We start from the raw sequence: 111946 nt of genomic DNA, 5'->3' as shown, positions 1-111946 counted from the left end.
TACGTCGCGCGGCGCACTGGTCGATACCCATGCCGTGATCCGCGCGCTGAAGTCGCGCCGGCTGGGTCATCTGGCCATCGACGTGTACGAGCAGGAAAGCGCGCTGTTCTTCCAGGACCTGTCTGGCGAGATCATCGACGACGAGGCCTTCCAGCGCCTGATGACCTTCCCGAATGTGCTGGTGACCGGCCACCAGGGCTTCTTCACCGTGGAGGCGCTGCAGGAGATCTCGGCGATCACGCTGGGGAATCTGCAGGATTTCGTGGCCGGGCGGGTGTGCGCCAACCGGGTAGAGGCGGGCTGAGCCGGATGGATTGACCGCCGGGGCGCCCAGCCCGTAAAATCGCGGGCTCCGCCGGAATAGCTCAGTTGGTAGAGCGGCGCATTCGTAATGCGTAGGTCGCAGGTTCGACTCCTGTTTCCGGCACCAGGTTCAAGCTTCAAATTAGCTTAAAATTAAGGGGTTGGCCGGATTTCCGACCAGCCCCTTTTTCTTGCCTCCCCCGGTCCATCCCGGGAAAAACAGGGATTTCCAGGGATCGTTTTTCCCCACTTTTTCCCCAGCCCATGACCGGAATGCTGCCCATCCTGCGCGCCATGTTCCCCGACAAGCCGCTCTTGTCGGTCGAGGACGTGGCGCGGGTGCTCAACCGAACGGGGGCCGGCGGCTACGAGCAGACCCGCGAGCAACTGGCGGCCGGCGTCATCGTTCCGGGCCTGCGCAAGCTGGGCGGCAGTTGGCTGGTCCCGGTGACCGCGCTCGCCGAGGCGCTCGACGGGCTCACAGACACCGACGCGGCCGGGCAGGCCACCCCCAAGTCACTGCCAACCCGGCACACGGTCACCCGTGCCAACCCCATCGTGCCGCGTAAGGGGGGGCGGGTTCCTGACCGGGCCAAGCACATGGCACTGGCCGACATGACGTCCTTGGCCTTTGCATTGACCACCTTTGATGCAGCGGAGTTTTGGGGCGAGGTGCTGGCCGTGCTGGGGCAGCCTCAGCAGCGCCCTGCGCTGACCGCAACGCCCGCCGACTGCTTCGCCGAGCTTCAGCCCTGGGTGCGGCAGGACGGGCGTTTGGTGGGCCATGTGCAACTGCTGCCCATCGAAGAGCGCGACAGGGCCTTGGAAATGGGCGAAATCTGGGAGGCCCCCTTGGTCGACGCCCTGCTGGAGCCCTGGGTCAGCATGGAGGCGCGCGAGCGATTCGATGACGCAATGGAGGCGGCACAGTCCGCGTTCCAGGCGGCGTGGAGCGAGGTCCGCAACCAAGCCCGTGCTCAAGGCTTGGACGAAGGCCTGCCGCCCGCGGCGGGTCCAATCACTCGCACGCCGTTCCGCTTCTAAGCATCTGCAGTCCCCTCAGATACTGATGGTTGCCAAGCATGTCGTTTGATTCAAAAGCAAAGACCGAAGCGGCGCTGATCCGTCGCTATGCCGACCGCTACGGGCACGCGGACGACACGTTCGCGGGCGGGTGGGGCGTGCCATGGGGGAAGCTGATGCGCGTGCTCGACAACGAACTGGCCGTTGAGAGAAAGCAGCGCCAGGAGCTGGCGGCCGGCAAGCGGAAGGCGGTGCGGACGGACACATGGACCGCCGCCGAGGCCGCGGGCCTGCTGAACATGACCTACGAAGCCTTCAACGCGTGGGCTCGAAAGACGGGCGTGGTCGTGGACAAACCGGGGCAGGCACGCACCCATGCCGCCATATCGCTGGTGGATCTTATTGACGCCGCTGAGGACGAGAAAAACCGTCCGAGCGGCCGCCCATGGCGGGACGCGAGGGAGCCAGGCCATCTCTTGGGGGCCACGCGAACGTTGCCAGAAGGCTTGGCGACGTTTCGAGAGCAGCTCAATGGCGACCTCCTGCTCACGATTGGGGTCGATGAGCGAGGCGAGCGGGTGGTGGCGTCGGTGAGACCTGGTCAAACCTTGGGCGCGAAGGATCACCTTCGGATGTTCTTCCGAGGCAAGAGCATCGCTGAGGTTGATCAACACAACTACTTCAAACTCGAGGTCGAGAAGTGCGGACTGGCCGACGCGTTCGGCATGCCTTGGGCACAGCCCGCACTGAAAGACGCGTTGCTCCAATGCCACAAGGACTGGCTGGGTGCCGTTTCCGACTACATGGCGTGGGAGGAATCCCTGGCCATCAAAGACGCATCGGAAGCCCGGGCTGCATTCGATGCCGAAGAGGACCCGCAGGCCGCGCCAGCCATGGTGCTGAAAGCGCGCGAAGCAGAGCGACTGAAGGACGCCAAGATGGCACTCACGGCCCGCAACGAAGCGAGGGCGGAGCTGCTGGACGTCTCGCTTCCCGCCCCTGCCCCGAGCAGAAAGGGAACGCCCTTTTAGACGGTCCTTCAGGGGCGCAACGCCCCTGTCTCGCCGGCTGCCCGCCGGCTCGGTCGTGGAGAGATAAAAGCGGGGAGGCAGCGGCTTCCGCCGCCGCCCCAGCGTGGCTGGATGAATGAGGATTCAGGTCCAAGAGGGGAGGCCCTCTTAGGGCATCGAAGCGCGCGGATCGTGACTGGAAAATGGAGCCACACCAGCACGGAGACAGTCATGCAACCGCTCATCCTCTCGCTCGACCCCTCGCTCTCTAACCAGTTCTCTAACGTAACCCCGCAGGTCCTCGCCGACGCCTTGGCCGACGTTCTGCCCCACGCATTGGGCCTGCTTGCCGCCGACACCAGCACGTCGGTCATCGTGCCCAACCGCGACCTGCGGGGCGTACCCCCCGACCAAGTGCTCACCTTGCAGCTGGCAACGCTGAACAGCTTCCTGGACATCGAAGACGCCGCCAACGGCTAAGCCAGCAGCGCAGCAGTAAACCTGGTCAGTCTGGCCGAACCCCAAAAAAAAACGTTCGCGAAACGCGGCTGACCAGCCGTGCTGGCGGAGCTTTGTCCAAACCAAGGAATCGACATGACGCAGCAGATCTTTACCTTTCACATCACCGCTTCTCTTGACGTCACCGCATTGCTGCCCAGCCACGCTCGGAGCATTGAAAGTGCTGAAGCGCTGATGGATCGCATCGATCCCCAAGAAGCCGCGGACGCATTGATGACTTTCTTTGATCTGAATCGGATCGAGACGCGCATCAGTTGCTCGGAGGGCGATGCCATCGCGGAAGAGGTGCCGCGGGTCGTACTTTCCCGCAGGCGTGCAGCTCTCTTGGAGTTTCCTGCGATCCAGCATCCCGATCAAAAAGAGGGATGTGTGGAGTTGACGGGGGACGGGTTGGCGACCAAAAGCTATGCGATTGCTGCGGCGACCAAATCTGAAGCGCTGGAGAAGTTTCGCAAGCTTGACGCGGTGCAGCTCAATGCCACGCGGTGGCAGGTGTGGGGAGTGACCTTTTACGACGACGTCGAGTTTACGTTGGGAGGAAACCTGTATGCCTTTCGCGTCGATGAAGAGACGCTTGAAGCCATTGCCGAGCACATCGAACTAGAGCTGTAACTGTCGAGGCCTGGCAGTCATCTGAGGCCCAACCCCAAACCCTTTCGCGACGCGGCTGACCAGCCGTGCTGGCGGAGCTTTGCCTAAAAGCCCTTCAAACCTGGAGATTTCCCATGAACGCTGTTGCTCGCCCCCTCCCTGTTTCGACCAAGCCGAAGAAGCCCGCGAAGAAGCCCAAGCAGACCAGGCTTTCGCTCGCCGTCGCCAACAACGTTGGTTACGACCGGGCGCCGGAAGGCATCACGACCGAAACCTGGCTCACCCCGCCGGAGATCGTCCACGGCCTGGGTCCGTTTGACCTGGATCCCTGCATCCCGCAGCAGGGCATGCCCTGGCGCACGGCCACCCGGATGCTGAAGCCCAGCGACGACGGGCTCAAGACGCCCTGGCCAAAGTCGGCGTTTGTGTGGATGAATCCGCCCTACGGCGGGCACAAGAACAGCCCGACCAGCCAGCACCGCTGGATGGAGAAGGCCGCCGAGCATGGCAACGGGATTGCCCTTGTGCTGGCGCGGATGGAAACGAGCTGGATGCAGGAGTCGGTGCTCAACCACCCCAGCGTTTCAGCGGTGGTGTTCACGAAGGGGCGTCTGTCGTTCTGCCGCCCGGATGGGACCCTGGGCACGAGTTGCCCGGCGGGATCGGTGTTCATCGGCTACGGTGCTGCAGCCGCGCGCAGGCTCAAGCGGGGGGTGGAGTCTGGCCTGATTCGCGGAACCTACCTCGACATGGCCCACGTGAGCCGGGTGGCGGGCGCTGACGTGGGGGCGGCTAACGATGAATAAGCGCACTCCGAAGAAAGCCAAGCCGACCTCCCGCCGCAACAATGCTTACCAGCGGTTGTTGAAGGCTATCCAAGCCATCCCCGGGGAATCGCCCAGGGAAAAGATGCGCAAGTTCACCGCGCTTGCGCTGAAGGTTCTCGTGCTCAAGCAGGCGGAGTTGGCCGTCGGGCGAGGTGGGCCTTTGGCTCCCTGGTGCGACTTGACGCTGCTTGGGACCGATGTGGATGGGACCGAGGATTGGTGCCTCGAGGCGGGCCAGGCCTATGGGGGCGCAGTGGAAACCTTCGAGCCGTTCGAATGCATCCTGGGGCAGCTCTTTGGAGAGTTCGTGGGGAATGGGAATAAAAACGACGCTCAATATTTCACCCCTTGGGACTTTGCGAGGGCGCTGACTGCCTTTGCTCCAACTCCTCAAAAAGACAAGTGGTCCATGGGTGACCCCACCTGCGGAGCCGGCACGCTGTTGCTTGCGAAGCTTCACGAACTGGTCAGGAACGATCCGAAGGCCCTTCTGGGGCTTACCGTGAAAGCGAATGACCGCGATCCGTTGTGCTCGGCGATTACAGCCCTGCAACTGCTGTCAAACCAGGTGATTTGGAGGATGCCCATCGGGAGCGTGGTGGTCGAGTGCAAAGACATCATCACTCAATACCTGGAAACGCGGGTGGTGTTTTGGTCTCTCACGCGAGATCGGTTCATCGCCATGGATGAGGAGATCCGGCTCGAGAAGGCCAACCGGGTGACGGGCGCTGACATGGGGGCGGCCAACAATGAATGAGGTCACTGCGCTTGTGAAGGCCATCCGCGCCATTCCTTCCACTCCTGGCAAGCCGTGGAATCCGCGGGTTGCATTCGAAACGTTCGTTCAGCACGCACTGATGTCAATGGCACATATCCACGCAGACACCAAGGGTCACCTCGACACCAAAGTCCTTGCTTTTGGACCCTTGAAAAAAAATGTCGAAGAAGCGCCTGAAGTGGTAGCAGCCATCAACGCTTACATCAAAGCGGTCTTCGCAAGCAGGCCGTTTGACGATGTCCTGGGACGGGTCCATGCCGAGCTGCTGGCCAGGAAGGGTGGAGAAGGGCTGGGTCAGTCTTTCACTCCCGGCGATCTTCTCGATCTGGTTCAAGCCCTTGCCACCAGGCATCGGCCTGGTGGGAGCGGAGCCAAGGTCTACGACAGCTGTTGCGGCGCTGGTTCGCTTGCCCTTGCCGCGATCAGGAGTCAACTGAAACACCTTCCAAGCGAAAAAATCCTGGTGCTGGCGGGGGACATCGATCCGTTGTGCGCAGCGATGACGGCTTTGCAGATCCACGCGAATCAAACGTTTCATTTCTTGCCGCTTGGGGCGGTCAAAGTCACGGTGGGGAACGAACTGATCGGTCCCAGGCGCCCCGGGTTTTGGTCCCACTTCCACCTCTACGAGTAGAGGCCGGAGGCCCGCCTTTCCCTCTTCAAGACTCGGCGGCGAGCAGCCGCCGGCTCTTGCTTCAAGCCGCTTTTGCTCTTGTTTTTCCTAACAGGTAACAAGCACCTGTTACCCCCTTGTTACCCGTGAAAGCCTTGTCCCATAAGGAGGTAACAAGGGGTAACAGGGTAACGGGTGGATCGCGAGCTCCCGATGGATGTATGCATGGATGTTGTGAGCGGTGAGTGGATTTTTCTTGCGTGGATCTCTTAAACCACTTGTTACCTTGTTACCACCTGTTACCCCCAGTAAACATAAGGGTTTGAAGGGTAACAAGTGGGTAACAAGCACTTGTTACCTCCAAGGCTGATGCTTGAGGTATTTCACACTTTCAAGTGTTTCTGGAGCATCAAAAGCAGAAACGAACATCCGTTGGCGCGAGCCCTTGCCAGTTCCGTAAAGCCTGCTTAGATGGATTTGTGGCCACAACAGGACCACAAATCAAGAAACGGAGCAGGCAGTGAAGACGAAACGCGAAAAGACCGCACGGGATGAGTTGTTGAAGGCCCGGGTCAGCAAAAGTTTTAAGGCGTTGGTGGAGGAGACGGCGGTGGCCCGTGGGCAAACCTCTTCCGAGGCCATGCGTCAGGCGCTTCAAGAGTGGGTGCATCGCCCCAGTCAAGCGGCATAAAAAACCCCGGGTGCGAACCGGGGCGTTCACAACTAGGGATTACAACATGAAGAGTAAGTCGAAGACTGGCCCTGTCAAGGGCGGGGAGGCCAATGGCGACGCCGTTGATCAGGCTCCGAAGAAAAAGGGCAAGGCCTTTGGGGCCGAAGCCAATCCCAACGACGCCACGGATGGCCTGGGTGTGATCGGGGAAGACCTCTCGTTTGAGCTGGCCTATGCCGACGATATGCGCCGCGGCAACCAGTTTCGCATCGGCGGCAAGATGGACAACGGCGAGATCGACGTTTCCCTGTATCAGTGGGATGAGTCCGAAGGCATCTGGGCCCTGCAAGCCACCCGGGAAGTAGAAGCCCACGCGTTGGACTGGATGCGCAAGCACGCCCCGGAGGACGCCAAGCAGAGCAGCGCAACCAGCTGCGTCAAGACGGCCATGCTCGAAATGATCCGCTTGCCTGGCATGAAGTTGCCTGAAAGCCAGCATCGGGCCATCGTGCCGCTGAAGGGCGGTTACCTGGAGATCCTCAAGGACGCTAACAAGAAGGCCTACATCGAATACCTGCCGGCCGACCCCAAACACGGGATCACATCTCTTGTTCCAGCGAAGCTCAACCTGGACCAGGTGAAGTCGGGTCGTTACACCCCCAAGCCGTTGGACCCCAAGTCGCGGTGGGCCAAATATCTGGATCGCTTCATGCCTGACATGGCCGTGCGAGGGTTGCTTCAAGAAGCCATGGCGTCGTCGGTCATGCCGATGTGCCTGGAAAAAGCCTTCCTGTTGCTGGGAAGCGGCAGCAACGGCAAGAGCACCTTGCTTCACGTCCTGCGAGCCATCCACCCCAAGAACACTGCGGTCCGCATCGACAAGCTGGATGGGCAGTTCGCCATGGCACCTCTCGCTTCCAAGACTCTTTATCTGGCGACAGAGGCGCCCAAGGTCCTCTCCGATCCTATCCAGCAGGTCTTGAAGGCGCTTATCTCGCGCGATCCCATGTCAGCGGAGAACAAGGGCAAAGATGCCTACACCACGGTGCCGCGCGGCACGCTCTTCCTGGCACTGAACGCCATGTTCTCGGTGACGAGTCACGAACACGGCTTCTGGCGAAAGATTTGCATGATCCCGTTCAATGTGCGCCTGGCCGAGAACGACAAGGACCGCGATCCGGACTTCCACAAGAAGCTGACCGAGGACCCGGCGGAAATGGCCGTGATCATCGACTGGCTGCTGGAGGGGGCCATGCGCCTCATTGAGCGTGGCGGCCTGCCCGAGGAAATGCCCGAGGCCGTCAAAGCGCTGGCCGAGCAGACCCGGCACGAGACGGACACCACGGCATCTTATTTCGCCGAGCGCATGGTCATCGAAGAAGAAGGCACGTGGACCGACAAGAACGACATCTATGCAGACTACCGAAACTACGTTCTGGATGAGCTGGGCCGCAAGCCGGTGGGTGCTGAAGAGCTTTGGAAGCGGATGCGCGAACGGATGCCGGGGCTCCAGCAGAAGCAGAAGAAGGCGACGAAGGGATCGAAGGCCGAGCGCTGGGTCAACCTGCGCGTGGGGGGATTGAAGCCGCGCCTGGAGGGCGGGGCTCCCCAGTCCATCCCGGACGAGGAGGTTCGGTTGGGTGACCCTCTGAGCAAAGAGGCCATGGAAGCCATCGACCTCCTGTCGGGCGCACCGATGGCTGAAGCCGCGTAGGCCTTTACAACCGGCGACGTTGCGCTATTGCAAAGGGGTATCCAAACCAAAACGGAGCCCCCATGCCATCGCCCAACCACATCCCCGACGACGCGTTCCCCGAATCGGCCATCAGCCTGGCCGATCTAGAGAGCCCAGAGACACCGGAAGCGGACCCGCAATACTTGCTCGTGCAGAGCGGGTTTGGTCTCCATGTCCGTCTGGGAAAAGACGGCGACCAGGGATTGCGCAGCGAGGACGAAATCGCCGAGCTGGTGCGGCGAGCGTTGTATCACCGCAAGAGTCTGACCCTTCATATCGAGTTCTGACCCGACCCCACCCACAACCACCCGCTTGGAGGCGCAGGAGGTTGAAAAAGATTTGAGGCAACCACCCCATGTCCAAGTATTCCGATCTCATCCAAGCCACCGCCGAGCGGATGCTTGACCTCATGAAGCAGGGCACCATCCCCTGGCGCCGGCCCTGGAACGACCCCGACGCCCCGCAGAACGGCTCGATCAACGGGCCGTGGAATCCAACCTCGGGCAAGTCCTATAGGGGCTCGAACACACTGATCCTTCTCGGGGCGCAGATGGCCCATGGCTACAACGACAATCGCTGGCTGACCTACCGGCAGGCAGAAAGCATTGGGGCCCAAGTCAAGCGCGGCGAGAAGGGGCAGCAGATCGCCTACTGGGATTTCAGCAAGACGGGCAAGGCCAAAGACGATGCCGAGCCGTTGACCGAAGGCGAAGAGAACAGCCGATACCAGGGACCATCGGTGTTCGTCGCCACGGTGTTCAACGCCAGCCAAATGGACGGTATGCCCGAGCCCCCGCCGCCCTTCATCATGCCCGAGTCGATCCGCAACCTGCGTGTGCGGGAGTTGTTGGACAAGCACCAACCAAAACTTCATCACGATGGCGGGAACAGGGCCTTCTACTCCGTTGCTACCGACAGCATCCACGTTCCGAAAGCCGGCAGCTTTCAAGATCCGATTAGTTATGCGTCAACCGTGCTCCACGAACTGGCCCATTGGACCGGGGCCAAGCACCGGCTCGACCGCGATCTAACCGGGCGATTCGGGACGGAGGGGTATGCCAAGGAGGAACTGGTGGCAGAGCTGTCCAGCCTTTTCATTTCCGAGCGCCTGGGGATTGCCCCGGGCAAGGAGCACGAAGAGCAGCACGCCGCCTACCTGCAGTCTTGGATGAAGGCCCTCGCCGACGACCCCAGGACCCTGTTCCGCGCAGCCAGCCAAGCGGAGAAGGTCATGACCTTCCTCGACATCCCGACGTTCGAGCGTGAGCCGCTGCCCCAGGTCAAGAAGGAGCAGGGCATGGAGCAGGGGCGAAAGGCGGAAGCCGGCCGAAGGTATCCATCGCGACGCAAGGAACGCCAGGTTGCTTAACGCAGGTGGGGGATTGACCTTTAGAGGTTTCGAGTTAGAAATGAATGTGTCGGGGCAAGTCCCGGCTGTGGTCCGATTCCTTCTCCTTCTAACTGATAACTTTCTGAGGGTGAGCGGTTAGAGGGTGGTTGGGTGGTTATCCTTGCTGTTGTTAGAATCCTTGGTTTCCGACGATTGCCGTCGTCGGGGTGGAAAGAATGCTTAGTTAACCGACCTGAGAAATCACTAACTAAGCGCCATGTTGTTTCTTGAGCTTCTTGCGCTGGATTGAGAGGGGTGGCGAAAGCCACCCCTTTTCTCTTTGCGGCCCCTTGCGCATCCCCCTTTCTTTGTTAAGACATGAGTATCACTCACCAAGCGGAGGAACCATGGCTGGCAACGTCTTTTCAAATCTACTTCGACCCTTCATCCGTCAAAAGGACACGGAACTACCAAGCGTGGCTTCTTCTGAGCCGCCTGAACCCCCCGTCCGGGAACGCTTGGATGGTTCAAACCAGCGGCCAGTGGCTTCAGTGGAGCCGGTAAACGTTTCACCCGGTGAACGTCCTCAGATGATCCCCTCTTCCAATCGGACTCGGTCGGGTCAACAGAGCGCTCTGCAGGCCCAGGGGGCGATCCCATCTTTTAGTCGGACCCGGTTGGGATCGCAGAGTGCGCCCCCATCGTTCAACGATGAGGCAACGGATCGGTTAGGGAATGCTTTGACCTTCGTTGACCTGAAGGGGCGCTTCGAGGATGAGGTGAGGCAGGCCATCGAAGACGGCGCCGATGTGAAAGGGTATCGCGACTCGCGCGGCGATTCCGCCTTGCATAAATGTCAGGAACCGTGGCAGATGGAGCTGCTCATCTCGGCTGGGGCGGATGTTCACGCGTTGGACAAACAAGGGCGTTCGCCTTTTGATCGCCTGTTGAGCACCTACCAAAGGGAACCCGCTTGGTCCGAAAAACGTACTGCGGAAGGTTTGGCGTTGTTGGCGAAGGCCGGAGCGGATGTCAATGCCCTGAGCCAAGGGCAATCCGCTCTGCATGTCGCTGCGAAGCGAGGGCTTGAAGGCGATATCCACATGCTTGTCGATGCCGGCGCCGACGTGAATCTGCGGGCGGACGGGGGAGACACCCCGCTCCACCTGGCCAGCGACCCAAGCGTTGTGCTGCGCTTGCTGGATGCCAAGGCCGATCCCTCCCCGCTGAACTCCAATGGCGAGCCAGCGCTAAAACATGATCCTATGCTTTATCGAGAAAGTATTCGGAACCACCGAGACGATTTTTCGCCGCGTGAGCGCGTCGATGCGGCGACCGACCCGATTTTCCTGGCCGAAACGCCCAGCGAGCTTGTCGCTGCGTTGGGGCAGGGCGGCAGTGTGAGGGACACCGATGCGCTGGGCCGAACCCCGCTTCATTACGTCAAAACGGGGGAGATGGTGCAGGCGTTGGTGTTGGCCGGCGCCCAGGTTGACGCAAAAGACATGGAGGGAAACATTCCTGCCCATACCGCGGACGAGCGCGCGATGGAAGAGTTGGTCGATGGGGTGGGGCGAGGCGTTCCCCAGCACCACGTAGAGAACGACAGGGGGGAAACCCCTTATGCGACCCGGGATTACTACCACGAGGATCGGTATTGGGATGCCGAAGCGGAAGAGCAGGCCGCGGAAAAGGCGGAGCAGACGAAGGAGGCGCAAGACCGCGTGTTCAACATTGTGGCACTCATTGAGGCCGGCGACGCCAAACGTCTGCTGGAGCAGGTGGATCCCAACGAAGAACTGGTCAGTCGAAACCGAACGTTCAACATCGACGGAGACGAGGGCTGGGCTTACAACGACTATGCCGGCTACAGCGTCCTCCATGAAGCGGCGAAGCAGGGAAACACGGAGCTCTGCCGAGAACTGGTGTTCGCAGGGGCGGATTGGAACAAAGAATGTAAGCTCGTCGGCGAGCAAGGCTTTGACAACCATGTCAACGGCTTTCGAAACGAGCCTGGCATGAAGCCCATCGATTTTGCGAGCAACCGAGAGACCAAGTCGTTCTTGAACAACGCTGAGAACGAGCTGCGAGCCCACAACCGATCCAAGCTCTTGGACGAGCTTCTTCCCGCTGCCAATGCTTGGAAGCCACCGGAAGGCGGGTTTGCGGCCGACGCCCAACGCCAGGTCGGTGCGGCCATGAAGGCCCACGGGCAGGACGGCCAAGCCCAGGAAGCCCCTCGCTTGCGAGCGCGCTTCTAAGGCCAAGGGAAAGGGTGGCGAAAGCCGCCTTTTTCTTTTCCATATCCCCTTGCGCATCTTCTTTTCTTTGTTATGGGTATTTCTACCTACACAAAAAAGGAAGATGTATGCGTAATCTTTGTTTGTCGGCCATCGCCGGTGCGTTGTTGCTCTCTGCGGGGTGTTCCAGTCAACCCAGCGTCGCTGCACTTGAAAGAGAAGCTGCGCCCACTGCGGTGATTCTGTTGGGCGAGGTAGACCTGCCCAAGGACGCGACCCTGGATGATTTCCCCAGCCTTCTCAATGCCGGGGGCATCCCTTGGGAGAAGGTTCAAGAAAGAAAGGTTCAGCTCGAAGGCTCCGTCGACCGTCCTTGGAGCGACGGCCGTTCGTTGGCCGTGACCGCTGACGTTCTCGGCCGAACCACCCGGTTGATCGTGCGGGCTGGCGACCAGCCACGGCTTTCATCGCCGGCCATTTGTGTTCGCGGTGTTGGGTGGGATGCCGTCGCGTCGGATATTTCGGAAGCGCATCCCTGTAAGTAACGACAAAGGCGGCGAAAGCCGCCTTTTTCTTTTCCCGATCCCCTTGCGCAAACCAAACCTTTTGTTATGGGTAGTGCAACCCATTCGGAAAAGGAGGCCTCATGCGCGTTTTGGTTCTTTCTCTGGCCCTTGCCGGCCTGCTCCCCTTGACGGCCTCCGCTGCGGACAACAGTTCCGCCCGTCGTTACGGCACCAGTGAAACCTTGAGTGTTCAGAACGCCCGTCTGGGCGAGGTGCTCATGGTCCGCGAGGTCGTCCTCCAATCGGACAAGAAGGTTAACGCCGGCAGCGCCATCGGCGCGGCCGTGGGTTATGGGGCCGCTCGCGAGGTTAAAGGCGATTACCGCAGCGCCGCCAAGGTGGCGGGTGGGGTGATTGGGGGCGTCGCCGGCACGGCCGTTCAAAACGGTTTTCGCAAGCGCCGGGGCGTGGAGGTGTATGTCCGCGATCTGGAGAGCGGAAAAGTCATTGCCATTGTTCAGGCCGATGACCTGCCGATCCGCGCCGGTGACAAGGTGTTCTTGACGGGTAGGGGCAGCAAGACCCGCGTTGTGCCGATTGAGGGGCAGCGCTGATGGATGGCTCGACTCAAGCAGTGCTAGACCCGTGTTGCGGTAGCCGCATGTTTTGGTTCGACCGAGCCGACGAGCGCGCCATTTACGGCGACATCCGTTCCGAGGAACACACACTGTGCGACGGCCGGCACCTGGAAGTTCGCCCGGACCAGGGCATGGACTTTCGAGCCCTGCCATTCCCGGACGGGCGCTTCAAGCTGGTCGTGTTCGATCCGCCTCACTTGCGCAAAGCGGGGGAGCAAAGCTGGATGCGCGCCAAGTATGGCTGCCTCAACCCCAGCACTTGGCGCGAAGACCTGCGAGCCGGGTTCGCCGAATGCTTTCGCGTGCTGGAGCCTTCGGGGGTGCTGATCTTCAAGTGGAACGAAACCCAGATCAAGGTCAGCGAAATCTTGGCACTGACGGATGAGAAGCCCCTGTTCGGTCACCCCAGCGGCAAGCGTGCAGCGACGCACTGGATCTGCTTTATGAAGGGGCAGCGCTGATGGCTATATCTATTTCGGCTGGGGCCTTTGTCTGGGACGGTATGGACTCTTTGGCCGAGGAACTCCGTGCGCTTCCCTTTGCGCTCCAAATCCTGGATGGCATGGACTGCTCCCCTGCGCAACCTCACGAGCTGCACCACCTGCCAATGGCGTGGAATCTCAAGCCCAGCCAGTGGGGCCAACCTCTCACCTTCCAAGCGCGCCCTCTCAGAAGTCACCCGGGAGGCCGCCGATGGTGAGCGTGATCTTTCTGCTGACCCTGCTTGGCCTCATGGTCCTGATTCCGTTCTGGACGTTCAAGCGCTTTGGCGACGCCAAGGCAGCTTGGCAACGGGTGAGGGGCGGTGACCGAGACGCTCGCACGCACGGCCGCTTCATGATTCATGGCGCGTTGTTTGGGGTTGGGATGGTGGTTATCAGCGCGTTCTTGGCCCAAGCCACCTTCAGCATCTGGCACCAGGTCGCCACCGGGGGAGGCCTGTTTGCACTCGGCACGGTCGCGGTGCTCTGCCTGCTGGCCTTTTTCTGGAGCAAGGGGAGGTCGCGCGGATGAGTGCGTTGACGATGCTTTTCCTTTCCATTCTGGTCTTTGCAGTGTTTCTTTGCTCGGCGGCGGTTACCTCTTTTGTGGCCGCGCTGACTTACCCGACGGTGAAGCAATCGCTGACCTTCATCCGGAGCGGCGAGCGGAGCGCGTCGCTTTACATTGGTTTCGCCATTTATGGGGGGATCTTCACGGGCTGCGTCCTCACGCTTGCATTCGTGGCGGTGATAATGGCCCTCAACATTTCCAGCGCTGAGGACGCCGCTCTATACGCGGCCACCTTGCTTAGCGCGGGACTGGGCTACTGGGTGGGCCGATGACACGCGAGCCGTCCACCTTGTTTGCCCCAGACGTTCTTCCCGGGCCGGATGGCATCGAGCTGTTGCCGATGCCCGCAGACATCCGGGCCATCTACGACGCAGCCCAACGCAACACGCCTTTCAGCAAGGACGTGGACGACGCCCTGACCGCGCACCGCAACGCACACGGCGAAGCGGAGCAAATCGAGCACGCTCAGCGTGTGGATCCTGCGGATGCCATGCCCTCGGAGCGCTACCGGGCTTATGTGAGCCAACGCCGCTATGCGGTCCGCGCCTGCATTCAGGCCGGCATGGCACGAAAGGACATCGCAAGGTTCCTCGGGGTGGCTGTTTACACCTTGCAGAAAGATGCTCAAGCCCTTGGACTGCGGTTGCCGGTCTGCCAACGACAACCGAGGAGCATTGCAGGGCACTCGGTTGAGGAAGTGCTGAGCCTGCTCCACGAACTGGGCACCCGCACCCGTGTGGCGGCTCGGATCGGCGTCACGCAGCAAGCGGTTAGCCTGTTTTGCAAGAAATACGAACTGGACATGCCGCAAAACGGAAAGAAGGCGGTTGTTCTGGCTCGGCGCAAAGAGGTGCGCCGGTTGAGCGAGGCCGGCCTATCGGTGTCTGAAATGGCGCAACAGTTGGCCGTGCCATACGCGTGCATAACGGCCGACCGCAAAGCGCTGAAGCTGCCGCCTGTGCGTCTGCCGGCAGAGAAAATGACCCTCTTGGGCTTGAGTCGAGCAGAGATCGAGGCCCTTCTTGCTCGATTCCAGACCATCAAGGCAGTGGCGTTGCATCTCGGAACTAGTGGGGCGCATGTGTCCTCTTACATGAAGAGAGCCGGCCTCAAAGCGCCACGGGACGGGCGATGCCGCCAGGCCACTACACCATCGACCGACCGCAAACCGCTGAAGCTTCCGGGCATGCGTAAACCGGCGGAGAAAATGACCCTCTCGGGCTTGAGTCGAGCAGAGGTCGAGATCCTGCTCGCCCGATTCCAGACGGCCAACGCTGTGGCTCTGCATCTGGGGGTCAGCGCGTCGTCTATATCTGTTTACATGAAAAGAGCGGGTCTCAAAGCGCCGCGCGATGGGCGACGTCGTCAGGCCACTCCATCATGATTCCACGCAAAGGCTTCCTCGGCGGCCGCTCCCCGGCCCAGGTTCAATCCTTGCTGGACGAAGGGGTGACTCAGCGCGCCTTGGCCCAACGCCTGGGCGTCACCCACCAAGCCGTGAACCGCTTTGTCCGGCGGCACCGCCTGGCGGGCTCCGGACGGCAGGCGTTCCGGGACCGCCAAGCCCGCGAGCTCGCTGAGCGTCGCCAGCAGGTGCAGCGGCTGGTCCGAGCCGGGCTGACCTCGGTCGAGGTGGCCCAGCGCTTGGGCGTGTCGCCGGCCACCATCGGCTTGGACCGCCGAGCCCTTCGCTTGGGGCGTGTCCTGAAAGGGCCGGAGCACCGCACCTTGCGGGGGCTGGGCCTGGACCAGGTTCGGACTCGGTTGAAGGTGGTCAGCCGGGCTCAGTTGGCGCGGGAGCTTGGGATAAGCAGTTCAGCTGTCTACCGCTACTGCAACTTGGCCGGGATCGCTTCGCCTAGATGTGAACAGTGAACATGACAAGGCTGGAGCCAGTATTTTCGAGTCGGCCAGTGACCTTTACTGCGTCCAGTAGGCTCAGGTGGTCGCCGTCAGTTCCGAGTAGGCAATAAGCGTCATGCCGGTGGTGACGAGCAAAAGGATCGACATGACGATGGGAACTCCCCATTGATGGAAACGAAGCCGCGTTTGCAGTTGCTCGATCATTGGGCGCAGCTGGTTGTAGGTGGGCAGTGCGCGTTGCCGCAGCATCTCCGATTCGGCTTTCAGTTCAAAGCCCACCTGGCGAAGTGTCAGAACGTGAGCGGCAACCAGCATTGCAGCAACTAGAAGAAATACAAAGGACGCAGTGAGAAGGGCGTGGTTAACTACGGTGTAAGCCGCATCCGTCTTCATCTGGCTCGCAAGCAAGCCTTGCCCCACCGGAATGGCTATGAGCTTGGTCATGGCGTCGGAGCTTGCAGCATTCATCTTGACGACGAAATCGAGCTTCCGGCGCTCAAACTCCTCTCTTGCCTTGTCGAAGTTGAACCCAGAGGCATAGATGTCGAAGTCTGACAGGAACGCCTGCATGATCTCGCCCCACGATCGCAGTAGAACTTCGAAGCGCTGCTCGGTGGGGACATTGAATAAAAACCTGACGAGAACACGCTTGATCGCGTCGAGCCGACCAATCTTGAGGTGGTCATCAAAAATCGCGTGACGTGATTGCGATAAGTCCTCTGCCGAAGGAACATCATCGAGGAGCCACTGGCTGTAGGTGAGCGGGATGCTCAACTTGCGGCCAGTGAGAATGATGGCTGTGCCTGGGCCGCCGATGCCCGCGCGGAAGTCATCGGCCACCCGCTTGAGGATTTCCGCGAACTCAATACAACGCAAGTAGGCGGCAACAAGGCTGGGGACTTGGGCCTCGCCGAGCGCATAGTCCTCTTGGAGCAAATAGAAGGTTTCCGGTGCTTCGACCTGGAACCGCCCCATGTTGTATGAAAGCAGAGCACCAGTATTCTGCGCGACGACCTCGCCAGCCTTCGAAACACCGTGCACTACAAGTTCAATCTCAGATCCATGTTCAATGCCCGCAACCCCTGACGGGCGCTCCTTCCCTTCAAAGACCGTGGCGACGCGCCGCCCGCCTGCCTCGATGGCGTCGATAAGGGCCGACACTTCAGCAGATGACTCGGTTCGCACGATCAAGTTGGCACCTGCGATCTGGCAGGTGCGGCTCAAACGGCATAGGCCGACGATTGAATCGAATGCTGGCATGTCAGGACTCGTTGAGTTCCTGGATCAGTTTTTCAGGGGCGTGCTTGATAACAACAGTCGTTCCGTCAAGATGGACGTGCTCCTGCTTGAAGGAGTAGGTCATCTTGAGTGAAAGCTCCTTGCTCTTGTAGTTGATATCGGACAGTGCCTTGATGGACGTGGCATCGGGAAGAAATCCTGCCGATGGGGCGCTTTCATGGCCGTTGAGGAAGTGAACGAACGCAGCAGGCTCATCGGGCCAGATTGCATTGGCCAACCCCTCGAAGTCATCTAGCCGAGGCGATTCGCTTTTCCTCAGGCCCTCAACGTAATCAAATGCTCGACGCTGGAGGTCGGGCACGTCGCCGGCTGGCATTGCCCCGGCATCCACCAAGCTGCTTGCGAAATCTTTCACAACCAGCACAAGCTTCTTTGATTCTACTTTTGAGTCTTGATCGACTTTGCAGCCCACGAAATCTTGGAAGTAGTCGGACGGGCCCTCGTCTTTGTTCTTCTTTAACACAAAGCTGAGGTAGCGTTCTCCGCCAGCAAGCCAAGCTGCCAAATCGATTCGGGCGGCGACTTGGAGGCGATCCAAGTTCAGATATGGCGCCCGCACGACCTTGTCGAGGTCGTCAGAAAAGATGGCTCCGGACTGAGGGTTCAACTTCGCAACCATCAGCATGTCTCTCTGCTGATGTGTATATCGAAGCATCAGCATGTAGCCGCCGCCAGCAAAGATGACGTCGTTCATCGAGACAACCAATCGACGGCCTGCATGAATCGAGAACTCGATGAAGGTTGTCTTTCCATCCAAGTGGTCTCTGAGATGGACGCTGAAACGGTAGTTGTCCTCATCCTCCTCAAATGATCCGGCAAATCTGGAGCTGCGATTGTTGTAGCTGTCGAGGAGGGTGAGCATCAACGAGTTAAGCTCGTCCGTCCTTGCGAGCTCCCCCTTGGCCTCACCAAGGCTCGCTCCCTTAACGCCTCTGTCCTTGTTCACCTTGTGTGCTACCGCATTCAGGATTTCCATCGATTCCCCCTGTTCATTCCTTGAGATAGAAGTGCGGCCGACTAGAAGGGCCTATGCAATATGCTACACAGATCGTGGCTTGGATGGATTCTTCGGAACTGTGCCAATGTTTTGGCGCATGGTGAGGCCCACCTGTCTCACTAGGCGAGATATCGGCTACCAGATCGGTTGGCTGGTCAATGTGGACCGTCCGCCTGTCCGGGTAGGGTGCCGATCGAGCGGGGTGGGGCGGTGCGTATTGTCCCACTTCGGGAAAAGGGCCCAATGCTACCCTCGGAAGCGCCGATCATTCGCGTCGAGGCAGTTTGGTCCTCGGTCCGCCGATCGGCTATAACCCTTGCTTGCCCTCAACGGAGTATTTGCCTTGGCCTTGACCACCCTTCAGTCGATCAACGCGGAAATCAAACAACTCGAAGCCCAAAAACGGTTGGTGGAGAAACGCGACGGTGAGGTTCCTAAGGCCATCGCGGTGCTTCAGAAGTATGCGAAGCTTCTCAGTGCTGCCCAGCGTCGCCGGATTGCTAAGCTCATTGGCGAGGCCATCGACGTCAAGCCGGCGCGAGCCCCCAAAGCCTCTACTGGGCCCCTGAAAGGCCGAAAGCTCGGCAAAGTCGCCCCCAAGTATCGACTCCCGACGGGAGAGACTTGGGCAGGCCGAGGGCTGGCACCCAAGGCTTTCACGGCATGGGCCAAGTCGGCCGACGGCAAGGCGTGGGCGCAAGCCAACCCTGGGGCCAAGTTCCCGCCCGCCGCTGGGAAGGTGAAGAAGGCCGCGTCTAAGGGAGCTGCGAGGGTGGGGAAAGTCGCCAAGAAGGCAGGGAAGGCAAAGCCGATTCGGAAACCTGCCAAGAAGGCCAAGCCGAAGCCGGCTGCTTAATCCCGTGGACAAAGGCTCTGCAAATGCCCGTGCCAAGGCGTTGGCCGCTGCACACGTGTTGCTCGACATGGCCGACGGAACGCTCTTGCAAGAGGAGGCGGGAACGCGATTGCGCACTGAGTTTGGGCTTCACTGGTCCGCCTTGACGTGCGTCCAATACTTGTCAGGGAAGGACGCGGTCGCTGCATTGGCCGCCCTTCCGGGCGAGTGGAGCGAGCAGGGGCGGACGAAATCGGATCTCCTCCAAGCCGTGGTCATGGCCCTGGCGATTGTCCGCGAGGCGCGCGGCAGTCGCGGAGGGAAGGTCTCTGCCAGCAAGCTGTCCCTGCGCCTTCAAGAGGTGCGAGCCGCGGCCGTGGGGCAGCCCCCGGGCGTGGAGCCTTGAGTGCCAATGCGACGGCTGCACAATCCGGATGGATGGATTGGATCGCCGAGCGCCTGCCTGTCTGAAAGAGCGTCCTGTGCCCAGAACGGCGTGCCTCGGGCATGCCGCTTACGATCACAACATGACGGTTCGCTGCGGCTCAGCTGAACATTGCTAGTTGCGGTTGTAGCCGTTGCGGGACATCAAGATCCGCTTCCAGTGCGACTCCCTCTTGTCGATTTGGCTCTCTTGGGAGCGCCGGTCCATGACTTCGAGGATCGAGAAGCGGAGATCGCGCTGGCGATCTGTGGCCTTGATGCCGAACTCTTGGACCAAGGCCTTGTTCCAGCCGTGCCCGGTGCTCGAATACTGGCACCAGCGTCCCCAGATGCCGGCGTCGCCGTCTGCTTTTCCGACGTAGAGCAGGCCGGTCTTGCTGTCCGTTAAGAGATAGATGCCTTTGACACTGGAAAGAGCCGCACGCCAAGAGTTGTTGCCGCTGGCAACGACGCGGTCCAGGGTATCTTTGTCGATGTCCACTTGACCGAACCCAGGGAACTCTCCGTCTCCCAGCTTTTCTGCCAGAAGTTCGTGCACCACCATGTCTCCTGAGAGGGTCTCGCCTCTCAGATAGGAGGTGCGGCTGACGTATTTCCCCGTCACGAAGAGGCGTCCTTCTAACGCCAGTGTGCTGTCGATGCGTTCCAAGGTGTAGTCAACGTGGGGCGTTCCGTTGGCATCCACATCGGGCCTGCTTCCCACGGATCGGAAGAGGCCGGCGAACATCCAGCGGTAGGTGTTGGGGATTTGGACGAGGGACAAGACCAGGTCCCGGTCAAAGTTTCGCTGCCGCTGCCAGCATTGCCAATCGTCAAACCGGCCGTCCAGCCAGACATCGATCGGATCGTCGATCTTGTTGTTCCGGGCCAAGTGAACCTTGGTGCGAGCCGGATCAAACGAAGGTTCGTATAGCTTGATGAGGTCATACAGCAGCACGTGCAATCCCTGGCGGCAGTCTGGACCACCATCTTCCCACTGCCAGCCGCTTCTGAACCAAGGCCCGGAACGCTTCAGGGGAAGGAGCTGGTCCCGTGCGCTTGTGCCTGCACTGGTTGCATCGGGCATGCGCGGCCACCACATTCCCGGATACGTCTCGGCCCCCATCCTGCTGGGCGACCAGGTGCTCCGCGGTGCATTGAAAGGCTCGAGCCTTGCTGGGCTTCAGCCCGAGCTCTGAAGGAGCTGCGAGCCACATCGGCAGGCCGCAGTAGTAGCAGCGGCCGAACTGGGCATGGAAGGCAGACGTGCGGAGGGATTTGCGGCGTTTGGTCGTCATGGATGGCTCCGGAATCGAAAAAAGATTCCCGCGCCCCCATTGGGTGGACCTCGGGCACCCGGAGCCTATTGGCTATGCGGGCACAACACCGACGCTTCTGCGACCGGCGATTGCTTTTTAGCTCACTCGTGCCCTCGGTGCAAGCGCTTTGCGTTGGCCCCTGCAAATCTTGTTGCCCGATCCCCTTGCGGAAATGGATTTATCGAGTATTGGTGAAGTAAGCCCAAGCCGGGCCATATCCCTTTTCCCCAATATCCGAGGAGGATTTTTCATGCGCAAGACCCTTTCTTTTTCTCTGGCCTTGATGGCCGCGTTTTCTGCCACTTCGGCGTCCGCCGCTGACGTCACCGAAGACCTGATGATTTCTGCGACCGTGAACAACGAGTGCAGCCTGCTCGTGACCCAGCTGGGCGGCGGTGAATACAACGGCTTGGCGTCCGGCACGCAGGGCTATTCCAACGGCGCGTTGCTGGTGCGTTGCAACCAGGGCACCGCCTTCAGCATCGTGCCCGGCGATGGGTTGAACTACGGTGCCGCGATTGCTCGTCCCAATCACCGTGCCGTGTCGGATGGTGCCGGAAACTTCGTCGCCTACGGCCTCTTCAAAGATCCTGGTGCCAGCCAAGTGTGGGGCAGTGGGGCCGATGCTTGGGAGGGCGTGGGAACCGGTGAGCAGCAGATGATCGGCATCGGTTATGCCTTCTATGATTTGAACAAGGTGCCCGGCGGGACCTTCTCCGACACCATCGCCGTGACCCTGACTTACTGACCCTCAAAGGGTTTCTACCAAACCCCCGAAGTTTCGGGGGTTTTCTTTTGAAGTTGGGTTGACAACTTTAAATGTTTTGGTTGGATCAAAGGATGTGATCGGTTTGGAGGAATGATGTTGAAGCGTTCGTTGGTGGTTCCATTGTTTTTGCTGTGGACCGCTCCTGCTTGGGCGGGCAACGTGTCGTTGTTTCCCACAAGCATCGTGGCCCCGGCTTTAGAAAAGGCAGCAGCGGTGACCTTGGAAAACCATGGGGAAACCCCCGAGCGCTTTCAGGTGACGGTGCTGGACTGGTCCCAAGATCCCAGCGGGCAGGACGTGACCGGCCCCGCCAAGGCGGTGATCGCGGCACCGTCCATTGTCGAAATCCCGCCTGGGTCACGCCGGGCCGTGCGGTTGGTCCGCACCCAAGGCGTCGGCACGCCCGGCTACTACCGCGTGCTGCTGCGCCAGTTGCCCCAGCCGTCCACGGCGGGCCAGGTGCAGTTGTTGATCCACCAGAACCTGCCGGTGGGGTTTGAAGACGCCAAGGCCGGTCCTCCGGTGCTCACGGCCCGCCTGACCGCCAACGGCCTTCTGCTGACCAACACCGGTTCGACCGCCGCGCGCCTGACCGCCGTCGGTCCTCAAGGCATGCCGGCATGGCGCGAAGGGGCGCTGGGATGGGTATTGCCGGGGCAGAGCAAGCACGTGGAGCTCAAGCCTGGCCTCAAGGCGTCCACGCTCTCAATCACGGTCAACGGGGCTCCCGTCGTCGTCCCCGTGAACTGAGGGCGACACGTGCGGCGTGGAAGCGTCCTGGGCCTCGCGCTGGCCCTGTCCATCGGCAGCGCTCACGCGGCCATTCCAGACGGGGTGGAGCCGGTGCTGGCCGCGCCGATCCAGGCCAACGGGCTGCCCGCCAAGGACCCGGTGTTGCTCTGGCAGCAAAGTGGGGCCTGGGTGGCCGAATCCACGACCTGGCAGCAGCTCGGCGTGACCCTTCGCCCGGGCGAGGAAGGTCAGGGCCTGACCGACCAAGCCTTGGGCGTGACCGTGGCTTATAACCCCGAGAACGCCACCGTGCAGCTCACCATTCCCGCTGACCGCAAACCGGCGCAGCAGCTTACCCAGCGCGACACCCCGGTTTCTCAGGTGTCGACCGCCATCGGGGGCGTCTTGGTCAACTACAACCTCGCCACCCAGATTGCAGGCGGCCAACAAGCGACGTCCTTGGCACTGGAGGCGCGCACCGGAGGGCGTTGGGGCGTGGTCTCCACCACCGGGCAGCTCAACCAATCCACCAACGGGTTTGGCATGCGCCGCGGCATGACCGCTTGGCAGAAAGACGACCTGCCGCGCCAACGGACTTGGCAAGCCGGCGATGTCTACGCCACGCCCCGCATCGGCCCGGTGGCGCTGGGCGGCATTCGCCTCGCGAAGGACCCGGCAGCGCTGGATCCGCTCACGCCGACGTGGCCCGTCCCGACCTTGGGGGGCATCGCGTTGGATCCGGGGCAGGTCAAGGTCCTGTCCAACCAAGCCGAAATCACGCGCCAGGACGTCAACGCCGGCCCCTTCACCGTGGACGGGCGAAACGTGGCCTTGGGGGCCAGCCAAACGGATGTAGTGGTGCGTGACGCCTACGGCCGGGAAACCGCCGTTTCCACTGCACGGCTCTACGTGGCCCCAACCCTGCTGCGTCCTGGACTCTCCGCTTGGGAAATCGCGGCCGGACAAGTCCGCGAAGACGAAAACCGCTACGGCACGGCCGGCGTCAGCGCGTCGTGGGCCAAGGGCGTCAACGACCGCTGGACCATCCGAGCCGGTGGTCAGGTGGACGAGAACGGCAAGGGCAACGTCACCGTGGGTTCCACCTGGGCCCCGGGCACCTGGGGCGTGCTCGACGGGGAGGTGGGGCGCTCAAGCGACGGCGGGACGCGTTGGGCTGCTGCCTACGACTACCGAGGGCCCACCTTTGGCCTGCGGCTGGAACACGAAGAAAACGACGGTTTCTGGCGACTGCAGAGCGAGACGGCGCTGCCCATCGCTTCGCGCACCCAAGCCAGCGTTTCCTACCGCCCGGATCGCCGCTTCACTTTGCGTGGCATCTACAGCGCCATCGACACGGGGCGCTCCAGCCTGGCCTTCGCTTCCTTGGGCGTGAGCGCGAACCTGGGCACTGCAGGCCAAGTGTCCGCCAACGTGCTCCGAGACCTCCAAGGCGACGATCTTCAAGTGTCCGCCAGCTACACCTACCGCTTCGGCAGCAAGGCCAGCGTGGGCGTTCGGGCCCGCCAAGCTCCAGGCCAGGATGCCCTGACCACCCGAGCGACCTACCGCACCGAGGGCGGCCTTCGCTTGGCGGCAGAGCACGCCGAGGGCGATCAGGGCAGCACCCGGGCCACGGCGGATGCCATGACGCGTTACGGCGACGCCCGGATCATGGTGGACCGTTACGACGGGCAAACCTCCGTGGCGGCCAACTTCTCCGGCTCCGTGTTCCTGGACCACCGCGGCGTGGCCTTCGGGCGACCCGCCTACGCCAGCTTTGCGGTCGTGGACGTGCCTGGCCAGGCGGACTTGCCGGTTCGGGTCAACGGAGCGCCGGTCGGCCGGACCAACAAGCAAGGCCGCGTCTTGGTGACCGACGTTCCCTCCTTGCTGCCCACCACGGTGAGCCTCAAAGACAAAGATCTGCCCGTGGGCGTGGAGATCGGGGAGACGGAGAAACAAGCCGTGGCCCCCCGTCAGGGTGGCGTGCGGGTGACGTTCCCCTTCCTGACTCGGAACGCCAGGGCCTTCACTCTGACCGGAGCCAACATCGCGCCGGGCACCGTGGCGTCCACGCCGAACGAGCAAGCCATGGTCGGCTACGATGGAGCGCTCTACCTGGAACACCCCGAGTCTGGGATGCCGGTGGAGGTTTCCGGCGTGTGCAAAGCCGTGTTGCCGTCGCCGCTGCCGGGCGTGGACGAAGTGGCGAAGTTAAGGTGCAACTAGCCGCTCAGGTCTCCCTCCCGAGTGGGCGGCACCCCTAGCACCCTTGCCTTTGCAGCAATGACTGCGCAAACGGTCGACCCACAAGCCGGGCAAACCGCAGGCTTGAGAAGCCTCTCTGGCAAGATAGGAACGATGGCCTCGCATTCGCAGCGCAGCCCCAGGGCTTCAACCTTCTGCACCCGTCGCTCCGGGTCCCCCTTGATGGCCAAATAGCTTGAGTTGCACTTGGTGTTCGGGCAGAAAACGGGCTTGTCCCCCGCTTGCTCGGCCGGGCCGAGAATGAGCACATGGCCGCAGTCGACGCATTTGCCCGTCGCGAGATCCTTGCTGGCAGCGATCAGCGTCGAGCTCGCAACCTCTTCCAGCTCAGCGATGAGAACACGGAGCCTTTCGATCTTCGGCCGTGCGTTCGTCAGATCTTTGCGCAGATGGAGAAAGCTCCCCAACGAGTTGTAGTAACTGCGAAACTTGCCCCAAGGAATGCGCTTGGCCTCGCCGATCGGCAAGAAATCCTTGTCCTTGAAAGCGGCCTTCAAGTCACTTGAGGCAAAATCGAGGTCTTTGGGCGGTGGCGTTACCGAGATGGAGAAGCTGGCCGTTTGATCAGAGTTCGGATCGAAGGCGGCCAGCATTTTGATGATCTGGTCCGGTCGCCACTCGCGAGCAAGCTCGGTGGAAACGTCTTCACCATATGCAGCCAAGTTCTGATACGCCACGGATTCCAGGCAGAATCGTAGTTCCAGCGCGGCGTAGATCAATGACGCGTCATCGCCCCTGCTGATTAGTTCTTTAGCCGTGCTTAAACGTTCCGCGATGTTGTAAAGGGCCATAACCAAAGGTTACTCGATTGGAACTCGGGATCAAGTTAACAGCCGCCTGTAGGCGCTATCTCCCAACGCGATTGCCCAAATGCGTGGGCGGGACTAAAGTTCGTGGAAGGGGGGATGGCCAGACAAGTTGAGAAGGAGCGCCCAATGCCCATCAGGGCCGTGGTGTATGTCAGCGAGGCATCCGACGCGTTGCGCGGCGATCTGCTTGGCCTCCGGAGCGGCAAGCTCCAGGAGCTGGTCGACGACGCAACTCGATTTAACCGGGACGCAGGTGTCAGTGGGGTGCTCTTGTTCGACGGGACGCGCTTCCTCCAATACTTGGAGGGCCCCCCGGACGGGTTGGACGTGGTGTTCTCCAGAGTGCTCGGTGCTTCGAGCCATCACGATCTGATCGAGCTGCAAAGAGGGACGATCACGGATCGTCGCTTGCCTTACTGGCCTATGCGCTGGTTGCCTGTGGAAGTCCAAGAGCTGAGCGAGGTCGCAGAGGGCGACTGGGCCGGCTTCAAGGTGCGGGGGGATGGAGAAGCGTTGAACGCAACCGCGATCGACCGTTTAATGTTCCTAGTGAGCAGGCGCGCACTGGTAGGAAGGTGAACCAGTGGCGACCGCCAGGCAGCGCAAGGAATCCGACCCCTACGTGCAGCCCAAGTCTTCGTGGATCGCCGTAACAAGCTGTCGGAAGCGGTAAGGCTTCGGGAGAAATCGAACCTTCTCGGGCAGCGGGGGCAGCTGCGAGCGTTGAAGGCCAGACGCGAGCATGACGCGGGCCTGGGGTTGAGCAACCGCGGCTTCCGCCGCGACCTCCAGCCCGTCGGCGCTGTCCGGCATGTTGAAGTCGGTCACTACCACCGCGAACTTGGCGCTGCCGCGCAGGAGGACGAGGGCCTCGTCCCCGTTGCTGGCGGGAGTGACTTGGAAGCCCTGAGAGGTCAGGGCCTCGACGACGACGCTGCGGAGATCGTCTTCGTCTTCAACAAACAACACGTGGATCGGCATCTCAATGCTCTGGTGCGGGGAAGCAAAGGCTGACGCGGGTTCCCTTCCCAAGCTCGCTCTGGAGCTCGGTGAACCCGCCGGACTGGGCCGTGAAGCCAAACACTTGGCTCAAGCCCAGCCCGCTGCCCCTTCCGATGGGTTTGGTAGTGAAAAACGGTTCAAATACCCTGGCCTGCTGGTCCGCCTCAATCCCTGAACCGTCGTCTCGGACGCTCAAGCAGATGTAAGGGCTTTCACTGGCGTTGGGCAACGTAGGATCGCGGGTTTGCCGCGCAGAGGCCGTGATGAGGATCGTTCCGCCCTTCGGCATGGCATCGCGGCTGTTGCACACCAGGTTAAGGATTGCGGCCTCCAGCTGTGCTTTGTCCAGCGACAAGGTCGGAAGGCCTCGAGAAACCTCGACCGTCAATGCGATCGCGTCGCCGGCAGAGCGGCGCAGCAGCGCTTCGCATTCGGCCATCAAGGCGGCCAAATCGACGGCCTCTGGCACCAGGGTTTGGCCCTTGCCAAAGGTCAGCAACTGCCGAGTCAGAAGGGCCCCGCGCTCAGCGGCCCGCTGCGCCGTGTCAATGAGCTTGGCCACGCCCCCGTCTTTGACCCGCAGGCTGATGAGGTCCAGGCAGTTGGCCACGATCGTCAACAGGTTGTTGAAATCATGGGCCAAGCCCAGCGTGAACTTACCGATGGCCTCCATCTTCTGCGCCTGCAGGAGATCGCGCTGGGCTTGGAGCAGCTGCTCCTGCGCTTCGTGGCGCTCGGTGATGTCGCGGGTGATTTTGGCAAACCCCACCAGTTCCCCGTCTTCCCAGATGGGGTCTATCACCACACTGGCGCGAAAGCGCGTTCCGTCTTGGCGCAACCGCCAGCCTTCGGCGACATAGCGCCCCTCCAAGGCCGCGGTCCGCAGGTTTCGCTCTGGTAGGCCGGCTTGGGCCTCCTCGGGCAGGTAGAAGCGGGAAAAGTTGGTGCCGACCACGTCGGCAGCCTGGTAGCCCTTGATTCGTTGCCCACCCGGGTTCCAGGTCTGGATCACCCCGCTGGGGTCGAGCATGTATAGGGCGTAGTCGGTGACGGAGTTCACCAGCAGGGCAAACTGCCGGCTCTCGTCCCTCAAATCGGTTTTCGCTTTCGCTGGTCGGTTCATGGGTCATCCTCTCGGCAGGGCCACCGAAGGGCGACAGAGTGCGCAGTGTAGAAGAGCGACGGCCGTCATCCTTTTACGCCCTCTTCACAAATCGGGCGAGCCCTCGGGCCACACTGTTCAATCGTGGCACAACCACGCAGAGCGCTTGTAGGGAGAAAGTCATGGGATTGGACGGCAAAGCAGTAAGGGTTCTTCTTGTAGAGGACGAACCCACCCTCATGATGGTCTTGGAGCAGGCCATTGCCCAAGTCGGCTACGACGTCTCCAAGACGGCGGAAGACTTGCCCACAGCCTTGGCATGCGCCGAGGAAGCCGCTTTCGATGTGGCGGTGCTTGACGTCAACTTGAACGGGGTCGAGTCTTACCCCGTGGCCGATCGCTTGGTCGAGTTGGGGGTGCCGTTCCTGTTTACGACCGGTCTTGGGGCCAACCGGCTGCCCGAACGCTTCAAAGGCACGCCCTTCCTTGAAAAGCCTTTTCGCCTGAAAGAGATCGCCGCCGCCCTCCAGTCCCTTCGCCAGGAACTGGAGGTTCACTGAGTTTCCGGACCTAGCACCGGTCGGGACCTTCGGGTCCCTTTTTTTATTTCAGCGGGGCGGCGGTCTGCTGGTAGGTGCCCACGATCTCGCTCACGCCCAGGATGTGGCCCTTCGCGGCCTTCAGCACCTCGTCCCGCGTTGCCCCGGCCTTCATATCAAGCGCGGTGTCCAAGGCCAACAGCTGGAAATGGTAATGGTGCGGTGGATCCTCGACCGGCGGTTTAGGGCCAAAGTAGCCTACCGAGCCTCGGCTGTTGGCCCCCTGCAGCATTCCCTCCGGTTTCAGCAGCCGTGGATCGACGGGCAGGCCCTCCGGCAGTGATTGTGTGGTGGCTGGGATGTTGTAGGCCACCCAGTGAACAAAGGGCTTGACGTTGGCCGCGTCCGGGTCCTCCATGATCAGCGCATAAGACTTGGCACCAGGCACCGGGCTCCACGAAAGAGCGGGCGATGCATCGTCGTGATACGCGCTGAAGCGGGGAGGCAACGCTTGGCCCGAGGAGAACGACGGGGAGCGGAACTGGAACGCGGCGGGGTTGCCGATCCGATCCTTGGCCAACGGGACCCCCGAGCCTTGATTGACTTGGGCCATCAAGGGCCCGCTAGGCACTGCCGCCGCGGGGGAGGGGGCCGCTTGGCCTTGGCTGTAGGTCACCCGATAGATAACGCCATTGGCGTCGTCGCCGACCAAAAGTGCACCGCCTTTGGTCATCGCCAGACCGACGGGCCGTGCGATATGCGCTTGGCCGTTGTCGACCAGGAAGCCGGTCAGGAAAGGCTCAAACGCGACCGGCTTGCCGGCGTCGAAACGAACCCGCACCACCTCGTAGCCCGACGCAGGCTTGCGGTTCCAGGAACCGCGCATGGTCACGAAGGCGTCCCCCCGGTAAGCTGCCGGGAACTGCTGCCCGGTGTAGAACAGCATCTGCATGGGGGCCGCGTGGGCGGTGTAGCCGAGCACCATGGGCTCGCTTGTCGCCGCCCATTGCTGTTTGCTGATCTGCCCTGGCGGTGTGCTCTGGGGATTCACCCCGTCCTTGCCCCAGATGTGGGGCCAACCATACTTCTTTCCTTTCTGAATGCGGTTGAGCTCCTCGGGCTGCTCATCGTTGCCCAAGTAGTCGATGCCGTGATCCATCCCCCACAGCTCCCCCGTTTTGGGGTCCCAAGCAAAGCCGATGGTGTTCCGCAGGCCACTGGCGAAGATGGAACGGCTCTTGCCATTCGGCGAGGACCTCAGCAGTGCCGCGTGCTCGGGATTGGTCTCGTTGCACGCGTTACAGGACGAGCCCACGCTGATGTAGAGCATCCCATCGGGGCCAAAGGCCAGCGTGCGGTTGGGGTGCTGACCGCCATCGGGCAGGTCGTTGATGATCCGTTCCTCGGGACCCAACGTGCCGTCCGGGCGTATGGGTGCGCGGTACACGTCGTTGGCCGTGGCGACATACAGCTGCCCGTTGGCGATGGCCAGGCCGTGCGCCCCTGGACGCGAGAAGACCACCTTCGGTTCGGCGTCCAAGGCTCCGTCTTCATTGGCATCCTCCAGCAACAGCACATCGCCTTGATCTCGACGTGAGACATAAATTCGCCCATCTGGTCCCACGGCGATGATCCGGGGATTTTGAAGGCCTTGCGCCAGGGAACGCACTTGGAAGCCACTGGGCACCTTCAGGGCCTGAACGCGCTCGGGCGTCGCATCTACCTTGGCGGGTTTGAACGTATGGACGTTGGCTTGGACGTCGGTTCCGTCCCCCTGCTGAGCCAAGGCGAGGGAGGGGGCCAAGAAGACGAGCAAAAGCGCGGAACGGGTCATGAGGATGGCCTGGCGCTGAGGAGCGTTCAGCATGGGGCGGGAGCGGTCAATGGGCTGCGAATGCGTTGCATGCGCGCCGTTCACCACGAAGGCCATCGATCGCCAGGCCCACACATCGCCGGTCTCGGACGCTCCGCCGTTCGCCAAGCCTTCACTCGGGGATCGCTTGATCCGCATCCCAGCCTCGATACGGTAAGGCTTCGCCCGACACGAGAGGAGGACATCCATGGCAGAGCTCAAAGAGAACCTGTTGGACTGGCTGCGCGACGCACACGCGATGGAACAGCAAGCCGAAACCATGCTGAAGGGGCAGGCTTCGCGGATCGAGCACTACCCCGTGCTGAAGGCGCGCATTGAAGAGCACATTCAGGAAACCATTGGCCAGCGCGAACGGCTGGAAGGGTGCATCAAGCGCTTGGGCGGCTCGCCGTCGACCCTCAAGGACGTGATGGGCAAGATGGCAGCCTTCGGACAGGCCGTCGGCGGCATGACGGCCTCCGACGAGATCGTCAAAGGCGCGATGGCCGGTTACGTCTTCGAGCATTTCGAGATCGCCTCCTACACGGCCCTGATCGCCGCAGCGAAGACGGTGGGCGATGCAGAAACGGCCCGGATCTGCGAAGAAATCCTCGTGCAGGAAGAGGCGATGGCCGACTGGCTGGCGGCCCACCTGCCCGAGGTGACCGAGGAGTTCATGGTGCGCGATGCCACCCCGGGCGTCGAAGCCAAAAAGTAACCACTGCGCCGCGCCGGCCGGGTTCACGCCCGGCCGACGTGGGCGGGCCTACAACGAAAGGCCCTAGGATTGGAGGCGGCTGGCATGCCCAGGCCCATCTGGAGTGGTTCGTTGTCCTTCGGGCTGCTCAACGTTCCGGTGTCCCTCATGTCCGGCGAGCGTCGCATGGATCTGAGCTTTCGCATGTTGGACGCACGAAACAAAAAGCCCATTCGCTACGAGCGGGTCAACGCCGAAACCGGTGAAGAAGTGCCTTGGAAGGACATCGTCAAAGCCTTCGAATACGACAAGGGCAGCTACGTCGTCATAGAGAAAGAAGACATCGCCGCGGCCGCCCCCGAGACGCACGAGTCCATCGACGTGGAGGCCTTTGTCGACGCCGAGAGCATCGGGCTGAGGTTCTTCGAAAAGCCCTACATCTTGGTGCCCGGCAAGAAGGCCGAAAAGGGCTATGTCCTGCTCAGAGAGACCCTGAAGGAAACCGGCAAGGTGGGCATCGCCAGGGTGGTCATCCGCACGCGCGAATACATTTGCGCGGTGATGCCCGAAGGCGATGCGTTGATCATGATCCTGCTTCGCTACCCGCAGGAGTTGGTGGCTCCGGACGAATACAAACTGCCGCAGGGGGGGGCGTCGGACTACCGGGTTGCGCCCAAAGAGCTCGAAATGGCCAAGCAGCTGATTGAGAGCATGACCTCTGAGTGGGAGCCGGACAGCTACCAGGACGAGTTCCGCGAGCGCCTGTCCGACATCATCAAGAAGCGGGTGAAGCAGGCCGGAGCCACGACCACCTTCGAGGAACCGGAACATCGCGAGGACTCGGCGACCAACGTGGTGGACTTCATGGCGCTGCTCCAGAAGAGCTTGGAAACCAACAAGCGCACCCCGGCGAAAGCAACGCCGGTGAAGACCGCCTCCAAGTCCTCCACCAAAGACAGCAAGCCTGCCAAGAAGGCCGCCATAAAGAAGGCCCCAGCAAAGAAAGCCGCAAAGAAAGCCCCCGCCAAGAAGGCTCTAAAGAGCGCCTGATCACCCAAGGAGAATCCCATGAGCGACGACAAGAAGAACACCGGCAGCCCGGACCGCGACCGCATCAACGTCAACGAAGACTACGAGCTGCAGTATTGGACCAAGGCGCTGGGCGTGTCCGCCGACGAGCTCCGGGCCGCCGTCAAAGCCGTGGGCCCCACCGCTGCGGCCGTTCGCAAGCACCTGGGCAAGTAACGAGGAGCCGTCATGTCCTTGGTCGAATACCGTCGCAAGCGCCGCTTTGACCAGACCAAGGAGCCCGAGCCTGGCAAAGCGCTGCCGCAAGGGCAGCGCGCCATTTTCGTGGTCCAACTTCACCACGCCAGCCGCCGGCACTACGACTTCCGGCTGCAAATCGGCGACGCCCTGAAGAGTTGGGCCGTCCCCAAGGGCCCTAGCTACGACCCCAAGGTCAAACGGATGGCGGTCGAAGTGGAAGACCATCCCGTCGACTACGCTAGCTTCGAAGGCGAGATCCCCAAGGGGCAATACGGCGGTGGGCACGTGGCCCAGTTTGATCACGGCGTTTGGGCCACCCAAGGAGACCCAGAGGCACAACTTGCCAAGGGTCACCTGCGATTCGAGCTGTTCGGCACCAAGCTCAAAGGCGGGTGGCGCTTGGTCCGGTCCGGCAAACCGGCCCGTCAGCCGCAGTGGCTGTTGTTCAAGGACGACGATGCGTATGCGAGCGATCTGGAAGCGGACGATCTGCTCGCCGATGTGTCGGCGGCCCCAACGGCAGACATCAGGAGGGCCGGCGGCGGTAAAGCCGACAAGAAGAAGCTCAAAGCCCTCCCTGCAAAGCGTGCGCGACGGAAGAACTGGGCCAAGAAGGCCTTGGCCCTGCCCAAAGCGAAAGAGGCGGCTCCGCCTTCCGGCCCCTTCGAGCCCCAGTTGGCCAAGCTGGGGGAGGCCCCGCCGCAGGGCGACCAATGGGTCCATGAGATCAAGTGGGACGGGTATCGGATCCTCGCAACGGTCGCCGATGGGGCCGTCCGGCTCTGGTCCCGCAACGCGTTGGAGTGGACCGACAAGATCCCCGAGATACGCGACGCCGTGGCGGAGTTGGGCCTTACCTCTGCTGCCTTGGATGGCGAGCTGATCGCCGGATCGGGCACCAAGGAGGACTTCAACCTGCTCCAGGCGACATTGTCCGGGGAGCGGCAAGGCGCGCTGGCCTACGCGCTCTTCGACCTGCTGCACCTCGATGGCGTGGACGTGGCCGCAGCACCTCTGTTGGAGCGCAAGGCGCTCCTGCAGGAGCTGCTGGAGGGCCAAGCCGGCCATTTGGCCTTCAGCTCTCACGTCCAAGGCGACGGCAACGAGGCCTACCGCCTAGCTGGCGAACAGCACTTTGAAGGCATCATTTCCAAGCGCGCCGATCGCGGCTACCACCTCGGCCGCAGCGACGACTGGCGCAAGACCAAGCAGCTGGCCAGCGACGAGTTCGCCGTGGTCGGTTACACGGCCCCCAAGGGCAGCCGCAGCGGCTTTGGCTCGCTTTTACTGGCCAAGCCCGACGCCAAACACGGTTGGCTCTACGTGGGCCGGGTGGGCACCGGGTTCTCCGACGCCTTGATCAAGGACGTGAGCAAGAGGATCCAAGGGGGAGGCAAGAAGCCGACGGCCTACGTGCCCACCGAGGACACCGATCTTCGCTCTGCCACGTGGTTCGAGCCGCGCTTCGTGGTGGAGGTGTTCTATCGCGGCATCGGGGGGCAGCAACTGCTGCGCCAAGCCTCCTTGAAAGCCGTGCGGGCCGACAAGGAAGTGAATGATTTGGCGGATTCGGATCGCGCCGCCCCGGCGAAACCGGCCCGTGGCAAACGGGTATCGGCCGCGTCCTCCGCCGGGAGGTCCGCCGCAACGCCTCAAGTCGAACGCGTGCCCCCCAAACTGTCCTCCCCGAGCAAGGTTCTCTTCCCCGGTGACGGCTATACCAAGCAAGACGTCTGGGATTACTACTCGGCGGTCATGGACCACCTGCTGCCCGAGGTGATCAATCGGCCGCTGTCGATCATTCGCTGCCCCGCCGGCACCGGCAAGCCCTGCTTCTTCCAAAAGCACCACACCGCCGGGCTGGAGCTGGTGGACTCGGTCAAGCTGAAGGAGGACAGCGGCATCAACGCCCACTACCTCGTAGTGCGCGACGCGGCCAGCTTGCTGGAGCTGGTCCAGTTCAATGCCCTGGAGTTCCATCCGTGGGGAAGCCACGCGGAGGAGCCTGACCGTGCCGACCGGGTGGTATTCGATCTAGACCCCGGCCCAGATGTGCCTTTCGCGGAGGTAAAAAAGGCTGCCACTGATATCCGGAAGCTTCTGGCCCAACTAGAGCTGGAGTCCTTCCTGCGGGTATCCGGAGGCAAGGGCCTTCATGTCGTGGTGCCCTTGAATCCCGGGTGCGACTGGGACCTGACCAAGCGCTTCGCCAAAGGATTCGCCGACGCGTTGGCCCAGTCGGAACCTCAGCGGTTCTTGGCCACCGCCACCAAAGCCCTTCGAAACAAGCGGATCTTTGTCGACTACCTGCGTAACGGTCGAGGTGCCACCGCAGTGGCGTCGTATTCCCTGCGGGGTAGACCGGGCGCGCCTGTCGCGATGCCTCTGGCGTGGAGCGAGCTGCCAAACCTCAAACGGGCTGACGCGTTCACGATCAAGGACGTGCCGGGCAAGCTGAAACGTCGCCGCAAGGATCCCTGGGAGGGCATCGATGCGTTGAAGCAGAACTTGTCGAAATGGGCCCGAAACGACTAGCCGCTATCCCCGCGGTCGTGTCCGAGCGTAGACGGGCAGACGCGAGCGTCGTTGGCAGCTGCCGAGCACGTGATGAGCACGCGGGCTTGATGCCGGCTCCTGTCCAATGAGCCTCATGCAGTGCGATGCTCCCGCTCCGACCCCGGTGACCGTCTGGACCATCGGGCATTCCACTCGACCTTGGGACGAGTTCTTACGCCTGCTGTTCGCACAAGGCATCTCGGCGATCGCGGACGTGCGTCGTTTCCCAGGATCGCGTCGTCACCCTTGGTTCGCATCCGAGCAGATGGCTAAAACGCTGCCAGCGCACGGCGTGGAGTATCTTTGGATTCCTGAACTGGGCGGGCGGCGCAAGGTGCAGCCGGATTCGCCCAATGGTGCGTGGGACAACGCCGCGTTTCAGGGCTACGCAGACCACATGGCGACCGCCGAGTTCGCCGGCGGGCTATCGAAGGTGCTTGCGCTGGGGGGCGAACATCGGACCGCGCTGATGTGCGCGGAGGCACCGTGGTGGCGTTGCCACCGACGTCTCATCTCCGACCTGCTGACGCACCGGGGCCATGAGGTGCTGCACATCGTGTCCCACGCCGAACCCAAACCGCATCCGCTGAACCCGATGGCGCAGGCCGTCGGGCCAGCGCTTGTCTACCCACCGGCTCAGACGGAGCTGTTCTGAACCAACCAGTAGGGCGATCGCGTGTCGGGCCCGCCCGGCGCATTTTCTCCCTATCGAAGCTATGCGGACATGTCGGCTGCCTTGCAGTTGGCGCGCGCTTGCCGCACGGTGTTGTTGATAGACGACGGGCAGCCGCGCAACCCTGCCTGAATCGGCTTAGGCGGTCGTCCCTGGTCCCAGCTTCAGGTAATGGATCGGAGGCTGCCCCGTCAGAAAGTTGGCGTTCTCCTGAGGGATTCAGACTGGCTTTCGATCTTCATGTCTGCCATGAAGTAGTCTGGGATGGATGGTGAAGCGCAGGTTAGAAAACGATGCAAGGGGGAGGGGAGTGAGGAGTGCTCAGTATGATTCGCTTTGCAGCGCGCTCGATAGGATACATGGACGGCAAGCGCTGACGGATTTCGCCTCGGATTGGGGCCTCCACCGCAGTCCCAGCGAGGATGGCACAGTGGAGGTATGGAAAGGCGCGGCGATGGGGGCCGGCGTTGAGATCTTGTTGCTTCCGCCCGTGTCCGCTTCCAGCGACTGGGCCATCTCGACGCTGGTCACGGTCGGAGGCCGGGTCGAGGATGTCAGGCGACGTCCGTTTCGGATCTGACGAAGAGTGGCTGCTAAACGCCTACGACGGCCTTCCTTGGTGCAGCCAATACTGGGTCAGCAGGGAGGCGGCGCGCCGGTTCGCCGACGTCGACGCCAAGCCAGGACCTGTCCCACCACGGCCGTGAGCAGCAGCAGGGCATTGGTCACCACAAACACCGTTGACCCCAAAAGTGCACTGTAGGCGGTGAACAGGGTCGACGCGGTCATCTGACCGACAAACAGCCATTTGGAGACCGTTTCCGGATGGGGAGACTGCCACTGTTTGATCATTTGCCGGACCAACGTGGCTATCAACACGGCGGTTGCAGTCCAGCCAAGAACATCAGGATGCATGGCCGCTCACCCGTCCTTTGGGTCGTGGACAGTTGAACCGTCTTGGCCGTGCGCCGGGCGCTTATGAGGCTCCTCAATGATTTCCTTGTTGAGGATGCGAACCTCGCCCACCATCAGCAGGCGCATGTCGCGCACGATGTAGTCGGCCAACGCCTCATCGGTGATGTCATCACCGGCGATGTCCAGCCGGAAGCCTTGGCCCTGAATCCCGCCCCCGTTGCTGAAATCAATCTCGAAATCAAAGCACACCCGCTTCTCCATGTTGCCCTCTCCATCGGTGAGACTGGGCGGCACTGAAAGGCCGCTTACTACGCTTAGAAGGCGATCATCGGCGTAAGGAGGGCAGCCCACAACTGGCCCCATGCCCGGATCTGAGGGCAGGCTCTCTGCCGTTCCCGCTTTCGGCGGTCGTAGAGTTTCATGTCCGCGCGATTGATGGTATCGGCCACCGATTCCGAGGGCCGACCAATGGCGCAACCGCCGGAAAAAGCGGATCGGTGCAGGTCAGCGTGGCCGAAATAGTGCGGCGGGCGTTGAACGATTTCTGACCGTGCCAGCACCCGTGGTGGTGCCCGTGTGCGACAAGATCCTGGCTTGCGGACACTACATCCACGGTCGCCAGTGGAAGCACCCGGAAACCCTCCGGGCCGTGTTTGAAAGTCGGCTCTACCTGCACCCGGCTGATCCGTCTGACGACACCGCAAGCGCTTGGAACTGGGTCAAGGCATGCTCGCCAGCGCAAGTGTGGACGCGCATGGGGGCTCCAACCCCAGCAGAGCTTGAGCGGGTCATACAGGCCGATACGAAGGCCCGAGATGCATTGCTTGCTCCGCGCTTGGAACTATCCGAGGAAGAAACGAGGCGATGCTTTGACGTTCGGTTGATCGCCGGACTGGCCATGACCGTCGCCCGGAAAGGATGGCCAGGGGCGCCATTGATGCATGGCGCGTATGGCCGCCACTGGATCATCGAATCGACCGCGAGAAAGAGGGAAGATATCCTTCTGCAGGACATCGGATTGCGTGTCTGGGCCGAGACGATGGCCATGAAGGCCAATCGCGCCACCCAGCAGGCTGCATCCGATAAGACACGGGGCTCCGAAGGGTTCTTGGTGACGCACGAGGTGGGGAGCTGCTGAAGCCGTTCCTGGGCGGGCGGTTTAAGAACGGCAACATCCACGTCATCTTCCACAAGCACGCCTTGCACCTGGTTGACCGCCTGAACGCCCGGATCGCGGGACCGCTGCCCAAGGCTTTGCCGGCGCCCGGTTGCCCCTGGACATTGCGGCATTGCATGGTGGAACGTGGAGGTGGGCACGGCCGGTCCCCTGAACCGCCAAGGGCTTGCTCCAGTGGCCGGCGGAAGGCATGCCCTCAGTGACTTTTGAGGGTGAAGCCCCGTGGCAGTCGCCACTGGAGAGCCGGGGTTGGGCCGTTGAGGGTTTACAGTAATCTCGCAAAACGGCAGGATCGGGGTTTGACCAAATCCAAGGGAAAACCGTGGCACTGACGCTCGAAGAAATCCGCAAGAAAAAGGCTGAAGCGGAGGCCTTGGTGGCCGAAATGGAAAAGGCCGAAGGCGACGCGCTGGCGGCCGAAGCCGGGGCCAGCTTTGCAGGAGTCTACGAGACCTTGCAGCAGTTTGCGCAGCATTACACGACGAAGCAGAAGAACGATCTGAAGGCGCTGCTTGAGCCACGCAAGGCGGTTTCTGCAAGCGCCGGCATCAGTCGCGCCCCGAAGTTCCAGATCCCGGACGGGACCACGTGGGCTGGCACCGGGCGGCAGCCCAAGGCATTCCTTGCGTGGGCCGAAACTGCTGAAGGCAAGGCGTGGAAGAAGAATAACCCGGACCAAGAATGGCCGGCGCACCCGTATAAGGCCTGACCGGCATTACAGCGTTGCAGATAGAGCCCCGGGAAACCGGGGCTTTTTTTGTGGGCGTTGAACCAATGACAGCCACGCTCAGGCTGGGGCGCAAGCCCCGGCCCCGAGCCTTTCTTCCCCGAAGGGGGCTCTTCAGGCGCGGCCCAAGCCGCGTTCTTTTGAGCTCTTGAAGACAAAAAGCAACGTCAAAAGTAGCATGGAGCAAAAGCGCTTTGGGAAAAAAGGCAGGTGGGGCCTCGGCTTCCGCCGGGCCCGGCGCTTGGCGGGAAATGTGCTGCGTTTCAAGTTTTCCATCGATCTGCGGCCCGTTTGGCGGTTTTGATACTTAGTCAATAAAACGTAGACGCAAAGTATTGCGATTTTTTGGGGGTGGCTTAGTTTGCGTGGGTAGCGAGGGAGCGCCCCCTCTTCAAAGGTTTTCGCATGATTGCTTACGTTATTGGCCGGTCCGGCTTACTTGCCCATGGTTATCGGGGGTTCTTCTAATGGCCCACCACCACGCCAGCCCCATCCAACTCCAGACGGGCGAGTGGGGCGCCCGGGTGCCCGCCCCGAACGTTCGGAACGGCGACAGGCTCACTGTGGTTGCCGGGAGCGGCAGCTCCTGGGAAGCCGTCGTTGTCGGCGTGGTTTGGCAAGGCCCGGAGGCCGCGATTTGCCAAACGGCTCGGGGGCTCATGCAGTGTGGGTGCTGCGGGGAAGTGGGGCAGAAAGGGGCCTACCCCTTCTCAACGTATCCGGCAGAAATGCAGCGTTGCGACGATTGCGCGGGTTCGGCATGAAGACGCCAGCAACGAGTCGCCGCAAACGCTTCTACGCATACCAGCGCCGCTCGGGTGGCCAGTGCTACTTCGACAAAGCCATGCACGCCCACCTCCAGCGGTATCCGCACACCATCGGCCATTACCAGCTCACACGCTTCCTGGGCACTTCCGCGTTGCTGACCGCTGAAGAAGCGGCCGCCCAAGGATGGATGGCCAAGCCGCACGGGAGCCCTGCATGACCAAACGCTACATTCTCCGCCCCCCAGAACGCTTGGTCGAAACCATCCACGAGACGTGGATTGACGCGCCCAGCAAAGCCGCGTTTCAAGCCCTGGCCGCCGCGCAAGGCCTGAGCATGCGCGCTGCACTGGCTCAACTCATCGAGCAACACGCCCAGATTCGAGAACCGTTTTCCCCTCGACGCCCGACGCCGTGGACCGGGGAGGGGTCGAAGGGGCGAGAGCGCTACAGGGCCGCGCTCCCCAGTGTGCAGCTGGGACTCCATGCCGTGACGGCCCTGCAGATTGACGCTAACCGGGCTGGGATTCGTCTGACCGAGGCCGTCCGCCAGCTGGTCTGGCTATGCATCCAAGCCAACGCCTGATCCCTCGGACGCCTTTTGCGGGCATGGGGCCAAGGACAGCCACGCGGAGGCTGGGGGAAGCCCTGGCCCACGTCCTAACCTCCCCGGAGGGGGCTTTTCAGGCGCGGCCCAGGCCGCGTTCTTTTGAGCTCTTGAAGAGAAAAAGGCAACGTCAAAAGTGGCATGAAGCAAAAGCGCATTGGGGGAAGGGCGGGTGGGGCCTCGGCTTCCGCCGGGCCCGACGCTGGGCTGGAAATGTGAGGTGTTTTAGGGTTTTTGTGTTTTCTGCTTTTTTCCGTCAGTTTTGTGTTTTAGTCATAAAAATGTAGGGTCAATCTATTGCGAAAAGTTGGTTTTCTTTTACTTTGAGATCAGAGAAGAGCGCCGATGCTCTTTAACCAAAGGGAACCCCATGTTGACGTTCTTTGCTTTTTGCCTCTTGGCTGGATTGGTCGCCGGATTGGCCATTGCTGATCGACTGGATGCGCTCTGATGAATACCCGCAGCCAAACCCAAGCGCCCGCCCGGTCCTCCACCCCTGGAGCCCTCCTGCGATTCCTGTTCGACGCCATGTCGGGCATGGGAGCGGCCAAGCTGGGATGGGAGATGGTGACCGACCCCAAGGCCAAGCTGTCGGACATTGCCATCGGCGTGTCGCTCTGCCTGGCTCCTGCAGCGATTGCGGCCACTTGGGCGCTTTGCCTGTTCGGCATCGCCCAACACCACCAGCTTTTTTGAAACCCGAACCCCTGACAACCACGGAGGACCTCGCTCGTGCGAAAACTTTTCAACAAACTGCTCAACATCGCCCTTTTTGGCATGGTTCTGTTCGCCCTGGACCAAGTCCCGGAACGCCTGGATCGCATGTCGCAAACCGCCCAGAACCTGGTTCAGCAGGTGGGCTACTCGGGCCCCATGCAGGGCATCCCCTCGGGCGTGCCAGACGGTTACGAGTTCTGATGACCCCCGCACCCTGGCCATCGTCGGAGCTCGTTCGCCTCGCATGGGCGGCACGCCGGGATCCTCTTGCCCGGCAGCACCTGCTTCAGGCGTTCCAAGAGGGGGCCGATTTCCATACCCCTCTGTCCAGCAGCGATCTGAACGACGACCTGTTTGCCGTCCCTGGGGATTGCTTGGCCGGGGTGGTGATTCGGGAAATGACGGGCGTCAAGGACGCCGAAGAGTGGCTGCACGCGTTTCTTCGCGCGCACGAGTTGCATCAAGCGCTGCCACCTGCTGTGGGAAGCGCTGGCAAGCGGCGCTTCTGATGAACGTGAGCACGCAGTAACGGGTGGTCAGGGCTACGCCTTGGGTTTCGCCGCGGTTTCCGCTCGCTTACCGAACTCCTTGCACCATTCGAGCATGTCTTGAACGTCCTTTAGCAGTTCGTCCGGACCCGGAAGCCAACTGGGGGTGTCGGTGGGTTGGGAGTGCTCGAATGCCGAATACTTCGTCATCATCCCGTCGATCAGTGCGCAGTCTGCTGGGGTGATTGCACTGAGCCGCTGTAGCTTGTTGAGCGTGTTGATCTCGCGCCGGTAGCGGTTGATGACGCCAGAACAAAGCTCGTCCTCTACAGAGCGCTCAACCAAGATTCGGAAGTTGCTGCAGGCGGCCTTCAGGGCAAGTTCTTTTAGTGGCGGATCAAGCTTCTTAAGCTGTCCGATGCTGCTGATCATTTGGTTCAAGCCGGATTGTGGCTTCAGAGAGAACGTATTGATCTGCGCCGGCATGCCGGTCCTGCTTCCATCGCGGGCGATCGATTCAACCGCGACCTTGACCGTAGGCTGATCGAGGTTGGCCCGCTGCTTGGCGGCACTCTGCAGTAGGACCATCAGTGACAATCGATGTGTGAACACGATCACCTGGCGATGCTCGGCCAGATCTACGAGGCGTTTGGCGACCGCCTCCTCAAAGCGCTGATCCAGGGAGGAGATGGGGTCGTCGAAGATCACGGGCATGCCCCGTTCAAGGCCCGTCGCGTCGGCCAGGAAGGCTGCCAACGCCACGATGCGTTGCTCACCCTCGCTCAGGATTTCACGATTCTTCTGGGCGCCTTGCGCGTCCTTCAGCTCAACGTAAAACGTGAACGCCCCTTTGCCTTGGGATCGATACGACATGCGGACAGGAAGCGAATGGCCCCCCAGCGCCCGCAACTCGGCATTGAAGCGGTCGCAATAGCCCTTGGCCAACTCCGACTCGCCAATGTCATTGCTTTTGGTCGTCAACTGGCTGGTTGAGGTGGACCGGACAGCGGCTTCCACCGTTCCCACGCGTTTGAGGCGGATCACGTCGGCCCATACCGCATCGCGCTGCTCCGACAGCCACTGTTGTGCTTTCAGCTCTGCTAGGCGGCTTTCCTTCTCCTTCCGTCCCGTCGGGTCCAGCAAGCCCGCCAGCGCGTCGCGATCAGCGCTAGTGGTCTTGACCTTCTGATCGTAGGCGTTGGTCCACACCGACCACTGCACTGCCGGAGCCGCCGTGGCCTCGGCCATGGCTTTCAATCTCGCATGGATGGCCTCAAACAGCTCAGTGGCTTGGGGGGCTTCCAAGCCAATAGCAGCGCACTGGGCCTGCCAGGCGACATCGGTGAGAGGACTGGGCAACGCTTTCTTCAGCGCCGTCAGCGCGTCTTCCGCGCTCTTAGCTTCTGTCTGCAGGGTGTCGTTGAGGTAGCTTTCAAAGCTGGCCAAGCGGGCCTTGCCGTCGTCTCCCAACGGTTGCTGGCAGAGGACACAACGGGATTCGTCCCCAACGTGGGGGAAAGGGTGGTCACGGTAGGCAAGACCTGTCGAATACGCCTTTGCAGCGTCCCAAAGGGTTCGCCACACGGCGTCTCCGACGCCTTTGAGCGGCAGCCCATTGAGGAAGGCCGTGGCATAGGCGGTGGCGGCCTGGCGCTTGACCTCTGCATTGCTGCGGGCATCCAAGAGGGCTTGGGCCTTCTCGCCGTTCAAGCTCTCCTTCAATGCCGAGATGCTTGTGGCCATCTGCGACAAGCGTTCTAGCTCTCCGACGGCCTTGGCGTGGGCCACTTCAGGGTTCGCCTGGGCCAGTGCGGTCTCCAGCGCCAAACGCTCATCGTTCAGTGCAGCGGGGAAGGCGCAACGCTGGTTAATATCCTCTTCGGTCAGTTTCGCCGTCAACTTCCGGAGGACCGTTGCAGCGCTGCTCTGCGCGTGCTCTTCCGGGATGATGGGCAGTTTGCTGGTGAGCTTGGCGGCGCGGGCCTTCAATCGGGTGGCGAGATCGTCTGAGATGTGGATGAGCATCCCGACGAACCGCATCGCCCGGGGAAGATGGGTGGCGGTGGTGGCGCTGTCTCCGAACTCCAGCGCTGTGGCTGAGTCGAAGACCGGGACCGCTTTCAACGTCGAATGGGCACCGTCGGATGCTTGCCAAGTGAGATCAGCAGACGATGTCGTGCCGTCGGATCGGGTCGCCGTGACTTTGATCAAGGCAGAGGCAGCATCGGGATTCTGCTTGAACACGTTGCCGTGGATAGATCCCTTGGCCCGCGCGCCACAAACGTGCTTCATCAAACGGGCGTAGCCCGATTTCCCGGCCCCGTTGGGTCCGTAGACCACGGTCATCTGGCCTTGGCTGAGGTCCAATGCCGCGTCCTCGCCAAGGGCATTGACGCCGCAGATGGAGGAGACCGAGTCGATGCGAAGCTCAGCGGCGGTGGGTGTCCCCAAGATGGTTCCCGGTGCCAACGCCGGGTGGGGAGCATCCAGCTTCTTGGCTGCCTCGGCCAGGCAGTGATCCGCCAGCGCCTCCATCTCCTCTTCGTTCGGCATGCGGCGGTGCTGGATCACCGTGGAAGCGGCCATGCGCAGCCAGCTTGGGCGGCCATTCAACCACTCTTCCAGAGTCGTAGGCGCAGCGGCCCCATTCTTGTTCGCCATCGGTCACTTCCCCTGTGAATGGCCAGAGCCAGGAAGGCTCCGTTCCCCTTCCGCAATAGTGACGCGGGTCACATTTGGAGGCAAGTCGGTGATGGTCGTAGGGGATGGGGAAATGGTTTTCCCGAACGGTAGGGATCAGGCCTCTGAGGGGGCATCGATCTGGGCGGCAGCCAGGGCGGCTGCCAGATCACGGTTCAGTGCTCGCGCTTCAGCCCGCAGTTCGCTCCAGTTCGGCGTCCCGACCGGGCCTTGCCCACGCATCGACGCGAGCCAAGCATGGGATCGCAGCCTGGCCGCTTCCGCGGCTGGCGTCGAGGACTTGAGGGCGTCCAACGCGGCCAACTGGATTTCCAGAAGGTTGATGTCCATCAGCGCCTGCAACTGCTCCGGTGCCATCGGGCTTGGCGCATCCCGCTGCAGCCACCAGCGTCGAAGTCGTTTCAGCATGTCTTCTCTTCCCTGAGATCGTTGTCGCTACTCGGGAGGATGGCCACGCCACGGCTCTGGGCGTAATCCCTCACCTTCGTCAGCAGCTCTCGCTGCTGTTCGGGTTCAAGCCGCGACATCACCAGCAACGTCTCTGCCACTAGATCATTTGTGGCATGGAAATAGGCGACCGGCATGCCAAGTGCTTGGGCCAGCTTTTCCATCGTTGCAGGATCCGGCACGCGATCTCCTCTCTCGTAACGAGAAACCCTGGGAGCGGCGGAGTTTTCCTCGTCCAACCCAAGCACGGCCCCCAACTGTGCTTGCGTCAGGCCCTTGGCCAGCCGGGCCTCGCGCAAGCGGCGGCCAAACGTGTGAGCTGGGGCGAGAGGGGCAGGCATGGGCGATCACGAACCGGGAACAATCCCCAAGTCTGCCGCTTCCCATGCTGCACCGCATTTGCCAAAATGGCAAATAAGGCCATGGTGGCCGGGATCAGGGGGATGCATGAAGCAAGCGATTGCAGCCGTGGCCGTGTGCCTGGCGTTGGCCAGCGGGACGGCCAACGCCCAGGACGGCATTTTGGGAAGGATTGGCAAGGGGTTGATGCAGGCGGGCAAGGACGCCGCCTCGGCCCCGGCGACCAAGCGTTACCTGGAGCCGGCAGGCACTTACTGGGACGACGGCGACCCTCCAGTGCTCGACGGCTACACCCGGATCCGGTGGGGCTTGGCGGCCACCGCGTCGGCCGGTTTCGGCATGTGCGAAGACAACCTCTTTGCCCAGGCCAAGGCCGGCGCTGCCCTGGCACCGGCGATGCGAACCCACTGCATTGGCTCATGGGGGCACCAGTTCAAACGCGTCGGCCTGCAGGGCGATCCGGCGTCTGCGTTTGAGGCCAAAGCGAGGCAGATCGCCTCGACCGACGCGTTCTACCTGCGCCCCTATATCGATGTGGAGCTCGACCCCAAGACCAACATCCTCCACGCCTACGTGTTGGTCATGAACCATGAGTGGTATCCCCGCTCGCCTGACTTTCTTCCGACGGCCGTTATCGGCCCTTCGCCGTTGGGCAAGGGCAGTGCGGTGGTCGGGGTCGAGCACGGCGGGCGCTACCACGCCGCGTTGCGATTGAAGCCGGAAGACGCGGCCGAGCTGCGACGGGTGGGGCGCGACGCCACGGGAGACCGAATCTTTTTCAAGGTCGTGGAGGGCAGGTTGAAGCCCAACGGCCTGCCCGACATCGTTCTGCAAATCGACCGGCTCGAGATCGGCTACAAGAATCAGATCATCGGCATCACCCCCTCCAAAGACAAGGACGCATGACATGAAGCACGCACTGATCGTGGCCGCAGCAGCGGCACTTTTGACCCTGACGGCCTGCTCTGGCGACAAGGGCCCCACGAAGGAGGACGGGGTGAAGGTCGTGGAAGGCTTTTTCACCGAGCAGGGGAGGCAGGCAACCCTCCAGCGCTCTTGGCGGTTTGAAGTGACCGACGCGGGCGGCTTGGATCTCGACTGCGAGAAGAAGGCGAATGGGGATCAAGAGTGCTTGGTCAGCGGGTCAGTGAAGGCCCTGGGTTACATCGGCGGCCAGCCCACCAAGGAGGAGCCGAGCGCCCTTAAGCCGAAGCTGCGGGCCCTGTTCCGCCCGCAAGGCGAAGGTTGGCAAGTGGTCGAAGTGACCGACGAAGGGACGTCTGCGGGCTAAACGGGCCGCAGTCCGCCGCTTGACTGCACGCCGGTCCCGATCAAGCGTGCAGCCATCCAACAGGGGAGGACCATATGAACCGCGATCCGCCGCAGCAAGTTGTGTATGCGCCGCCGGGCCCATCCGCGCTGATCCTCCCGAGCGTCATCTTGGGCCCGTTGGGCCTGGTTGGGCTGGCGGCCGGCGTGGAGGTGATGAAGCGCGACTTCTTCATCGGCGTGGTCTGTTGTGTGCCCGGTGCGCTCGTCTTCGCGTTTTTGGCATTTTGCCTGGCGCTCCACATCCGCGCTCAGCGGCTTTGGGACTGGCACGTCCGAACGGGGCGGATGCCGTATTTTCGGAAGCACGGCTTCCTTAAAGGGGCGCTGCTCGGGGGCGGATTGGGCGTGGTAACGGTGGTGGCGGCCGCCGTTCTGGGCTTCAAATATGCCGATCATCCCCAGTTTGGGGAGATCGCTACCGCAGCGTTTTACTTGGCTTGGCTCTGGGGCGTGCTGTTGATCGGCGTGCTGGCCGTAGTGTTCGGGTGGGTCAAGCGGGCGTGGGATAGAACGGCCCTCCCCGGATGATGCTCTCTGCAACTGGCCGCCTAGTCTGAATGATATATTCGCCTACCTAAGCAGCACCACGCCGGACTTACGACCGCGCCGTTCATTGGGTCAGGAAGACCAGCTGGTGCCGCCTAATGTCATTCGCAACGCGCTTAGGTAAGCGTGCGGAAACTCAATCAGGGGGAGTCATGAATGTTATCCGAATCGTAGTCTCAGCATTGGCTCTAGTGCCTATTGCATGTTTTGCTAAGGGGCCTATAGGTATTGGAAAGCTTGAGGTTGGAGTGTCGCGCAGCGCCGTTGAGGGCCTTTCGCCCACTGACGGGGTTTACCTTGCCGCTCCTCTGGAGCCTTACGAATACAAACATTCAAGTCCAGTGTCGGGCGAGGATAAGTTTAATACGAAGATCGTCAGTCCTTTGAGTGACCAGCCTCAAGAGGCGGTTCTTACGTTCGTCGCAGGGCAGTTGCAATCGATAAATATTGATCTGGGTGATTCCAATCGGATCGTGGATAGCGTCAAGTCGTTGATCACCAGCAAGTATGGTGAGCCCAAGGTGGACAACTCCATGAAAGAAGAGCAGTGCGTCTATAAGGGCGGGCAAAACTTCAAGGTTTCGTCGGGAGCGATTCGCTACGAGTGGAAGCAGGATCGCCCAAATGCAGAAGCGGTCACAGCGTCGCTGTCGGATGTGGTGATGGACATGTGTCCTTCCAACCTGCGCTATGCGATTGGTGCGATCAAGGTTAAGAGTTTGACGATTGGTATTGCCAAGCCCGAGAAACCAGTGGTGAATCCCTTCTAAGGGCAAATCACCTGTTCTCGGGCTCTAGCTCGATGTCAGGTTGGCCCCCGGCACGTCAACGTAATCTCTTGATAGTCCACCCGCACCGGGTTGTAGAACTGGCGATACCAGTTGAACGCCAAGGTCTGACCCACGTTGTGCTCGTTGCACGCCGGCAGGCCTTGCTGGGTGCCAAACCCACCGTTGGGCGTGCATCCGGGCTGGCCCGTGCAGGTGGAATAGGGCGTCGAAGCCACCACCGACGACTCGGGCCACTCCCAGCGATAAGGATTGTTGGTCTTGCCCACCAAGTCGGACGCGCACGCTTGCCGGCACACGGCCAAAGAGGTGCCGCCGCTGGTCCAGTTGTAGTCGCAGTAGTGCATGCCCATGTTGGAGACGCATTCGAAGTCGTAGGAATAGGCGTAGCGGATGTTCCCGGCGTCCGAAAGCGCGTTGCATTGCTCTTCGTAGAAAGCCGACTCGCTCACGTTGGCGGGCCAGTTGCCGGGCATCGGTGCCGGCGTCTCGACCCGTTGGATGGGCACGTTGGCGATGGCCCAGTCCAGCTTTGCTTTCTCCGCTGCTGTCAGGCGCACCACAGCGTCGGGATACCAGTAAGAAATGCCACTCGAACCCGAGGGCGGCGGCACGTCCTGCCCATCGGCCGAGTGCCACGCCACAACCTGCAAGCTGCCATCGCTGCAGCGAGCAGCCGTGGGCTTGCATGTGTTGACCTCGTTGCGACGCGCCCCTGTATCCACCCAGTTGGACCAGCCGCCATAAGTGGGGCCGGGCAGAGCGGTGGTGCCAAACGGGCAATGGGTAAACACGTCCCTCGACCGCACCTGCCGCCCTTCCCAGGTGTGCGTGCCAGCTTGACCCGACGGGCAGGCTTGCGACGTGGGGAGCCATTGATCGCGTTCCTCACGGGTGGTCCCCGGGCAGGCCTGGCAATCCCTCGTCGTCACGGCCGCCACCGTCTGGGCTTGAACCCACGCCTCGGGATGCTTCCACGCGGCGTCTGAGTTTGGATCCACGTCGCCGGGAGCGCAGACCTGGCGCGTGCGCACCGTCTCTGTGCCCCACGTGCCCGCCGGACAGCTCGCCCGGGCCGCCGAGCTTTCCGATTGCCGGCACGGCACCAAGGCCGGCGGAGCCGGGGTGGGGACCGGCGTTGGGAGCGGCTGAGGCACCGCAACGCTGGGCGCAACAGGAAGCGGCGGAACCGCCGGGGAAGGAGCAACCCCAGGGCTTGGCGACACGCTCCCAGGAACGCCCGGCACTGCATCGGGCACGCTGGGAGCGGTGGATACGGGGCCAGCCGGTGTCGGCGTTGAAGGGCCAGGGACGGCGGGCGTGGAGGGCAGGGGAAGCGTGGGCACCACGGCCACCGACGAGCCGGCCACAAGGCCTGAGTAATAAACGACATCGACCACGGCCCCATCGGCCCCGCACGCCAATCCCAAGCCGGGGATGTCTAGGGTTCCGCCGTTGCCCAACAAAACACTGGTGTTGCCCACGATCACGTCCCGCACGTTCGCGTCGCCTGCGATGGCGGAGACGAACGGCACGCAGGCCCGCGCAGGAAGCCCAGACAGCCCCACGGTGAAGGCATCTCCTGCCAGGCGCACCGTGGCCGGGGCCACGGTCACCGCGCCGCCCCATGCGTTGCTCATGGTCGCTGCGCTGCCTTGGCGGAAGTCTGTGGGGGCCAGCCCATCTTCAAGCACGTTCAACGTGCTGACGCCGCGGAACGAGCCGACGATGCCATGGGACCGATCAACGCGGCTGGCCAGGTCCCGAACGTTCTCGACGTCCGACGCCAGGTTGACCCGAGTGGTGACGCGGGGGTAGACCCAGAACGCGGCGGCCCCCATTGCGGTGGCAACCCCCAATGCGAGCAGCAACTCGACCAAGCCAAAGCCTGGGGCGGAAGAACGGCGGCGAGGGCGCGCATGCGATGTCATGCACTTCAGCATGCGACACCACCGCGTTTTGACAAGCCCTGGCGACAGTTTTCATTTTTAGTCAAAAATCTTTCAAATCAATGGGTTGACAGGGATCTGGGGAGTGGTTCGATCGTGGTGTAGGAGCGGTTTAATGGGTAAGCCGACCTATCCACAAAAAGAGAGTGAAGACATGAAGATTCATCCCGTCGAGCCTGCCAGCACCGACCTGGCGCATTTCCAGATCCACACCGCCACGCAGTTTCTGGATTGCACGAACGGCTTGAATCAGCTGGCCAACAAGCATCGCCGGATCCAGCGCTTGGCCACGCGCGCCCGTTATGAGCGGCGTGGAAGAAGGAAGAGGAGCGGTTCGCATAAGCCTTTTGAACCTCGCCCCGCTCTTTGTTGGTCTCTTGGGAGTCGCGGTGTTCGATGACCCCCGCCTTCTCAAGGCGGCGGCGGTGACGGCGGCCGGATTGTCATCATAGGCAACGACTGCTACGGGAACTGCGAAGGGACGGAGGGGAAGCGAACTCCTGCTTACCCGAGACCTCAGCAGCCAAAGCAGATCCGGCCGAGAGGTCATTTATCGCCCTCTAGCCTCGCTCATCCGCGTAAGATTGATCCCAGCCTACCATTGCAAACCGGTCATGAAGACAGAGGGTTTCCGCCACACCATGCGAGACACGATGGGTGGGCATACCTACGTTGTCACCATCACCAGTCCGACCGATGAAGTCTTCCACTACTTGGCGACGGTAGACGGTGTGGACGTCAAGGTGCGGGAGAGGGGTGTGATCCGCAATAAGGGCGACGCGATGCAGCTAGCCTTGGCCGCCGTCGAACGGCACATCGCAGACCTGTCTCACAAGATCGCCCACGATTCGACTACGGCAAGTTGATAGCGCACCAGCGTTGTTCTGAAACTGCGGTTCTCGCAACCGCGTGTGGCTAACCGCCGTGAGTGGATCTCTGGCGCGCGTGGGAAGCAGGGGCTGCCTCCCCTTGGGCTGCGGCCTTACGCCAAGATCTGGCGCAGAAGCAACAAGCCACCGACCGGGTTGCCGGCGTGATCCAGCGAGCGGTCCAAACTTCCCCACGGGGCGACGAACAGCCGATCCAGCACAGTGTTGGGCTGCATAAAGCAGCACATGTCCCAAGCCGGGAAGCGCCGGGTTTCGATCAGCGATTCCCAAGCACATGGAGGTTGGTGTGGTCATCGCTGGCCCTGATGCGTCCAATGGCGCCTTCTATGCCATCGTTTGGTCCCTCCACGTATTGGAGAAAGCGGGCTCCATCGAAGAGCATCGCTCCTGTCACGCCGCCTAGCCGGTTGAAGCGTTGTGCACCGCGCACGATCTGATCGAGGCGGGTGGAATCAATTCCCGGGTCGGCAACGCTTCGGTAGGCAACGGCTCGCAGCATGGATGGGCTCGTTTGAAGTGGATTGAACACGATACTCCCTGGTGGTTCGCCGCGCTTGGCCGATCCAGTTCATCGCGCACCTGACTAAATCGGCTTCACGTGAGGCTCAGCAGCGCAGCACGCTGCCTTCTCCCTCGCCGTCTGATGCTAAGCCATACGCCACGGTTGGTAACTTGAATGTGCGAGCGGGACGCGAATGAAAGCTGTGGTGCGGCTGGTGAGACTGGACGGTTTCGCTTGGTCTGGGTCGAGCGCGTGAGCGCGGGTCCGCAGGCGGTGTCCAAAGCGCTGAAAGTCCACGCCCGTTGCCACATGTGCGACAGTGATTTCGTTTCAAGCGAGCCCATTGGGCTGACATCGATCTCCGGTGGCGCCGTGCTCAGCTGCAGCCATTGCAGCAACCGCTAGGCGATAGGTCAGGGCCTCTTCGACGATCTCCCTCCGGCATCACGCTGACTGGCGCTTTGATCGACGCGTCAAATGCCGCTGCAAAGGCGATCCCGGCGTCACTGCTCCAAAGGCGCCAAATCTCCTCCAGACCCAGCATGGCATTCGCGTTGCATCCCGGACAAGTGACCCAGACACCCGCGTTATCCGTCTGCAGTCCGCCACCGATGGTGACGGTGGACCTAGCTCGGCACGCTTGGCAGGTCATCAGGATAGCTGCAGATCCAGCCCTCGCCCCCTTGCTCAGCAGTGTGGGATCGACTTGGTGGATTACAAAGTCGGTCGAAGATTGCATTGAACAGTCAACGCGAAGAGAGAGCGCTGTCGGAAGCGGAGCGAGCAGTGTGAGATGTTTCTGACCGAATATGAACAGGATCACTGATGAAGACGGGTGCATTGCCTAGACTGTTCAATCAACTCGATTTCCCGGTTCCAAGCACTAGTAGGAGGTCAGAAGTGGGCGATTGCAACGGCAACAAATGACGCGGCTGGCTTTCACGCCGATATCACGCGGTTGTGGCGATCTTCACTTGTAGCGGACAGGGGACTGCTGAGCGCCAATGGCCCGGGCGCTCAGAGGTGCTGCCACCCCACGGGCCTGCAGGACCCCCGCCATGGACCTCCTTTTGTCTCTTGCTCTTGTGATCTTGGCTGCCGCAGCTGCGTTGGGGTTGCTCCAACTCGCAATCGCGCTTTTCAAAGCGCCGTCGTGTCGGCAATGGCTGCGCCGCGGAGAAGCGAAATGATGCGTTCGTTTCGCTACGCCTACCAAAAGGCTCGCACTTGGCACAGCTCCGTGCCGACATCGATTTGGGCCGGATTTCGCTATTCGTTGACTGGCGACACGGGCTACTTCAAGTCGCACGGTGGATGGCGTCTGTCTCGCGTGCACCGCGGAACTGAATCGGCGGAGCCATGAGCGCCTCGGTGCTCAAGCTGAGCCTGGCGAGGCAGTTAAAGGATTAGGCCCTGCGCAGCCTGCTCGGGTTGTTTCGCCCGGAGAACGGCATGTTGTGGTGCTGTGAGCGCGCCTACCTGGACGGCCGAAATGGTGGGCAGCGCGTGGGCGTTGCTCTCACCGCTGCCGCTGTCTGATACTGAACCCGTCCATCGCTGGAAGCTCCCAAGTCGGTCGTCCACGGGCGACAGGCGGGACGAATCGATCAACCCGGTCAACAACGAGCAGCCCGATGATACGCAGCAAGCTGGCTCACAAGCGCGTTCTCGCCCAAGGCGGATCAGTTCTGGTCTGGTTGACTTCGTTCAAGAAAAAGTACCTCTTCACCGCTAGTGGCATCGGGACGCCTGGGCAGTACGGTGTGGAGCTACGGCAGGACACGAAAGCAAGTCGGAGAGCCCTCCAGGTTCGCTTTTCGGGTCGAAGTTCCACGAGGTGTCCGTGGGCGATGAATCAGCGTCGATGATCACCCTCCATCGGTCTTTGACGTCGGCTGGACCGCGAGATGGAATCTTTTTTCTCTGCAGCACTTCGGTCGTTGAGGCCGCAGTCCTCGCGCACCTCGGGGCGACGCTGCCAACTAGGTCAACTCTCTTGCAGCCAGCTTGATTTAGAATGGTCCCAACCATGGCGCATCCTTAACGGTTCAGAAGGACCGCACCTTCGGTCCGAGCCCGACTGCGTTTTCTACACAGCTGATCTACTCTTGGCCTGTTTAGACTCACTGGTGCGGAGTTGGAGGTGGCCCTCAATGCCCAAGTGTGCGCTGGTGTTCGTGAGCGCGGCGGTGGATGGCATCGCTGATGAGCGCTTGCCCGAAGTCATGCGTGCAGGCCGAGAGTTCAATGCCAAGTGCGGCTCGCGTGCAGTTGTATGCTTCGACGGCAGCAGGTTTTTAACGTATATGGAAGGCACAGCGAGTGCGGTGGCTGCGAGCTCCGTTTACACCGAGTCCGTCACCCTGCATACCGAAATCGTTGAGCTGGCGCGGGGATCCATCCAGCAGTTGCGGTTCCCTGCGCATGCATTGCTCTTCCTGCGGATTTCAGAAGCCGAGCTCAAAGCACTGATGAGGTCGAACTGGGTGAATTTCTCCCAACGCTTCGGAGGGAAATTCATCCCAGAAACGGGGATGGAGCGGCTTGCCGCATTGGTCGGCAATCGTCTCGATGACGTTCCGCAGTGATGGGTAACGGATTTCCTCTGTAGGCCGCCCGATTCACGTTGCACAGTGGAAGCAGGGGAGTCATGAATTTGAGGCATTCGACAGGGGCATGCCATGCGGTTGGAATTTACTCACAGCCACATCTACCCAGGGGCCACCGCGTCCCTGACAGGCGAGCAGGCTGAACTGGGCGAGAGAACCACCTGCTTGGTCGAGCTCAGTGACGGCGTGGTCCTCTCGACCAGCTGTCTGATTCAAGGGGGGGAGATCATGCTATTCATGCCGGACTACCTGACCGCCCGTGGGGCAAAGATTCCGGCAAAGGACTGGGTGCTGCGGAAGGATCTGGAAACAGGCGCCTGGAAGGCAAAATCAAAGGTTGCTGTGTAGCACTTGTTGCTCTTCCCGACCCGTCAGGTTGTTGGGTCTGAAGCAATCTTAGGAGCGTGTCATGCCAAACCGTGCGGTGGTTTTTGTGAGTGAGGCCAGCCCCTACCTTAGCCTTGGGCGGCTGGTTGAGTTGATGGCCGACGCGGAGCGGTTCAACAGACAGGCCGGCGTGACCGGGGTGACCTTGTACGACGGGGCCCGGTTCCTGTCCTACATGGAGGGTCCACCGGATGGCCTTCGCGTTGCCTACGCCAGGGCATCCGAAGCGCGCAGCCACCTGAACTTCATCGAGTTGGCACGCGGGCGTGTCTCGCAACGTCGGCTGCCGCGGTGGCCTATGCGGCTGTTTGAGGCCAAGGAGGGCCAGCTGCAGAGCATCGCGATGGCAGACTGGGCCAGCTTCTCTCAGCGGGGCGATGCGGACGCAATGAATGCAACGGCGATGGATCTCCTTGTGCGCTTCACGGGAGGGCCGTCTGCCTCCGTCTACGTGGGGCCCCTCTCGAAGCCACTCTGAAGAATTCATCTACGGGGTCGTCCGCGCAGTCCGCACGCCAGATACCGCTGCCCGATCCCTCTATTGCCGCAGCAGAAATATGACCAAGAGGCGCGCTGTACGCTGACAGCCCACGGCACAGCGAAGGGACCGAGCGGCGCTGTTGGAAAGCGCTCAGCCAGTACGTTCACCAGCAAAAAGCCAGACCAGCGGCTAGGCGGTTTCGACCACTGGTTTGGTGCGCGGCGCACGTTGGCCTAGAAAGGCCAGTGGCTAGGGGTGCCGATCACGACGATGCCCTGAATTGCCGGGGCGTCACCTAGGGCGAGGGGGAGTCACCCCGTTGGTTCGGCGGCGCCAACTGGGGTCAGCGCCATAGCGGAGAGTTTCACGATTGTCGCGTCCATCGGACGCACGGACATCTTGCTAGGACGGAGGTCAAGCGCCAGTGAACAGGCTTGGGTCCAGCCGCGCGGGAGGGCTACCCAACCTGGATGGCGGCCAGAGCGTCTTTTGTTGAGAGAGGCCGGCCGTAATGCCATCCCTGGCCGATGGCGTCCGGCGCGATCCGGTAGAGCAGCAAATCTTGCTCTTCTGTTTCGACGCCTTCTGCGATGACATCCAGCCCAAGCTCACGTGCGATGCGATACATCCCTGGCAACACGGGCCGCAGGGGGGAGTCCTCGTTGATAGCGGCCACGAACATGCGATCGATCTTGATTCCTCGAAACGGCGATTGGGCGAGGTGGGAGAAATTCGCGCTGCCCGTCCCGAAGTCGTCGATCAAGAACCGGTATCCCAGAACCGAGAGGGCCTGCATGTTGCTCTTGGCGGTGGCAGACACGAGTTCTTCCCGTTCGGTGATCTCGATGCGAATTTGTTCGGGGAGCACGCCAAAATCGGTGGTAACGCTGCTGATGTAGCGAACGATGCACTCTTGGGCCATGTCCACAGGCTCGGCATTGATGCTCACGTAGAGGTTCCTGTGCTCCCGCAAAGCGGGGGCGAGGTCATTCATGGCACGGGCCAGGACGTATCGAAAAAGATCAGGACTCAGGCCGAGGCGGTGGGCGATGGGCACGAAGATGGCCGGCGGGATTTCATCGTCTCCCGGCGGGCGCCAGCGGCTGAGCGCTTCAAATCCCACGAGCTCCCGCGTGCCAATCCGACGCAGGGGCTGGTAGGCCAGTTCGATCTCGCTGCGCTTCAGCGCAAGCACCAGCCGTTGCTGGATGGTTTGCCGTGCCGTGATTCGGTGTTTGATCAGCAGGAACGCCAGCAACAGCCCCATCGTCGCCCCGGCTGCCAAGATGGTGGTGAGCAACGCCGAGGGCAGCTCGGACACCACGTGCCTAGGGCTGGTGACGAAGGCGCAGACGTCAGCCACATGGCTGCAATGCTGAGCTTGGACGACAGAGGGGTTGCCGACGCGGCTGGTCGGGGACAAGGTCCGGAATGCAAATGATCGGTCCTTCGTTTCGATGCTGATGGAGCTGCTGCGCGCAGGGTCCAAGCTCTCGAAGGCAGACGGAGAAGACACGGTGAACGTGTCGCCTTGGGCGATCAGATTGGACCCGGTGTAGGGGGAGCCAACGAGATCCGATGCATGCCAAATCCGGACACCTCCGCTGGAGAAGCGTGGAGCGGGGAGGCTGTAGGGGCGCGAGCGCCCCCAAAGGGCGCTGCAGACAAGGCGTCCGTCTTGGATGCGACCGATGTCGCTCATATAGCTGGAGCGAAACGCAATCTCTTTCAGCGAGTCAATGTCGGCGGCCGAGCAGCGAGGCAGCCCTATGCGAGACGCTTGTTCGGCCGCGACGCGCCTTGCGAGAGAGATAGCCTCCGAGCGTGCCACCGCGGCTTCTGCCACTGCCTCCGATCCTTCCTTGTCACGGACGTAGAGAATGGCTTGGGCGACGGCGAGCATCGCCAGAAGGCACACCGTCGTGGCCCCTACGACCGTCAAGGCATAGCGAACCCGATCCTTTCGAACGCTCAAAGCAACCCCCGATCTGAAACGCGCCATCGCTTCGCTGGGCTTCCCGCCTCATTTACCTTGTTACAGGTTTATCGGCAAGCTGCCCATGAACTTCAGCCCCACCTCCACTGGCTTGCAAGCCTTGATCGAACAACCACGCATCTGCGTCTGAACTGTACAGCCGCAGGCCGTGAGCGAGGCGACCGCCAGCGTTGACAACTGCGGCGGCCAATTATCGTAGATCAATACTGTTACACGGTTGGCGTGGGCAGGCGCTTGGTCGAGCCCAAGCTTGCGAGGGCACGCCTGCGCTCTCCGTCAGACACCCGATGCAATGGTGCTGTGGTGCAAGGAGCGGACGGGAGAGGTGTCGGCAGCTTGTGGGCGATGGCGCCTACTTTGGGGCGATGGGCGCGCTAGGCTGCTCTTTGATCAGCCAAGCGAGGAAGGCCAAACGATTCGGGAGAATTTCAGGTCGAACGCCCAGGCGCAGATTGCATTCGAATTCGTCGAAGTAAGCCATTCCAGCCGAGAACTCCACGCTGTTGGGTCGCATCGACTTGACCTTGGCAAGCGGCTCATCGACGGCCCCGCTACAACACGCCTTCAACATCTCCATCAGCTGCGACTTACCCACCTCGGTGAGTCCAAACCGGGCTGGCTTGCCCGGCTGGAACCAAACCAGGTCTTGATCACACAAGGCCGTCAGCCTCGTTTGCGAGGGACGAAACCCCTGGGCCGCCATGCACAGGTCTGCGAAGTGATCCAGAGGAGCGGTCATAGCGGTGGTTGTGTTCGCTCATGCAAGGCCATGCGTGTCACTGTGAGGCCCACCGATCGAAGGCGCAAGCCTCTTTGCGTTCAGCGTGGACGAGGCCCGGGCTGGCCTTAATACCGGTGGCGGCCCCCAGACAGATCGAGCGCTCCCTTGCTGGAGCTCCCATCCCGCGAGACGTGTGATGGAACAGGTACACCCATTGGACGATGACCGCCACGATTGGGCCGGCAGGTCGCCCACGGTCCATGGGGGTGCTGCTAGGGCTGGCCCCCTCCCCGCGTGTCTCAGCCGCCCAAGCGGATGGCGTCGTTTGGAGAGCTGCGGCCCACCTTTCCCATGAATTCCGATGATCAGCAGCCTTGTTCTTAACATGCAGTCCCTGAGCGATGGTGGGAGTGTTTGTGTCTGGCGCACCACGTTCAAGGGCAAGGTCTTCTACACCGCATGCGGGGTCGGAACCCCTGCAATGGAGCATGTCTCTGAGCGGACGGCGGTGGCTAAGCGCGCGCTTCAGGATCAGGCTGACCAAGCGGGCATGCAGCGCCAGCACGACGTGTTTGTGAGAACCCCCTAAGCCGCAGGAATCAGCATCCACTCCACGCTCACGGAGGCCTACCACCACGAGGCCGTGTTTTTCCTGTGCGCTGATCCGGCGGTTGAGCAAGAGCTTACTGCATTTTTGAACGTTGTAGCGTCGTAACATATCGCCTGGAAGGCTACTGACTACGAGACTGGTTTGACGGAAGTCGGCGGGAGCGAGCCCCTCCCCGAGAACGTTCATCGTGCTGGCGCTGCGTAGCGAGCCGGCGACGCCGTGGGAACCTTCAATACGGCTGGCCAGATCCCGAACGTTCTCCACATCCGACGCCACGTAGAGCCGGATGGCGACACGGGGGTAGACCCATAACGCGGCGGCCCTAATTGCGGTGGCAACCCAGTGCGAGCAGCACTCGACCAGGCCAACGCCTGGGGCGTTAACAGGAAGGCGAGGCCAGTAGTGACGTGTCATGCACGTCGACATGCGACAGAACCGCGTTCTGGCAAGCCCTGAGAGTAGTTTCTGTTTTTAGTCAAAAATGCTTCAAATCAATGGGTTGACACGGGTTGAACTTGTGGTTGGATCAGTGTGTAGGAGCGGTTTAATGGGTAAACCGACCTATCCACAAAAAGAGAGTGACGACATGAAGATTCATCCCGTCGAGCCTGCCAGCACTGACCTGGCGCATTTCCAACTCCACACCGCCGCGCGGTTCCTGGACCGCACCAATGGCCTCAATCAGCTGGCCGACAAGCACCGCAGGATCCAGCGCTTGGCCACCCGCGCCCGCCATGAGCGGCGTTGGAAGAAGGAAGAGGAGCGCTTCGTATGAGCATTTTGAACATGGCCCTGCTGTTTGTCGGTGTCCTGAGCACCGCGGTGTTCTACCGGGACCTGGTCGCCAACCCCATCTCCGCCGGGCGCGCCCTGATGCGCTTCTATCAACTGCCGGCGGAGCATCGCCAAGGAAGCGTTCTGCAAGAGGTTTCGAAGGCGTGGTGGAGCATCGTGCTGGTGGCCCTGGTGCTCATCGGGGTTCTGGGAGGTGGGCAATGAGTGCCGGGACCGAAAGCCTCATCAGGGCCATCCAAACCAACGACCCGCTGGCCTTCTATGGGTGGCTGCACACACTCAAGGGGACGCCCGACCTCGATGCTGGCGTGGCCGGCGATCCTGGGATCACACCGTTGGCGGTCGCGAGCGTCATGTACTCCAAGGCCGTCCAGTCGGACCGGATCTTGGCGGCGCGCTATGCCGCGATGGTCGAAGCGCTCATGGACGCCGGGGCCAACCCGCTGGTCCGGATTGGGGAGCGGTTCGTGGTGCGACGGGGGCACACGGGGAAGCTGGAGCGGCGACGGGTGGACGAAGGCCGAACGCTGGCGGAGGTCTGCGGGGGCGTTCTTTGCCCGGCCATGCAGGCATGGTTTGGACGCCAACGGGCAGGCGAATGGTCCCACACCGCGCTTCATCGGCCTCACCCCGCCTACGCCCACCTCCGTCGCAACCATAAAGCCGTGGCCTGACGCCCAGGCCGGCGGCTGCTCGCCGCCGAAAAGCGGGGTGGAGACAACGGCAGGGTGGGCCACGGCTCCCGCCGCGGCCTGAGGTCGCTGAACCTCCGACGTCTGCACGGCTAAACCCCTCTAGCTGCACGGCCCTTGCGGGATTAGGTTTGCACCGTAATGTGTTGCACAACCTACCCATAAAAGGAGCCCATCTCATGCGCCTCGTTGTCTGTTGCTTCAAAGGGGGCGTGGGGCGCACCACGCTTTCGCTCAACCTCGCCGCCGCGTTCGCCGGCCAATCCCGCGTGCTCGTCAACGACCGCGACCCGCAATGCGGTTCCGTGGCCTGGTCAGCGATGAGCGACGGGGAAACCCCGTTCACCGTGAGTCGCTCAAGTTCGCCTGGATTTGACCTGGAGATCCAGGACATGCCGCCCAGTGCCCCAGTGAAAGACCAGTTGCCGGACGCGGACCTCTATCTCGTCCCAACGCTGCTCGACGGCGGCAGCTACGTTGTCTACCTGCGGACCATCGACACGCTGCGACGTCAGGGTAAGCCCATCCTGCCGGTTGCCAACCGGGTCAACCTCAAACGGGCGGAGCACCGCCGCCGCCTGGAAGATCCCAGCTTGGCAGGCGCCATCGTCATTCCCGAGCGGGCGGCGTTGGCGAGCTACTACGAGCTCGGCGAGACCGTGTTCTCCATGCGCGGCGCTGGCGTGGATAAGGCGCGTGAGGACATTCTGCGGGTAGGTCAGGCTATCCAAAAAAGGTTGGTCAACCCGGCGCGGGGGAAGGCATGATGGACATCCCAATGCTGCCCCTGCCGGACCTCATGGCTGCCCAAAAGACCCCCGCCAAGAACGCCGTTGCCAAGAAGGCCCCGGCCCGCAAAGACCTGTCCAAGGCCGCGAAAGTGGTCCACGCCAAGCCGGAACGCACGTATGCGCCGCTCATTGATCTGGGCCAGTTTTCCGAAGGGCAACTGGCAGAGCTGATGGTGGCTGCAGGGGACGCGCCTGGGCGGAGAACCTATTTCGACTACTCCGAGGAGCGGCCCTACCTGCGGGACGGCCAGAGGGTTCATCTGGACGTGGGACGCGACTCCACCATGTTCGACTACCGCGACGAGAACGGGGCGCGTGTGGAGCGAACGATGGTCACCGTGCCGCCCAAGCTCCGGGAGCAGATTCAGGACGTCACCGGGGAAGAACAGCCGATTCTCACCACCGCGCTCATTGCGCTGGCTTCCTGGGCTTGCCAGGAGCTCAAAAAGAGCAAGCGTCGCCTCGTCGTGACCACGGCAACCGATGACCTGGATCCAATGCGGAGACAGGTTCGGAAAGCCATCGTGGGGCGGGCGAGGAAACAACGGTAGCCCTGGGTTGGTAGTGAACGACAGGCGGCCATGGGCCGCCTTTTTTATGGCTGGCGGCGGGTGGAAAGAGCAACGGCAAAAGCGGCTAGAGCAAAAGCGTTGTGGAGAAAAGGCGGGAGGGGCCTCGGCTTCCGCCGGGCCCGTGCTTGGCTGGAAGTGTGAGGTGTTTCAGGGTTTTGGTGTCTTTTGCGGTTGCCCGTCAGTTCTGCACTTTAGTCAAACAAATGTGTTGTTTTTGAGTTTACATTTTTATGCCCTGTCGTAACCTGGATTTGTAGGGAGGCAATACCGCTGACCTGAAAACCAAACAAGGATTCATCATGAAAACCCCTCGCCGCCAAACCCTCGAAAACCGCGCCGCCCGTTTGGGACTGCGACTCTCCGAAGCTGAGCTCCACGTCAAAATGGAAGCCGCCAACAACTGCGAAGCCATGCCGCGCTGGGAACTCTCGGACGGGAAACACCAATCCAGTCTCCGCGGGTATGCCACCCTGGCCGAGGTTTCCGAAGCGTTGGATCACGAGGAAATCGCTGCAGAGCTATGAGCAGGTCCTACGCCATCCCTCGGGTGGCAGTGAAAGACAGGCGGCCATGGGTCGCCTTTTTTATGGCTGGCGGCGGGTGGAAAGAGCAACGGCAAAAGCGGCTAGAGCAAAAGCGTTGTGGAGGAAAGGCGGGTGGGGCCTCGGCTTCCGCCGGGCCCGGTGCTTGGCTGGAAACGTGAGGCGTTTCAGGGTTTGCGTGTTTTCTGCGGTTGCCCGTCAGTTCTACACTTTAGTCAAATAAATGTGTTGTTTTTGAGTTTACATTTTCAGGGCCTGTCGTAACCTGGATTTACAGGAAAGCAATACCGCTGACCGAAAAGGCCAAAAAGGTAACCGCCATGCAAAAAAACACTTTCACCATCGAAGCTGACTACTCCACCAACAGCTGGAGCAGCAACTGGGAGCCCATCGACAACGCGGAATACTCGACACTCGCCGAAGCCGAAGCCGGCATGGAAGATCTGGAGCAGAAACTGGGCTGGCGCAACATGCGCATCGTGGATGAAACGCGTTTTGTTTGGGCCTACGGACAGGAGGGCGAGGATGAAGATGCCTAAGCTCTATGCCATCCAATCCAAGCAACCGGCCCCGCGCCGGTTGTCTGGACCGAAGAAAGAGCTGATCTACGTCGATGCATCCAACGTTCTGATTGAAAGCGATGCGCATGTCCTAGATATGCGAGAGCTTCTCAAGCTCCACAAAGAAGATTTAAAAAAGAGGAGCAATAGCGTTTTGCAGGAGATCGCTCGTGGTTCGTAACCCCTACGCCATCCGACCCAAGCAGCCGGCCCCGCGCCGGCTGCCCACGGTTCGCATTGCCCCGGCCAAGGCGGCCGCATTCCGGGCTCTCGCTCGCCAGCAGGGGCTCACGGCCAGCAGTGCATTGGCTGCCCTGGTGGCCGCCCATGCCGACATCCGCCAGCCGTTCGGGCCCCGGGTCCGTGCCCAGCATGGGTCTGATGGGATGCGCTACGGCGCGGTGCTGCCCGATCCCAAAGTTTCTGAAGAGGTGGCCAAGAGCCTGATCCAAGACGCACGAGCTGCTAGGATCTCGCTGGGCGAGGCGATGCGGCAGTTGGTTGACCGGTGCCTGGAGCAGAGCAGGTGAGGCGGGGAACAAACGGGGGAGGGGAAGCGGCGGCCTGAGGGTCGCCTTTTTTATGTCTGCAGTCTGGCGGACACTGGTTCGGAAGGGGCAGGTGCCCCTTTGATGGGGGCAGGGGTAGATGGTTGGGGGATAGTAGAGCGGTGGCTGGGGCGGAAGCCCCGGCCCATGTCCTAACCTCCCCGGAGGGGGCTTTTCAGGCGCGGCCCCGGGCCGCGTTCTTTTGAGCTCTAGGAGAGAGAAGGCAACGGCAAAAGCGGCTCAAAGCAAAAGCGTGGTGGAGAAAAGGCAGGTGGGGCCTCGGCTTCCGCCGGGCCCAGTGCTGGGCGGGAAATGTGAGGCGTTTCGGGTTTTCGGGTTTTCTGCGGCTGCCCGTCAGTTCTGCACTTTAGTCAAATAAATGTGTTGTTTTAGGGTTTACATTTTTATGTCCTGTCGTAACCTGGATTCATAGGAAGGCAATACTGCTGACCGAAAAGGCCAAAAAGGTGACCAACATGAAAAACAATACTTTCACTGCCGAAGAATCCGTCATGATCGACTTGGGGCTGAACCCGGGTTTAGTGGAAAACTATTCCGAAGTCTCCCTGGAGCCCGTCAGCTTCGAAAAGGAAGAGGGCTTCTCTTGGGGCTCTCGCTGGATCGCCGTCCACGAGGCGTACTGTCACAACGATAATAGACTGATGGCAGACGGCCGAGAGTTTGTTGTCACAAAGGCCAACCCGACGTTCAAAACCTTGCTCAACGCTTGGCGTGAGGAGCAGCAACGAGCTGGGTGAGGTGAGGCATGGGGGAGACAAAAGGCGGCCAGGGTGCCGCCTTTCTTTTGTCTGCTCCCCCGTCACCGCTCACCCCATACGCTCCCCAGCATGGATCCCCTCATCACACCAGACGGCCGTTACCTCATCGTCCGCGGGCGCCTCTGGCGAACCACCAACCCGGGCCTAAGCGAGCCGCAGAGGGAGCGACTGGTCCACGAGCTGATGGACGCCCGGCGTGCCGTGAAGTCAGCAAAAGCCAACCAGGATGGGGAAGCACTCGCCGCCGCACGGCGCGCCGTGGACAGCGCGAAAACGGGCTTGGGCGAACGTGGCCCGGTGTGGTGGACGGACGGGGAGCCGGATTGGAACCGGCACTTGGTGAAGAACTCTCCCTATGCAGGGTGGTTCTACCAACAAGCCAATGGTGAGGCGGAGGCCGGCGAGCTGTAGGATGTGGGCTTAGACCGACTTCCGCCTCATGCGTCAGGGATGCTGTAACCATGGCAAGGATCAAGCCCATCGACTTCCCCGTGCTCCTGGTCGAGTGCGACACAACTGGCGTGACGCGAGATGACCCGATCATTCACATCATGTGCGTGCTGGTCGAGAAGGGGCAGGACGGCAAAGCGCGTCCTGCTGCCATGTATACCGGCTACCAGGAGGTGGCCAGACCTTCCTCGGAAGAGGCGTTCAAGGCACACGGTATCCCAGATGAGCGGCTGAAAGGGGAGAGCCTCGACGTGGAGCAGATCCGCGGTCTGATCGCCCAAGCCGGCTCCATTGTTTCAAGGAGCCCACGGTTCAACGCCAAAAAACTTCACGCGCTAGTGCCCGAGTGCTTGGAGAAGCGTTGGTTCCCCTATCCCCACAGGATTCAGAACTGGCGCTGGGAGCATTTCCCGGCCGTGGCTCGCATGGCGATCATGTGTGGTGAGGTGGAGAACGACGGCTATGGAACCATCTATCACCTGTCCGAGCTGCTAAAAATCGAGGCAAGCTCATACGAGGTGGTGTTTGACGAGGACGGGCCGCCGACGCTGACCGTCAAGTTCGGGAGGCGCAAGGTGCTGGAATGCTTCCCCGAGGCCTTGCTGAAGTGTGTAGAAGGGGATCGGTTCCGCTTCCATGGGAAGGAGGGCTACGACTTCATCACCGCCTACTGCGACTCGGGCGATGCCTACCGTGATCGCGCCTTCCGCTTGCAAACAACCCCCTCGAACCTGGCGCTGTCTGGGACGTGGGCCTACCTGCAGAAGATCAAGGGCAACGAATACCTCATTGGTGCATAGGCCAGCATTTCGCGCCGAGCGTTAGCCCGTGCTCTCGTTTACCAATCGCGCCCAGACAGTCTGTAGAGATCTAACCTCATCGCTCCACGCCCGGTATTCGTCCAGCGGCATCGGGGCCTCCAGGCCGCGCTTCACCCGCTCCAGGTATTTGCTCTTCCGGGCCATAGCCCCGCGATACGCCAGCTCTGCTTCATCCAACCGGTCAGCCCGCTTAGCGGCCTTCAGCTGGGCCAGCCGCCGAACCGAATCCGGGTTGGTGGACAGCACTTTGGGAGCATGAGGCAGCAACGGGCCTCCGGTCATCGGGACGCGCTTGTGGTTACTGACAGGGTCCATCACTCGGTGGCGCCAGCACTCTCTCCACTCGTTTGCATCGAGCGGGCCGCCGCCTGGCACGTCCAGCTGCACGACGATCCCGTGGTCTTCAATCAGCGACCACACGGCCCTCAGGAACGCGTCTACCGGCACCCGCAGAAGCGTCACCTGGCCCTCTGCCAGCACCTCGCCCCCGTCCCGCATTCGTAACGCCAGCAGGGCCTCGCTCAGTGCCAAGGCATCGCCTGACCGGGTGCTCCAGCCCACCAGGCCTAAGCTCTCCCCATCCATCTCACCCGACCAGGCGTAGACCCGGAAGCGGGGCTTTGAGAAACGCGCCGACAGGTGGGAGAGCACGCGCTCGCGCTTGGAGTGCCGGCTCAACGGCGTGAGGTGGTTCTCTGCATACAGCAACGCAGAGCGCCGCCGCTCCGTCAGCAGGGCAACCCGGTCAGGGGCCGCTGACGCTTGCCAGTCCGACCAGCTAACCACGTCTCGCAGTCCCTTGGCAGCAGCGCAGGAACGGCAGGCAGGCACCCAGTTTTCGACCACGGAAGTTGGCCCTCCCAGTTGCGCAGGCACCAGCGACGTAGCCGTCCAAGACTTGGGAGAGGACAGGTCCAGAGGAGCGGAGCAGAACGCGCAGGCGTTGCCGAACTCGGACAAGACAGCTTTGCGTTGCCAGCCGTTGGCCTTGCCTTCCAGCGGGGCATCCGCTCGGGCGATGGCATCCACAAAGGGGGCAAGGTCAAGCACGGCGCACCTCCGACTCGTTCAACTAAGCCCCGGCACCCGGATTCCCAGGCAGGGGCAGAGGGGGAGCGCAGGAACCTGAAAAAGATTTGGCTAAAACGCTTTTCCGGGCCTGTCGAACCGTCCCAACAACCGCCGATCTCAAACCAACAACCCGCTTCTCCGATCCGTTCCCAGGCCAGCACTCAACCCGCAACCGTTGATCGAAAGCCGGGGGACAGCGAACGAGAGCAAGGTCAGCCCGCTTGACTAAAACGGATTGACTCAAGGCTTTCCAAGCACCCGAAAGGGAAGCAAGAACCGCAGCACTCCACCACCCGAACCCCCAAGCAGAGTTGACTAAAACGGATGGAGACAGGGCTTTCCGAACACCCCGGCAGCGTGACTGAACCCAACCACTTACGCGATCCCATGCTGGCCTCCGCTTGACTAAAGCGAACAGGGGCAGGGCGCGGGAGTGGGGAAAACGGTGGTCCCGGATTTTTGAGACAGGGGGGACGGAGTCGGTGGGGAGGTGGGGAGCTGGCTGGGTGGGGAGGAAGGCTGCGGGGGCTGGCGAAAACGTTTTTGAGCGGCTGAGCGTGGCGGGAGTGAGGGGCACTGGGGTCTCCGGGTTCGTTAAGGGTTGGGACTTTCCTTTACTTCTACCCCTGAAAACCGGAAGAGCAAGATCGGTGGAACGAAAACTGGGGGGAGGACTGCGGGGAAAGAGATTGGCTGCCCATTCACCGTTCAAGGTTTACCGAAGGGTGAAGGGAGTAGGCCATACACAAGTCGCACTGAAGTGTTTTTCCGGCTTGGCTAGAAACGCGCAGCGTTTCCACCCATCCAAGCCTTGCGGCGCCTTTCTTTTAGCCTTGGCTAACAACTTGGCCAACAGTTCGGCTGAAAAATGGCCGGCATCCCAGCAAAACAGCAGAAAAACGGCTTAGCCCACTTGCGCTTCCAAAAACTCCTGCTAATCCATTGGGTATGGATTTTCATTGCAGGGGGTTAAGTGGGTCGTCCGTCGCTTCTAACCAAATCTTTCAGCATCGCTCCCGATGAGTTGGAGAGCGCGCGGTATTGCGCGAAAGAGCAAGGCGTTTCCTTGAACAAGTATTTGCGCCTGGCGGTCTTGGAAAAGAACCGGGGCGTGGTTCAGGGGCTGGAGGCGTCCGATGCGTTGGGCGACATCCGAGCCACGGTCCGCGAATCCGAAACGCGGAATGCCCTTGCCCTAGAAAGCGCGCTGGCTGACTTGCGAGCGGAGCAGAGCGCGGCGCTTCAGGCCAACGAGGACCTGGTGGTGAAAACCCTTCAAGCGTTTTCCCAGTTCCTGGCGCAGCAAGAACCCGACGCCGAAACCCTCTCCAAGCAACCGGCCACCAAAGCAGCAAGCCGTGGGCCGGTAGCCAATCCGGCGTTCCTGCCTCCCAAGCCCTACTAACCCCTTTCCCAACTACCTCATAAGGAGGCATACCCATGAAGCGTTTCATCCTCACTCTCACCATCGCCGCGTTGCTGGCTCCGGGGCTTTCGTTTGCCCAGGACACCCCCCAGCCCGAACCCCAGAAGAAGACCGACAAGCTGCGCCTGTTCAAGGCGGGCGGGATTGGCTGCGCTGCCGGTGCAGGCATCGCTCTGCTGACCGGCAAGAAAGACAAGGCCCTGACGGCGTGCGCTGCCGGCGCGGTCGTTGGCGGGGTCGCGTCGTATCGCGCGCAGGTCCAGGAAGCCCAAGCAGTGGCCGACGCTGCCAAGGCTGCGGGGCTGGATGCTCAGGTGCATACCAAGACCGTTGAAGCCAAGGACGGCCAGGCCGAAGCCCTGGACAAGCTGGTCATCCGTTATCCGGCCGCTGACATGCAGCCGGTGAGTGCCAAGACCGCTGCCACGCTGGACAAGCTGGCCGCGCTCCTGAAGGCGAGCAAGGAAAAGCTGACGGTCTCCTTCAGCGGTGCGGACACCGCCGTGTGCCAGGTGCCGGTCGTTGAGCTGGCAAAGCGCGGCGCGCTTCAGAACGCCACGGTCGATGACCAGTGCGGCCGGGGCGATTACGCCATCACGGTTTCGCCGATCCCCGACGTTCGCTAAGCCAACCGAGAGCTGGGGGGCGAAAGCCCCTTGGCTCAAATCTTTTTCAAGCGCCTGGGAGGAACCATGACACCCGAAGAACTCATCAAACAACGCAAGCAGCGCGAGCTGCTCGCCAAAGCAGCACAAGCCAAGACCACCGCGCCCACGGACGCGGAGAAGCTCGTCAGCGATGCGACAAAAGAAAACTTGAAAACCGCAGGCCGGCTGGCTGCAAGTTTTGGCAAAGCCTTGGCAGACAAAACCAAGCAAGCGGCCTCGGTCGCCGCTGAGAAGGGGCGAGAGGCGCAAGAAGCGTTGGCCCGGCGTGCGGAAGAGGCCAAGGCGCGCAGGGAAGCCGAAGCCGCCGAGAACGCGCGCTTGGAGGCCGAGCGCGCCCAAGCGTTGGTCGAGCAAGAAGCGACTGCCCAGCCCGAGCCGCGGGTGATTGAGCCCGAGCCCGTTCAAACTGATTCCGCTCCCGAAGCGCCCGAGCCGGTTGTTGAGGAGGTGGTTCCCGAGCCGACACCAGAACCAGAAGCAGGCCCCGCGCCTGTCATCAAAGAGCCGGTCAGCGCTCCTGCGCCTGCCGTCAGTGAAGCCGTGGACGCAACGCCTGCCGCTCCAGTGCCGGCCGAGCTGGTGGCCCCGTCTGTTCCGAACCCCGAACCGAGCAAGTCAGCTCAAGCCCCGGCACCGGCCCCCAAGGCGACGTCGACCCGGGCCCCGGTGAAACCGGAAGCCCTCAAGGCCAATCCGGCCGGTGAGGCGTCGGCGAAGGCCAGCAACAAGAAGGGCTGGCAACTTCTGGCTGGGTCGGGCGTGGCCGTCCTTGTGCTGGGTGGGGCGTTGGCGTGGTGGACCACTCACCGCTCCAGCGAAACCGCTCCGCTCCAAGACAAACCGGCTGCAGCAGTGACTGCCCCGGCCCCCGTCGCCGTGCCAGTTGCTCCGGTTGTATCCGCGCCGCCCCAGGTCGAGGAGCCCAAGCCCGTGACTGCCCCGGTGGAAGAGAAGGCCGCGGTCGCTGCCCCGGTTGTGGAAGCCCCGGTGCTGGCAGAGCCACCTAAGGCCCAGACCCCGGCAACTGCCCCGGCGTCAAAGCCGGTGCCGGTTTCGAAACCAGCTGCAAAGCCCAAGCCGGCCCCCAAGCCTGTTGCTAAACCCGAGCCGAAAAACGATTGGCAGGACCAAGCCAACAGCGATATCGACGCGTGGGCAGAAAAGATCAGGTGAGGTGCTTGCGCTTATCGAAAGCCTTGCTAGAAAGAATGTGTATCCATGAAAGATGGGAGGAAAAATGTTTGGGTGGTTGTTTACGCAGTATCGAAAGCCCGGAAAGCTCCACTTCGGATCGAAGTGGCTCAACCTGCATGGGCGATTTTTCATTGGTAACCCAGAAAGATTTGGGCTCTCCGATTGCCGAGAGAACGTCCTGACCTCGTATTACTACCTGCGGGCGGACCGGAAGATGCCGGTGGCAAACGATGAGGACTTTGATGCCTGGAGGATGGACGGCCTGCGCGCCAGCCAGGTTCGGCACGCCAGCGAAAAACATGTGTCCAAAGCCGGCTTTCTTGTCACCTCCGCCGCGTGCGTGGCCCTTTGCTTTGGGGCATTGGTCGTCAACAAAGTGAAAGGAACACGCCCTTCGCCGGCGGCGATCCAACTCGCGCCCTCGTTGTCGTTGAACGAGTGCAAAAAGAAATGGACGAGCGGCACCATCACGCCTCAGGAAATCGTGGCGTGTCAGGCGCTATCTCAAACCAACAACAACAACAACGGGAGGCACTGAGCATGTTGCTATCGCTGATGGATTGGACGGTCGGTATTGGCCGCAAGCTGTTCAAGAAGGACGATCAAGCGTCGAGCACGCTGGAGCAAATCATTCTGGACGGCAATGACCGCTACGAAAACTTGGTCGGGCGCTTTGACGTGAGCGACCGCGTGAAGAGCCGCGTGCTGGACGTTCCCCCGGAGGACGTAGACATGGCGGTCGAAGCGGGCGCTGTTTTCGACGAGAAAGAGATGGCACTGGTTGTGCCCGAAGAACTGGATCTGGACCAGTTCCATCCGTGGTGGCCGAAGGTTCCGGAGGATCTGCGCAACACCCAGGCCCGCATGATCATCACCAAGGAAGGACGTCGTGCCGAAGGTTTCGTGCTGGGGGACGACATGGCGCTGGGCGGCGACAGCACTGCAACCTCGCTGATGTATCTGGCCTTCCCGCTGATCGGTGCGGTTCAATACTTCTTGGGCTCGCTCATTGGCGCTTTTAGTTACGTGGTGCTGCTGGCCGCGATTCCTTACTTTGTTGCGTTGAAGCAAGCGGAAGGGATGAAGGAAGCCTTCAAGGGCCTGGCCCTGATGGTGCTGCCCGTGCTGATTGCAACCGCTTCGGCGGCGTTGTCGTCCGCGCTCCAAGTGGACGCGGCCAGCATGGGGCAAGCAGCGGTTGACCCGATGAACACGGGAGCGGGGATGATGGCGGTCGCTGCGGGCTTTGCCAAAATGGCGGGCATCGTTCTTCTGATCTTGACCATTCCTGGCCTGCTGTTGTTCGCGGCCTTCCTGAGTGCGGCCTCGCATCCCCACCGGGGCGTGCTGGGCGGAACCGCCGAGCGCTTCATTCAGATGATGAAGTGGATGGTGGTGATCTTGGCCCTGGTGGGGATCGGCTCCCTTCTCCCGGACGGAATGGGCGTGGCCGTGGCGTTTGTGATCGCGGCCATGTATGCCCTGCAGTTCACGGAAGGCAACTTCGTTCAAACGGCCGCTCGCCTCTATCTGCAGAACTTGGACAACAACCTGGCGACCCAGGGGGCCCTGTCCAAGTCCCACGTGAAGGCCCGCGAGCAGCAGGCTGCCGAAGCGTTGCGCGACAAGACCCCGCTTTTGAAGGTGGGTCGAGCGTCTGGTCACCTGAACGACCGCGGCCATGGCTTTGCGCCGGACAAGGGCACGGTGATGATGCTGTCCTGGCGCGACCTGACCCAAGGCCTGATCGTCTACGGGCGTATCGGTTCGGGCAAGTCCTTCAGCGTGCTGCGGCCGTTGGCCCGTCGCTATCGCGAGTCCGCATTGGCCGTAGGACTGCGGAATGAACTGAAGGGGAGCGCCGCGGGCGAGACCGTTCTTGATGCGAAGCGCAGCGGGGGTGGAGCACTCATCCTGGACGCGAAGGACGGCGCCATCATCTCCGATTTGGGCAAGGACGCGTTTGATATCGTCGTGCGCGCAGGCATGTCGGTGGCCCCCTACGAGGGCCTGGAGCCCGATCAAATCACCAAGGCTCTTCGCGGCGCGACCGGTGGCAAGGTCGATGAGAAGTCCAAGCTCTGGAGCGATGGTGGCGACGCCTTCCTCTTCCACACCGGCATCATCCTAAAAGCCGCATGCCAGCATGAGCAGGCCTACCGAAACTTCTGCATCGCCAAGCTGGAAGGGCTGGAGCACGCCCGGTTGATGATGCTGTTGGAGCGGGAAGAGCTGGAGAAGCGCGGCATGGGCTTGGAAGACCTGGAAGCGGCGCTGGCGCGCGTGGAAGAGCAAATGGGCACTTACGCGATTGTGGCGGAGGCTTCCCGGAACTGGTTCTACACCCCATTCCACCATGCAAAGCTGTTGGCGATGGTCGAGCAGGTGGTGCCGACCCCGCGTGGCGGGGAGATTGCCAGCGCTCGCGTGCTGGAGTTGGTGAACTGGTTGGGGTTGGAGCGCCCGGATACGTCTAGCACGGACGAAGAGCGGGAGGCCTATGCCGCCTACTCCCGGGACTACCACAACCGCTTGGCCACCCGGTTCGAGACCGTCCATCCCGACTTGCTGCGTCCCATGTCCCAGCTGCAAAGCTCGCTGGAATGGGCATTGCTGGGCGTTCCCGCAATGCATAAGGAGCAGCGCCAGTCCTTCACGTTGAACTCGCGGGGGCTCATCGAAAAACTGCTTCGGGGTGAAAAGCTCCGGACGGCGGATGACATCCCGTGGCATTCCGTTGAACGTGGGGAAGTGGACGTCTCCCAAGCGCTTTACGGAAAGTTCGTGGGCTTGTTCCTGCCCCCCACGCAGTTCGGCGAAGCGGGCGACATGATGCAGCGGTTGCTCAAGCAGCGTGTCATGAACGGCATTCGGGCACGCGGGGCGCACGGCGACAAGTGGCGCGAAATGCTGCCGGGCCAAACCGACGTGCTGCTGATGATGGACGAGGCGCATTTGCTGCTGACTTCGGACGACGTGCTGCTCTTCAGCACCTCCCGAAGCCTGGGGTTGATGCCGGTGATCGCGGTGCAGGGCCACGACAGCCTTATCAACACCTACGGGTCGGAGAACGAAGCCGATTTGCTGGCCAACACCATGCAATCGGTCATCGCGCTCAACCACTCGTTTGTCACACGCAACTACTTGATGAAGCGGCTGGGCAAGGCTCAGTTGACCACCTTCAAGGAGCCGACGCGTGGCATCGATTTCTCGGGTGGCTTGACCAACTTCCGCCACAGCGTTCTCAACGACCCGAACCACCCCTATGCAGCGGCCTACGAGCAAATGCTGATGCAGGGCGCAGGCCGCTTGAGCGCGCTTCGCGTGGATCCGGCGACGGGGCGCAAATGGCGCGTCGGGGCTGAAGACACGGTGGGCCAAGAGGAGCTGGCACGGGACATCGACATGCCCACAGGGGGCAAGCGGGAGGTCCTGCCGCTCTTCCTGGAAGAGGAATACCCGGCCCTGACCGCTGCACGCGGCAATGCGATTGTCTCGCTCTGCCGGGCAGGCGTGAGCCGCACGGACTTGGCCGAGATGATGCCCAACGACTGAGCCCAAAAAGGGCAAGGCAACCCTTGCCCTTTCCCAAAATCGATCAATGCTGACCTAACCATCCATTTCCTTGAAGGAGGACTTTATGAGCAATGCCCACTTCGACGTCTTCAACGACCTGCTGGGCGCTCGCGATAAACGGCGAGCCAAGCTGGCCGGAGAGCGTCCAAACGACCACCAACCGCAGAAGAAAGCAGTCTTCGACCAGTCGCTGGCGAAGGACCAGGCCGATATCCAGGAGAAGCAACAAGCCGTTTTGGACTGGGCCAAGCAAGCCAAGCCCGACGAGATCACCGACGCACGAGAGCGCTTGCACGCACAGGTGCAGCAGCGCGCTGAAGACGCGCCCAAAGACAAGCACGCCCAAGTGGTGTTCAGCACCGTGGACGAATGGCGACAGAAGCGCCAGCAGAAGGACGGGGGGCAATCCTTGGGGGAAAACATCCCCATGCTGACTGCGGCCCAGCGGCAGCAAACCATCGGGCCTGGTAAGTTGGGCTACGCGCACTACGCCGCCAGCGCGAAGAAGGAAGCAGACTTCATGAAGCGCTATGAGGCGAACTTCGACTGGGACAAGCACGAGGCCCAAGTCCAGAAGAACATCTACCGTCAATGACGGTCCATTCCCCGCGCCGCATCCAGGGCCCTTCGGGGCCCTTTTTGTTGGGCGCGTTCCCTTGTTTGTGAGTGGATCGATCTACCCATAAAAGCAAACGTCAAAAGCGGCGGGGTGGGGGTTGGAAAAGAGAAGAAAGGTTTTGACTAAACATCAAAAGTGTCGATCAATCGAGATTTTCAGGGTTGCCAGTTTTGTGAGATGTGGTTGGCTGTAATCAGTTAAACACAACCGGGGGGGGTCCCTATGTATATTTTTGCCGATGCTTACGAGTATGCCGTGGACAATGTGGGGAACCTGTTGATCACTTTGGGCGCGTTTTCGGTGGTGAGCTACGTGGCCGCCAACGTGGCGGGGTTGCTGGCATGATGACGTGGTTGAAGGAGGATTTGGAGCAGATGGATCTGCACACCGTTTCGCTTTTCCTGCAAACCGGGGTTTTGATTGGCGCGGCTTTCATCATCAAGATCGCTTGCTGATTGCCAAAACCGAAAAAGACGGTATGCAAAGGGGATGGAACCCCAACACGACAACCCAGTAGGCAACCCCGGTGGGGGCGATTTCTTGAATCGTCCCCACGAGCCGTTGCTTCATCCCATTCTCCACCCCCTGACGCTGGCCCAGTTCTACGGGAAGCATCACGAGGCCGCCGCTGCCGCCGATGCGCGGGAAGTGTTGGACCTGGCCACGCGGTTTTGCCGAGAGGCCCAGGTTTTCGGGTTGGACACCCAGACCGACGCGGGTTTTGACTGGGTGATGACCCCCAGCCGTTTCTCCAGCCGCATCTCCCTGGAGCTGGGGCAGGGCGGCCACGCCGCGTTGCTTCAGGTCGATCCGGACCTGTCCACTCACCCGCTCGACGCAGCCATCCATGCAGGCGTGCTGGGCCACAAGCCCCTAGCCTCCGCTTACGCCTTGCTCCCGGCCGAGCAGCGGGATGGGCTGTTGAGAGAACTGCGGGAATCCATCGACCAGGTTCAGTCGAACCGTGCCGCAGCGAAGCAGCTCCAGACCCTCCGAGTCCTGCCTGAACTGCCGTTGCCGTCTCAGCCGCCTCTGGACATCGCCCAACTGCTCCGGCGGTTTGAGGTCCCCGATGCCCAAGCCCGGTTGGCGGCGGACCACGTCAAGGCAACCTATGGAGGAGCGCTGACCACGATGCATGGTAGCCAGGTGCTGGCAGCAGCCCATGCGCACGCCCCGCACTTGGGGCTATACGGAGCCCCTTGGCAGACGTGGCTTTGCGAGAACGCAACGACCGGGAACCTCGACGGGGTGGAGGCCTGTTTGCGCATGCAGGCCGAGCCCAATGTGCCCGACGCCAACGGCGAGACGCCGCTACACCTCGCCGCGCGCCACGGCCACCCCAGCATCGTTCGTCGGTTGATTGAGGCCGGCGCGGATCCAGCGTTGGGGAACCCCCGTGGGGAGACTCCCCTACATTTGGCGGCCAAGCACAAACGCGCGCAATGCTGCTTGGAGCTCATGGCCGCAGGCGCGGACCCCGGGCGGCTCGACAACGCCGGCCGCAAGCCGGGGGACGTGCATCGGGTGAGGGAGCATGGGCAAGCCCTCGGTCTATGACTGCTGGAGCTGGACGGTCCCGTCGAGCATCGAGCCTTCGCGGGAGGTTCGCCACTGGCCCCAAGCGTTGCTCTTCGGTTCGGTCATCGCTGCCCTGACGTATCCGGCCGCGCTCTGGCTGGGCTGGCAAATCCCATCCTCACACTCACTGATGAACTTCGGTCAGGCACTGACTGGCAGCCTGGCAGCGCTGGGGAACCTTGCCACCGGCACCATCTCATTCCGAGAGCCTGCCGCTGCATTCTGGGAGGTGGCCAAGGAGCAGGCCACGTTTGGCACGTTGGCACGGGTCGGAGTTGCGGCGGGCTTGGCAGGGTGGGCGTCGGCTTGGGTGACACGACGGGGACTCATCCCGCGCTCAAATACTTGGCATGTGTCCGGCGCTCAACTGCTGCAGGGGAAAGAAGCCCTGACTGAAGCCCGTCGCCGTTCGCTGACGAAGAAAGAGCAAGAGGACGAGCTGCATGCGTTGTCGCTACATCCGGCTTGGGTGGTCAGCAAGAAGCTGCTGGCCCGGCACATGTTCATCTACGGCAGCGTGGGCAGCGGTAAGAGCGTCATCCTCAAGCACCTGCTGGAGCAAACGGTCCGTCTCAAAAAGAAAAGTTTCATCTACGACATCAAAGGGGACTTTACGTCCATTTTTAAGCACCCGGTCATCGTCTGCCCCTTCGACAAACGCAGTTGGATCTGGGACGTTGGCCGGGACGTAGCGACGCAAACCCAAGCCGCCGCGTTCTCCCAAAGCATCATCCCCCCGGAGGAGGGCAGCGGCGCATTCTGGGCGTCTGCGGCGCAAGCCTTGCTGGAAGGGTGCGTGCGCGAACTCCAGGCCACGAAGGGCAAGAGCTGGGGGTGGGCAGAGTTGGCCGCGTTGGTTGCCCGCCCAGCCGGACCCATGTCCCAAGCGCTTTCAATCCACTATCCCCGCGCCGCCGCGCTCATCTCCAATCCCGACAGCAACACCACATCGAGCTGCATGGCCGTGCTCGCCAACGGAACAGCGGTCATCGAGCGCCTGGCCTTGGCGTGGCCGGAGCGCAAGCCGGACCGCATGTTCTCGATGCTCGACTGGATCAAAGATTCCTATGAGGGCCGGAAGCAGGTCATCGTTCAATCGGGCCCGGACGAGGTGCTGGCGCGCAGTTACATCTCGGCCATGATCAACTGCGCGGTGCCGGAAATCATCGGCCCCTCGCTGCCAGATGACGAAGCAGGGCGCTTCCTGGGCTTCTTCTTCGACGAACTCACTTCCGCCGGCAAGCTCAACATCGAGCCGTTGCTGGCCCTGGGCAGGTCGAAAGGCGTGGTGGCCTGCATGGCCGTGCAGGACTGGAGCCAAGTCGAGAAGGTCTACGGTGACAAGACGGCTCAGGCGTTTTCTGGGTTGGTCGGCACACACATCGTGTGTCAGCTCCAGGTGGGCGAGACCCGGGAAAAAATCTCCCGGAACCTAGGCAAGCGCACCGTGGCTTGGCGGACCCACGACGAAAAAGCAACCGTCCACGAGGAGTCGAAAGCCGTTGTTCCGCCGGGGCGGCTCACTGACGACTTGGGCCCACGCAATGGCAGCGCCTATGGCTCCGAGGGTTGGGGCATCCGGGCCATTGTGCAGACAAGCCGGGACCCACTCTTGCTGGACTGGCCTGGCGTGAGCTATCCGAAGGTTCGAGATGGACAGAAGCGGGCACGGTGGACGAAGCAGGGCGCGCGCCCGGTGGAGCAAAAGCCCATGCCCCCGAGCGACGCGCAGAGCGCCGCAGAGGTCCAGCGGGTCTTGAAGATGACCGCCGACCAGGTCGCCGCGGAGCTGCAAAAACGCGGTGCCACGCCGCCGAAGCTCCGCGCGGTTTCAAATGACGAGCTGGAGGCGATCTTTCGGAAATAGATCAATCGCTCTCCTCATCCTCCCGACCGTAGTCCGGTGACAAAAACTCGAAACTCTCAAGTCGGTCGCAGTTGATGCAGTGATACATGTGAGAAGCGTCTTGGAAGTGCATGCCGCAGAAAGACCCGCAAAAAGGGCAGCACTCCTCGAACTCCAAGTCTCCCCAGTTCCAGACACCCATGTATTCAGGTATGCCATCTCGGTCATGGCCGACGATGGCGAATGAGTCCTCCGTTGTCCCTACGAAGCCGTCAATGCCATAGTGCGACAGGATTGGAAGGACATCAGCTGGGTCGATGTGAAACCACTCGCCTCGACCACGGAGGATATTGAGGCGTTGATGTATTTCCCTTTCGATACGCACATCGTCATCAGTGCGAATCCACCCTAGGAGTTGCAGCTCCCTTGGGTTGCCTGTCTGTAGATTCCTACGACGTCGCTCAATGTTCTTGGCACGTCCAACCTTTACCTGTTCGTTGGTCTCTTCTATGAAGAAATAGATCACGTGAAGCCCCTATACCGTATTGCTCATTCGAGCATTTCTGCTAAGCATGTGGAAGAGAACATGCACTGGGGGACCCATGATCAACCGAACCACACTCAAGCGAAATGCCAGCGGAACCCAGGGTGGCTGCGCGTCCATTGATTACCTGCTTGCCCAGGAACTCGCTAGGGAGAAGGCTCGACAGGTGGTGGGTTACTACGACTTGCCAGCACCAAGCGATGGAGCCGAATCCCGGTTCTATGGGGGCCTGGCGAAACACCTGGGCCTGGCCGAGCAGCGCGCCACCAAGGAGCTGATGCTCCCACTGACCGATGGGTTCGACCCCAAGACGGGGCGTGCGCTATGCCACAACGCGGGCGACCGCGGCCAGATCCGGGTGAGGAAGGACAAGACGGGGAAGCCGCTACAGAAGGACGGCAAAGACGTGACTTACTTGGCAGGTGGGCATCGCATTGGCTACGACATGACCATTTCCGCGCCGCTGGATGTCAGCGTGGCGTTTGCCCTGGCTTCTGACCCCGCAGAACAAGAAGCCATCCACGCTGCGCACCGCAACGCGGTCCAGAGGGCGATGGAAGCCTTCGAAGCCATGTCCGAAACTCGCCGCAACAAGGCCGGCAAGGATGTCATCGGGGTTGATGGGTTGATCTGGAGCTCTCACCACCACTACGCCGCCCGAACCGATGAGGCGACCGGCGAGATGGGGCCCAGCCTCCACACCCACAACCTGCTTTACAACCTCAGCCTGGGCAGTGACGGTGGCGAGGCCAGCCTCTCTGCTGAAGAGATCTTCCGCTACCGCAAAGCCATAGACGAGGTCTACAAGACAGAGCTCTACCAAGGAATGAAGGCGCTGGGGTATGGAGTGGACCGCATCCGTGAACTGGACGACGACGGCCAGGAAACCGGGCGCGTCTACGCTCGGATCGCGGGTCTGGACGAGGAGGTGACGGATCGCTACGGCAACCGCCGCAAGGAAATCCTGGCCTACGCAGCCAAGCACAACGTGTCTAATCAGCAGGCCACGTTGGCCACGCGCAAAGACAAGGACGAGCCGCCCTACCACGAGCTGATCGCGCACTGGCAGGACACGCTGAAAGACTTCGACGTATCCACGGCAAGCTTGAAGCAAGCCAAGGGCAACGCGCACGAAATGGAGTAAAAATCCCCGGCAGAACTGCTGGAGCGGCTCCACGAGACGGACGCCATTTTCTGCGACCACAATCTCCTGGAGGTCTTGGGCCAGGAATACGCCGGCAGCGTCACCGTGCCAGAGCTCTACAGCTTGGTTGAAGCGTTCAAGAAGGAGCACGGCCTGGTGCTGGTCAACCCCATGCGCCTGCACGACGACGACAAGGGCGACTCGCTGGCAAGGCGGCATACCCAGGAGCGCTACTGCGCCCCGTGGATGCTCCAGATCGAGCAGGAGGTGGTGGCCTTCGCGATTGAGCGAGCCAAGGAAACCCATCACCACGTGCCCCAGGCCGACGTGGACCGGGTGGTGGAAGACTACGAGAAGGCCAAGGGCTTTCAGCTCTCCAAGGAGCAGCGCCACGCGCTGGACCACATCACCCAGGGCAGCGGGGGCGTGGTCAATCTTTCCGGGCTCGCCGGAACCGGTAAAACGACGATCAGTGAGTGTTTTCGGGCAGCTTACGAAACCCAAGGATTCGAGTTGCTGGGCGTCTGCGTTTCCAACGCCGCGGCCGAGAAGCTGGAGGCGGAAAGCGGCATGTCCAGCGTGAGCATGGCGCAGATGCTCCATGACCTGGACAACGGAAAGATGCAGTTCCGCAAGACGGACGTCATTGTGGTGGACGAGGCAGGCATGGTCGATGCGCGCAACACCCACAAGCTTTTCAGCTACGCGGCCAAGGCGGGGGCGAAGGTCATCATGCAGGGGGACGTGGAACAGCTTCAGCCCATCGGGGCGGGCTCGGGCTTTCAGCTGACCAAGCAAGCGGTCGGCGATGCCAAGCTCACCGAGATCCGACGCCAGGGCAAACAGGAAGACCGAGAAACCGCGTTGTCGTTCTACGCCACGGACGAAAGCGGTCAGATCATCGATCTGAAAAAGGCCAGCCGTTCCCGGGCCCAGACCCTCGACAAGGGCAACGAAATCAAGGCCCGGTTGCTCGACACCATCCGCGAAACGGCCACGGAGAAGGACGCCCGCGAGCGCTTGCTGCACGAATACTTCGAAGACCCAACCCCGATGCAGGAGAAGTTGGTCATCGCCCACACCCGTGCAGACGTGGCCGCGCTCAATGCGGGCATCCGGGCTGGGTTGAAAGAACGGGGAGAGCTGGGCCAGGACGAAGTGGTGATCGAGGCCCGGGACAAGGGGCGCAAGTTCGACTTGGCGTTGTCCAAAGGCGATCAGATCGTCTTCACCGCGAAGAACAAGGACCTGGGGGTCATCAATGGCACGCAGGCGGTGGTGGAGAACATCAAGCCCTCAAGGGTGGGCGGCTACGACATCAGCGTTTCCATTCGCTCGGAGACCAAGGCCGATGGCCGGCGATTGACGTTCAACAGCTTCGAAATGAAAGCACTGACGCATTCCTATGCCGGGACGGTTCACAAGAGCCAGGGCCAAGGTAAGCGGGAGATCTACCACCTGGCGAACCTGGGCATGCTCGACGCCCACAGCGCCCTGGTGGCCTACACCCGACTCACGAAGGGTTCCTACCGCATGTATGCGACGTCCGATGACGTGGAGCGGTTGAGCGAACGCCTGGGCATGGAACGCCTCAAAGCGACCGTGCTCGACGCGGGACTGAAAGACGATCCGCAACGGCCGGTTGTCCAGCCCCCTGGGGCAGCTGCACGCCCCACCGCTCAACGCCCAGCCGCTCAGCGAACGCGCATCCAAGGCAAGCTCGACGCGCTGCTGAAGGAGCACGCGGAACGCCCAAAACCGCAGAGGAGCGAGAGCGAACACAAGGCCCGTTGGCTGCTGGAAGTGCTGGAGCCGTTGCGGCGGGCGCGCCAAGCCTCTCCCAAGCTGCCGGCGCAGTCCCCGAAACACACGCAGGGCTTCTCGTTGTGAGCAGCAGGCTGGGCGGCCATGCCGCCCATGTGCTTTTCTCTCCACACTGCTTTTGCTTTGAGGCGCGGCCACTGGCCGCGTTCTTTTTGACACCAAAGCAACGTCAAAAGCGCATGGAGGGTGGGGCAGGGGCGGCCCGCGGCTTCCGCCGGGGCCCTTGCTTTACTGGGCCATGACCAAGGCCTGCAGCACTATCACCGCCACGCCGAAAAGGAAGGGGTAGAGGAACAGCCATTTGAAGAACCCCCAAGCCAGGGACGACGGGGCCCCCGCCGAGCGGCGCGGAACCGCCTCGGGCCACGCATACCCCGCCGCCAAGGACTTCATGTAACCAGTGGTGCGCCTGCGGGGATCGCGGATAAGAATGCCCGGTGGCTTGCTATAGATTCGCCAGCCATGCTGAAAGGCTTTGTAACGCCAAGCGTATTCGTGAGCCTCCGCATCGGCTTGGGTGCCGGTCATGCTCGACAGCGGCACGAACGAGAATCGGCGCCCCTGCCAGCCCCCACGAGCGCTGCGGTGCTGCTGCTCGCGTTGGTTTAAGTCGACGGTCTGCCCCACGTAGCAGCACCCGTTGTCAAAGAACAAGCCGTAGAGATGGCGTGGGCGGGACAGGTATTTCTGATTGCGTTTCCAGTTCAAAGGTCCTCCCAAGATGGGTATACCTACATACCCATAAAAGAAAGATCCGATTCGTCAAGGCTCGCCACGAACAAAGGCCCCGAAGGGCCCTTGCCGAGATACGATCACCTCCGTTTTCCACCACGCAATCGTTTAACGCCCCAGGTTGATGCTCAGGCCGAACCCGGCCACCGGCTTGTTGCCAGAGCCGAAGGACAGGCCCGCCGAGACGCTGACCTTCTCGCTGACTCGTGCTCCCCAGCCCACGGCCATTGCAGCACTGCCACCCGAGAAGCCAACGCCGACATTCAGGTTCACCTGGCCGATGGCAGCCCCGCCGTTCTGCGCAGCAGCCGTCGCCATCTGGGTCATCGCGCCCATCTGCGCCCCCAGGCCATTGATTCGGCGATCTTGGTGACGGAAGCGGCGGTCGGTTTCCGTCCAGCGGTCATCCCACACCTGCTGCATTTCGTAGACCTGCCCACCGTTCACGGCATCCGTGGAGTCGCGCTCGATGCGCCCCGGAGCAACGTTGGTCACGCGTTGATTGCCGGCATTGACTCCCGCAGTCGTAACCGAGGGACCACCTTGAATGGAGACGCCTTGGGCATTGACCGCGGTCGAGCCGACGCTCAGCGACCCAGCGTCCGACAGTTGCACGTTGTCGCTGACTGCAACGGTTTGGCTTCCGTCCGCGTTCGTGGTGACTTCGACGTTCTTGCCCGCCTTTGCAATCGAGCCCGAGCCGGTCCCGGTGGCTCCGTCCACCCCATCCGTGCCGGCAGGTCCTTGGACCCCTGGCTCCCCTTTCAGGCTTGCCAGCCAATCTTGTTCATTGCCTTGGAAGCCGTTGGCCAACGCCACCTCGTAGGCGCTTAACCCATCTGCGCCGCGCGGGCCGGGCGTGCCGGAACCGCTGCCTGGGTTTTGTTCAAGGAAAGTCACCCGTCCATCCAGGTCGTCCAAAGCGGCTCCCACAGTTTGATGCGTGGCACCGCTGCGGAACTGATAAATGGGCGCGACAAAGTTGCCGTTAACGAACGTGGCACCACCGCCCAGCGCTTGGGCCGCCTGACGGACCTGTCCGAGGTTTGCGACGTCGGTGTCTGAGGTGCCGGCCCGAACGTTCGTGATTCGGCGGGTGCTCTGGCCCCCGTCCTCATACGTGGATCCCACGCTGACTTCGTCACTGGCCCAGCAGCGGCTATGAGAGCCCAAGGCAACGCAGTCTTGCCCGCGCGCTTCAGCCCCGGTGCCCAGTGCGACAGACTGGCGCGCGTCGGCGACCGTAGAGGAGCCAATGGCGACGGCATGATCGGCATTGGCTTGGGCCAAGTTGCCTTGCGCGATTGATGCGCTGCCTCGCGACCGGCTGAAGTAGCCCATCGACATGGACAGGTCTCCACTGGCTTGTGACTGCACGCCGGCCGCCAACGAATGGACGCCGGTAGCCGCGGATTGCGCTCCTAGGGCCATGGCCGCTTCGCCCCCGGCGTAGCTCAGCGTGCCTACCGCAACGGCGTTCACCGCCGTGGCATTCGCGGCTTGGCCCGTCGCAATGGAGTTCGCGCCGGACGCTTGGGCATTCGTGCCCGACGCCACCGCGTTGTCTGCGGAGGCGGTGGCTTGAACACCGGTGGCGACGGCCCCGTTCCCGGAGGCATTGGCATAGGCACCCGTTGCAGTGGCATTCGGGGCTAAGGCTTGGGCGTATTCCCCGGTCGCCGTCGAGTTGGGGTCCGAAGCCGTGGCCCCGGTCCCCGTGGCGGTTTGAGCAAACGATGGTGAGGAAAACAACGCGGCCCCCATCAAAGCCGTCAAAATCGAAATGCGAAGCGAAGCCATGAAAACCCTCCGAGTATGGATTGATACTTCATCCATAGCAGGCGATTTCATTTCCGCAAGGCGATCATCCGATCTTTTTCAATGTGTTAGGAAAGGTCGCAAAACAAACCCGACGCGGGAGCGTCCAGTTCCAGGCCATCCGGTTTTCATTGCCCCACGCCAGACACTCCGTTTCCATGCCAGCAGGACACCAGGCCGGAGCCAGCGCCCGGGCCAGCACTTCAGAAGAGGGTGTCCCGGTCACTGGAGGAAACGCGCCCGGCTTGCGTCCCTGCCGGTAGGCCCACTTGGCCTGGCCGCACTCGGCTTTCAGCTCGACGTGGGGGTAGTCTTTCGGGCTGGTCCATCGGCCGCCCCAGTTCAGCCCCACGATCTCCGCCAGCTCCCCAAAGCGTTGATAGCCGGCCATCACATGGGCATCGTCCAAGTTCCAGCTGGGCTCCCCATTGACGAACACGGCGGCATCCAGGGCCAGCCCGAAGTTGTGGCAGCTGGAGAATGCCCCAACGCTGGTCACGCCAGACCCGGAGGCAAGCAGGGCCGCCTGACGCTCGGGGCTTCGATACCCTTCCACGGGCCGCACATCAAACCCTTCCGCGGCCAGTTGGGCTTGGACGGCTTCCACCTTTTCCCGCAGCGCTGGGGAAACCCCTTTCCACATCCTTTCGCTTTTAGGGTGGAAGAATCGGTAAATGGCGCCGTGCGGCTTCGGGGTTTGGAAAATCCAAGGGCTGCTGGGCTTGGGGTTGGGTTGAACGGTCGAACACCCAGCCAGTGTCAGGCAAGCCAGAACGACGGCGATGGCAAAGCGCGGTTGCATGCTTTCCTCCCAGAAAGGTAGATAGATGCTTTCAGGGGTAGTGGATTTTCAGGAAAGCGCAAGCGGGCTAAAGCAAAAAGCCCCCGAACGACCGGGGGAGGAGACCAGCAGCTCGGGGGCTTAGTGGGGCAGGGAAAAAGGAGTAAGAAACCCTGCCCCGTTGCAAGCCATAGCACACACAAGGGCGAAGTCAACTGCCGTTTTTCTTCCTCGTCTTTTTCAAGTAGTCCCGCTGGGCTTTTTCAGCCGCTGCTTTCGTGACCTCAAAAAGCTCGCCCAAATCTTGCATGTCAGGGTTGTAGTAACGGGTCAGCATCTGGGTGGTCTTGTGCCCCGAGAGTTGCATGACTTGGTGCATGGGCAGCAAGTTGGCCAGCTCGGTGATGCGGGTGTGGCGCAGGTCGTGCAGGGTGGCGTCGGTCACCCCCGCTTGTTCGCGGGCGCGTCCCCAGGCCTGGGTGAGCGTGTCCGAGGCAATCGAGGTCTTGCCCTCGTCCAAGCTGAAGACAAAACCGGAGCTGGGGCGCACGGCGGGCGGGTTCTGGGGGGAGGGCGGGATGCGATCCTTGCGCAGCTTGGCGGCGTGGAGCTCCTTGGTCAGGGTGTCCAGCACCGCAACCGCTTCAGGAGTGAGGAAGATGGTCCGATGGATGGGCTTGCCACCCTTGGGGTTCTTGGTGTCCCGGAACGTGGCCTCGGGCCGCTGCTTGCTGTAGTCCAAATCTTCCCAGCGCAGCTTGATGGCTTCGCTGCGGCGGGCCGCGGTCCAGCGCAGGAAGGCAATGGCGCCCCGGGTGGCCGCGGACATGGGGGCAAGGGCGGTCAGGATGTCCGCCCACTCCTTATCAGTGACCACCCGCTCGCGCTCGTTCCTCACCTTGGGCTTGAGCGTGGCGTGGATGGGGTTGTCCATCTTGAAGCCCCAGCGCTTGATCGCTGCCGTGAAGACGCTGGAGAGAACGGCGAGTTGGCGAGTGATGGTGGCCGGGGCGAGGTAGTAGTCATCTTCCAACGACCGGGCCATGCCGCCGTTGGCGAGGCCGAAGTCCTGGGGCGTGAGCTTGTCCACCGGCTTGCTGAAGGTGGCGGGGAAGCGCTTGGCGAGCAGGCGCAAGAGGCGCGCATCGTTGTCCCCCGACTTCTTCTTGTCATCCTTGGCTTTGAGTGAGAGCACCTCGGCGATGTAGCGCTCGATCCAGACCCCCAGGCTCTGGCTGCTCATCAGGTTGGAGGCGGGTTGCTTCTCTTCGTGGAGCGCGGCGCGCTCTGCAGAAGCGAACGCCTCGGCCTGGGCGAGGGCCTTGGCTCGGGTCGCTTCGCTGTAAGGGAAAGTGCGGTTGATGGCGTGCAGGTTGCCCGCTGCATCCTTGCGCTTGATCTTCACTTGGAACGCCGAGCCGCGGTCGTAGACGCCCTTCGTGCGTGCAGTTTTTTTGGGGCGGGCCATTCGTTCAATCCTCGAATAGAGGGGTAAATTTTCCCAATAGTTTCCCTTCCGTGCAACAAGTCATTGTTTGTAAATGACTAATATTACAATCGTTCGCATTCGTAATGCGTAGGTCGCAGGTTCGACTCCTGTTTCCGGCACCATGCTTCCCTATCGCTTACAAATCAGCGATTTACGATCCCCTGCGGTACACCTGTGGGGTACAGCCGGAGGCATTGCGGTACACCCGCAGAACGTCAATTGGTGGCTTTGGCGCCAGGTATTGCGCAAATTTTTCTGCAGCCCGTGTCCTCCGCGCTGTCTATCTCGGCAGCAACAGCGCTGATGGCTATCGGCACCGTCCCCGCTGAAGCCCCTACGTGCCAACTAGCACGTAGGATTTGCGTGGCCGCGTTGCTGATGTGGTCCTTTTTCGCTTGATGAAGGCTATCGAAGAACGCTCAGAAGCCTGCTGAAGTTCTTCCCTTTGTCGAGGAAATCAAAGACGTCCTCTCCGCCCAGCTGTGCACCAGCGCTGTGGTGGATGTCATTGTCTAGATCAAACGCCGACTTGAAGTACATATCGGTAGCGCTTCGACCAAAAAGCGCGGTGTAGCTGAGTAGGAAGTGAGGAGCGCAACTGGGGGCTTGGCCTGGTTCCATCCCTAAACGTTGTGCGTAAGCATCGTGAACTCCCCATACGTACCCCATTGCGATTGGACTTTGAGATATCTGCTCGAAGTACAAGTCAGGGCTTCCCATCATCGCTAGGTTCAAGTATTGATTGGCATGCCTTGCCAACTCACTCTTGCTGAGGTCAATAGCGGTAGACTTTTTCTTAAACCATCCAAACATTGGCTATCCTTGGAACTCCATTAAGAGTCAATTAGATAGCTTTTCTAGATGGAAGCCAAGAAGCGTGTTGGAAGTTTGCTGCCCTTGAATTGATCTGTCTCGCTTGGATGAGTATGGGCATCAGGCACCACGCCTTCCTGTCGGCGACTATCTGGTCATAGGGGCTGTGAGGAGTCAGTAGGTCATCTGGCGCAGAGTGGGCGTAGAGAAAGGGGGCTACGGCTCTCGCGCCGATCCCGTTTTGATCCTTCAATCGAATTGCTCCAGTCAGCGAAAATAGATTGGATTTTCGATATCTGCTGGGCTGTGCTTTAGTTCAAGTCTTCCCCGGAAAGCTAGGCTATCGCAATGCTAAAAATCGCGTTGGAGCGGCTACTCCCTGGCGAAACTGCCGGGATAACAACAGGGAGGACGGCATACGGGCGGAGCTACCTGATCTGCCTTCCTTTCCGTATCAGGCTCATAGTAGACCTCAAAATGCCTTCCGCAATGGCAGGTAAGGGAAAGCGCGCATGAGGCATCCTCGTCCATCTCAAGCGAAGCGTGACGCTGTTGTAGCTAATAACGTGTCATACGGTCCGGCCTCAAGTCGGTCTCATCTGCTAGAGGTTCCGATCCGGCGTCTCTCCGACCTCCTAGGGCCAGACACAACGCTCCGACAGATCTACTTCCTGATGGCGCTATGGCGCGCAGATGCTTCGGGGCTGTCTGCGGGAAGTCTTGAGGAGCAGATAAACGCGGCTATTCCGGCCGTCCAAAGCACGACAAGTAGATCGCTGCGAATACTTCGCGAGCTGGGGTTGGTTGAGGTCTTCCTAGCGCCGCAAGATGGAAGGTATAGGTTGACCCGACTCAGCCCGACGGGCCGGACATTCATGGCTGGCCTTCTGGACCTAGTGCCCTACGACCGAGAGAAAAAAACAGACGGGGATAGTGGCGTTTCGCATCAATCTTTTCCGACTGGCTGAGGCTGATCGCGAGGTCGGCGGATGTAGTGGAGGAACTACGGACCAAGGGCGACTTTGTGGAAATCGTGGAACAGGGTATAAGCCGCTCTGGGATCGTCGCCTGAGTGATATCTAGACACTTCAAGTGCGCAACGTAGCAACAAACAAAAATGCGGCAAAAATAATGACGGCCATAAGGAGAAGATCGGAGAGTGTTACAAGCGGGCGAGACGACAGTCTAGTAGTCTCGCGGACATTGGCTTGGATAGCTGCATCGATCAGTTGCTCGATCTGTCGACGGACCTCGCGCTTCTCAAAATCCCGCCTTACAACGGTCATAATGACTTCCCCTTGCCGGTTCTCATGTGCAGACGTGGCTCAACAGGATCGCCGCCGTTCGCTGTGCATTCGGTGTGTTCAAGCCTGCCAAAGGTCCTATAGACCGATGGAATCCCGTAGCTTCTGGACTCGTGCGTCCCTGCAAGTAAGTTCTGAAGCTAAGCCTTGCGTTTTGCCCAACGTTCTAGCCGGGGCTTTAAAAGGTAAGGATTGCGGAAGCAAGACGGTACTGTCAACCAAAGTCCGGAGGAAAGAGTAGGACATTAGAGCTTGGCTGCGCCGGATTTCTCGTTATGCGCTGAGTCGCTGTACACAGCTCCCTTGGCAGCATCTAGGTGGCCCGTGGCGTGGTATCCGTGCGAAAAAAAAGGCTGCACCTGAGGTCCCTTCAAGGGTCGTCAAGCGCAGCCGGGGGCTTCGTAGTTTCAGGTCGCGAACTGCTCAGGGAGCCTCGATGCACTCTCGATCCACACCTCGGGGGAGGGGGTTGTGCTTCGATGTGCCAGATCGGATCGCCCTGGCCGCGTCATGCGCCCTTCTCCGTGAAGCCGAACTCGCGCAGGATCGCGGGGACACGCTTCAGGCCGTTAGTGCGAACAGATGAGAGCGACTTGGGCCACTTGCCCAGAACAGATTGAGGTAGGCGGGCATCTTTCAGGACCTTGATAGCATCGGCCATTGGCTGGGTACGCTTCAGCCAGTCGGCGCTCGGCTCGTGCACCTGGGCCTCTGCCTCGGCGCTGCGCATGATCCCTGCGAATAGGTGCAGTTCCTTGTAGAGGTGATAGGCAGGGGTGAGGCCAAGCGCCGTGTTTGAATAGCCCTGTTCGGGGTCGTGGGCCTCGCGTAGCTTGCCTAGCGTCCTAGCCAGTGAAACCGCACGGGACTTCAGGATGCCTCGTTGGTGACCTTCGGTGCGCGCCTTTCCGGTGGCGGTGATGATCTGCGTGGGGCGCATACTCGGCGCGGTCATGCGGTCGGTTCCTTGTAGATGGATTCAAGGGTGGCGATTGCCTGCGCCAGCGGTGGCAGCAGTTCGTCGGTGAAGCGGGTGCCGAACGTGCTATCTACGTGGTCGTGCAGTTCTTTCAGCAGGTTGCAGGCGTTCACTGCATCGGCCTTCAGCATTGCCGAGACGGCCTGAAGGTCACTTGCGGTTGCCTCGCGGCTGGCCTCGCCAACCCCGACCATGGACAAGTCAGTTAGGTGGCCCGACCACGCGGCTTGCTGGCCAGCGAACAGGTTGCGTGCGGTCTGGTCCACACGGCAGGACCAGTTGGGCAGAAGTGGCTTCAGTACGCTGCGCATCGGTCCCTTCAGCGTGTTGCACGCGGTGCCGAACGCATCGGACAATTCGATGAATGTTACGGGGTTCATGCGGTTTTCCTTTGGCGCACGGCATGGCCTCCCGCAGGTCCGAGGGGTACGTGCAGGAGGTTGCCGTTACTGTGGTTGCAGTGGAGCGGAGAAGGGGCGCAGGTGGCCCCTCGGATGGCCTCAGTCGTACAGGCCGGAGCGGCTGACCTTCTGCGCTGCAACGCGCTTCAGTCCGTTGATGCGTTCCTGTCGCGCCTCAGCAATGGCCTGTGCCTGGGCTTCGGCCATATCGGCGGCTAGGGCTGCTTCCTTCGTGGTGCGGTGTTCGCGTTGGACCACGCTGGCGGCTGCGGCGTCGATCTGCGCATTCTTCAGTGAGCGCCTCGCGTTGGTCAGGCGATGCTCTGCGATTTCGCGGGCCTTGCCTTCCAACTTGCGCACCGGCACCGGATCGCCGTCTCCGTCGATATCGTAACGGGCAATGGCCGACAGCTCGGCTTCCAACGCCGCAATCTGCTTCGTCTCGGCCCGCCCGAGGGACGCGTAATCGAGATTCAGTAGGCGGGCGTGGTCACGCTCGTCGGGCGCCTCGTTGTCCCGACGGCCTTTGACGCGCAAGGTGACGCGCGCGGTCTTGCCCTCGGATGTGGCGATTTCGACGGTGCGCGAGGTGTCGCCTTCGGTTCCACCTGAGATTGTGGCGGCAGCAACGGCGTTGGTGATGGCGCGGTCACGCGCGCGGAGGACCTGTTCACCCGTGGCTGTGCTTCCGATGGTGTGGCCGGTCAGTCCAATCTGCCTGAACCCTTCGGTTGCGAGGGCTTCGCCGTGGGCTTTCAGCGGATTGGCGGCTACTCGGATGGTGTCGTGCATGTTCGTTGCTCTCAGTTCGTGATGCCGATGCTTTCGGCGATGTTGTTGATTACAGGGATGGCAGCGCCGATGTTTACGCCGGTACTCTCCAGACGCTGCAGGGCAGGCCTAAGGCCCGCTAGCGCTACACCAGCGGCCAGCAGCGCATCCCTGCGCGCCGCGCTACGGTCGGTCTGCGCGGCGGTAGTGGTGGCGTCGAAGACGACTCTGCGGGCGCGCTCCTCGGCTTCCTGCTGCGCCCTCTCGGTTGCGGCCTCGGCCATGCGATGCTGCGTGGCTTCATGGGCGCGGCGAGAGACCTCGGCCTGAGCGATAAGGCGTTGAGAGGTTTCCAGCGGGTTGACCTTGGGTGACCTGGGGGTGTGCCGCACGGTCACAGCGGATTGACCGGGCCGGTGCGCTTAGGCAGCGGCTTGGTGTCCGGGTTGTATTCCATTCGCATACCGCCCCCGAACGCCGGAGATATGTAGGGAACCACTGCCGGAGGGGCGTTGGCCGGTACCTGCGCGGCTACCGGTGATGGCGGGCCGTGGTAAGTCGGTGCCGGCGCAGCAGTCGGGCGCGGTGCAGCGGGTCGTGCCTGCGCCGGGACCTGATACGCCAGCGGGGGCAGGCCCTGTGCTTCGCGGGTCGTGTTCGCTTCGACGTAGGCCAGCATCCGGGCAGCTTCAGCTTCCTCTGCCAGTTCGGCGCGGGTCGGCGGTCGTTCCGGCTCAGGAAGCAGCGGCTGGCGGTCAGAGTATCGGCGTTCGTTCTCTTGATTGACCGCCTCCAACTCGGTGAAATACGTGTCCTGCTGGGCGTCTTCCTCGCGTGCGTCACGCATGGCGGCGAACAGGTTTGAATCTGCGTTGTGTGTCATCGGGATTTGAGCGGGATGGGACGGCGTGGAGACCGTCGGGTTATCTGAGGGGGGCGTGGTGCGGACTGTCGGCGATCACCCGCGATGCGCACGGGTGGCCGGTAGTCGGCCTCAGGTGGTGTTGAGGGACGGCTCACGCTGTCGCCTTGGGCGGCGGCATGGTGCGGATGGTGGAGACCTGAGAGAACGGCGGTTTGTTTGCCACGTTGTGGTGTTTCTTTGTGTTTGGATGGTAGGGGTAGGAATGGGTCTGCCAGCGCTCGGGGCGCTGAGTCGCCATTGCGGAGACGCGCCGGGCAGGGCGGCGGGTGTGACCTCGGGGTGCAGCGCGAGGTGCGCTTCAGGTCGGGAATTGAGTGGGTTCGGCAGGCGCGGCCTGCTGTGCCGCATCGTGTTCGGCGTTCAGGTGTTGGCGCCGTTTTGCTCGAGCGCTGGGGTCTTTGCGCGCGGCTACGCAGGTAGACGGCTAACGTTCGTCGCTATCCGGCTCGGGTTCGTATCGGCTCGGGGCCAGGTCACAGGCTGGACACAGCCGGAACAGGCCGCAGGTGCAGGACGAACGGAATGCAGAGGTGTTTGCGTCGGTGGTCATGAATTACTCGAAAGTAGGCAGGCCGTGGGCGTCGTGACCCACTGGAGCGGGGTTGGTGTACGGGGCGGTAGGTGTGGCCGCAGGTGCAACGGCAGGAGACCGTGGGCGGTGCCGCTTGCCGGGCGTCGGGGTACGGACGGCCATCGCAACGGTGTGGCGTAGTTCGCGGAGCTGCGACGGATCAGCCGGCATAGGCTCGAACAGCTTGCACAGGTGATCGCCTCGGGCCTCTTCGTACCGGTACAGGCAGCGTTTCCAAAGGTGGTGCAGGTGGCCGAACACGTTCCGATCAACGATCACGTCACCGATTTGGAAGCACACACGGCCCGGTAGCGGAATCTCCTGAGACCGCTTACCGGGGGTGCGTCCGCGCCTTGGCGGTGCAGTAGCGCGCAGCACTTGATTGCCCATCGCGGCGCGCAGGTTGTCGGGGGTCAGTTCGCCTTTGCCAAGGTCCGGGCGTCCGCCAAACGTCTCGACCTGAAGTGCAACCACGGTCATCACCCGCACGGTCATTTCACGGCCCGTCGCGCCGTCCTGCAGAAGGCGATTGAACTGCGCCTGCATGATCCGATCAGAGGTGCGGATGCGGATCAGGTCATGGAAGAATTGGAACGCCTTGGCGGCTTCCGGTTCCTGCTCCACGCCGATCATCATTGCCACTTCGATGATGGACCGGAACGGCTTCAGTTCGGCGCGGGTGGGCATCCGGCCGTTCGGCGAACGGGTGCGCGCATGGGTGGCCTTATGCTTCCAGCAGTAGAGGCTGAAAGCCTTGCCCAGCGGTGCGCCGCAGGTTTTGCAGCCCTTATGTTGATCGTTCGGCGGCTTGGGGTGGAACTTGCCGGTCAGCGGGTTGCGGACGTTGCCCATGGTGATGACTCCAAGAATGAAAAAGCCACCGCAGGGGTGGCCTCAGGAGGTAGTGGTGTTGTCCTGGGGGACGGCTTCAGGAAGCTTCAGGCGGCGCTTTCGGCGCGGCTTCTTGGCTTCCACGGCCTTGGCGCGGCGCTGCTGTGCGCGCAGGAGAGCGGCTTCCTCCCGCTTGACGTGTGCAGCCACGGCGGTACGAAGGTAGGCGCGCAGTTCCACGGTCCACTCCACGAGGCGCAGCCGGTCACGCCAGCAGGCCAAATCATCGCGCACCGCCGCCAGCTCCTCGGGCGCATCCGCCAGTTCCTCGCAGGATTCTTCAATCAGAGTCAGGTACGAGGTGATGGCGGCGCGGGCGCGCAGGCTGGCGTGATAGGTGTCGGCATCGCGTACCCATTTCCATTGGTCAACGGATACCCGGCCACCAGCGGCAACGGTGCCGTAGACCGCTTCATAGGTGCAATCCGGCGATGCTTCCGGGGTCGCGTAGTTCAGGGCGAGCAGGGGAGGCAAGCTCAGGCGTTCGATTTCAACAACGCGGACGGCTTGGGTACGGGTCATGGGTGTCTCTCCAAGATGAGTAGGGGGTCAACGCGTGAGGTCACCTAGGGAACACCTCAGGCGCAGCAACAGCAGCGACCACCGACCAAAGAGGCAGGCTGCTACTGAAACAGGAGGTGTTCCCAAGGTGGCCTCGGGCGTTGTGATTCGGGGATGGGCGATGATGGTCAATCCATCAACGCGGGAGCTGAAGGCGGGAACCTGAGGGGTGCGGCTCTCCACCTCAAGGGGTGGGATCGTGGGGGACAGGTCAGCCCTTCGCGGCCTTCGCTGCGCGCTGGCGCTGCTTCTTCAGCCGCTCCCGCTCCCGTCGCTGCTCGGGGGTCATGCGCGCATTGCGGCGTGCTTCACGCTCCCGCGCCTTTGTCCTGGCGGTTGCCTCCCGTGCAGCCTTCGCGGCTTCCGGGTCTGCCGCCTCGGCGGCGCGGCGCTGGGCGGTGCGTTCCTTCGTGCGTGCCTCTGCGGCTTCCTTCTCGCCCTTCTTCACCGCCACGCCGATATAGGCCACCATTTCGCACAGGGCACGCCCTCGCAGGTCGTCAGGATTGTCGGGCAGTTCAAAGAGGTTCGTGAGGTCCACCTTAGGCTCCCTCGGCAGTGGCTGAGCCAGTGCGCTGGCGACCATTGCCTCGTATTCCGCCTCTTTTTCCTCGGGGGTGCGGGCGGCTCGGGCGGCGAGTCTGGCTTCCTGTTCCTCCCGCTGGCGTCGGGAGCGAACTCGCAGGCCATCATCGTGCAGTTCAGTCCTCGACCAGTCGATGCGGGCATCTTCCGGTCCCATGCGCTGGGTGTGGTGAGTGCCGCTGTAGGCCGGTCCCTCGACCACCTCGGCATCGCCTGAGGCAATCCGTTCGATCATCGCTTGGGCGCGGGCGAGGGTTGCCCCGTGGCGGTCCTTTTGTTCTGCTCGGGTGGTCTCCAACAGGTTGCGCGGTACGCTCTTCCTAAAGTCACCTTTGCCGCCCTTGCGGCCACTCTGGAAAGCCTCGTAACGAGCGACCTGCAATGCGTGTTCGGCCCATGCGTCGATGATGGCGGGCTGAAGGTTGTAGAGGGCGCGGTAGGCGGTCAGATGCGCCGATTCCCACTCTTCATGGACTTTCGGATGATCGAGGCCCAGCGGAGGGAATTCGGGGGTGACCGCAGGTGTCATGGGCGGCAGGTTGCGAGGGCCGGGGCCGGGGTAGTCAGGGGCGGACCGTGCAGGGTGGAACCGCCGTTGATGGGTGGCACGGGCGTCGTTGACGGCCCGTTGATGGTACTCGGCGGGGTAGGGCTTCACGGCATCCGCGAGGGCGCGCGCAATGTCGTCATCGGTGTGACCCTTGGGCAGGGCCAGGACGGCGGCGGTAGCAGCGGCGGTGCAAGCGCGGCGAGTGGCTGCGGCTTGCTGGCAGTGTTCCAGACGGTCGGCATGGGGTGCCTTCAGGCGAGCGAGGGTTTCGGGGGGGATCGTGTATGCCATGTGGTCGGTGTTACGGGGTCGGTGAATGATGCGGGTCCCACTTGCGGCGTGGTCTCTACCTAAAGGGGGGGGATCGTGGGGGACACGCCCAGGTGTCGGAAGGAACGTCGGCGAAAATTGCGACTGCCTTCCTATAGGCAACTACAATTGAAACGTCGGGGAACTTGCAGGCAATGCGCTTTCGGTGGAGGTGGGGCGAGTGGTGAAGAAAGTGTCGGTGGCGAAAAAAGTGCCACCGGTTCCAACTATACCCAGCCGAGCGCCGGGGCGCGCCGCTAAGCGGTAGCGGCCTGCCGTGGCCGCATCCGTCCCCGGATCGACCTCAGGTCACCCCTGTTCCCGCTCCCGGAGCTTCCTGAGCAACCGCATGGCAGCTGTAGGTGTCCACGGCTTACGCTCGCTGCTGGGTAGGGAACCCAACTTGCGGCGCTTCTGCCAGTCGGCAGGCGTCAACGTGCGTGAGGCGGTGAGTGCAGCCGAGAGCTTCGTGGGCGTGTCGTGGCCTTCAGCGATCATCATTCGGGCCGTGGCTTCAATGGTTGCCGTGTGCGCCTCTACGCGGCCCTGTACGCTCTCTGCGGCCCGTTCGCGGCCAACACCGTCGACGCCCTTCAGGCGAGCCGTAGCAGCCTCAGGTGCCAGCCAGTGACCGTCACGGGCCACCTTCGCCTGCAACGCGGCAGATGTGCGCGCCTTGATCTGTTCCCGTTCGTACTCGGCGACAGCAGCAAGGATCGTAACCACCATCTTGTTGGCTTGCGGGAAGTCAGCCGCGACCACCTCCACGTCGGCAGTCATGATCGCGCGCAGGGCATCCACGTTACGGCTCAGACGGTCGAAGCGAGCCACCAGCAGCGTGGCACCGGTACGGCGGCACTCGGCCAATGCGGCGAGTAGCTGGGCACGCTCAGTCGCACCGCGCGCACCGCTTACGGTCTCACTGAAGGTTGCCAGTAGGAGGCCCCTGACGCCTGCCACATGGCGGCTTAGGGCCTCCAGCTGCGCAGCGACGCCAAGGCCCGACACTCGCTGGCCGTCAGTGGAAACGCGGGTGTACCCAACGAACTCGTGATGCATGGTCATCGTCCTGGCCCTGCGTGTGCATTGGATAGGGCCCGGTGGTGTGCTGCGGTGATCTTCATTAGTTCGGTAGGGTGGTGTAACGGATGGTCCGTCGTTCGTATGACGAACTGTAATAGTGCTGGCACGCCATTACAAATGACAACGGGCGGCCCATGTGTATTCCATCTCTGTAAACAAGCAGGTGCGGACAGACTGTCCAATTCTGTCCCGTGGGCGGAGAGCGGTTTGAGAAGGCTTGTCCCAAATGGTTCTACTGCAACCAAATTGAGCAGCCTCTGCCTCTCATGCAGGGATTGCCCAGTTCAAACGGCCGCGCCGTCGAACGCCGCGCAGCGATACCCCATAGGGGGTAATCATCAATCAATGATCCATCGATACCATCTCGAATTTTTTCAATGAAAACCGCGCTCCGTGCCCACTTTCAGGTAATTCTTGCCAGAAGAACCCTCCCGGGCCGGGCAGGGCCTGGGTTGGAGTGGCAGTGCGCATTTGTCTTCTTACGGCGTCTCCGCGCGTCCTGTTAACCTAGTGGGAACTCTCAGGGAAGTCCTCGCCAACCCAATGCAACCCATGGCTTCAGCGCTTACTTTTGCGGAAAGGCACTTTCAGGCCCTGTGGACTAGATGGATTCAGAACCCCGGAACTCCTCTGTCCACCTCGATCATTTTGGGTTGGGCGGCGGGTCGGGGTCTAGAGGTGTTGTCCGTCGAGGAAGGTCAGGTTGGAGCATTTCATACCATTCCGGCCATCATGCTGCGGACGAGCATTGGCTCCGCGTGCTTTCCTACCATGGGGACTAGCTGCCCCAGTTGGCAGCGCAATCGCGCATATGCCGAAAAGAAGGCTCGGTTATGGGAGAAGGTAGAGTGGTTCAGTCCTCTGTGGATAGCGCACTCGAACGAGCGCGAGCTGCTTCGGGATATCGAGGCGTCGCCGCCGGATCGAGCGCTTGGTGTCTTCAATTATCACGCTTCGACTTTATATCCCCTAGGCTTTCAGGCAACTTGCCTCGCTCAGCTGCTCCCTGCGAGTAAGTCCATTTCCGTATTCGCACCGTTGGCGCGAGAGGCGTTCTTGGGATTCTACAGCGGTAGTCGCGCTTCAAGTGTAGCAGCGCTGATTCCTGTCATTGAAGGGGTGCTAAAACGAATATATCCTGGGATGAAGCCAAAAGATGCGGCTAACAAGATCGTAGATGGAGCTAGTGCCCTTGCGGCAAAGCTCTATTTTGGAGAGATGTGGGCGCCGCCTGAATTCAAGACCACTGATTTCTTGTATGGTCTCGATGAGCGAGTGTTCGTGTTCGAGACTTTTCGGAACTGGCTTCTTAAATTCTACTTCTGCGATATAAATGACTATCGGGGGAAGACCTCGCTCAATCGGCACATTTTCGCTCATGGTGATTCGACGGAGTGGGGGAGGTCTGAGAACTTTTCACGCCTCGTGGTGGCTATTGCAATGCTTGGCGTAATTGAGTCTTGGCATGATGGTACCAATTCTATTCCAGTCCTGTTTCCTTCAATGAATGAAGATTCGCGTCTTTTGTGGCAACAGGCGCTTCTTAGAGGGCAAATCCAGCATGTAGTCCAGCTGACTGAACTCGAGGCCTACCACGCTAGCGGTAGGTTGGTCCCTGAGTATCCGACCGATGGCGGCGTAACTCTGAGAACGGCTGTGCTTATGGAGGATGCCATGAAGGACTTGGTCAAGCCATTACGCGATGCAGGATGGAGTGTGGCGATTGGGGAGCCGGACGAGCGGGCGCTTTACGTTCTGGTGAAGGGTGTGCGTGACCAAGAAAGTGTTTCTGTCGCGCTGCTCTATAGTTGCGCCACGAGCAATGACTTGTACAAGGCGTTGGCGGAGGGGAATGATGTAATCCTGTACCGAGGCCCTCCATTTCATCAGGCCAGCTATGCATACGGAATATCCAAGCACGTCGGCCCCGTGCTTGGATGGCTGCCTCCTTGTCCTGGCAAAGAGAGGGTCTGACAAGAGGTCTTAGCGGTATCGGCGGCGCGTCCGAAGAGTGATTGAGTGCAGCGCCGCCCATTGAAAGCTCCGGGCTCGTGAAATGCGCAAATAAGCGTCGGTTGAAGTCGTCGCTTTTAATCTGGATGGTGCGGGGCCAGAAGCTGGACCATCTATGGCCACTTAGGAGCGACAATCAGTTGGCCCGACCGAATTGATAACCTTGGCTAGGCAGGGAGTGTAATGGTGAAAGTGTTCTTGGAGTACTCGCCGTCGAGCTTTCTCCCAGGAAGCAGGTAGAGTTCGCCGCCATTTAGTCTTGCCATTTCCCTTGCCTGGTGGAGGCCGATCCCGGCACCATGGAGTCCGCGTGCGATTGCATGAGAGCCAGAAAATCCTTCCTCAAAGACGCGATCTACTTCATTGCTGTGAATGGTAAGGCTTTCCATGTCGAACCTGATGTCAACCTTGCTTTCAATTGAATCAAGGGAAACCGACACATTCAGTGAGCTGTTCCTTCGTGTGTACTTGACGGCATTCTCAACCAAGTAATAGATGCAGGCATGAACTGAGTCATAGTCGAAGCTCGCCACCTGCATGGATCTGCCAACGTGTGCCTTAACTTTCTTGCCTTCAAAGTCGCCAAAGAAGAGATAAAACGCATTCATCAATACGGAATGCACACTGTGTGACTCAATCCTCAGTGTGCCCGGGCTGGCGGTAATTTTCTCGAACGCAAAGAACTCCGCCTTTTGGGCTGCCTGATTCTTTAATATGCCGAGGAAAGCCTTTGCCACCTCGCCTATGTTCTCCGAAGCCTCTTGTTCAATGTGAGGCAGTGCGTCCTTGTTGAGATCCATAAGCCGATCCTGCTGCAATACAGAGAAAATCTCCTGATTCGTCTTTGCCGTGAGGCTTTTTAGGTTATGGATAAGGCGTCGCGCCCTCTGCTCCGCCCGATTAGAGGCTGCTTCAATCGAGGGGGCTGCAGCCAGTACTGTGGCAACCTCCCTCTCCATGATCGCCTTGCTCTTGATGCGATCAGGATCTGATGAAATCGCCAAGGCGCAGAATTTTCCAGAATCAATCCTACACAGTCGAACCTTCACGTCATTAATTCGCGTGACTACCGATCCTGTCTTCGGGAGTGCTAGCCTGGCCGGTCTTGAATCCGCGCCAAACTGATTGATGAAGGGCTCAGTACGATCAAGCGACCAAAGAAGCATGCGAGGAACTTGCTCTTTCATCTCTTAACTACTCTAACAATTGCATCCTCAAAGCGAACCGGCTCCGCCGTCTTCGGGAGCGAATAGTCTGCCTCTTGGAATGCCTCATGGAACATTCTGCCCTCTTCTTGAGCAGAGTAGATGATTACTTTCTTTTTTGAGTGCCTGCGCTTAATGCCGAGCGCAAGGCCCAATCCTTCGTCCTGATAGTGCATCAGACGGCCGACGCCGTTAATGTCGACAAATACTACATCTGCCTCCAATATCGACGAGTCTTCAAGTGAGTGCACGTCGGTGACGATGCGAACATACTGCCACCCCATCTTCTTGAGGACTCCGACGATCTTAATGCCGCGATCATCGTCAATGAAGAGAATTCTTGCGCTACGCTTCAATTCGAGCAGAGGCATTTCTGTCAAGTTCTGGCTAGTTGCCGAATTCGCGTGGCTGCCTGGTTGACTAAGGTTAATATTGACCGTCTGAGTGGCGTTGTTATTAAGGGTGTTGCCGGAACTCGAGGACCCTCCTGAACTCTCGTCCATTGATGCCTCCATGCCTCGAGAGGAGCTCTTGCGTTTCCTCCATGCCACGGTCCCAAATATCGCAATCAGGCCTGCGATGAATGAAACAATCTTCTCGGCGTTGTCAATCAGAAGCTCCATCTTCCCCCCTAGAGGATTTCAAACTTAACGGACACAATGGGCGTTTTTGACACACCGTGAAGGTCGCGTCAAGGCCTATTCATTAAAGCTCAAGGGCTTCCCCGTGCGCCAGACTAGCGGTCGCCTTGATAGTGTCCGTCCGGAGCATCAGTGGGAGTACGAAGTGGGATGCTACGGACAAGCAAGTTGGTTGCCCGAGCGTTGCCGCATGTGAGCGACAGTCTGAGTGCGGTTTTCTGTTGACGTGGAGATGTCTTGGTAAGCATAGGAGTTCTGGATGCGCCCCCTTGCCGAACGTGGGTGTGACCGGGGAGGGCTACAAACTCTGTGCTTGCGTGTGCTGGTCGACCGCCTCGAAGCTCACGCTTTCCACTGCCAAGCGGCAGAGTTCCAGTGACAGTACCCGAGCATAGCTGGTCATGGTCACGCCCTCCCGCTCGTGGCCTGCGACCTGCTGCACCACTTCCTTGGTCGCCCCGCCATTGAGGGCGGCTGTGATGAAGGTCGCTCGAAGCGTATGGAACACAAGGCGACGGTCAGTGATGCCTAGAGAGCGAATGCGTCTGCCCCACGTCTTGCCGATGCCGTGGCCTCGCTTCCGATCAGGGCCTCCCGGCACGAGGCCCGGCAGCAGGTAGCCATCAGGTGTCTCCCTCGCCAGTGCTGCAACGGTTGAACGGATGGCCGGGTGAATCGGGACCGCCCTTACCGCTGCCTGCGACTTGCCTTCGCGGACGTGTAGTACCTGGGCTGCTGAATCGTAATCGGTCAAGGTGAGGTTGCACACCTCGTTCAATCGCATCCCTGTGTAGAGCGCCAGCAGCGTAAGGGGAAGCAGCAGCGGCTCCCGCCGGTCATCCTTCAGACCCCTCAGTACAACCAGTAGTTCAGCCTCGGTCCACGTCCTGCGCGCAGCCTCAGTGCCGCGCTTTGACTTCTTCAAGGTCGCTTGCATGCGGTCGAACGGGTTGGCGTCAACCTCGCCGCGCAGCATTGCCCATTGGAACCAGCCCCGACAGGCGGATATCTCCTTCGTCTTAGTCGTCCTAGACACTGGTCGCGGTTGGATCACCTTCGCCAAGAACTGTCCAGCCGTGACACGGGAAATGGTCGCCATCTCAACATTGCTCCCGACCCACCGAACGAACGCAGTGCAGCGTTTCTTAGTCTCAGTCAGAGATTGAGCTGTGAGGTCTCCTGTACGCTCATGCAGGTAGGACTCTAGGCTATCGGCCACGGTGACCCCAAGTTGGCCGAGCGCGGCCCTTCGGGCGCGTCTCACGCCCTCGATATCGATCTGTGCACCTGCATTCTGCTGCTGCGCGACGTACCTCTCCACGTCGAGGTCGACCTGGGCTTCGACGTCGTTGGCTGCGATCTCTCCAGCCTGCTGCATGGCGAACACCTCGCGGGCGCGCTCCACGATCAGCTCCGGCGACCATTGATCGATGCCATCCCGGATCAACCGGTGGGCAACCTCGGCACGCCTGACGTACACCTCAGGCTCGTGCCGCATGTCTCCCTTGCTCACGGCAGCTGCCCAGGCTTTCCATCCCGCAATGATCGGTCCAGCCAGTTCTACGGCATCACTGAGGGAGCTGGTGCCCAACGCCTGCACGAGGTCATGTCTGCCTGCGATACGTTGCACAGAGCGAGGAAGCACATAGCGAGCGGAGTAGGTGTTGCCACGACGCTTGATGCCGGAGGGGAGGGACATTGTGTGGTGCGGGTACAAAGTGCGGGCACAAAGGGTACAGCGGAAAGCCTTGTGCCAGTAGCCTCAGCGCTTTGCCGAACATGTCTTAACGGCTCCTGTTTCCGGCACCAGTTGCATGAAAAGCCCCGGCCTTGGTCGGGGCTTTTTGTTTGGGCATTTGAAGCAATCACGGCTCTTGTGTCATGAGCGCGAACCCTTATCAGGCTCAAGCGCGCGCACCGGCTGCCGCAGCACGGTCTTCAACCGCGCAGCGTCGATCCTGCGCGGGTCGCTCAGGTAGATCTCATGATGGGGGCCGGCAAAGGCGTAGCCCAGCGAAGGCATCAGTTCGTCGTGCAGATGGGCCAGGGCCGGACCCTCGTCATCGTAAGCGCCTACATGCAGGGTCTGCAGGCAGAGGCCTTCTTCAAGAACTTCGTGGCGAAGGCTGGCCGGAACGTCGCCCAGTTTCTTCGCCGCCTTGGCGATGGCAGCCTCCAACTGCGCTGGACTGATCCCGTCCGGCGTGCGGATCATCACCGTCCACCTCCACTCATCCTTGCGGCGAGCCACAAAGCTCGACGGATCCTCGGCGGTCCACAGGGCTTCCAGCGGTGGCACCACGTAGTCCTGGCCCCCGGACTTCAGTGCGAACTTCAGTGCATAGCTCACCGCGTACAGCCACTGCACCGCCTGCACATACGCGGGGGCGGTATTCGGATCACCGTGGCCGTCGACCATCAGGTAGGGCAGGGGCGGTACGTCTACCGTCACGAACCGGCCCGCCGGGGGCAGGTACAACGCGCGATCGCGCTTCTTGAAGTCGATCTTGTCCACGGGCCTTCCTCCTGCGCCGAGCATCCCACGCCGGGCACCCGCCAGCACGCCTGAACAGGTTCAGATGACTTTGCCGAACACGGGCGGAGCAGCCGCCATCGCCCGATGCTAGGATGCCGCCCCCGGGTGTTCTGCCCGCCGCAGTTGCGCGGTGCGACAACGTGTCGCAGCCAGAAACGGGCCTTTCCTGCGCTCGATCATTGTCAATGCCTTTCTTAAATGGTGGGTGACGGCCTAAAATTGAAAGGCTGACTCGACCCCACCTCCCTGCCTGTCTTCCGGACCGGTGGGGCCGGCTTTGGCCGGAACAGGCAGGACGGGGAACGGCATTCCCTCGCAATTGGATCGACCGATGATTCCGTTGAAAACCCTTGGGCGCTGGTTGCGCCCGGGCCTGCTGCTGTCGTTGCTGGTGATGCTCACCGGCTGCGATGCGGTGGCCATCCTCAGTCCGAAGGGCCAGATCGGCCAGGATGAGAAGACCCTGCTGATCACGGCCACCGTGCTCATGCTGCTGGTCGTCATCCCGGTCATCATCATGACCCTGACCTTCGCGTGGAAGTATCGCGCCTCCAACACCAAGGCCCGCTACGAGCCGAAGTGGTCCCACTCGACGGCGATCGAGGTGGTGGTGTGGTCCATTCCCTGCATGATCGTGCTGGTGCTGGCGGTCCTGACCTGGCGCTCGTCGCACGCGCTGGACCCGTACAAGCCGCTGGATTCGGACGTCAAGCCGGTCACCATCGAGGCGATCTCGCTGGACTGGAAGTGGCTGTTCATCTATCCGGAAGAGAAGGTGGCGGTCGTCAACGAAATCAAGTTCCCGGTCAACACGCCGCTGAACTTCAAGATCACGTCCGATTCGGTGATGAATGCGTTCTTCATCCCGCACCTGGGCAGCATGATCTACTCGATGGCTGCGATGGAGACCAAGCTCCATCTGATCGCCAACGAGACCGGTGAATTCCCGGGCATGTCCTCGCACTACAGCGGCGCGGGCTTCGCCAAGATGCACTTCACCGCCTACTCGGTCACCGATGCCGAATACCGCCAGTGGCTGGACCAGGTCCGTGCCGGTGAGCAGACCTTGGACAAGGCCTCGTTCAAGGCGCTGGGCGAAGCACGCAACGCCGAGTGGTATCCGGTCACCTACTTCGGCAAGACCGAAGAAGGCCTGTTCGACTGGGTCATCGCCAAGCACATGGGCGACAACAAGCATTACGGCATGAAGCACGAACACGCCGGTGCCGCCGCTGCCGATGCCGCCAGCCATGAAGCGCACGAGGGCCATGCCCCCAGTGACGCGCATGATTCCAAGGAATCGGGTGAAAACCTGGATGCCAACGAACACGAACACGCAGGCCACGCCGGCCATGCGGGCTCGGGAGAATGAACATGTTGGGTAAACTCTCAATTGAGTCGATCCCCCACGATCCGATCGTGCTGACCACCCTGGTCGGCGCGGTGCTGGGTGGCCTGGGCGTCATGGCCCTGATCACCAAGTTCAAGCTGTGGGGCTATCTGTGGAAGGAGTGGTTCACTTCGGTGGATCACAAGAAGATCGGCGTGATGTACCTCATCGTCGCCTTCGTCATGCTGCTGCGCGGTTTCTCCGACGCCATCATGATGCGTACCCAGCAGGCGCTCGCCGTCGGCGGGTCCGAGGGTTACCTGCCGCCGCACCACTACGACCAGATCTTCACCGCCCACGGCGTGATCATGATCTTCTTCGTGGCGATGCCGCTGATCACCGGCCTGATGAACCTGGCCGTGCCGCTGCAGATCGGTGCGCGCGACGTCGCGTTCCCGTTCGTCAACTCGCTCAGCTTCTGGCTGTTCGTGTCCGGCGCGGTGCTGATCATGCTGTCGCTGTGGATCGGTGAGTTCGCTGCCACCGGCTGGCTGGCGTTCCCGCCGTTGTCGGGCATCGAATACAGTCCAAGCGTAGGCATGGACTACTACATCTGGGGTCTACAGGTCGCAGGCCTGGGTACCACGCTGAGCGGTATCAACTTCTTCATCACCATCCTGAAGATGCGTACCCCCAGCATGAAGCTGATGCAGATGCCGGTGTTCACCTGGACCGCCCTGGTGACCAACGTGCTGATCGTCGCTGCCTTCCCGGTGCTGACCATCACCCTGGTGCTGCTGACCCTGGACCGTTACCTGGGTACGCACTTCTTCACCAATGACGGTGGCGGCAACGCCATGCTGTACATCAACCTGATCTGGATCTGGGGTCACCCGGAGGTGTACATCCTGGTCCTGCCGGCGTTCGGTGTGTTCTCCGAAGTCATCGCGACCTTCTCGCGCAAGGCGCTGTTCGGCTACAAGGGCATGGTCTACGCCACCGCCTGCATCGGCGTGCTGTCGTTCATCGTGTGGCTGCACCACTTCTTCACCATGGGCTCGGGTGCCAACGTCAATGCCTTCTTCGGCATCACGACGATGATCATCTCGATCCCGACCGGCGTGAAGATCTTCAACTGGCTGTTCACCATGTTCCGCGGTCGCGTGCAGTTCACCACGCCCGTGCTGTGGACCATCGGCTTCATGGTCACCTTCACCATCGGCGGCATGACCGGCGTGATGCTGGCGATCCCGGCCATCGACTTCGTGCTGCACAACAGCCTGTTCCTGATCGCCCACTTCCACAACGTCATCATCGGCGGCGTGGTGTTCGGCATGTTCGCCGGCATCACCTACTGGTGGCCGAAGATGTTCGGCTTCCGCCTCAATGAGTTCTGGGGCAAGTGCGCGTTCTGGTGCTGGTTCATCGGCTTCTACGTGACCTTCATGCCGATGTACGTGCTGGGCTTCATGGGCATGACCCGTCGTCTGCAGAGCACCGTCAACCCGGCCTACGAGCCGCTGCTGCTGGTGGCCGCTGCAGGTGCCTTCATCGTGGGTGCCGGCATCCTGTGCCAGATCATCCAGGTGGCCGTGTCGATCCGCGACCGCAAGAAGACCGCCGACCTGACCGGCGACCCGTGGGATGCCCGTACGCTGGAGTGGGAAACCTCTTCGCCGCCGGCCTTCTACAACTTCGGCAGCCTGCCGGAAGTCACCGAGCTGGACGATTTCTGGGAGCGCAAGCAGCGTGGTGAAGCCTGGCCGAAGCCGGCCAAGTACACCGACATCCACATGCCGCGCAACACCGGCACGGGCGTTGTCATCGGTGCCTTCAGCCTGGTGTTCGGCTTCGCGATGATCTGGCACATCTGGTGGCTGGCCATCGTCGGCTTCGTCGGCATGATCGCCACGTTCATCTACCGCACCTTCGACCAGGACGTGGACTACTGGGTCCCGGCCGCCGAGGTGGAACGCATCGAGAACGAACACCGCAAGCACCTGGAAAACCAGGGCCTGGTGAAGTCGGAGCTGAAGGCATGAGCACCAATACCTCGACCCTGAGCCACGGGCACGCCGCGCAAGCGGCGGCCCATGGCCATGACGACCACGAGCACCACGACACCGGCGGCAACACCGTCTTCGGTTTCTGGGTGTACCTGATGAGCGACTGCCTCATCTTCGCCTCGCTGTTCGCCACCTACGTGGTGCTGGCCGGCGGTACCGATGGTGGCCCGACCGCGAAGGACCTGTTCGAACTGCCGTTCGTTGCATGGGAAACCGCGCTGCTGCTGACCTCCTCGCTGACCTTCGGCCTGGGCATGATTGCCATGCACCGCAAGCAGATGGGCCAGATGTACCTGTGGCTGGGCATCACCTGGCTGCTGGGCTTCGGCTTCATGTGCATGGAAGTGTGGGAGTTCCAGCACCTGATCCATCAGGGCTACGGTCCGGACCGCAGTGCCTTCCTGTCGGCGTTCTTCGCCCTGGTCGGTACCCACGGGCTGCACGTCAGCGCCGGCCTGCTGTGGCTGCTGGTGATGTTCGTGCAGCTGAAGAAGTACGGCCTGACCCCGACCAACAAGACCCGCATGGCGTGCCTGAGCCTGTTCTGGCACTTCCTGGACCTGATCTGGATCGGCGTGTTCTCCGTCGTCTACCTCAATGGAGCCCTGTAATGGCACATGACAACCATGCACACGACCACGGCACCGGCGGCGAAAGCCATGGCACCGTGAAGTCGTACCTGATCGGCTTCGTGCTGGCGGTGGTGCTGACCGTCATCCCGTTCTGGATGGTGATGTCGGGCGACTTCTCGCGCACCGTCAACGGTGTGGTGATCGCGATCACCGCGGTGCTGCAGATGCTGGTCCACCTGGTGTTCTTCCTGCACCTGGACCGCTCTTCGGAAAGCCGCTGGAACGTCAACGCTGCGGCCTTCACCGTGGTGGTGATCGGCATCATCGTGGTCGGTACCCTGTGGGTCATGCACAACATGAACGTGCACATGATGCACTGACGTCCTCGCGACGTTGCCACGCAGAAAGGCCGCCCTCGGGCGGCCTTTTTGTTTGTCTGCGGATATGGGTAGTGCCGGCCGCTGGCCGGCAATCGCGGGAAGCCGGCCGGCTCTACCCCGCCACCCGGCGCAGGAACTCTTCGGCATCCATAGGCCGGCCCAGGTGATAGCCCTGCAGCTGGTCGCAGCCCAGTTCGCTCAGGTATTCGCGCTGCGCCTGCGTCTCCACGCCTTCGGCCACCACCTGCAGCTGCAGGGTGCGGCCCAGCGCGATGATCGACGACACGATGGCGGCATCCTCGTCGTTGCGTTCCAGGTCATGCACGAACGCACGGTCGATCTTCAGTTCGGTGGCCGGCATCCGCTTCAGGTACAGCAGGCTGGAGTAGCCGGTGCCGAAATCGTCGATGGCGATATGCACGCCCATCGCGGTCAGATCGTTGAGAATCGCCAGGCTGGCGTCGACATCCTTCATCGCCGTGGTCTCGGTGATCTCCAGGGTCAACCGCGCCGGCTCGATCCGGTGCCGCTGCAGCACCTCGCGCACGCTGTCCAGCAGGGCCGGCGAGGAGAACTGCAGCGGCGACAGGTTCACCGCCATCGACCATCCGGTATGCCCGGCCTCGTGCCATGCACGCAGCTGTGCACAGGCACGGTCCAGTACCCAGTCGCCGATCGGCAGGATCAGGCCACTGCGCTCGGCGATGGGAATGAACACATCCGGCGCCAGCAGGCCCAGTTCCGGGTGCTGCCAGCGCAGCAGGGCCTCGGCGCCGGTAGCTGGTGCGCCAGCGGCCGGGAACTTCGGCTGGTAGTGCAGCAGCAGCTCGTCATGCGCGATCGCCTTGCGCAGATCCTGCAGCAGGCGCAGCTGGCGGTTGGCGCTGAGCTGCATCGACGGGGTGAAGAAGGTATAGCCGTTCCGGCCTGTTTCCTTGGTGTGGTACATCGCCGCATCGGCGTGCGCCATCAGTTCGCGCTCGTTGCTGGCGTCATCCGGGTACAGGGCGATGCCGAGACTGGCGCTGACCTGCAGTTCGGCGGCATCCAGGGTGAATGGTTCGCCGGCAGCGGCGATGATGCGTTCGGCCACCACCACCGCATCGTCCGGGGTGTCGATGGCCAGCACGATCACGAACTCGTCGCCGCCGAGGCGCGCGAACGTGTCCTGCGGCCGCAGCAGGCCGCCGATGCGCTGTGCCACCGCCACCAGCAGGCGGTCGCCCAATTGGTGGCCGTAGGCATCGTTGACCGCCTTGAAGCCGTCCAGGTCGCAGAACATCACCGCCACTGCGCGGCCGCGGCGGCGCGCCTTCTCGATGGCCTGTTCGATGCGGTCCTGCAGCAGCATGCGGTTGGGCAGCTGGGTCAGCGGGTCATGCAGGGCGGCCTGGATCAGCTTGTCGTTGGCGTGTGCCAGTGAATCGGCCAGCAGCCCGGTACGCACGCGCATCTGCCGATCGAACAGCGAGGCGACCAGGGCGATACCCAGGGTGGCTACAGTGGTGACGATCACCAGCACTGCCAGCCAGCGCGTGTCGATGCCGCCGCTGCCGACCGCGCCGCAGATGCTGCCTTCGGGGAAGCGTGCGGCGGCCATGCCGGTGTAATGCATGCCGACGATGGCCAGGCCCATCACCAGCGAGGCCAGTGCGCGCAGGCGCATGGTGTGGCGCTGCTCGGAACGCAGGCGGAAGGCGATCCACAGCGCCGCGCCGGCCGCACCGATGGCTACTGCAATGGAGGCGGCGAACCAGCCCGGGTGGTAGTCGATACCCGGCTGCATGCGCATCGCGGCCATGCCAAGGTAGTGCATGGTGGCAATGCCCAGGCCCATCAGCACGGCGCCGGCCAGCAGTCGTCGCCAGGGCAGGCTGGGGCGTGACACCAGCCACAGCGCATAGGCCGAAGCGCCGATCGACACTGCAAGCGAATACAGGGTGATGCCGAGGTCGTAGCCGACCGGGATCGGCAGGTCGAAGGCCAGCATGCCGATGAAATGCATCGACCAGATACCCAGGCCCATCGCCGCCGCGCCGCCGGCCAGCCACCAGCGGGCCACGCGGCCCTCGGCCGTGGCCAGGCGGCCGGCCATGTCCAGCGCCGTGTACGAAGCAAGAATGGCCACCAGCAGGGAGATGGCGACCAGGCTCTGACTGTAACTGCCAGTCATGTTGAATCCAGAGGGGGAGGGAGGGGCGCCCGCAAGGCGCACGCCCGCGACAGCTATCGGCGCGGGTGGGCGGGACTTGAGCGGTCGCAGCACCTGCGACCCGGCTCGGCTATCCTGCCACGCCTGTTCCCGTTGCTGGAAATCATCCGATGGCAAAAGCCCGCACCGCCTACGTCTGCAATGAATGCGGCGCCGAATTCAGCAAGTGGCAGGGCCAGTGCACCGAGTGCAACGCCTGGAACTCGCTGTCGGAAATCGTGCTGGAGAGCGCGGCGGCGGCCAAGGCGCCCGCGTCGCGCCGGGCCGGCTGGGCCGGCAAGATCGACCCGCCGAAGATCACCGCCCTGAAGGACGTGGAGCAGACCGAGCATCGCCGTGTCTCGACCGGCATCGGCGAGTTCGATCGCGTGCTGGGCGGTGGCCTGGTCGAGGGCGCGGTGGTACTGGTCGGTGGTGACCCGGGCATCGGCAAGTCGACCCTGCTGCTGCAGGCGGTGGCGAAGATGGCGGCCGAGCTGCCGGTGCTGTACGTCACGGGCGAGGAGTCGCTGGCCCAGGTGGCCGGCCGCGCACACCGGCTGGAATTGCCGCTGGATGGTGTCAACGCGCTGGCCGAGACCGGCGTCGAGTCGATCCTGCAGCATGCGTCCAAGGCCGGCCCGCGGCTGATCGTGGCCGACTCCGTACAGACCCTGTGGACCGAGAGCCTGACCGCCGCGCCCGGCTCGGTCAGCCAGGTACGCGAGAGCGCGGCGCGGCTGGTGCGTTTCGCCAAGGAGACCGGCACCGCCGTGTTCCTGGTCGGCCACGTGACCAAGGAGGGCGGTATCGCCGGCCCGCGCGTGCTCGAACACATGGTCGATGCGGTGCTGTACTTCGAAGGCGAGAGTGGCAGCCGCTTCCGCCTACTGCGCGCGTTCAAGAACCGCTTCGGTGCGGTCAACGAGCTGGGCGTGTTCGCGATGGGCGACAAGGGCCTGAAGGAAGTCTCCAATCCGTCGGCGATCTTCCTGTCCGGCGGCAGTACCCACCAACCCGGCAGCTGCGTGATGGTCACGCGCGAGGGTACCCGGCCGCTGCTGGTGGAAGTGCAGGCGCTGGTGGATGCGTCGCCGCTGTCGAACCCGCGCCGTGTCGCAGTCGGCCTGGAGCAGAACCGCCTGGCCATGCTGCTGGCCGTGCTGCACCGTCATGGTGGCGTGCTGGTCGGCGACCAGGACGTGTTCGTCAATGTGGTCGGGGGTATCCGCGTACAGGAGACCGCAGCCGACCTGCCGGTGCTGCTGGCGGTGCTGTCCTCGCTGCAGGACCGGCCGCTGGCGGAAAAGACGATTGCGTTTGGCGAGGTTGGCCTGTCCGGCGAGATCCGACCGGTACCCAATGGCGAAGACCGCTTGCGCGAGGCCGCCACGCATGGCTTCAAGCGCGCCATCGTACCTAAGGCCAATGCGCCCAAGGGCGGTTCGGTGAAGGGTATGGAAGTGATTGCGGTGGAGCGCCTGTCCGAGGCTATCGACGCGGCGTGATCGCGCCGGGCATGGCCCGGCGTCACCACCGCGCACGTGGAATACGGCGGCCGACACGGCAACGGTCAGCCTCCCTGTGCTAGTTTTTCCCGCTCGACGAAGGCGCCCTCTGGCGTCTTTCCGTGCCCAGGAGTAAACGATTACATGCAGGACACCGCGCTCACCGCCCCCAACGCCGAAATCCGTCGCGCCGGGGTCGATCTCAATGGACTGATGACGGTGCTGGGCAAGCACCTGTATTCCACCCCGGTGGTGGCACTGCGTGAGCTGGTGCAGAACGCGCACGACTCGATCATCCGCCGCCGCATCGAGCAGCCCGGCGTCGAGGTGCCTTCGCGCATTTCGGTGCAGGTCGATGCCGGTGCCGGCGTGCTGCGCATCATCGATACCGGCGCCGGCCTGACCCGCCAGGAGATCCATGACTACCTGGCGACCGTCGGCGTCGGCTACACCCGCGGCCTGCGCCAGGGCGGCGAGGACGATGAGGGCCTGATCGGCATGTTCGGCCTCGGCTTCCTGTCGGCCTTCGTGCTGGCGCGCCGGGTCAGCGTGCGCACCACCTCGTACCAGACGCCGGAACTGGGCCATCTGTACGTGTCCAGCAACGCCGAGCAGTACACCGTCAGCGAAGTGCCGGCACGCGCGGTCGGCACCGAGGTGGAACTGGAGCTGCATCCGGACTTCCTGCCGCTGGCCAACGAGGCGCGCCTGCACGAAGTGCTGGGTCGCTACTGCGCGCTGCTGTCCGAGCCGATCTTCATCGGTGCTGCAGGCGAGGCGCTCAACCCCGAGCCGCCGCCGTGGCGCGGCCAGGGCGATGTGGCCCTGCATCCGGTGCAGGCGCGTCGCCAGGCGCTGCAGTTCGCGGCGCGTTTCGAACATGATTTCGAGCCGATCGTCACCGTGCCGCTGCGTGCCGATGGCAACAGCGATGCCACCGGCCTGCTGTGGGTGCAGGACGGTGCCACCTACGGCACCAGTGACAACCGCAACCTGTCGGTGTTCGTGCGCGGCATGCTGCTGGACGACGATGCGCGTGACCTGCTGCCGCCGTGGGCGGGCTTCATCGGCGGGGTGATCGAATCCTCGCGGCTCACGCCTACCGCCAGCCGCGAAGACCTGCAGCGCGACGACCAGTACCGCGCCGTGCAGCATGCGTTGCTGGAGGCGCTGATTGATGGCCTGGCCGACGTCGCGCGGCAGCAGCCGGAAGCGTGGCGACGTGTATTGAGCCGCCACAACGAGGCGCTGCTGGGCGCGGCGCTGTGCGATGACCGCCTGTTCGACCTGTTGCTGGAACACGTGCGCGTGCCGACCTCGCAGGGCGACCTGCCGGCCAGTGCGCTGCCCGCACGCGGTGCCGTGCATGTGATCCTCGACAACGGTGGCGGCTTCGAGGAAATGCTGTTCCGTGCGATGGGCGTGCCGGTCGCGCATGGTCATCGCTATGCAGTAGTGCCGTTCCTGCGGCGCTGGGCCCAGGCCAAGGGCCTGCGCTTGGTTGAACTGGGCACCGAACAGGGCAACCGTGCGCTGTTCCGCAGCGATGACAGCCTCGACGAGGCGCAGCTGGCATGGCTGCGCGAGCAGCTGGGTGACGGCGAACAATTGCTGCCGGCACGCTTCAGTCCCGAGTCGCTGCCGGTGGTGGTGGTGCCCGACCGCGAAGCCGAGCTGAAGCAGCGCCTGGAAGACGATGAGAACGACAAGCGCGTTTCAATGGCGGCGCTGCGGCTGGCGCGTCAGTTCACCGCGCGCATCGAATCGCGTGCGCCATCGCGGCTGTACCTCAACCTCGACAACCCCGCGGTGCAGGCGCTGCTGCGCGCCCAGCGCGAGGGCCACCCGCAGGCCGAAGCCGCAGCGCGCCTGCTGCGCTCACTGAAGATCATCGTCGCCGCGCAGGGCCGTCCACTGGCCCGCGCGACCGCCACGCCCGGCCCGGATCTCAACGGCGCCTTCACCGATATCGCCGGTGCCCTGCAGCAGATGCTGCGCTGAGCACCGCATCCTCTCATCCAGCCTTCGCTAGACAGGAGTACTTACCCCATGGACATCTGGAACTGGGTCGAAAAACTGCAGGGTGACCTGCGCCAGGCCGGCCAGGCGCAGAATGCGCACCTGCTGAATCGCCTCGCCGACGAGGTGAGCGAACTGCGTGTCGACCGCGTCGACGCGCTGCTGCCCGAAGCGCGTGCGCTGGGCAAGGCGCTGGACAACCCGTGGGTCGACGTCTACGTCGGCCACTGGGCGCTGCGCAACCGCGTCGGCAACCGCGTCGAAGGCGAGAGCGCGCTGGGCGAAGCCGTGGCGCTGTTCGAGCGTGCGCATCGCGAGGACACCCTGGAATGCCCGCAGTCGATCTGCGTGACCCAGGATCTTGCCGCCTGCTACGGCAACATCGATGGCCCCGGCTGGGTGCCGGAGCGCATCGAGGTGTGCGATGAAACACTGGGCCGCATCGACCCGAGCTGGGCCTGCTTCCAGTGCCTGAGCTGCGAGAAGGCCGATGCACTGCTTGATGATGGCCGCGGCCAGGAGGCACTGGATTACTTGCAGGTGCAGTCCGACGCGATCGAGGCCTGCGGCAAGGAAGTGTTCGACAGCTTCCCGGAGATGCAGATCAAGATCCTGCTGGGCATGGGCCGCGCCGAAGAAGCGCTGCTGCTGATCGAGAAGCGCGAGGCCGAAGTGGCGGCGTCCGGCGAGTACGAGCCGGCCAACTGCACGGTGCCGCGCCGCCTGTCCAAGGCGTGGGCGCTGGCGCAGCTGGACCGCGACGAAGAGGCCCTGCAGCAGCTGGTGCCGTGGAGCGAGCTGACGCCTACCTACTGGCGGCTGTGGGCGAACACCGCCGCAGCGCTGTGCCGGCGTGATCCCGCACGCAATACCTGGGACCTGGGTACGCGCTTCAACACCATCATCGAACACTTTGCCGGGGTTGGCTCGCACCGCCTGCTGATCGAAGTCGCTGCGCTGAGCCTGGAGCTGGCCCTGCAGCGTGGCGCACGCTGGGTGGCGCTGCGCCAGCTGGAACTGGCGCGTACCCATCTGGCACAGCTGCGCCAGGACCGGGGTGCGGCTGCGCTGGTGGCCGGCCTGGCGGCACGCATCGATGCATTGCCGGATGTGGCGCCGCTGCCGGTGCCAGCCGCTGAACTACTGGTTTGGCTGAACGAGCAGGGAGAGCAGAATCAGTCGCGCGATCCCGAACGTGAGGCGCAGTGGCTGCTGCAGGCACAGGCGCAGCTGCCAGATGACGAGGCGCTGGCCGAGATGGCTGCCTCCGCGCTGAGCGCCTGTGGGGCGCAGACGGAAGCGCGCGCATTGCTGTGGCGCTTCGTGCGCGCACACACGCAGGATGATGGCCCGGCCGCCTACACGCTGATGCGCTGGCTGACCGAGCAGGGCGACGACGAAGGCCTGCGCCAGCTGGCTGATGCCTATCGCGGCAGCGTGCCGGTGTTCGCGCACTGGTGCGAGGTGCAGCGCGCCCGTCGCGTGTCCGACTGGCCGGCACTGGAGCAGGCTGCGCAGGCGCTGCTGGCGGCCTCGCCGGGCTCGCATGGCGCACGCGGTACGCTGGCGCGGATGTACATGGAAACCGGTCGCTTCAGCGAGGCGCAGGCCTGCTATGCGCAGCTGGTGGAGCTGCTGGAAGAACCCAACGCCGCACACTGGGACCACATGAGCGCGGCCAGCGCGGCACGCGACTGGGATGCGGTGCGCCGCTCGGCGGCGGCGATCGGCATGGAGCTGTCCAGCCAGGACGGCGTGGTCGAGGAGCCGTGGGGCTGGGTGATCATCCGCAGCGAAGAGAACGGCGAGCCGATGGAGTACTACGCGCGCCGCAGTGGCCCGGTCACCGCACGTATCGTCGAGAACGCACCGGCCAACCGTGCCCAGCAGGTGGGCGACTGGGTGGTGTTCGATGCTGCGCTGGTGCACCCGGCGCCGGAGGAGGAGGAAGCGCGCGAGCATTTCATCCCGACCTATGCGCAGGTGCATGTGCTGGAGCGCGGCGGCTTCGCCCGCAGCTGGCTGATCGACGGCGCGCACCCGGGCGAAGACGCGTGGAATGCCTTTGTCGCAGCGGCCGAGGCGCAGGGCTGGCAGGTGTGGTCGCACAGCCGCCCGGACTACACCGTGACCGATCCGGACGAGGAGGAGGGCACCCTGCCGGGCCTGCTGTTCACCGTCGCCCAGCCGCAGGACCATGCACCGCTGGCGCTGCACCGCTTCCTGCAGCAGGAAACCACGAAGTGGCCGCATCCGCATTGCTGGCTGCGGCTGGCCGAAGCCTGCGACCAGGATCGCCAGCCGCACCTGGACGTGATCGAGC

At 61.9% G+C, this 111946-nt stretch carries 115 protein-coding genes, 1 tRNA gene and 1 pseudogene (1 of these 117 cut by a window edge); 80 read left to right on the top strand and 37 right to left on the bottom strand.

Features of this window, described 5'->3' with window-relative positions; genetic code table 11:
* The 21 genes from N7573_RS05125 to N7573_RS05025 all read left to right on the top strand — a co-directional run.
* On the top strand, positions 1-304 hold the 3' portion of the coding sequence (locus N7573_RS05125; RefSeq protein ID WP_032127570.1) for a 2-hydroxyacid dehydrogenase. 701 nt of this gene lie to the left of the window's left edge; 304 of the gene's 1005 nt are visible here — the last part of the coding sequence; its start codon lies off the left edge, out of view; it ends in the stop codon at positions 302-304.
* Between the two features lie 50 nt (positions 305-354).
* Positions 355-430 (top strand) — tRNA-Thr (locus N7573_RS05120).
* A 137-nt stretch (positions 431-567) separates the two neighbouring features.
* The gene (locus N7573_RS05115; protein WP_279943088.1) at positions 568-1347 is read left to right on the top strand and encodes a hypothetical protein; all 780 of its coding nucleotides are present in this window, start codon (positions 568-570) and stop codon (positions 1345-1347) included.
* A gap of 38 nt (positions 1348-1385) precedes the next feature.
* A complete protein-coding gene (locus N7573_RS05110) occupies positions 1386-2357 on the top strand; it encodes a hypothetical protein (protein WP_279911871.1) in 972 nt (323 codons plus the stop codon).
* A 210-nt stretch (positions 2358-2567) separates the two neighbouring features.
* Positions 2568-2816, top strand: a complete 249-nt coding sequence (locus tag N7573_RS05105; protein ID WP_049433835.1) for a hypothetical protein — start codon at positions 2568-2570, stop codon at positions 2814-2816.
* 114 nt (positions 2817-2930) lie between these two features.
* Complete coding sequence (locus tag N7573_RS05100; protein ID WP_145513063.1) at positions 2931-3467, top strand: hypothetical protein; 537 nt, start codon at positions 2931-2933, stop codon at positions 3465-3467.
* Positions 3468-3580: 113 nt separating this feature from the next.
* A complete protein-coding gene (locus N7573_RS05095) occupies positions 3581-4252 on the top strand; it encodes a DNA N-6-adenine-methyltransferase (protein ID WP_279911872.1) in 672 nt (223 codons plus the stop codon).
* Entirely contained in the window at positions 4245-5030 is a 786-nt protein-coding gene (locus tag N7573_RS05090) for a hypothetical protein (protein WP_279911873.1), read from the top strand. The genes N7573_RS05095 and N7573_RS05090 overlap by 8 nt, the downstream gene beginning before the upstream one ends.
* On the top strand, positions 5023-5685 hold the full coding sequence (locus N7573_RS05085) for an N-6 DNA methylase (protein ID WP_031421652.1): 663 nt from the start codon (positions 5023-5025) through the stop codon (positions 5683-5685). Before N7573_RS05090 ends, N7573_RS05085 begins: the two co-directional genes overlap by 8 nt.
* Before the next feature lie 499 nt (positions 5686-6184).
* Positions 6185-6355 (top strand): ribbon-helix-helix protein, CopG family, encoded by a 171-nt coding sequence (locus N7573_RS05080; protein ID WP_279911874.1) that lies wholly within the window; start codon positions 6185-6187, stop codon positions 6353-6355.
* Between the two features lie 46 nt (positions 6356-6401).
* Entirely contained in the window at positions 6402-8051 is a 1650-nt protein-coding gene (locus tag N7573_RS05075; protein ID WP_279911875.1) for a phage/plasmid primase, P4 family, read from the top strand.
* A gap of 62 nt (positions 8052-8113) precedes the next feature.
* Positions 8114-8359 (top strand): hypothetical protein, encoded by a 246-nt coding sequence (locus N7573_RS05070; RefSeq protein WP_049433832.1) that lies wholly within the window; start codon positions 8114-8116, stop codon positions 8357-8359.
* Positions 8360-8427: 68 nt separating this feature from the next.
* The gene (locus tag N7573_RS05065; RefSeq protein WP_279911876.1) at positions 8428-9441 is read left to right on the top strand and encodes a zincin-like metallopeptidase domain-containing protein; all 1014 of its coding nucleotides are present in this window, start codon (positions 8428-8430) and stop codon (positions 9439-9441) included.
* A 701-nt stretch (positions 9442-10142) separates the two neighbouring features.
* Entirely contained in the window at positions 10143-11663 is a 1521-nt protein-coding gene (locus N7573_RS05060; protein ID WP_279911877.1) for an ankyrin repeat domain-containing protein, read from the top strand.
* A gap of 107 nt (positions 11664-11770) precedes the next feature.
* Positions 11771-12187 carry a hypothetical protein gene (locus N7573_RS05055; protein WP_279911878.1) on the top strand — a complete coding sequence of 139 codons (417 nt, stop codon included), beginning with the start codon at positions 11771-11773 and terminating at the stop codon, positions 12185-12187.
* Positions 12188-12288: 101 nt separating this feature from the next.
* On the top strand, positions 12289-12762 hold the full coding sequence (locus N7573_RS05050; RefSeq protein WP_279911879.1) for a hypothetical protein: 474 nt from the start codon (positions 12289-12291) through the stop codon (positions 12760-12762).
* Positions 12763-12809: 47 nt separating this feature from the next.
* On the top strand, positions 12810-13247 hold the full coding sequence (locus N7573_RS05045) for a class I SAM-dependent methyltransferase (protein WP_279911880.1): 438 nt from the start codon (positions 12810-12812) through the stop codon (positions 13245-13247).
* A gap of 232 nt (positions 13248-13479) precedes the next feature.
* Positions 13480-13800, top strand: a complete 321-nt coding sequence (locus N7573_RS05040; protein WP_180834178.1) for a hypothetical protein — start codon at positions 13480-13482, stop codon at positions 13798-13800.
* Positions 13797-14111, top strand: a complete 315-nt coding sequence (locus tag N7573_RS05035; RefSeq protein WP_180834179.1) for a hypothetical protein — start codon at positions 13797-13799, stop codon at positions 14109-14111. Before N7573_RS05040 ends, N7573_RS05035 begins: the two co-directional genes overlap by 4 nt.
* Positions 14112-14179: 68 nt before the next feature.
* On the top strand, positions 14180-15223 hold the full coding sequence (locus tag N7573_RS05030; RefSeq protein WP_279911881.1) for a hypothetical protein: 1044 nt from the start codon (positions 14180-14182) through the stop codon (positions 15221-15223).
* Positions 15220-15714 (top strand): hypothetical protein, encoded by a 495-nt coding sequence (locus N7573_RS05025; protein ID WP_279911883.1) that lies wholly within the window; start codon positions 15220-15222, stop codon positions 15712-15714. Before N7573_RS05030 ends, N7573_RS05025 begins: the two co-directional genes overlap by 4 nt.
* A gap of 63 nt (positions 15715-15777) precedes the next feature.
* Here the strand turns inward: N7573_RS05025 and N7573_RS05020 are convergent, their stop codons facing one another.
* Positions 15778-16962 (bottom strand): hypothetical protein, encoded by a 1185-nt coding sequence (locus N7573_RS05020; RefSeq protein ID WP_099595995.1) that lies wholly within the window; start codon positions 16960-16962, stop codon positions 15778-15780.
* A 1-nt stretch (position 16963) separates the two neighbouring features.
* Positions 16964-17977, bottom strand: coding sequence for a nucleoid-associated protein (locus tag N7573_RS05015; RefSeq protein ID WP_099595996.1), 1014 nt, complete (start codon positions 17975-17977; stop codon positions 16964-16966).
* A gap of 364 nt (positions 17978-18341) precedes the next feature.
* On the opposite strand from N7573_RS05015, the gene N7573_RS05010 reads away from it, so the two are divergent.
* On the top strand, positions 18342-18854 hold the full coding sequence (locus tag N7573_RS05010) for an H-NS family nucleoid-associated regulatory protein (RefSeq protein WP_197639583.1): 513 nt from the start codon (positions 18342-18344) through the stop codon (positions 18852-18854).
* A gap of 538 nt (positions 18855-19392) precedes the next feature.
* Here the strand turns inward: N7573_RS05010 and N7573_RS05005 are convergent.
* Together N7573_RS05005 and N7573_RS22300 are read right to left on the bottom strand one after the other, a co-directional pair.
* Complete coding sequence (locus N7573_RS05005) at positions 19393-20343, bottom strand: GIY-YIG nuclease family protein (protein ID WP_279911884.1); 951 nt, start codon at positions 20341-20343, stop codon at positions 19393-19395.
* Between the two features lie 17 nt (positions 20344-20360).
* Positions 20361-20473 (bottom strand): annotated as a pseudogene (locus N7573_RS22300) (hypothetical protein); the annotation flags it as partial.
* A 352-nt stretch (positions 20474-20825) separates the two neighbouring features.
* Here N7573_RS22300 and N7573_RS05000 point away from each other — a divergent pair.
* The 3 genes from N7573_RS05000 to N7573_RS04990 all read left to right on the top strand — a co-directional run bounded on the left by N7573_RS05000 (position 20826) and on the right by N7573_RS04990 (position 24305).
* Positions 20826-21323 carry a spore coat U domain-containing protein gene (locus N7573_RS05000; protein ID WP_100442708.1) on the top strand — a complete coding sequence of 166 codons (498 nt, stop codon included), beginning with the start codon at positions 20826-20828 and terminating at the stop codon, positions 21321-21323.
* A 114-nt stretch (positions 21324-21437) separates the two neighbouring features.
* Entirely contained in the window at positions 21438-22094 is a 657-nt protein-coding gene (locus N7573_RS04995; protein ID WP_157804558.1) for a fimbria/pilus periplasmic chaperone, read from the top strand.
* A 9-nt stretch (positions 22095-22103) separates the two neighbouring features.
* Positions 22104-24305 (top strand): fimbria/pilus outer membrane usher protein, encoded by a 2202-nt coding sequence (locus N7573_RS04990; RefSeq protein WP_279911885.1) that lies wholly within the window; start codon positions 22104-22106, stop codon positions 24303-24305.
* Here N7573_RS04990 and N7573_RS04985 read toward each other — a convergent pair.
* The gene (locus tag N7573_RS04985; protein WP_024957532.1) at positions 24302-25135 is read right to left on the bottom strand and encodes a hypothetical protein; all 834 of its coding nucleotides are present in this window, start codon (positions 25133-25135) and stop codon (positions 24302-24304) included. The genes N7573_RS04990 and N7573_RS04985 overlap by 4 nt on opposite strands.
* A gap of 144 nt (positions 25136-25279) precedes the next feature.
* Here N7573_RS04985 and N7573_RS04980 point away from each other — a divergent pair, with 144 nt between their 5' ends.
* Positions 25280-25732, top strand: a complete 453-nt coding sequence (locus N7573_RS04980; protein WP_279911886.1) for a BLUF domain-containing protein — start codon at positions 25280-25282, stop codon at positions 25730-25732.
* Positions 25733-25771: 39 nt separating this feature from the next.
* Here the strand turns inward: N7573_RS04980 and N7573_RS04975 are convergent, their stop codons facing one another.
* Together N7573_RS04975 and N7573_RS04970 are read right to left on the bottom strand one after the other, a co-directional pair.
* Positions 25772-26134, bottom strand: coding sequence for a response regulator (locus N7573_RS04975; RefSeq protein WP_049433813.1), 363 nt, complete (start codon positions 26132-26134; stop codon positions 25772-25774).
* Between the two features lies 1 nt (position 26135).
* Positions 26136-27278: a PAS domain-containing sensor histidine kinase gene (locus tag N7573_RS04970; protein ID WP_057502465.1), complete on the bottom strand. Its 1143-nt coding sequence runs from the start codon at positions 27276-27278 to the stop codon at positions 26136-26138.
* Positions 27279-27439: 161 nt separating this feature from the next.
* Here N7573_RS04970 and N7573_RS04965 point away from each other — a divergent pair, with 161 nt between their 5' ends.
* On the top strand, positions 27440-27817 hold the full coding sequence (locus N7573_RS04965; protein WP_064968318.1) for a response regulator: 378 nt from the start codon (positions 27440-27442) through the stop codon (positions 27815-27817).
* Between the two features lie 43 nt (positions 27818-27860).
* Here the strand turns inward: N7573_RS04965 and N7573_RS04960 are convergent, their stop codons facing one another.
* Positions 27861-29858 carry a YbhB/YbcL family Raf kinase inhibitor-like protein gene (locus N7573_RS04960; protein ID WP_279911887.1) on the bottom strand — a complete coding sequence of 666 codons (1998 nt, stop codon included), beginning with the start codon at positions 29856-29858 and terminating at the stop codon, positions 27861-27863.
* Here N7573_RS04960 and N7573_RS04955 point away from each other — a divergent pair.
* The 5 genes from N7573_RS04955 (at position 29857) to N7573_RS04935 (ending at position 34825) form a co-directional block, all read left to right on the top strand.
* On the top strand, positions 29857-30366 hold the full coding sequence (locus N7573_RS04955) for a DUF892 family protein (protein ID WP_024957537.1): 510 nt from the start codon (positions 29857-29859) through the stop codon (positions 30364-30366). The genes N7573_RS04960 and N7573_RS04955 overlap by 2 nt on opposite strands.
* Positions 30367-30450: 84 nt before the next feature.
* Positions 30451-31395, top strand: coding sequence for a Ku protein (locus N7573_RS04950; protein WP_024957538.1), 945 nt, complete (start codon positions 30451-30453; stop codon positions 31393-31395).
* Positions 31396-31413: 18 nt separating this feature from the next.
* Positions 31414-31590 (top strand): DUF3606 domain-containing protein, encoded by a 177-nt coding sequence (locus tag N7573_RS04945; RefSeq protein ID WP_008266817.1) that lies wholly within the window; start codon positions 31414-31416, stop codon positions 31588-31590.
* A 12-nt stretch (positions 31591-31602) separates the two neighbouring features.
* Positions 31603-34149: a DNA ligase D gene (gene ligD / locus N7573_RS04940; protein ID WP_279911888.1), complete on the top strand. Its 2547-nt coding sequence runs from the start codon at positions 31603-31605 to the stop codon at positions 34147-34149.
* Between the two features lie 106 nt (positions 34150-34255).
* Entirely contained in the window at positions 34256-34825 is a 570-nt protein-coding gene (locus N7573_RS04935) for a DUF488 domain-containing protein (protein ID WP_080473117.1), read from the top strand.
* Positions 34826-35479: 654 nt separating this feature from the next.
* Here the strand turns inward: N7573_RS04935 and N7573_RS04930 are convergent.
* Both N7573_RS04930 and N7573_RS04925 read right to left on the bottom strand, forming a co-directional pair.
* Positions 35480-35758: a membrane protein gene (locus tag N7573_RS04930; protein WP_024957542.1), complete on the bottom strand. Its 279-nt coding sequence runs from the start codon at positions 35756-35758 to the stop codon at positions 35480-35482.
* 6 nt (positions 35759-35764) lie between these two features.
* Positions 35765-36019, bottom strand: a complete 255-nt coding sequence (locus N7573_RS04925; protein ID WP_024957543.1) for a hypothetical protein — start codon at positions 36017-36019, stop codon at positions 35765-35767.
* Between the two features lie 313 nt (positions 36020-36332).
* Between N7573_RS04925 and N7573_RS04920 the strand changes: the two genes are divergently transcribed.
* The 7 genes from N7573_RS04920 to N7573_RS04890 all read left to right on the top strand — a co-directional run bounded on the left by N7573_RS04920 (position 36333) and on the right by N7573_RS04890 (position 40259).
* Complete coding sequence (locus N7573_RS04920) at positions 36333-36896, top strand: hypothetical protein (protein ID WP_154589952.1); 564 nt, start codon at positions 36333-36335, stop codon at positions 36894-36896.
* A gap of 361 nt (positions 36897-37257) precedes the next feature.
* Positions 37258-37644 carry an H-NS family nucleoid-associated regulatory protein gene (locus N7573_RS04915; RefSeq protein WP_024957545.1) on the top strand — a complete coding sequence of 129 codons (387 nt, stop codon included), beginning with the start codon at positions 37258-37260 and terminating at the stop codon, positions 37642-37644.
* 778 nt (positions 37645-38422) lie between these two features.
* Complete coding sequence (locus N7573_RS04910) at positions 38423-38647, top strand: hypothetical protein (protein ID WP_024957547.1); 225 nt, start codon at positions 38423-38425, stop codon at positions 38645-38647.
* Positions 38644-39012: a hypothetical protein gene (locus tag N7573_RS04905; RefSeq protein ID WP_024957548.1), complete on the top strand. Its 369-nt coding sequence runs from the start codon at positions 38644-38646 to the stop codon at positions 39010-39012. Before N7573_RS04910 ends, N7573_RS04905 begins: the two co-directional genes overlap by 4 nt.
* Positions 39013-39483: 471 nt before the next feature.
* Entirely contained in the window at positions 39484-39729 is a 246-nt protein-coding gene (locus tag N7573_RS04900; RefSeq protein WP_024958712.1) for a hypothetical protein, read from the top strand.
* A 36-nt stretch (positions 39730-39765) separates the two neighbouring features.
* A complete protein-coding gene (locus N7573_RS04895; RefSeq protein ID WP_008268538.1) occupies positions 39766-39951 on the top strand; it encodes a hypothetical protein in 186 nt (61 codons plus the stop codon).
* Positions 39951-40259, top strand: a complete 309-nt coding sequence (locus N7573_RS04890; protein ID WP_024958711.1) for a hypothetical protein — start codon at positions 39951-39953, stop codon at positions 40257-40259. Before N7573_RS04895 ends, N7573_RS04890 begins: the two co-directional genes overlap by 1 nt.
* A gap of 33 nt (positions 40260-40292) precedes the next feature.
* Here N7573_RS04890 and N7573_RS04885 read toward each other — a convergent pair whose 3' ends face one another.
* From N7573_RS04885 to N7573_RS04875, 3 genes are all read right to left on the bottom strand, one after another.
* Positions 40293-42899: an AAA family ATPase gene (locus N7573_RS04885; protein WP_230548558.1), complete on the bottom strand. Its 2607-nt coding sequence runs from the start codon at positions 42897-42899 to the stop codon at positions 40293-40295.
* Positions 42900-43034: 135 nt separating this feature from the next.
* Positions 43035-43346 carry a hypothetical protein gene (locus N7573_RS04880; protein WP_136191685.1) on the bottom strand — a complete coding sequence of 104 codons (312 nt, stop codon included), beginning with the start codon at positions 43344-43346 and terminating at the stop codon, positions 43035-43037.
* Complete coding sequence (locus N7573_RS04875; RefSeq protein WP_024958708.1) at positions 43340-43726, bottom strand: helix-turn-helix transcriptional regulator; 387 nt, start codon at positions 43724-43726, stop codon at positions 43340-43342. Before N7573_RS04875 ends, N7573_RS04880 begins: the two co-directional genes overlap by 7 nt.
* 106 nt (positions 43727-43832) lie before the next feature.
* On the opposite strand from N7573_RS04875, the gene N7573_RS04870 reads away from it, so the two are divergent.
* The 4 genes from N7573_RS04870 (at position 43833) to N7573_RS04855 (ending at position 46393) form a co-directional block, all read left to right on the top strand.
* Positions 43833-44651, top strand: a complete 819-nt coding sequence (locus N7573_RS04870) for a hypothetical protein (protein ID WP_164225698.1) — start codon at positions 43833-43835, stop codon at positions 44649-44651.
* A 1-nt stretch (position 44652) separates the two neighbouring features.
* Positions 44653-45036 (top strand): hypothetical protein, encoded by a 384-nt coding sequence (locus N7573_RS04865; RefSeq protein ID WP_049452605.1) that lies wholly within the window; start codon positions 44653-44655, stop codon positions 45034-45036.
* Positions 45037-45110: 74 nt separating this feature from the next.
* Positions 45111-45605: a hypothetical protein gene (locus N7573_RS04860; protein ID WP_227851957.1), complete on the top strand. Its 495-nt coding sequence runs from the start codon at positions 45111-45113 to the stop codon at positions 45603-45605.
* A gap of 266 nt (positions 45606-45871) precedes the next feature.
* Positions 45872-46393, top strand: coding sequence for a hypothetical protein (locus N7573_RS04855; protein ID WP_152904938.1), 522 nt, complete (start codon positions 45872-45874; stop codon positions 46391-46393).
* A 35-nt stretch (positions 46394-46428) separates the two neighbouring features.
* On the opposite strand, the gene N7573_RS04850 is transcribed toward N7573_RS04855, so the two are convergent.
* Positions 46429-48291, bottom strand: a complete 1863-nt coding sequence (locus tag N7573_RS04850) for a type 4 pilus major pilin (protein ID WP_164089630.1) — start codon at positions 48289-48291, stop codon at positions 46429-46431.
* A gap of 184 nt (positions 48292-48475) precedes the next feature.
* Here N7573_RS04850 and N7573_RS04845 point away from each other — a divergent pair, with 184 nt between their 5' ends.
* On the top strand, positions 48476-48760 hold the full coding sequence (locus tag N7573_RS04845; protein WP_139042365.1) for a hypothetical protein: 285 nt from the start codon (positions 48476-48478) through the stop codon (positions 48758-48760).
* A 214-nt stretch (positions 48761-48974) separates the two neighbouring features.
* Positions 48975-49226, top strand: a complete 252-nt coding sequence (locus N7573_RS04840; protein WP_049452607.1) for a hypothetical protein — start codon at positions 48975-48977, stop codon at positions 49224-49226.
* Positions 49227-49506: 280 nt separating this feature from the next.
* Here N7573_RS04840 and N7573_RS04835 read toward each other — a convergent pair whose 3' ends face one another.
* Positions 49507-49749, bottom strand: coding sequence for a BLUF domain-containing protein (locus tag N7573_RS04835; protein ID WP_080353422.1), 243 nt, complete (start codon positions 49747-49749; stop codon positions 49507-49509).
* A 2156-nt stretch (positions 49750-51905) separates the two neighbouring features.
* Between N7573_RS04835 and N7573_RS04830 the strand changes: the two genes are divergently transcribed.
* The 3 genes from N7573_RS04830 (at position 51906) to N7573_RS04820 (ending at position 53226) form a co-directional block, all read left to right on the top strand.
* Entirely contained in the window at positions 51906-52340 is a 435-nt protein-coding gene (locus N7573_RS04830) for a BLUF domain-containing protein (protein ID WP_049452608.1), read from the top strand.
* A gap of 93 nt (positions 52341-52433) precedes the next feature.
* Complete coding sequence (locus N7573_RS04825) at positions 52434-52709, top strand: hypothetical protein (protein WP_049452609.1); 276 nt, start codon at positions 52434-52436, stop codon at positions 52707-52709.
* 61 nt (positions 52710-52770) lie between these two features.
* On the top strand, positions 52771-53226 hold the full coding sequence (locus tag N7573_RS04820; RefSeq protein WP_049452610.1) for a BLUF domain-containing protein: 456 nt from the start codon (positions 52771-52773) through the stop codon (positions 53224-53226).
* 460 nt (positions 53227-53686) lie between these two features.
* Here N7573_RS04820 and N7573_RS04815 read toward each other — a convergent pair whose 3' ends face one another.
* Positions 53687-55132 (bottom strand): EAL domain-containing protein, encoded by a 1446-nt coding sequence (locus N7573_RS04815; protein WP_164089631.1) that lies wholly within the window; start codon positions 55130-55132, stop codon positions 53687-53689.
* Between the two features lie 445 nt (positions 55133-55577).
* Complete coding sequence (locus N7573_RS04810; RefSeq protein WP_049433975.1) at positions 55578-55964, bottom strand: hypothetical protein; 387 nt, start codon at positions 55962-55964, stop codon at positions 55578-55580.
* A gap of 343 nt (positions 55965-56307) precedes the next feature.
* Here N7573_RS04810 and N7573_RS04805 point away from each other — a divergent pair, with 343 nt between their 5' ends.
* The 13 genes from N7573_RS04805 (at position 56308) to N7573_RS04745 (ending at position 63085) form a co-directional block, all read left to right on the top strand.
* Positions 56308-56535: a hypothetical protein gene (locus N7573_RS04805; protein WP_049452612.1), complete on the top strand. Its 228-nt coding sequence runs from the start codon at positions 56308-56310 to the stop codon at positions 56533-56535.
* A 568-nt stretch (positions 56536-57103) separates the two neighbouring features.
* A complete protein-coding gene (locus tag N7573_RS04800) occupies positions 57104-57331 on the top strand; it encodes a hypothetical protein (protein WP_140222678.1) in 228 nt (75 codons plus the stop codon).
* Positions 57328-57555, top strand: a complete 228-nt coding sequence (locus N7573_RS04795; protein ID WP_164089632.1) for a hypothetical protein — start codon at positions 57328-57330, stop codon at positions 57553-57555. Before N7573_RS04800 ends, N7573_RS04795 begins: the two co-directional genes overlap by 4 nt.
* Positions 57552-58025: a hypothetical protein gene (locus N7573_RS04790; RefSeq protein ID WP_164089633.1), complete on the top strand. Its 474-nt coding sequence runs from the start codon at positions 57552-57554 to the stop codon at positions 58023-58025. The genes N7573_RS04795 and N7573_RS04790 overlap by 4 nt, the downstream gene beginning before the upstream one ends.
* Before the next feature lie 197 nt (positions 58026-58222).
* The gene (locus N7573_RS04785) at positions 58223-58810 is read left to right on the top strand and encodes a ParA family protein (protein ID WP_279912796.1); all 588 of its coding nucleotides are present in this window, start codon (positions 58223-58225) and stop codon (positions 58808-58810) included.
* An 11-nt stretch (positions 58811-58821) separates the two neighbouring features.
* Positions 58822-59385, top strand: a complete 564-nt coding sequence (locus N7573_RS04780) for a hypothetical protein (RefSeq protein WP_164089635.1) — start codon at positions 58822-58824, stop codon at positions 59383-59385.
* Between the two features lie 320 nt (positions 59386-59705).
* The gene (locus N7573_RS04775) at positions 59706-59930 is read left to right on the top strand and encodes a hypothetical protein (protein ID WP_279912795.1); all 225 of its coding nucleotides are present in this window, start codon (positions 59706-59708) and stop codon (positions 59928-59930) included.
* 338 nt (positions 59931-60268) lie between these two features.
* Entirely contained in the window at positions 60269-60487 is a 219-nt protein-coding gene (locus N7573_RS04770) for a hypothetical protein (RefSeq protein ID WP_024957698.1), read from the top strand.
* Positions 60474-60689: a hypothetical protein gene (locus N7573_RS04765; protein WP_024957697.1), complete on the top strand. Its 216-nt coding sequence runs from the start codon at positions 60474-60476 to the stop codon at positions 60687-60689. Before N7573_RS04770 ends, N7573_RS04765 begins: the two co-directional genes overlap by 14 nt.
* Entirely contained in the window at positions 60679-61038 is a 360-nt protein-coding gene (locus tag N7573_RS04760) for a hypothetical protein (protein ID WP_279912794.1), read from the top strand. The genes N7573_RS04765 and N7573_RS04760 overlap by 11 nt, the downstream gene beginning before the upstream one ends.
* Positions 61039-61532: 494 nt before the next feature.
* Positions 61533-61814, top strand: a complete 282-nt coding sequence (locus N7573_RS04755; protein ID WP_279911889.1) for a hypothetical protein — start codon at positions 61533-61535, stop codon at positions 61812-61814.
* A 90-nt stretch (positions 61815-61904) separates the two neighbouring features.
* Positions 61905-62246 carry a hypothetical protein gene (locus tag N7573_RS04750; protein ID WP_164089636.1) on the top strand — a complete coding sequence of 114 codons (342 nt, stop codon included), beginning with the start codon at positions 61905-61907 and terminating at the stop codon, positions 62244-62246.
* Between the two features lie 50 nt (positions 62247-62296).
* Entirely contained in the window at positions 62297-63085 is a 789-nt protein-coding gene (locus N7573_RS04745; protein ID WP_164089637.1) for a hypothetical protein, read from the top strand.
* Between the two features lie 21 nt (positions 63086-63106).
* Here the strand turns inward: N7573_RS04745 and N7573_RS04740 are convergent, their stop codons facing one another.
* Complete coding sequence (locus N7573_RS04740) at positions 63107-64156, bottom strand: hypothetical protein (protein WP_164089638.1); 1050 nt, start codon at positions 64154-64156, stop codon at positions 63107-63109.
* A gap of 1087 nt (positions 64157-65243) precedes the next feature.
* On the opposite strand from N7573_RS04740, the gene N7573_RS04735 reads away from it, so the two are divergent.
* The 9 genes from N7573_RS04735 to N7573_RS04695 all read left to right on the top strand — a co-directional run bounded on the left by N7573_RS04735 (position 65244) and on the right by N7573_RS04695 (position 75108).
* Positions 65244-65582 carry a hypothetical protein gene (locus tag N7573_RS04735; protein WP_136191681.1) on the top strand — a complete coding sequence of 113 codons (339 nt, stop codon included), beginning with the start codon at positions 65244-65246 and terminating at the stop codon, positions 65580-65582.
* Positions 65583-65617: 35 nt separating this feature from the next.
* On the top strand, positions 65618-66229 hold the full coding sequence (locus tag N7573_RS04730) for a hypothetical protein (RefSeq protein WP_164086872.1): 612 nt from the start codon (positions 65618-65620) through the stop codon (positions 66227-66229).
* Between the two features lie 66 nt (positions 66230-66295).
* Positions 66296-67444, top strand: coding sequence for a hypothetical protein (locus N7573_RS04725; RefSeq protein WP_057502222.1), 1149 nt, complete (start codon positions 66296-66298; stop codon positions 67442-67444).
* Positions 67445-67508: 64 nt separating this feature from the next.
* Entirely contained in the window at positions 67509-68003 is a 495-nt protein-coding gene (locus N7573_RS04720) for a hypothetical protein (RefSeq protein ID WP_180860193.1), read from the top strand.
* A gap of 2 nt (positions 68004-68005) precedes the next feature.
* Complete coding sequence (locus N7573_RS04715) at positions 68006-71020, top strand: TraM recognition domain-containing protein (protein WP_279911891.1); 3015 nt, start codon at positions 68006-68008, stop codon at positions 71018-71020.
* Between the two features lie 85 nt (positions 71021-71105).
* Positions 71106-71636, top strand: coding sequence for a hypothetical protein (locus N7573_RS04710; protein ID WP_164086874.1), 531 nt, complete (start codon positions 71106-71108; stop codon positions 71634-71636).
* A 246-nt stretch (positions 71637-71882) separates the two neighbouring features.
* Positions 71883-72005, top strand: a complete 123-nt coding sequence (locus N7573_RS04705; RefSeq protein WP_254918208.1) for a hypothetical protein — start codon at positions 71883-71885, stop codon at positions 72003-72005.
* A 144-nt stretch (positions 72006-72149) separates the two neighbouring features.
* Positions 72150-73220 (top strand): ankyrin repeat domain-containing protein, encoded by a 1071-nt coding sequence (locus N7573_RS04700; RefSeq protein ID WP_279911892.1) that lies wholly within the window; start codon positions 72150-72152, stop codon positions 73218-73220.
* Entirely contained in the window at positions 73198-75108 is a 1911-nt protein-coding gene (locus N7573_RS04695) for a type IV secretion system DNA-binding domain-containing protein (RefSeq protein WP_279911893.1), read from the top strand. Before N7573_RS04700 ends, N7573_RS04695 begins: the two co-directional genes overlap by 23 nt.
* A 1-nt stretch (position 75109) precedes the next feature.
* Here the strand turns inward: N7573_RS04695 and N7573_RS04690 are convergent, their stop codons facing one another.
* Complete coding sequence (locus N7573_RS04690; RefSeq protein WP_049433957.1) at positions 75110-75613, bottom strand: GIY-YIG nuclease family protein; 504 nt, start codon at positions 75611-75613, stop codon at positions 75110-75112.
* Positions 75614-75689: 76 nt separating this feature from the next.
* Between N7573_RS04690 and mobF the strand changes: the two genes are divergently transcribed.
* Together mobF and N7573_RS04680 are read left to right on the top strand one after the other, a co-directional pair.
* Positions 75690-76775 carry a MobF family relaxase gene (mobF, locus tag N7573_RS04685; RefSeq protein WP_279911894.1) on the top strand — a complete coding sequence of 362 codons (1086 nt, stop codon included), beginning with the start codon at positions 75690-75692 and terminating at the stop codon, positions 76773-76775.
* 75 nt (positions 76776-76850) lie between these two features.
* Positions 76851-78665: an AAA family ATPase gene (locus N7573_RS04680; RefSeq protein WP_279911896.1), complete on the top strand. Its 1815-nt coding sequence runs from the start codon at positions 76851-76853 to the stop codon at positions 78663-78665.
* Between the two features lie 162 nt (positions 78666-78827).
* Here N7573_RS04680 and N7573_RS04675 read toward each other — a convergent pair whose 3' ends face one another.
* The 13 genes from N7573_RS04675 to N7573_RS04615 form a co-directional block, all read right to left on the bottom strand.
* Entirely contained in the window at positions 78828-79307 is a 480-nt protein-coding gene (locus N7573_RS04675; RefSeq protein WP_197643907.1) for a GIY-YIG nuclease family protein, read from the bottom strand.
* 132 nt (positions 79308-79439) lie between these two features.
* Positions 79440-81131 (bottom strand): YadA-like family protein, encoded by a 1692-nt coding sequence (locus N7573_RS04670; RefSeq protein ID WP_279911897.1) that lies wholly within the window; start codon positions 81129-81131, stop codon positions 79440-79442.
* A 64-nt stretch (positions 81132-81195) separates the two neighbouring features.
* The gene (locus N7573_RS04665; protein WP_279911899.1) at positions 81196-81951 is read right to left on the bottom strand and encodes a M15 family metallopeptidase; all 756 of its coding nucleotides are present in this window, start codon (positions 81949-81951) and stop codon (positions 81196-81198) included.
* Positions 81952-82141: 190 nt separating this feature from the next.
* Entirely contained in the window at positions 82142-83398 is a 1257-nt protein-coding gene (locus N7573_RS04660; RefSeq protein ID WP_279911900.1) for a site-specific integrase, read from the bottom strand.
* A 2646-nt stretch (positions 83399-86044) separates the two neighbouring features.
* Positions 86045-86491 (bottom strand): hypothetical protein, encoded by a 447-nt coding sequence (locus N7573_RS04655; protein ID WP_279911901.1) that lies wholly within the window; start codon positions 86489-86491, stop codon positions 86045-86047.
* On the bottom strand, positions 86488-86895 hold the full coding sequence (locus N7573_RS04650) for a hypothetical protein (RefSeq protein WP_279911902.1): 408 nt from the start codon (positions 86893-86895) through the stop codon (positions 86488-86490). Before N7573_RS04650 ends, N7573_RS04655 begins: the two co-directional genes overlap by 4 nt.
* A gap of 120 nt (positions 86896-87015) precedes the next feature.
* Positions 87016-87708 carry a hypothetical protein gene (locus N7573_RS04645; RefSeq protein ID WP_279911903.1) on the bottom strand — a complete coding sequence of 231 codons (693 nt, stop codon included), beginning with the start codon at positions 87706-87708 and terminating at the stop codon, positions 87016-87018.
* An 11-nt stretch (positions 87709-87719) separates the two neighbouring features.
* Positions 87720-87971 (bottom strand): hypothetical protein, encoded by a 252-nt coding sequence (locus N7573_RS04640; protein ID WP_279911905.1) that lies wholly within the window; start codon positions 87969-87971, stop codon positions 87720-87722.
* Between the two features lie 110 nt (positions 87972-88081).
* The gene (locus N7573_RS04635) at positions 88082-88570 is read right to left on the bottom strand and encodes a hypothetical protein (protein ID WP_279911907.1); all 489 of its coding nucleotides are present in this window, start codon (positions 88568-88570) and stop codon (positions 88082-88084) included.
* A 595-nt stretch (positions 88571-89165) separates the two neighbouring features.
* The gene (locus N7573_RS04630; protein WP_279911909.1) at positions 89166-90035 is read right to left on the bottom strand and encodes a hypothetical protein; all 870 of its coding nucleotides are present in this window, start codon (positions 90033-90035) and stop codon (positions 89166-89168) included.
* 42 nt (positions 90036-90077) lie between these two features.
* Positions 90078-90596, bottom strand: coding sequence for a hypothetical protein (locus N7573_RS04625; protein WP_279911911.1), 519 nt, complete (start codon positions 90594-90596; stop codon positions 90078-90080).
* Between the two features lie 250 nt (positions 90597-90846).
* Positions 90847-92061, bottom strand: coding sequence for a hypothetical protein (locus N7573_RS04620; RefSeq protein WP_279911912.1), 1215 nt, complete (start codon positions 92059-92061; stop codon positions 90847-90849).
* Between the two features lie 327 nt (positions 92062-92388).
* A complete protein-coding gene (locus tag N7573_RS04615; protein WP_279911914.1) occupies positions 92389-93138 on the bottom strand; it encodes a recombinase family protein in 750 nt (249 codons plus the stop codon).
* 1080 nt (positions 93139-94218) lie between these two features.
* Here N7573_RS04615 and N7573_RS04610 point away from each other — a divergent pair.
* A complete protein-coding gene (locus N7573_RS04610) occupies positions 94219-95136 on the top strand; it encodes a hypothetical protein (RefSeq protein WP_279911916.1) in 918 nt (305 codons plus the stop codon).
* A gap of 206 nt (positions 95137-95342) precedes the next feature.
* Here N7573_RS04610 and N7573_RS04605 read toward each other — a convergent pair whose 3' ends face one another.
* The 4 genes from N7573_RS04605 to N7573_RS04590 form a co-directional block, all read right to left on the bottom strand.
* The gene (locus tag N7573_RS04605; protein WP_279911917.1) at positions 95343-96224 is read right to left on the bottom strand and encodes an ATP-binding protein; all 882 of its coding nucleotides are present in this window, start codon (positions 96222-96224) and stop codon (positions 95343-95345) included.
* A gap of 134 nt (positions 96225-96358) precedes the next feature.
* The gene (locus N7573_RS04600; protein WP_279911918.1) at positions 96359-97003 is read right to left on the bottom strand and encodes a hypothetical protein; all 645 of its coding nucleotides are present in this window, start codon (positions 97001-97003) and stop codon (positions 96359-96361) included.
* 316 nt (positions 97004-97319) lie between these two features.
* Complete coding sequence (locus tag N7573_RS04595) at positions 97320-98720, bottom strand: tyrosine-type recombinase/integrase (protein WP_279911919.1); 1401 nt, start codon at positions 98718-98720, stop codon at positions 97320-97322.
* A 180-nt stretch (positions 98721-98900) separates the two neighbouring features.
* A complete protein-coding gene (locus N7573_RS04590; protein WP_279911920.1) occupies positions 98901-99536 on the bottom strand; it encodes a GyrI-like domain-containing protein in 636 nt (211 codons plus the stop codon).
* Positions 99537-99888: 352 nt separating this feature from the next.
* Between N7573_RS04590 and cyoA the strand changes: the two genes are divergently transcribed.
* The 4 genes from cyoA to cyoD are packed head-to-tail and all read left to right on the top strand — an operon-like array spanning position 99889 to position 103905.
* Positions 99889-100929, top strand: coding sequence for a ubiquinol oxidase subunit II (gene cyoA / locus N7573_RS04585; RefSeq protein ID WP_032127566.1), 1041 nt, complete (start codon positions 99889-99891; stop codon positions 100927-100929).
* 2 nt (positions 100930-100931) lie between these two features.
* Entirely contained in the window at positions 100932-102929 is a 1998-nt protein-coding gene (cyoB, locus tag N7573_RS04580; protein WP_049462341.1) for a cytochrome o ubiquinol oxidase subunit I, read from the top strand.
* Complete coding sequence (gene cyoC, locus N7573_RS04575) at positions 102926-103564, top strand: cytochrome o ubiquinol oxidase subunit III (protein ID WP_012510428.1); 639 nt, start codon at positions 102926-102928, stop codon at positions 103562-103564. The genes cyoB and cyoC overlap by 4 nt, the downstream gene beginning before the upstream one ends.
* Positions 103564-103905 (top strand): cytochrome o ubiquinol oxidase subunit IV, encoded by a 342-nt coding sequence (gene cyoD / locus N7573_RS04570; protein ID WP_005408584.1) that lies wholly within the window; start codon positions 103564-103566, stop codon positions 103903-103905. The genes cyoC and cyoD overlap by 1 nt, the downstream gene beginning before the upstream one ends.
* A 112-nt stretch (positions 103906-104017) precedes the next feature.
* Here the strand turns inward: cyoD and N7573_RS04565 are convergent, their stop codons facing one another.
* Positions 104018-106078, bottom strand: a complete 2061-nt coding sequence (locus N7573_RS04565; protein ID WP_279911922.1) for a bifunctional diguanylate cyclase/phosphodiesterase — start codon at positions 106076-106078, stop codon at positions 104018-104020.
* A 149-nt stretch (positions 106079-106227) separates the two neighbouring features.
* Between N7573_RS04565 and radA the strand changes: the two genes are divergently transcribed.
* From radA to N7573_RS04550, 3 genes are all read left to right on the top strand, one after another.
* Complete coding sequence (gene radA / locus N7573_RS04560; protein ID WP_014646395.1) at positions 106228-107604, top strand: DNA repair protein RadA; 1377 nt, start codon at positions 106228-106230, stop codon at positions 107602-107604.
* Between the two features lie 144 nt (positions 107605-107748).
* Positions 107749-109605 (top strand): ATP-binding protein, encoded by a 1857-nt coding sequence (locus tag N7573_RS04555; RefSeq protein ID WP_279911923.1) that lies wholly within the window; start codon positions 107749-107751, stop codon positions 109603-109605.
* A 48-nt stretch (positions 109606-109653) separates the two neighbouring features.
* On the top strand, positions 109654-111946 hold a 2293-nt coding region (locus N7573_RS04550), incomplete at its 3' end, for a tetratricopeptide repeat protein (RefSeq protein WP_279943087.1).

This window comes from Stenotrophomonas sp. GD04054 (assembly GCF_029836955.1).
Classification (GTDB): Bacteria; Pseudomonadota; Gammaproteobacteria; order Xanthomonadales; family Xanthomonadaceae; genus Stenotrophomonas; species Stenotrophomonas maltophilia_A.
Note: the sequence above shows the minus strand (reverse complement) of the source record. Positions and strands in the feature narration are given on the sequence as shown.

Excerpts from the sequence above, each read along its gene's own strand:
- N7573_RS04805 (WP_049452612.1), top strand. The coding sequence starts at position 56,308 with ATGATCAGCAGCCTTGTTCTTAACATGCAGTCCCTGAGCGATGGTGGG.
- N7573_RS04755 (WP_279911889.1), top strand. The coding sequence starts at position 61,533 with ATGAAAAACAATACTTTCACTGCCGAAGAATCCGTCATGATCGACTTG.
- cyoD (WP_005408584.1), top strand. The coding sequence starts at position 103,564 with ATGGCACATGACAACCATGCACACGACCACGGCACCGGCGGCGAAAGC.
- N7573_RS04730 (WP_164086872.1), top strand. The coding sequence starts at position 65,618 with ATGAAGCGTTTCATCCTCACTCTCACCATCGCCGCGTTGCTGGCTCCG.
- N7573_RS04875 (WP_024958708.1), bottom strand. The coding sequence starts at position 43,726 with ATGCCTGCCCCTCTCGCCCCAGCTCACACGTTTGGCCGCCGCTTGCGC.
- N7573_RS05075 (WP_279911875.1), top strand. The coding sequence starts at position 6,402 with ATGAAGAGTAAGTCGAAGACTGGCCCTGTCAAGGGCGGGGAGGCCAAT.
- N7573_RS05110 (WP_279911871.1), top strand. The coding sequence starts at position 1,386 with ATGTCGTTTGATTCAAAAGCAAAGACCGAAGCGGCGCTGATCCGTCGC.
- N7573_RS04595 (WP_279911919.1), bottom strand. The coding sequence starts at position 98,720 with ATGTCCCTCCCCTCCGGCATCAAGCGTCGTGGCAACACCTACTCCGCT.
- N7573_RS04780 (WP_164089635.1), top strand. The coding sequence starts at position 58,822 with ATGCTGCCCCTGCCGGACCTCATGGCTGCCCAAAAGACCCCCGCCAAG.
- N7573_RS04750 (WP_164089636.1), top strand. The coding sequence starts at position 61,905 with ATGGATCCCCTCATCACACCAGACGGCCGTTACCTCATCGTCCGCGGG.
- N7573_RS05025 (WP_279911883.1), top strand. The coding sequence starts at position 15,220 with ATGATTCCACGCAAAGGCTTCCTCGGCGGCCGCTCCCCGGCCCAGGTT.
- N7573_RS04820 (WP_049452610.1), top strand. The coding sequence starts at position 52,771 with ATGCCAAACCGTGCGGTGGTTTTTGTGAGTGAGGCCAGCCCCTACCTT.
- N7573_RS04810 (WP_049433975.1), bottom strand. The coding sequence starts at position 55,964 with ATGACCGCTCCTCTGGATCACTTCGCAGACCTGTGCATGGCGGCCCAG.
- N7573_RS04935 (WP_080473117.1), top strand. The coding sequence starts at position 34,256 with ATGAGCCTCATGCAGTGCGATGCTCCCGCTCCGACCCCGGTGACCGTC.
- N7573_RS04955 (WP_024957537.1), top strand. The coding sequence starts at position 29,857 with ATGGCAGAGCTCAAAGAGAACCTGTTGGACTGGCTGCGCGACGCACAC.
- N7573_RS04885 (WP_230548558.1), bottom strand. The coding sequence starts at position 42,899 with ATGGCGAACAAGAATGGGGCCGCTGCGCCTACGACTCTGGAAGAGTGG.
- cyoC (WP_012510428.1), top strand. The coding sequence starts at position 102,926 with ATGAGCACCAATACCTCGACCCTGAGCCACGGGCACGCCGCGCAAGCG.
- N7573_RS04910 (WP_024957547.1), top strand. The coding sequence starts at position 38,423 with ATGAAGACGCCAGCAACGAGTCGCCGCAAACGCTTCTACGCATACCAG.
- N7573_RS04655 (WP_279911901.1), bottom strand. The coding sequence starts at position 86,491 with ATGACCGCGCCGAGTATGCGCCCCACGCAGATCATCACCGCCACCGGA.
- N7573_RS04765 (WP_024957697.1), top strand. The coding sequence starts at position 60,474 with ATGAAGATGCCTAAGCTCTATGCCATCCAATCCAAGCAACCGGCCCCG.
- N7573_RS04790 (WP_164089633.1), top strand. The coding sequence starts at position 57,552 with ATGAGTGCCGGGACCGAAAGCCTCATCAGGGCCATCCAAACCAACGAC.
- N7573_RS04630 (WP_279911909.1), bottom strand. The coding sequence starts at position 90,035 with ATGGGCAACGTCCGCAACCCGCTGACCGGCAAGTTCCACCCCAAGCCG.
- N7573_RS05020 (WP_099595995.1), bottom strand. The coding sequence starts at position 16,962 with ATGCCAGCATTCGATTCAATCGTCGGCCTATGCCGTTTGAGCCGCACC.
- N7573_RS04615 (WP_279911914.1), bottom strand. The coding sequence starts at position 93,138 with ATGCATCACGAGTTCGTTGGGTACACCCGCGTTTCCACTGACGGCCAG.
- ligD (WP_279911888.1), top strand. The coding sequence starts at position 31,603 with ATGTCCTTGGTCGAATACCGTCGCAAGCGCCGCTTTGACCAGACCAAG.
- N7573_RS04880 (WP_136191685.1), bottom strand. The coding sequence starts at position 43,346 with ATGCTGAAACGACTTCGACGCTGGTGGCTGCAGCGGGATGCGCCAAGC.
- N7573_RS04555 (WP_279911923.1), top strand. The coding sequence starts at position 107,749 with ATGCAGGACACCGCGCTCACCGCCCCCAACGCCGAAATCCGTCGCGCC.
- N7573_RS04645 (WP_279911903.1), bottom strand. The coding sequence starts at position 87,708 with ATGCACGACACCATCCGAGTAGCCGCCAATCCGCTGAAAGCCCACGGC.
- N7573_RS04905 (WP_024957548.1), top strand. The coding sequence starts at position 38,644 with ATGACCAAACGCTACATTCTCCGCCCCCCAGAACGCTTGGTCGAAACC.
- N7573_RS04715 (WP_279911891.1), top strand. The coding sequence starts at position 68,006 with ATGTTGCTATCGCTGATGGATTGGACGGTCGGTATTGGCCGCAAGCTG.
- radA (WP_014646395.1), top strand. The coding sequence starts at position 106,228 with ATGGCAAAAGCCCGCACCGCCTACGTCTGCAATGAATGCGGCGCCGAA.
- N7573_RS04775 (WP_279912795.1), top strand. The coding sequence starts at position 59,706 with ATGAAAACCCCTCGCCGCCAAACCCTCGAAAACCGCGCCGCCCGTTTG.
- N7573_RS04705 (WP_254918208.1), top strand. The coding sequence starts at position 71,883 with ATGTATATTTTTGCCGATGCTTACGAGTATGCCGTGGACAATGTGGGG.
- N7573_RS05050 (WP_279911879.1), top strand. The coding sequence starts at position 12,289 with ATGCGCGTTTTGGTTCTTTCTCTGGCCCTTGCCGGCCTGCTCCCCTTG.
- N7573_RS05005 (WP_279911884.1), bottom strand. The coding sequence starts at position 20,343 with ATGCCCGATGCAACCAGTGCAGGCACAAGCGCACGGGACCAGCTCCTT.
- N7573_RS05090 (WP_279911873.1), top strand. The coding sequence starts at position 4,245 with ATGAATAAGCGCACTCCGAAGAAAGCCAAGCCGACCTCCCGCCGCAAC.
- N7573_RS05045 (WP_279911880.1), top strand. The coding sequence starts at position 12,810 with ATGTTTTGGTTCGACCGAGCCGACGAGCGCGCCATTTACGGCGACATC.
- N7573_RS04725 (WP_057502222.1), top strand. The coding sequence starts at position 66,296 with ATGACACCCGAAGAACTCATCAAACAACGCAAGCAGCGCGAGCTGCTC.
- N7573_RS04845 (WP_139042365.1), top strand. The coding sequence starts at position 48,476 with ATGGGTAAGCCGACCTATCCACAAAAAGAGAGTGAAGACATGAAGATT.
- N7573_RS04670 (WP_279911897.1), bottom strand. The coding sequence starts at position 81,131 with ATGGCTTCGCTTCGCATTTCGATTTTGACGGCTTTGATGGGGGCCGCG.
- N7573_RS04860 (WP_227851957.1), top strand. The coding sequence starts at position 45,111 with ATGAACCGCGATCCGCCGCAGCAAGTTGTGTATGCGCCGCCGGGCCCA.
- mobF (WP_279911894.1), top strand. The coding sequence starts at position 75,690 with ATGATCAACCGAACCACACTCAAGCGAAATGCCAGCGGAACCCAGGGT.
- N7573_RS04745 (WP_164089637.1), top strand. The coding sequence starts at position 62,297 with ATGGCAAGGATCAAGCCCATCGACTTCCCCGTGCTCCTGGTCGAGTGC.
- N7573_RS04825 (WP_049452609.1), top strand. The coding sequence starts at position 52,434 with ATGCGGTTGGAATTTACTCACAGCCACATCTACCCAGGGGCCACCGCG.
- N7573_RS04565 (WP_279911922.1), bottom strand. The coding sequence starts at position 106,078 with ATGACTGGCAGTTACAGTCAGAGCCTGGTCGCCATCTCCCTGCTGGTG.
- N7573_RS04640 (WP_279911905.1), bottom strand. The coding sequence starts at position 87,971 with ATGGCCGAGGCCGCAACCGAGAGGGCGCAGCAGGAAGCCGAGGAGCGC.
- N7573_RS05100 (WP_145513063.1), top strand. The coding sequence starts at position 2,931 with ATGACGCAGCAGATCTTTACCTTTCACATCACCGCTTCTCTTGACGTC.
- N7573_RS04865 (WP_049452605.1), top strand. The coding sequence starts at position 44,653 with ATGAAGCACGCACTGATCGTGGCCGCAGCAGCGGCACTTTTGACCCTG.
- N7573_RS05105 (WP_049433835.1), top strand. The coding sequence starts at position 2,568 with ATGCAACCGCTCATCCTCTCGCTCGACCCCTCGCTCTCTAACCAGTTC.
- cyoB (WP_049462341.1), top strand. The coding sequence starts at position 100,932 with ATGTTGGGTAAACTCTCAATTGAGTCGATCCCCCACGATCCGATCGTG.
- N7573_RS04925 (WP_024957543.1), bottom strand. The coding sequence starts at position 36,019 with ATGGAGAAGCGGGTGTGCTTTGATTTCGAGATTGATTTCAGCAACGGG.
- N7573_RS04800 (WP_140222678.1), top strand. The coding sequence starts at position 57,104 with ATGGGTAAACCGACCTATCCACAAAAAGAGAGTGACGACATGAAGATT.
- N7573_RS04815 (WP_164089631.1), bottom strand. The coding sequence starts at position 55,132 with ATGCTCGCCGTCGCCCAAGCCATTCTCTACGTCCGTGACAAGGAAGGA.
- N7573_RS04635 (WP_279911907.1), bottom strand. The coding sequence starts at position 88,570 with ATGACACACAACGCAGATTCAAACCTGTTCGCCGCCATGCGTGACGCA.
- N7573_RS04720 (WP_180860193.1), top strand. The coding sequence starts at position 67,509 with ATGTTTGGGTGGTTGTTTACGCAGTATCGAAAGCCCGGAAAGCTCCAC.
- N7573_RS04970 (WP_057502465.1), bottom strand. The coding sequence starts at position 27,278 with ATGAACCGACCAGCGAAAGCGAAAACCGATTTGAGGGACGAGAGCCGG.
- N7573_RS04975 (WP_049433813.1), bottom strand. The coding sequence starts at position 26,134 with ATGCCGATCCACGTGTTGTTTGTTGAAGACGAAGACGATCTCCGCAGC.
- N7573_RS04985 (WP_024957532.1), bottom strand. The coding sequence starts at position 25,135 with ATGGCCCTTTACAACATCGCGGAACGTTTAAGCACGGCTAAAGAACTA.
- N7573_RS04930 (WP_024957542.1), bottom strand. The coding sequence starts at position 35,758 with ATGCATCCTGATGTTCTTGGCTGGACTGCAACCGCCGTGTTGATAGCC.
- N7573_RS04770 (WP_024957698.1), top strand. The coding sequence starts at position 60,269 with ATGCAAAAAAACACTTTCACCATCGAAGCTGACTACTCCACCAACAGC.
- N7573_RS04650 (WP_279911902.1), bottom strand. The coding sequence starts at position 86,895 with ATGAACCCCGTAACATTCATCGAATTGTCCGATGCGTTCGGCACCGCG.
- N7573_RS05115 (WP_279943088.1), top strand. The coding sequence starts at position 568 with ATGACCGGAATGCTGCCCATCCTGCGCGCCATGTTCCCCGACAAGCCG.
- N7573_RS05000 (WP_100442708.1), top strand. The coding sequence starts at position 20,826 with ATGCGCAAGACCCTTTCTTTTTCTCTGGCCTTGATGGCCGCGTTTTCT.
- N7573_RS04700 (WP_279911892.1), top strand. The coding sequence starts at position 72,150 with ATGGAACCCCAACACGACAACCCAGTAGGCAACCCCGGTGGGGGCGAT.
- N7573_RS04965 (WP_064968318.1), top strand. The coding sequence starts at position 27,440 with ATGGGATTGGACGGCAAAGCAGTAAGGGTTCTTCTTGTAGAGGACGAA.
- N7573_RS05095 (WP_279911872.1), top strand. The coding sequence starts at position 3,581 with ATGAACGCTGTTGCTCGCCCCCTCCCTGTTTCGACCAAGCCGAAGAAG.
- N7573_RS04660 (WP_279911900.1), bottom strand. The coding sequence starts at position 83,398 with ATGGCCCGCCCCAAAAAAACTGCACGCACGAAGGGCGTCTACGACCGC.
- N7573_RS05065 (WP_279911876.1), top strand. The coding sequence starts at position 8,428 with ATGTCCAAGTATTCCGATCTCATCCAAGCCACCGCCGAGCGGATGCTT.
- N7573_RS04995 (WP_157804558.1), top strand. The coding sequence starts at position 21,438 with ATGTTGAAGCGTTCGTTGGTGGTTCCATTGTTTTTGCTGTGGACCGCT.
- N7573_RS05035 (WP_180834179.1), top strand. The coding sequence starts at position 13,797 with ATGAGTGCGTTGACGATGCTTTTCCTTTCCATTCTGGTCTTTGCAGTG.
- N7573_RS04785 (WP_279912796.1), top strand. The coding sequence starts at position 58,223 with ATGCGCCTCGTTGTCTGTTGCTTCAAAGGGGGCGTGGGGCGCACCACG.
- N7573_RS04870 (WP_164225698.1), top strand. The coding sequence starts at position 43,833 with ATGAAGCAAGCGATTGCAGCCGTGGCCGTGTGCCTGGCGTTGGCCAGC.
- N7573_RS05030 (WP_279911881.1), top strand. The coding sequence starts at position 14,180 with ATGCCCGCAGACATCCGGGCCATCTACGACGCAGCCCAACGCAACACG.
- cyoA (WP_032127566.1), top strand. The coding sequence starts at position 99,889 with ATGATTCCGTTGAAAACCCTTGGGCGCTGGTTGCGCCCGGGCCTGCTG.
- N7573_RS04795 (WP_164089632.1), top strand. The coding sequence starts at position 57,328 with ATGAGCATTTTGAACATGGCCCTGCTGTTTGTCGGTGTCCTGAGCACC.
- N7573_RS04835 (WP_080353422.1), bottom strand. The coding sequence starts at position 49,749 with ATGCTGCGAGCCGTTGCCTACCGAAGCGTTGCCGACCCGGGAATTGAT.
- N7573_RS05055 (WP_279911878.1), top strand. The coding sequence starts at position 11,771 with ATGCGTAATCTTTGTTTGTCGGCCATCGCCGGTGCGTTGTTGCTCTCT.
- N7573_RS05040 (WP_180834178.1), top strand. The coding sequence starts at position 13,480 with ATGGTGAGCGTGATCTTTCTGCTGACCCTGCTTGGCCTCATGGTCCTG.
- N7573_RS04710 (WP_164086874.1), top strand. The coding sequence starts at position 71,106 with ATGAGCAATGCCCACTTCGACGTCTTCAACGACCTGCTGGGCGCTCGC.
- N7573_RS04950 (WP_024957538.1), top strand. The coding sequence starts at position 30,451 with ATGCCCAGGCCCATCTGGAGTGGTTCGTTGTCCTTCGGGCTGCTCAAC.
- N7573_RS04900 (WP_024958712.1), top strand. The coding sequence starts at position 39,484 with ATGAATACCCGCAGCCAAACCCAAGCGCCCGCCCGGTCCTCCACCCCT.
- N7573_RS05070 (WP_049433832.1), top strand. The coding sequence starts at position 8,114 with ATGCCATCGCCCAACCACATCCCCGACGACGCGTTCCCCGAATCGGCC.
- N7573_RS04945 (WP_008266817.1), top strand. The coding sequence starts at position 31,414 with ATGAGCGACGACAAGAAGAACACCGGCAGCCCGGACCGCGACCGCATC.
- N7573_RS05015 (WP_099595996.1), bottom strand. The coding sequence starts at position 17,977 with ATGGAAATCCTGAATGCGGTAGCACACAAGGTGAACAAGGACAGAGGC.
- N7573_RS04625 (WP_279911911.1), bottom strand. The coding sequence starts at position 90,596 with ATGACCCGTACCCAAGCCGTCCGCGTTGTTGAAATCGAACGCCTGAGC.
- N7573_RS04620 (WP_279911912.1), bottom strand. The coding sequence starts at position 92,061 with ATGGCATACACGATCCCCCCCGAAACCCTCGCTCGCCTGAAGGCACCC.
- N7573_RS04665 (WP_279911899.1), bottom strand. The coding sequence starts at position 81,951 with ATGCAACCGCGCTTTGCCATCGCCGTCGTTCTGGCTTGCCTGACACTG.
- N7573_RS05085 (WP_031421652.1), top strand. The coding sequence starts at position 5,023 with ATGAATGAGGTCACTGCGCTTGTGAAGGCCATCCGCGCCATTCCTTCC.
- N7573_RS04830 (WP_049452608.1), top strand. The coding sequence starts at position 51,906 with ATGCCCAAGTGTGCGCTGGTGTTCGTGAGCGCGGCGGTGGATGGCATC.
- N7573_RS04890 (WP_024958711.1), top strand. The coding sequence starts at position 39,951 with ATGACCCCCGCACCCTGGCCATCGTCGGAGCTCGTTCGCCTCGCATGG.
- N7573_RS04695 (WP_279911893.1), top strand. The coding sequence starts at position 73,198 with ATGGGCAAGCCCTCGGTCTATGACTGCTGGAGCTGGACGGTCCCGTCG.
- N7573_RS04600 (WP_279911918.1), bottom strand. The coding sequence starts at position 97,003 with ATGGAGCTTCTGATTGACAACGCCGAGAAGATTGTTTCATTCATCGCA.
- N7573_RS04840 (WP_049452607.1), top strand. The coding sequence starts at position 48,975 with ATGAAGACAGAGGGTTTCCGCCACACCATGCGAGACACGATGGGTGGG.
- N7573_RS04980 (WP_279911886.1), top strand. The coding sequence starts at position 25,280 with ATGCCCATCAGGGCCGTGGTGTATGTCAGCGAGGCATCCGACGCGTTG.
- N7573_RS04960 (WP_279911887.1), bottom strand. The coding sequence starts at position 29,858 with ATGGATGTCCTCCTCTCGTGTCGGGCGAAGCCTTACCGTATCGAGGCT.